Source organism: Reichenbachiella sp., assembly GCF_965233835.1.
In the GTDB taxonomy this organism is placed as follows: Bacteria; Bacteroidota; Bacteroidia; order Cytophagales; family Cyclobacteriaceae; genus Reichenbachiella.
On sequence record NZ_OZ247585.1, the window covers coordinates 3,499,799 to 3,615,141 of the forward strand.

Annotated in this window: 106 protein-coding genes (2 of these 106 running past the window's edge); 48 read left to right on the top strand and 58 right to left on the bottom strand. The window is 40.3% G+C overall.

What is annotated here, in order from left to right; genetic code table 11:
* On the top strand, positions 1–935 hold the 3' end of the coding sequence (locus ACO6S2_RS14835) for a C25 family cysteine peptidase (protein WP_422359339.1). Its footprint begins 4,102 nt before the window's first position; the window shows 935 of its 5,037 coding nt (coding positions 4,103–5,037); the start codon falls outside the window, past its left edge; it ends in the stop codon at positions 933–935.
* Here ACO6S2_RS14835 and ACO6S2_RS14840 read toward each other — a convergent pair whose 3' ends face one another.
* Positions 936–1,820 carry a hypothetical protein gene (locus ACO6S2_RS14840; protein ID WP_422359340.1) on the bottom strand — a complete coding sequence of 295 codons (885 nt, stop codon included), beginning with the start codon at positions 1,818–1,820 and terminating at the stop codon, positions 936–938.
* A gap of 9 nt (positions 1,821–1,829) precedes the next feature.
* A complete protein-coding gene (locus tag ACO6S2_RS14845; protein ID WP_422359341.1) occupies positions 1,830–2,726 on the bottom strand; it encodes a hypothetical protein in 897 nt (298 codons plus the stop codon).
* A gap of 197 nt (positions 2,727–2,923) precedes the next feature.
* On the opposite strand from ACO6S2_RS14845, the gene ACO6S2_RS14850 reads away from it, so the two are divergent.
* Genes ACO6S2_RS14850 through ACO6S2_RS14860 form a run of 3 tightly spaced genes read left to right on the top strand, consistent with a single transcriptional unit; the run spans position 2,924 to position 5,196 of the window.
* Positions 2,924–3,466 (top strand): pyridoxamine 5'-phosphate oxidase family protein, encoded by a 543-nt coding sequence (locus ACO6S2_RS14850; protein ID WP_422359342.1) that lies wholly within the window; start codon positions 2,924–2,926, stop codon positions 3,464–3,466.
* Positions 3,467–4,360 carry a cation diffusion facilitator family transporter gene (locus tag ACO6S2_RS14855; RefSeq protein WP_422359343.1) on the top strand — a complete coding sequence of 298 codons (894 nt, stop codon included), beginning with the start codon at positions 3,467–3,469 and terminating at the stop codon, positions 4,358–4,360.
* Between the two features lie 23 nt (positions 4,361–4,383).
* Positions 4,384–5,196 (top strand): sterol desaturase family protein, encoded by an 813-nt coding sequence (locus tag ACO6S2_RS14860; protein ID WP_422359344.1) that lies wholly within the window; start codon positions 4,384–4,386, stop codon positions 5,194–5,196.
* Here the strand turns inward: ACO6S2_RS14860 and ACO6S2_RS14865 are convergent.
* Positions 5,148–6,146 (bottom strand): acyl-CoA reductase, encoded by a 999-nt coding sequence (locus ACO6S2_RS14865; RefSeq protein WP_422359345.1) that lies wholly within the window; start codon positions 6,144–6,146, stop codon positions 5,148–5,150. The genes ACO6S2_RS14860 and ACO6S2_RS14865 overlap by 49 nt on opposite strands.
* A gap of 106 nt (positions 6,147–6,252) precedes the next feature.
* Here ACO6S2_RS14865 and ACO6S2_RS14870 point away from each other — a divergent pair, with 106 nt between their 5' ends.
* From ACO6S2_RS14870 to ACO6S2_RS14885, 4 genes are all read left to right on the top strand, one after another.
* Positions 6,253–6,600: a 4Fe-4S dicluster domain-containing protein gene (locus ACO6S2_RS14870; protein ID WP_348306928.1), complete on the top strand. Its 348-nt coding sequence runs from the start codon at positions 6,253–6,255 to the stop codon at positions 6,598–6,600.
* A 161-nt stretch (positions 6,601–6,761) separates the two neighbouring features.
* A complete protein-coding gene (locus ACO6S2_RS14875; RefSeq protein WP_422359346.1) occupies positions 6,762–7,799 on the top strand; it encodes an alpha/beta hydrolase in 1,038 nt (345 codons plus the stop codon).
* 42 nt (positions 7,800–7,841) lie between these two features.
* A complete protein-coding gene (locus tag ACO6S2_RS14880) occupies positions 7,842–8,450 on the top strand; it encodes an acyl-CoA thioesterase (RefSeq protein ID WP_422359347.1) in 609 nt (202 codons plus the stop codon).
* A 15-nt stretch (positions 8,451–8,465) separates the two neighbouring features.
* On the top strand, positions 8,466–8,945 hold the full coding sequence (locus tag ACO6S2_RS14885; protein WP_422359348.1) for a hypothetical protein: 480 nt from the start codon (positions 8,466–8,468) through the stop codon (positions 8,943–8,945).
* 5 nt (positions 8,946–8,950) lie between these two features.
* On the opposite strand, the gene purU is transcribed toward ACO6S2_RS14885, so the two are convergent.
* From purU to ACO6S2_RS14905, 4 genes are all read right to left on the bottom strand, one after another.
* Positions 8,951–9,820: a formyltetrahydrofolate deformylase gene (gene purU / locus ACO6S2_RS14890; RefSeq protein WP_422359349.1), complete on the bottom strand. Its 870-nt coding sequence runs from the start codon at positions 9,818–9,820 to the stop codon at positions 8,951–8,953.
* A gap of 106 nt (positions 9,821–9,926) precedes the next feature.
* Positions 9,927–10,163, bottom strand: coding sequence for a hypothetical protein (locus tag ACO6S2_RS14895; protein WP_422359350.1), 237 nt, complete (start codon positions 10,161–10,163; stop codon positions 9,927–9,929).
* Between the two features lie 115 nt (positions 10,164–10,278).
* Positions 10,279–14,706, bottom strand: a complete 4,428-nt coding sequence (locus ACO6S2_RS14900; protein ID WP_422359351.1) for a putative Ig domain-containing protein — start codon at positions 14,704–14,706, stop codon at positions 10,279–10,281.
* Positions 14,707–14,734: 28 nt separating this feature from the next.
* Positions 14,735–15,943: a hypothetical protein gene (locus ACO6S2_RS14905; protein ID WP_422359352.1), complete on the bottom strand. Its 1,209-nt coding sequence runs from the start codon at positions 15,941–15,943 to the stop codon at positions 14,735–14,737.
* A gap of 363 nt (positions 15,944–16,306) precedes the next feature.
* On the opposite strand from ACO6S2_RS14905, the gene ACO6S2_RS14910 reads away from it, so the two are divergent.
* Positions 16,307–18,040 (top strand): hypothetical protein, encoded by a 1,734-nt coding sequence (locus ACO6S2_RS14910; RefSeq protein ID WP_422359353.1) that lies wholly within the window; start codon positions 16,307–16,309, stop codon positions 18,038–18,040.
* A gap of 2 nt (positions 18,041–18,042) precedes the next feature.
* Here the strand turns inward: ACO6S2_RS14910 and ACO6S2_RS14915 are convergent, their stop codons facing one another.
* The 7 genes from ACO6S2_RS14915 to ACO6S2_RS14945 all read right to left on the bottom strand — a co-directional run bounded on the left by ACO6S2_RS14915 (position 18,043) and on the right by ACO6S2_RS14945 (position 25,563).
* Positions 18,043–18,645 (bottom strand): aminotransferase class IV, encoded by a 603-nt coding sequence (locus tag ACO6S2_RS14915; RefSeq protein WP_422359354.1) that lies wholly within the window; start codon positions 18,643–18,645, stop codon positions 18,043–18,045.
* The gene (locus ACO6S2_RS14920; RefSeq protein ID WP_422359355.1) at positions 18,629–19,600 is read right to left on the bottom strand and encodes an aminodeoxychorismate synthase component I; all 972 of its coding nucleotides are present in this window, start codon (positions 19,598–19,600) and stop codon (positions 18,629–18,631) included. Before ACO6S2_RS14920 ends, ACO6S2_RS14915 begins: the two co-directional genes overlap by 17 nt.
* A complete protein-coding gene (locus tag ACO6S2_RS14925; protein WP_422359356.1) occupies positions 19,593–19,907 on the bottom strand; it encodes a DUF6787 family protein in 315 nt (104 codons plus the stop codon). The genes ACO6S2_RS14920 and ACO6S2_RS14925 overlap by 8 nt, the downstream gene beginning before the upstream one ends.
* Positions 19,908–19,910: 3 nt before the next feature.
* A complete protein-coding gene (locus ACO6S2_RS14930) occupies positions 19,911–20,648 on the bottom strand; it encodes an RluA family pseudouridine synthase (RefSeq protein ID WP_422359357.1) in 738 nt (245 codons plus the stop codon).
* The gene (locus tag ACO6S2_RS14935; protein ID WP_422359358.1) at positions 20,648–23,131 is read right to left on the bottom strand and encodes a DUF5686 family protein; all 2,484 of its coding nucleotides are present in this window, start codon (positions 23,129–23,131) and stop codon (positions 20,648–20,650) included. Before ACO6S2_RS14935 ends, ACO6S2_RS14930 begins: the two co-directional genes overlap by 1 nt.
* Before the next feature lie 206 nt (positions 23,132–23,337).
* Positions 23,338–24,921 (bottom strand): peptide chain release factor 3, encoded by a 1,584-nt coding sequence (locus ACO6S2_RS14940; protein WP_422359359.1) that lies wholly within the window; start codon positions 24,919–24,921, stop codon positions 23,338–23,340.
* Positions 24,922–25,056: 135 nt separating this feature from the next.
* A complete protein-coding gene (locus tag ACO6S2_RS14945) occupies positions 25,057–25,563 on the bottom strand; it encodes a hypothetical protein (protein ID WP_422359360.1) in 507 nt (168 codons plus the stop codon).
* Positions 25,564–25,812: 249 nt separating this feature from the next.
* Between ACO6S2_RS14945 and ACO6S2_RS14950 the strand changes: the two genes are divergently transcribed.
* The 6 genes from ACO6S2_RS14950 to ACO6S2_RS14975 all read left to right on the top strand — a co-directional run bounded on the left by ACO6S2_RS14950 (position 25,813) and on the right by ACO6S2_RS14975 (position 32,589).
* Complete coding sequence (locus tag ACO6S2_RS14950; RefSeq protein ID WP_422359361.1) at positions 25,813–26,163, top strand: phage holin family protein; 351 nt, start codon at positions 25,813–25,815, stop codon at positions 26,161–26,163.
* Positions 26,164–26,168: 5 nt separating this feature from the next.
* A complete protein-coding gene (locus tag ACO6S2_RS14955; RefSeq protein WP_422359362.1) occupies positions 26,169–26,381 on the top strand; it encodes a hypothetical protein in 213 nt (70 codons plus the stop codon).
* A gap of 232 nt (positions 26,382–26,613) precedes the next feature.
* Positions 26,614–28,536: a molecular chaperone DnaK gene (gene dnaK / locus ACO6S2_RS14960; RefSeq protein ID WP_422359363.1), complete on the top strand. Its 1,923-nt coding sequence runs from the start codon at positions 26,614–26,616 to the stop codon at positions 28,534–28,536.
* 327 nt (positions 28,537–28,863) lie between these two features.
* Entirely contained in the window at positions 28,864–29,667 is an 804-nt protein-coding gene (locus ACO6S2_RS14965; protein ID WP_422359364.1) for a hypothetical protein, read from the top strand.
* A 249-nt stretch (positions 29,668–29,916) separates the two neighbouring features.
* Positions 29,917–31,554 (top strand): tetratricopeptide repeat protein, encoded by a 1,638-nt coding sequence (locus tag ACO6S2_RS14970; protein WP_422359365.1) that lies wholly within the window; start codon positions 29,917–29,919, stop codon positions 31,552–31,554.
* A 231-nt stretch (positions 31,555–31,785) separates the two neighbouring features.
* Complete coding sequence (locus tag ACO6S2_RS14975) at positions 31,786–32,589, top strand: hypothetical protein (RefSeq protein ID WP_422359366.1); 804 nt, start codon at positions 31,786–31,788, stop codon at positions 32,587–32,589.
* A gap of 67 nt (positions 32,590–32,656) precedes the next feature.
* On the opposite strand, the gene ACO6S2_RS14980 is transcribed toward ACO6S2_RS14975, so the two are convergent.
* From ACO6S2_RS14980 to ACO6S2_RS15000, 5 genes are all read right to left on the bottom strand, one after another.
* Positions 32,657–34,204: an AbgT family transporter gene (locus ACO6S2_RS14980; protein WP_422359367.1), complete on the bottom strand. Its 1,548-nt coding sequence runs from the start codon at positions 34,202–34,204 to the stop codon at positions 32,657–32,659.
* Positions 34,205–34,407: 203 nt separating this feature from the next.
* Entirely contained in the window at positions 34,408–35,022 is a 615-nt protein-coding gene (locus ACO6S2_RS14985; protein WP_422359368.1) for an FKBP-type peptidyl-prolyl cis-trans isomerase, read from the bottom strand.
* A gap of 68 nt (positions 35,023–35,090) precedes the next feature.
* A complete protein-coding gene (locus ACO6S2_RS14990) occupies positions 35,091–35,975 on the bottom strand; it encodes a hypothetical protein (RefSeq protein WP_422359369.1) in 885 nt (294 codons plus the stop codon).
* Entirely contained in the window at positions 35,972–36,781 is an 810-nt protein-coding gene (locus ACO6S2_RS14995) for a hypothetical protein (protein ID WP_422359370.1), read from the bottom strand. Before ACO6S2_RS14995 ends, ACO6S2_RS14990 begins: the two co-directional genes overlap by 4 nt.
* A 220-nt stretch (positions 36,782–37,001) precedes the next feature.
* Positions 37,002–38,537, bottom strand: a complete 1,536-nt coding sequence (locus ACO6S2_RS15000; protein ID WP_422359371.1) for an SDR family NAD(P)-dependent oxidoreductase — start codon at positions 38,535–38,537, stop codon at positions 37,002–37,004.
* Between the two features lie 124 nt (positions 38,538–38,661).
* Between ACO6S2_RS15000 and ACO6S2_RS15005 the strand changes: the two genes are divergently transcribed.
* The 14 genes from ACO6S2_RS15005 (at position 38,662) to ACO6S2_RS15070 (ending at position 48,971) form a co-directional block, all read left to right on the top strand.
* The gene (locus ACO6S2_RS15005) at positions 38,662–39,597 is read left to right on the top strand and encodes an alpha/beta fold hydrolase (protein ID WP_422359372.1); all 936 of its coding nucleotides are present in this window, start codon (positions 38,662–38,664) and stop codon (positions 39,595–39,597) included.
* Positions 39,598–39,639: 42 nt separating this feature from the next.
* Positions 39,640–40,953, top strand: a complete 1,314-nt coding sequence (locus ACO6S2_RS15010) for a DEAD/DEAH box helicase (RefSeq protein WP_422359373.1) — start codon at positions 39,640–39,642, stop codon at positions 40,951–40,953.
* A gap of 41 nt (positions 40,954–40,994) precedes the next feature.
* The gene (locus tag ACO6S2_RS15015; protein WP_422359374.1) at positions 40,995–41,453 is read left to right on the top strand and encodes a DUF4440 domain-containing protein; all 459 of its coding nucleotides are present in this window, start codon (positions 40,995–40,997) and stop codon (positions 41,451–41,453) included.
* Complete coding sequence (locus ACO6S2_RS15020; RefSeq protein WP_422359375.1) at positions 41,446–41,739, top strand: VF530 family DNA-binding protein; 294 nt, start codon at positions 41,446–41,448, stop codon at positions 41,737–41,739. The genes ACO6S2_RS15015 and ACO6S2_RS15020 overlap by 8 nt, the downstream gene beginning before the upstream one ends.
* Entirely contained in the window at positions 41,739–42,323 is a 585-nt protein-coding gene (locus ACO6S2_RS15025; protein ID WP_422359376.1) for a Crp/Fnr family transcriptional regulator, read from the top strand. The genes ACO6S2_RS15020 and ACO6S2_RS15025 overlap by 1 nt, the downstream gene beginning before the upstream one ends.
* 87 nt (positions 42,324–42,410) lie before the next feature.
* Positions 42,411–42,578 carry a hypothetical protein gene (locus tag ACO6S2_RS15030; protein ID WP_422359377.1) on the top strand — a complete coding sequence of 56 codons (168 nt, stop codon included), beginning with the start codon at positions 42,411–42,413 and terminating at the stop codon, positions 42,576–42,578.
* Between the two features lie 6 nt (positions 42,579–42,584).
* Positions 42,585–42,857, top strand: a complete 273-nt coding sequence (locus tag ACO6S2_RS15035; protein ID WP_422359378.1) for a hypothetical protein — start codon at positions 42,585–42,587, stop codon at positions 42,855–42,857.
* A gap of 2 nt (positions 42,858–42,859) precedes the next feature.
* The gene (locus ACO6S2_RS15040; RefSeq protein WP_422359379.1) at positions 42,860–43,267 is read left to right on the top strand and encodes a VOC family protein; all 408 of its coding nucleotides are present in this window, start codon (positions 42,860–42,862) and stop codon (positions 43,265–43,267) included.
* A 19-nt stretch (positions 43,268–43,286) separates the two neighbouring features.
* Positions 43,287–44,255, top strand: a complete 969-nt coding sequence (locus ACO6S2_RS15045) for a zinc-binding alcohol dehydrogenase family protein (protein WP_422359380.1) — start codon at positions 43,287–43,289, stop codon at positions 44,253–44,255.
* Between the two features lie 54 nt (positions 44,256–44,309).
* Positions 44,310–45,020: a metallophosphoesterase family protein gene (locus ACO6S2_RS15050; protein WP_422359381.1), complete on the top strand. Its 711-nt coding sequence runs from the start codon at positions 44,310–44,312 to the stop codon at positions 45,018–45,020.
* A 45-nt stretch (positions 45,021–45,065) separates the two neighbouring features.
* A complete protein-coding gene (locus ACO6S2_RS15055; RefSeq protein ID WP_422359382.1) occupies positions 45,066–45,692 on the top strand; it encodes a LysE family translocator in 627 nt (208 codons plus the stop codon).
* Between the two features lie 149 nt (positions 45,693–45,841).
* Entirely contained in the window at positions 45,842–47,020 is a 1,179-nt protein-coding gene (locus ACO6S2_RS15060) for a metallophosphoesterase (RefSeq protein WP_422359383.1), read from the top strand.
* Positions 47,021–47,154: 134 nt separating this feature from the next.
* Positions 47,155–48,411, top strand: a complete 1,257-nt coding sequence (locus ACO6S2_RS15065) for a DEAD/DEAH box helicase (protein ID WP_422359384.1) — start codon at positions 47,155–47,157, stop codon at positions 48,409–48,411.
* A 17-nt stretch (positions 48,412–48,428) separates the two neighbouring features.
* Positions 48,429–48,971, top strand: coding sequence for a hypothetical protein (locus ACO6S2_RS15070; protein ID WP_422359385.1), 543 nt, complete (start codon positions 48,429–48,431; stop codon positions 48,969–48,971).
* A gap of 202 nt (positions 48,972–49,173) precedes the next feature.
* Here ACO6S2_RS15070 and ACO6S2_RS15075 read toward each other — a convergent pair whose 3' ends face one another.
* Positions 49,174–49,542 carry a hypothetical protein gene (locus ACO6S2_RS15075; protein WP_422359386.1) on the bottom strand — a complete coding sequence of 123 codons (369 nt, stop codon included), beginning with the start codon at positions 49,540–49,542 and terminating at the stop codon, positions 49,174–49,176.
* 103 nt (positions 49,543–49,645) lie between these two features.
* Here ACO6S2_RS15075 and ACO6S2_RS15080 point away from each other — a divergent pair, with 103 nt between their 5' ends.
* Positions 49,646–50,326 carry an RNA polymerase sigma factor gene (locus ACO6S2_RS15080; RefSeq protein WP_422359387.1) on the top strand — a complete coding sequence of 227 codons (681 nt, stop codon included), beginning with the start codon at positions 49,646–49,648 and terminating at the stop codon, positions 50,324–50,326.
* A 40-nt stretch (positions 50,327–50,366) separates the two neighbouring features.
* Here ACO6S2_RS15080 and ACO6S2_RS15085 read toward each other — a convergent pair whose 3' ends face one another.
* Genes ACO6S2_RS15085 through ACO6S2_RS15100 form a run of 4 tightly spaced genes read right to left on the bottom strand, consistent with a single transcriptional unit; the run spans position 50,367 to position 54,340 of the window.
* Entirely contained in the window at positions 50,367–51,428 is a 1,062-nt protein-coding gene (locus ACO6S2_RS15085) for a dipeptidase (protein ID WP_422359388.1), read from the bottom strand.
* A gap of 26 nt (positions 51,429–51,454) precedes the next feature.
* On the bottom strand, positions 51,455–52,555 hold the full coding sequence (locus ACO6S2_RS15090) for a D-TA family PLP-dependent enzyme (protein WP_422359389.1): 1,101 nt from the start codon (positions 52,553–52,555) through the stop codon (positions 51,455–51,457).
* 2 nt (positions 52,556–52,557) lie between these two features.
* Positions 52,558–53,022, bottom strand: coding sequence for a RidA family protein (locus tag ACO6S2_RS15095; protein ID WP_422359390.1), 465 nt, complete (start codon positions 53,020–53,022; stop codon positions 52,558–52,560).
* A 4-nt stretch (positions 53,023–53,026) separates the two neighbouring features.
* Complete coding sequence (locus tag ACO6S2_RS15100; RefSeq protein WP_422359391.1) at positions 53,027–54,340, bottom strand: gluconate:H+ symporter; 1,314 nt, start codon at positions 54,338–54,340, stop codon at positions 53,027–53,029.
* 182 nt (positions 54,341–54,522) lie between these two features.
* Between ACO6S2_RS15100 and ACO6S2_RS15105 the strand changes: the two genes are divergently transcribed.
* Together ACO6S2_RS15105 and ACO6S2_RS15110 are read left to right on the top strand one after the other, a co-directional pair.
* The gene (locus ACO6S2_RS15105; RefSeq protein ID WP_422359392.1) at positions 54,523–55,128 is read left to right on the top strand and encodes a fumarylacetoacetate hydrolase family protein; all 606 of its coding nucleotides are present in this window, start codon (positions 54,523–54,525) and stop codon (positions 55,126–55,128) included.
* Between the two features lie 125 nt (positions 55,129–55,253).
* A complete protein-coding gene (locus ACO6S2_RS15110; protein ID WP_422359393.1) occupies positions 55,254–56,195 on the top strand; it encodes an alkaline phosphatase family protein in 942 nt (313 codons plus the stop codon).
* A gap of 40 nt (positions 56,196–56,235) precedes the next feature.
* Here ACO6S2_RS15110 and ACO6S2_RS15115 read toward each other — a convergent pair whose 3' ends face one another.
* Genes ACO6S2_RS15115 through ACO6S2_RS15125 form a run of 3 tightly spaced genes read right to left on the bottom strand, consistent with a single transcriptional unit; the run spans position 56,236 to position 58,300 of the window.
* Positions 56,236–56,907 carry an SCO family protein gene (locus tag ACO6S2_RS15115; RefSeq protein ID WP_422359394.1) on the bottom strand — a complete coding sequence of 224 codons (672 nt, stop codon included), beginning with the start codon at positions 56,905–56,907 and terminating at the stop codon, positions 56,236–56,238.
* Positions 56,870–57,490, bottom strand: a complete 621-nt coding sequence (locus tag ACO6S2_RS15120) for a toxin-antitoxin system YwqK family antitoxin (protein ID WP_422359395.1) — start codon at positions 57,488–57,490, stop codon at positions 56,870–56,872. The genes ACO6S2_RS15115 and ACO6S2_RS15120 overlap by 38 nt, the downstream gene beginning before the upstream one ends.
* A 21-nt stretch (positions 57,491–57,511) precedes the next feature.
* Positions 57,512–58,300: a YHYH protein gene (locus ACO6S2_RS15125; protein ID WP_422359396.1), complete on the bottom strand. Its 789-nt coding sequence runs from the start codon at positions 58,298–58,300 to the stop codon at positions 57,512–57,514.
* 348 nt (positions 58,301–58,648) lie between these two features.
* On the opposite strand from ACO6S2_RS15125, the gene ACO6S2_RS15130 reads away from it, so the two are divergent.
* Together ACO6S2_RS15130 and hemE are read left to right on the top strand one after the other, a co-directional pair.
* Positions 58,649–60,052: a DUF3500 domain-containing protein gene (locus ACO6S2_RS15130; RefSeq protein WP_422359397.1), complete on the top strand. Its 1,404-nt coding sequence runs from the start codon at positions 58,649–58,651 to the stop codon at positions 60,050–60,052.
* A gap of 263 nt (positions 60,053–60,315) precedes the next feature.
* Positions 60,316–61,347: a uroporphyrinogen decarboxylase gene (gene hemE / locus ACO6S2_RS15135; protein WP_422359398.1), complete on the top strand. Its 1,032-nt coding sequence runs from the start codon at positions 60,316–60,318 to the stop codon at positions 61,345–61,347.
* On the opposite strand, the gene ACO6S2_RS15140 is transcribed toward hemE, so the two are convergent.
* The 4 genes from ACO6S2_RS15140 to ACO6S2_RS15155 all read right to left on the bottom strand — a co-directional run bounded on the left by ACO6S2_RS15140 (position 61,344) and on the right by ACO6S2_RS15155 (position 66,135).
* Entirely contained in the window at positions 61,344–63,761 is a 2,418-nt protein-coding gene (locus ACO6S2_RS15140) for a response regulator (protein ID WP_422359399.1), read from the bottom strand. The two genes, hemE and ACO6S2_RS15140, sit on opposite strands and share 4 nt — an antisense overlap.
* Positions 63,762–63,846: 85 nt before the next feature.
* On the bottom strand, positions 63,847–65,040 hold the full coding sequence (locus tag ACO6S2_RS15145) for a pyridoxal phosphate-dependent aminotransferase (RefSeq protein ID WP_422359400.1): 1,194 nt from the start codon (positions 65,038–65,040) through the stop codon (positions 63,847–63,849).
* 187 nt (positions 65,041–65,227) lie between these two features.
* Positions 65,228–65,845 (bottom strand): recombination mediator RecR, encoded by a 618-nt coding sequence (gene recR, locus ACO6S2_RS15150; protein ID WP_422359401.1) that lies wholly within the window; start codon positions 65,843–65,845, stop codon positions 65,228–65,230.
* A gap of 8 nt (positions 65,846–65,853) precedes the next feature.
* On the bottom strand, positions 65,854–66,135 hold the full coding sequence (locus ACO6S2_RS15155) for an ATP-dependent Clp protease adaptor ClpS (RefSeq protein ID WP_422359402.1): 282 nt from the start codon (positions 66,133–66,135) through the stop codon (positions 65,854–65,856).
* A 149-nt stretch (positions 66,136–66,284) separates the two neighbouring features.
* On the opposite strand from ACO6S2_RS15155, the gene ACO6S2_RS15160 reads away from it, so the two are divergent.
* Together ACO6S2_RS15160 and ACO6S2_RS15165 are read left to right on the top strand one after the other, a co-directional pair.
* Entirely contained in the window at positions 66,285–66,758 is a 474-nt protein-coding gene (locus ACO6S2_RS15160) for a C40 family peptidase (RefSeq protein WP_422359403.1), read from the top strand.
* A gap of 55 nt (positions 66,759–66,813) precedes the next feature.
* The gene (locus ACO6S2_RS15165) at positions 66,814–67,278 is read left to right on the top strand and encodes a DUF4136 domain-containing protein (RefSeq protein ID WP_422359404.1); all 465 of its coding nucleotides are present in this window, start codon (positions 66,814–66,816) and stop codon (positions 67,276–67,278) included.
* A gap of 12 nt (positions 67,279–67,290) precedes the next feature.
* Here the strand turns inward: ACO6S2_RS15165 and miaA are convergent, their stop codons facing one another.
* Positions 67,291–68,202: a tRNA (adenosine(37)-N6)-dimethylallyltransferase MiaA gene (gene miaA, locus ACO6S2_RS15170; RefSeq protein ID WP_422359405.1), complete on the bottom strand. Its 912-nt coding sequence runs from the start codon at positions 68,200–68,202 to the stop codon at positions 67,291–67,293.
* A gap of 319 nt (positions 68,203–68,521) precedes the next feature.
* Between miaA and ACO6S2_RS15175 the strand changes: the two genes are divergently transcribed.
* A complete protein-coding gene (locus ACO6S2_RS15175; RefSeq protein WP_422359406.1) occupies positions 68,522–68,929 on the top strand; it encodes a DUF1987 domain-containing protein in 408 nt (135 codons plus the stop codon).
* A gap of 66 nt (positions 68,930–68,995) precedes the next feature.
* On the opposite strand, the gene ACO6S2_RS15180 is transcribed toward ACO6S2_RS15175, so the two are convergent.
* Entirely contained in the window at positions 68,996–70,318 is a 1,323-nt protein-coding gene (locus ACO6S2_RS15180; protein ID WP_422359407.1) for a dihydrolipoamide acetyltransferase family protein, read from the bottom strand.
* 62 nt (positions 70,319–70,380) lie between these two features.
* The gene (locus tag ACO6S2_RS15185; RefSeq protein WP_422359408.1) at positions 70,381–71,631 is read right to left on the bottom strand and encodes a competence/damage-inducible protein A; all 1,251 of its coding nucleotides are present in this window, start codon (positions 71,629–71,631) and stop codon (positions 70,381–70,383) included.
* 177 nt (positions 71,632–71,808) lie between these two features.
* On the opposite strand from ACO6S2_RS15185, the gene ACO6S2_RS15190 reads away from it, so the two are divergent.
* On the top strand, positions 71,809–72,477 hold the full coding sequence (locus tag ACO6S2_RS15190) for a hypothetical protein (protein ID WP_422359409.1): 669 nt from the start codon (positions 71,809–71,811) through the stop codon (positions 72,475–72,477).
* A gap of 3 nt (positions 72,478–72,480) precedes the next feature.
* Here ACO6S2_RS15190 and ACO6S2_RS15195 read toward each other — a convergent pair whose 3' ends face one another.
* The 3 genes from ACO6S2_RS15195 to rsgA all read right to left on the bottom strand — a co-directional run bounded on the left by ACO6S2_RS15195 (position 72,481) and on the right by rsgA (position 76,137).
* Entirely contained in the window at positions 72,481–74,511 is a 2,031-nt protein-coding gene (locus ACO6S2_RS15195; RefSeq protein WP_422359410.1) for an FAD-dependent oxidoreductase, read from the bottom strand.
* Positions 74,512–74,615: 104 nt separating this feature from the next.
* A complete protein-coding gene (locus tag ACO6S2_RS15200) occupies positions 74,616–75,050 on the bottom strand; it encodes an SRPBCC family protein (protein ID WP_422359411.1) in 435 nt (144 codons plus the stop codon).
* A gap of 19 nt (positions 75,051–75,069) precedes the next feature.
* Positions 75,070–76,137: a ribosome small subunit-dependent GTPase A gene (rsgA, locus tag ACO6S2_RS15205; protein ID WP_422359412.1), complete on the bottom strand. Its 1,068-nt coding sequence runs from the start codon at positions 76,135–76,137 to the stop codon at positions 75,070–75,072.
* A gap of 86 nt (positions 76,138–76,223) precedes the next feature.
* On the opposite strand from rsgA, the gene ACO6S2_RS15210 reads away from it, so the two are divergent.
* Complete coding sequence (locus ACO6S2_RS15210; RefSeq protein WP_422359413.1) at positions 76,224–79,061, top strand: M16 family metallopeptidase; 2,838 nt, start codon at positions 76,224–76,226, stop codon at positions 79,059–79,061.
* A 370-nt stretch (positions 79,062–79,431) separates the two neighbouring features.
* On the opposite strand, the gene ACO6S2_RS15215 is transcribed toward ACO6S2_RS15210, so the two are convergent.
* Positions 79,432–80,430 (bottom strand): hypothetical protein, encoded by a 999-nt coding sequence (locus tag ACO6S2_RS15215; protein ID WP_422359414.1) that lies wholly within the window; start codon positions 80,428–80,430, stop codon positions 79,432–79,434.
* A 255-nt stretch (positions 80,431–80,685) separates the two neighbouring features.
* On the opposite strand from ACO6S2_RS15215, the gene ACO6S2_RS15220 reads away from it, so the two are divergent.
* Positions 80,686–81,552 carry a putative phage abortive infection protein gene (locus ACO6S2_RS15220; protein WP_422359415.1) on the top strand — a complete coding sequence of 289 codons (867 nt, stop codon included), beginning with the start codon at positions 80,686–80,688 and terminating at the stop codon, positions 81,550–81,552.
* Positions 81,553–81,699: 147 nt separating this feature from the next.
* On the opposite strand, the gene ACO6S2_RS15225 is transcribed toward ACO6S2_RS15220, so the two are convergent.
* The 5 genes from ACO6S2_RS15225 to ACO6S2_RS15245 all read right to left on the bottom strand — a co-directional run bounded on the left by ACO6S2_RS15225 (position 81,700) and on the right by ACO6S2_RS15245 (position 89,083).
* Positions 81,700–82,764, bottom strand: coding sequence for a hypothetical protein (locus ACO6S2_RS15225; protein ID WP_422359416.1), 1,065 nt, complete (start codon positions 82,762–82,764; stop codon positions 81,700–81,702).
* Positions 82,765–82,842: 78 nt separating this feature from the next.
* Positions 82,843–85,929 carry a cytochrome c biogenesis protein CcsA gene (ccsA, locus tag ACO6S2_RS15230; protein ID WP_422362450.1) on the bottom strand — a complete coding sequence of 1,029 codons (3,087 nt, stop codon included), beginning with the start codon at positions 85,927–85,929 and terminating at the stop codon, positions 82,843–82,845.
* Positions 85,930–86,000: 71 nt separating this feature from the next.
* Positions 86,001–87,512, bottom strand: a complete 1,512-nt coding sequence (gene nrfA / locus ACO6S2_RS15235) for an ammonia-forming cytochrome c nitrite reductase (protein ID WP_422359417.1) — start codon at positions 87,510–87,512, stop codon at positions 86,001–86,003.
* A gap of 6 nt (positions 87,513–87,518) precedes the next feature.
* Positions 87,519–88,106, bottom strand: a complete 588-nt coding sequence (gene nrfH, locus ACO6S2_RS15240) for a cytochrome c nitrite reductase small subunit (protein ID WP_422359418.1) — start codon at positions 88,104–88,106, stop codon at positions 87,519–87,521.
* A gap of 92 nt (positions 88,107–88,198) precedes the next feature.
* Complete coding sequence (locus ACO6S2_RS15245; protein ID WP_422359419.1) at positions 88,199–89,083, bottom strand: DMT family transporter; 885 nt, start codon at positions 89,081–89,083, stop codon at positions 88,199–88,201.
* Between the two features lie 221 nt (positions 89,084–89,304).
* On the opposite strand from ACO6S2_RS15245, the gene ACO6S2_RS15250 reads away from it, so the two are divergent.
* The 3 genes from ACO6S2_RS15250 to ACO6S2_RS15260 all read left to right on the top strand — a co-directional run bounded on the left by ACO6S2_RS15250 (position 89,305) and on the right by ACO6S2_RS15260 (position 93,665).
* Positions 89,305–90,918: a PAS domain-containing sensor histidine kinase gene (locus ACO6S2_RS15250; protein WP_422359420.1), complete on the top strand. Its 1,614-nt coding sequence runs from the start codon at positions 89,305–89,307 to the stop codon at positions 90,916–90,918.
* Between the two features lie 30 nt (positions 90,919–90,948).
* Positions 90,949–92,322, top strand: coding sequence for a TlpA family protein disulfide reductase (locus tag ACO6S2_RS15255; RefSeq protein ID WP_422359421.1), 1,374 nt, complete (start codon positions 90,949–90,951; stop codon positions 92,320–92,322).
* Positions 92,323–92,534: 212 nt separating this feature from the next.
* Positions 92,535–93,665: a carboxypeptidase-like regulatory domain-containing protein gene (locus ACO6S2_RS15260; RefSeq protein WP_422359422.1), complete on the top strand. Its 1,131-nt coding sequence runs from the start codon at positions 92,535–92,537 to the stop codon at positions 93,663–93,665.
* 77 nt (positions 93,666–93,742) lie between these two features.
* Here the strand turns inward: ACO6S2_RS15260 and dnaN are convergent, their stop codons facing one another.
* From dnaN to ACO6S2_RS15305, 9 genes are all read right to left on the bottom strand, one after another.
* A complete protein-coding gene (gene dnaN, locus ACO6S2_RS15265; RefSeq protein ID WP_420580772.1) occupies positions 93,743–94,870 on the bottom strand; it encodes a DNA polymerase III subunit beta in 1,128 nt (375 codons plus the stop codon).
* A 141-nt stretch (positions 94,871–95,011) separates the two neighbouring features.
* Positions 95,012–97,399, bottom strand: coding sequence for a heavy metal translocating P-type ATPase (locus tag ACO6S2_RS15270; RefSeq protein ID WP_422359423.1), 2,388 nt, complete (start codon positions 97,397–97,399; stop codon positions 95,012–95,014).
* An 83-nt stretch (positions 97,400–97,482) separates the two neighbouring features.
* Entirely contained in the window at positions 97,483–97,983 is a 501-nt protein-coding gene (locus tag ACO6S2_RS15275) for a helix-turn-helix domain-containing protein (RefSeq protein ID WP_422359424.1), read from the bottom strand.
* Between the two features lie 90 nt (positions 97,984–98,073).
* Positions 98,074–99,012 carry a hypothetical protein gene (locus ACO6S2_RS15280; protein ID WP_422359425.1) on the bottom strand — a complete coding sequence of 313 codons (939 nt, stop codon included), beginning with the start codon at positions 99,010–99,012 and terminating at the stop codon, positions 98,074–98,076.
* Between the two features lie 7 nt (positions 99,013–99,019).
* Complete coding sequence (gene gldG, locus ACO6S2_RS15285; RefSeq protein WP_422359426.1) at positions 99,020–100,705, bottom strand: gliding motility-associated ABC transporter substrate-binding protein GldG; 1,686 nt, start codon at positions 100,703–100,705, stop codon at positions 99,020–99,022.
* Positions 100,699–101,427, bottom strand: a complete 729-nt coding sequence (gene gldF, locus ACO6S2_RS15290; protein ID WP_422359427.1) for a gliding motility-associated ABC transporter permease subunit GldF — start codon at positions 101,425–101,427, stop codon at positions 100,699–100,701. The genes gldG and gldF overlap by 7 nt, the downstream gene beginning before the upstream one ends.
* On the bottom strand, positions 101,428–102,345 hold the full coding sequence (gldA, locus tag ACO6S2_RS15295; protein ID WP_422359428.1) for a gliding motility-associated ABC transporter ATP-binding subunit GldA: 918 nt from the start codon (positions 102,343–102,345) through the stop codon (positions 101,428–101,430).
* 24 nt (positions 102,346–102,369) lie between these two features.
* Entirely contained in the window at positions 102,370–103,089 is a 720-nt protein-coding gene (locus ACO6S2_RS15300) for an SDR family oxidoreductase (RefSeq protein WP_422359429.1), read from the bottom strand.
* Positions 103,090–103,095: 6 nt separating this feature from the next.
* Positions 103,096–103,920 (bottom strand): purine-nucleoside phosphorylase, encoded by an 825-nt coding sequence (locus ACO6S2_RS15305; protein ID WP_422359430.1) that lies wholly within the window; start codon positions 103,918–103,920, stop codon positions 103,096–103,098.
* 237 nt (positions 103,921–104,157) lie between these two features.
* Between ACO6S2_RS15305 and ACO6S2_RS15310 the strand changes: the two genes are divergently transcribed.
* From ACO6S2_RS15310 to ACO6S2_RS15320, 3 genes are read left to right on the top strand one after another with little or no spacing between them, the layout of a single operon-like run.
* Complete coding sequence (locus ACO6S2_RS15310; protein ID WP_422359431.1) at positions 104,158–104,523, top strand: STAS/SEC14 domain-containing protein; 366 nt, start codon at positions 104,158–104,160, stop codon at positions 104,521–104,523.
* A 10-nt stretch (positions 104,524–104,533) separates the two neighbouring features.
* Positions 104,534–105,562: an SUMF1/EgtB/PvdO family nonheme iron enzyme gene (locus tag ACO6S2_RS15315; RefSeq protein WP_422359432.1), complete on the top strand. Its 1,029-nt coding sequence runs from the start codon at positions 104,534–104,536 to the stop codon at positions 105,560–105,562.
* Positions 105,563–105,578: 16 nt separating this feature from the next.
* Positions 105,579–106,574, top strand: a complete 996-nt coding sequence (locus ACO6S2_RS15320) for an SUMF1/EgtB/PvdO family nonheme iron enzyme (protein ID WP_422359433.1) — start codon at positions 105,579–105,581, stop codon at positions 106,572–106,574.
* An 18-nt stretch (positions 106,575–106,592) separates the two neighbouring features.
* Here the strand turns inward: ACO6S2_RS15320 and ACO6S2_RS15325 are convergent, their stop codons facing one another.
* The 5 genes from ACO6S2_RS15325 to ACO6S2_RS15345 all read right to left on the bottom strand — a co-directional run bounded on the left by ACO6S2_RS15325 (position 106,593) and on the right by ACO6S2_RS15345 (position 111,866).
* Positions 106,593–108,257, bottom strand: a complete 1,665-nt coding sequence (locus ACO6S2_RS15325; protein WP_422359434.1) for a sodium:solute symporter family protein — start codon at positions 108,255–108,257, stop codon at positions 106,593–106,595.
* 53 nt (positions 108,258–108,310) lie between these two features.
* Positions 108,311–108,565, bottom strand: a complete 255-nt coding sequence (locus tag ACO6S2_RS15330; protein WP_422359435.1) for a DUF4212 domain-containing protein — start codon at positions 108,563–108,565, stop codon at positions 108,311–108,313.
* A gap of 118 nt (positions 108,566–108,683) precedes the next feature.
* Entirely contained in the window at positions 108,684–109,955 is a 1,272-nt protein-coding gene (locus tag ACO6S2_RS15335; RefSeq protein ID WP_422359436.1) for an LVIVD repeat-containing protein, read from the bottom strand.
* Positions 109,956–109,966: 11 nt separating this feature from the next.
* Complete coding sequence (locus tag ACO6S2_RS15340; protein ID WP_422359437.1) at positions 109,967–111,331, bottom strand: outer membrane beta-barrel protein; 1,365 nt, start codon at positions 111,329–111,331, stop codon at positions 109,967–109,969.
* Positions 111,318–111,866, bottom strand: coding sequence for an RNA polymerase sigma factor (locus ACO6S2_RS15345; protein ID WP_422359438.1), 549 nt, complete (start codon positions 111,864–111,866; stop codon positions 111,318–111,320). The genes ACO6S2_RS15340 and ACO6S2_RS15345 overlap by 14 nt, the downstream gene beginning before the upstream one ends.
* Positions 111,867–111,994: 128 nt before the next feature.
* Here ACO6S2_RS15345 and ACO6S2_RS15350 point away from each other — a divergent pair, with 128 nt between their 5' ends.
* Positions 111,995–113,263: a type IX secretion system plug protein domain-containing protein gene (locus tag ACO6S2_RS15350; protein ID WP_422359439.1), complete on the top strand. Its 1,269-nt coding sequence runs from the start codon at positions 111,995–111,997 to the stop codon at positions 113,261–113,263.
* Here the strand turns inward: ACO6S2_RS15350 and ACO6S2_RS15355 are convergent.
* Positions 113,243–114,085 carry a sterol desaturase family protein gene (locus tag ACO6S2_RS15355; RefSeq protein ID WP_422359440.1) on the bottom strand — a complete coding sequence of 281 codons (843 nt, stop codon included), beginning with the start codon at positions 114,083–114,085 and terminating at the stop codon, positions 113,243–113,245. The genes ACO6S2_RS15350 and ACO6S2_RS15355 overlap by 21 nt on opposite strands.
* Positions 114,086–114,224: 139 nt before the next feature.
* Between ACO6S2_RS15355 and ACO6S2_RS15360 the strand changes: the two genes are divergently transcribed.
* On the top strand, positions 114,225–115,343 hold the 5' portion of the coding sequence (locus ACO6S2_RS15360; RefSeq protein WP_422359441.1) for an acetolactate synthase large subunit. 525 nt of this gene lie beyond the right edge of the window; 1,119 of the gene's 1,644 nt are visible here — the first part of the coding sequence; the start codon lies at positions 114,225–114,227; the stop codon falls past the right edge of the window.

Here is a 115,343-nt window from a genome sequence, read left to right on the forward strand (position 1 = left end):
AACTCTTAAATGTTAGTAGTAGCATTTCACATTCCGATTCTCTTAATCTTTCTCCTTTAAGTGCGGGTGATTCTGCCCAGTTTGATTTTGATTTTGCAACGATGGGTAATCTGGGACTCAATGATTTGATTTTAAACACTAATCGAAACTATCCAAACGAAGTGTATTCATTCAATAATTCAGCCCGTTTTTCAAACTACCTCATGATCGATCCTGATGAGACCAATCCTTTGGTTGATGTATCCTTTGATGGCATACAAATCATGGATGGTGATATCGTATCTCCTACTCCTTCTATAGAAATACATCTGAATGACGAAAATTCATACCTATTGAAAGAAGACACAACAGGTATTAACATCTACCTGAAAAGGCCTTGCGAAACATGTGACTTCGAACGTATCGCTTTCAGCAGCGCAACAATGGCCTGGTCTCCTGCTACTCCTGAAGAAGACTTTAAAAGTACATTCACTCCCGAACGGCTGGATGATGGTATCTACGGTCTACGAGTTTTAGCCAATGACGCTTCTGGCAATCCTTCTGGTTTGAAACCTTATGAAATCAACTTTGAAGTAATAAATGCCTCAACCATTACCAATTTCTATCCCTACCCTAATCCATTCTCTTCTAGTACACGATTTGTATTCACTCTTACAGGCTCAGAGTTTCCAGAAGACATTAAGATTCAAATTCTTACTATTTCTGGAAGAGTTGTTAAAGAAATTTTCATGGATGAGTTAGGCCCTATCAACATTGGAAATAACAAAACCGAATATGCCTGGGATGGTCATGACAACTATGGTGATCAGCTGGCCAATGGGGTATACTTGTATAGAGTTCTAATAAAAAATCCTGGAGAGAACTTCAAACATAGAGAAACTTCAGCAGATCGTGGATTTAAAAATGGGTTTGGCAAAATGTACCTGTTGCGATAATCAGTGTAAGATCATATTGATCTTTTGTACTACCTCGTCTAAATCTCGAGCGTTTCTTTTAATATTCTTAATTTGATTCTTACTCGCACCTTCCACATCTTCCTGATTCAGAATTTCCAACAAACTCAGAATATTTGACAATGGTCTTCTAACTACATGCGCATTGTCGTACGCATAGGCTTCCAATTCCTTATTCCGATTTTCTAACTCTAAGGTGCGTTCATGAACCAACTCCTCCAAGTTATTCTGAATATCCCTGATTTGCTCTTGCTGATTGCTCAGTAGCTGATTTTTTATTTGCAACTCAGTATTTAACTTATCCAAGTTTTGGTTTTGTGCTTCTATATCCTCTCGTTCTTGATCAAATCTTACTTTAATGAAAACGACAACAGCTGCTACAATTGCCGAGTTGAACAGGTAGTTGAAAGAAAGTGGGTTGATTAAGTTTTCCGTTGAATTGATGCTAAGCAGTACTTGAGGTTCCGCATCCAAAGTCAGAATAATGTTGACCAAACTCAGCGACACAATCATAAACAGTCGAGCTTTTCCATTCAATACCCCCAGAAAAATTACACATATTGAAAAGTAGATATAGGTTGCAGATCCTTCTACTCCTCCTAAATATTTCCAATACAAAACAAACATGGGCAGCCAGGTCAAGCAGTACCAGTTGGTCATTTGAATAGGGTTCGCTACTTTCGACAGTGCTACCCAAGTGATTAGTGCAATCACGCAAGAAATAGTATCCAACGTTGTGATAGTCTGATCAGCATCAAACCATAAATCTTTGACCACGCCCAAAAACCAAAATACAACAGAGCCTATTAAAACTATTTTAAATAGTTTTAATTCGTTGTATTCGATATCTGAGCTAACTGGAATCAAACGCTTTTCTTAGTTTTTCGGATTATAATAATTGCCATTTTTCAATTTGCTAGTGACAGATCTAATGGCGGATTGCAAATGATCAGCAGACTCCATAAGTAAAGTACCCATAGGGGTTTGCTTTGTTCCTTTATCTAATTTATCAATTGAACTAACAGTTGATTCCAAATAAGGCCCAATTTCAAACAGCGTAACAGACAGGTATTTTTCAATGGATTCACGCTGTCCAATCAGCTTTTCACTGCGCTGCTGGATATTTTCTTCCAACCAACTATTTGATTTTTGCAACATGGCTTTTTGCTCCTCCAGTTGCACATTTTGGTTTTCCAATACCTTAATTTTTGACTCTAAGCTCTTTTGATTTCTCCTTAGGTCCTTTCGTTTATTATCAAACTGTGACTTGTGGTATAACAAGGCGACTGTGACCACCACTGTGACCCATAGATAATGATAAACATTCATATCACCAGGGTTCAATTGTGGCATCAAATCAATATGAAAAATAGCAACATATAACAGAGCAACCTCAAGTAGGACACAGCTTACCACAAAAAACACGAGCCACCTTCCATTATTAATCAAGGCAATCAGTATCATCCCTCCGATGAAGTAATATTCACCCATTCCTCTGATTCCATTGAGCAATATCCAATTGGCACACAAGAAGCCCACCATCAAGAAAGAAAAGGGAACTGCTATGTATTCAAAGCGAATTCTGAAGCGTAGAAAAATAAGTGGCAGCAAGAAGATTGCACAAAGCGAACAATCAACGATAAAATCCAAATTGACAACCTCTAGTGGGAGGTCTCTATAGATAGCAACCACCATTCGCATGACGCCAGCTATACAACCCACTGTCAATATATCAGATTCGAATTGTCTATTTTGGTGCTTGTAGAAATGCATTTCGCCTGGGTCAGTTACTCTAAAATAACTGTTTTGATATATGATTGAGGCAATTATGAATAGATTTCGACGAAAACATGAAGGCATTTCATCTAATTCTTCCACCTCACTTTCAAGTAAGTGCTAATTTTCCAGTCTAAATTAAAACATCCCATCAGCGGTTAATTCGTTCTATAAGAAATTAAATATCACACTTTATGTCAAAGCTCATTACATCGATCGATGAAAAAACACGAAAATTCATAGAAGCACAACAAATGTTTTTTGTGGCCACAGCAGCCACAAGCGGCAAAATCAATCTATCTCCCAAGGGAACGGATTCTTTCAGAATTATCAACCCCACGCGAGTAGCCTGGCTTAACCTCACTGGCAGTGGAAACGAAACAGCTGCTCACATCCTGGAAACCAACAGGATGACCATTATGATGTGCGCTTTTGATGGCAAACCAAATATCATGAGAATCTACGGATCAGCAAAAGCGATCTATGAGCAGGATGAAGAATGGGCTACCTATGGACCACTTTTTAAGAAGAATACTGGAGCCAGACAAATTTTCGTGGTTGACGTGGAATACGTCCAACACTCCTGCGGAATGGCTGTGCCACTATATGATTTTGTAGAACACCGAGATTTGTTGGATATTTATCATGACAAAAAAGGCAGAGAAAAAGTAAAAGAATACTGGCAAGAGAAAAACATGACTTCCCTCGACGGTCTGCCTACTGGACAAAAAGTATAAATGGCTCATCACCATCACGGACATGATCATCACCATCATGATGTAGACAACATCAAGACAGCATTCTTCCTTAACCTTGGATTTACTGTCATTGAAATAGTCGGCGGCCTGTATGTCAACAGTGTGGCTATCATTTCTGATGCTATTCATGATTTAGGTGATAGTTTGAGTTTAGGTATATCGTGGTACTTTCAGAAAATTTCTCACAAAGGCAGGACCCACACTTTTTCGTACGGGTACAAGCGATTTTCAGTACTCAGTGCCATTCTGAATTCAGTGGTGCTTTTGGTTGGTTCTATTTTTATCTTGATGGAAACCATACCTCGTCTAATCCAACCAGAACAACCAGACGCGAAGGGTATGATTGTTTTGGCTATACTAGGAGTCATAGTAAATGGAGCTGCCGTACTCAAAACTAGAAAAGGAAAAACAGCGAACGAAAGAGTAGTTTCTCTCCACTTACTAGAAGATGTATTGGGCTGGGTGGCAGTGCTTGTTGGAAGTATTGTCATGAACTTCTTCGACCTACCAATTCTTGACCCTATTCTTTCTCTTATGATAGCAAGCTATATTTTATTTAATGTTTTCCGCAACTTAAAAAACAGTCTTAAAATCATTTTACAGAGTATCCCTCCAGATGTAAATACCTCAGAGTTAGAGAATCAACTTCGAGAAATCCAACATGTGAGTAAAGTCCATGATATGCACACCTGGACTATGGACGGTGAATATCACATTATGACCGTTCATTTGGTTCTTGATGATGATGTTGATTTGGATACTGGAGCAAGGATTAAATCAAAAGCCAGAGCCATACTAAAAGCTGGAGAAATCGATCATGTGACCATTGAATTAGAGTCTCCCAATGAGCATTGCGATCTGGAAGAGTGCTAGTTTTTGATTAAATTCAAATCTCTATGGATTTTGAATTAGTAATCAATATTTGGAAACGAATCATAGTAGTGGATTTTCTACGCTACTTCATATTTGCCTCAGGCAGTTACTTACTGATTTGGGTAATCTTGAAGAAACCGTTGGAACACCTCATCATTCAAAAAAAGTTACCTAGCTTAAAAAGAAAACTCTCTGAGTTTTCCTATTCAATGTCCACAGTTTTAGTTTTCTCAATGATTGGCACTTCCATACACTATGCTAAGACACATGGAGGTACTCAGATATATCAAGATATTGGTGAATTTGGGTGGCCGTGGGTATTTATCAGCCTTGCTATCATGATTCTATTCCATGATTGTTACTTCTATTGGACACACAAATGGATGCATCATAAAAGTGTTTTCAAATATGTACATAAAGTCCACCATCAATCTACCAATCCATCCCCTTGGGCAGCCTATGCTTTTCACCCTTTAGAAGCAGTGGTCCAAGCAGCTGTATTCCCTATATTGATTTTTTCAATACCGCTACACTCTATTGCGATATTTTCCTTTCTCATTTACATGATCACTCGAAATGTCATGGGACATTTGGGCTTTGAGCTATTCCCAAAAAACTTTGTAAATAGCAAATGGCTTAACTGGCACACAACTACGACGCATCACGACATGCATCACAAACATTTCAATGCCAATTACGGACTATACTTTAGCTGGTGGGATCGCTGGATGGGTACTGAACACAAAGCTTACCAAGAGACCTATAATGAGGTGAAATCTAGGAAAATTCAAGATAATTCAGTCAAAAAAGCCATGGTATCCACGCCATCAGCATAGTCGGAAACGGCTGGTTTTTGCGCTTGTCCAAATGGAATATAGCTCACTCCTACTACGCACTGAATTTTATCATCATGTTCGCTTAAAAGAGATTCCAATTCTTTTTCGTCCGTATATTCCTGATAATATAAAACGGATATTGGCGACACCATTTCATCGCTTTCTCGAACCAATAAGAACTCGGTATCTAGGAATGGTTCTCGATTTACCAAGTAGATAGACTTATTGTAATCGTAATTATTTCGATACTTGTGATGACGTATGATTGGCTCAAAAGACTTCAGATTGTCTAACAATGGTTTAAAATCGTATCCTTTTGGAACAAAGGCTTTGGATACATTTCGACAGCCCAAACCATAATACTGAAAAATATCTCTTCCCAAATTTTCAAAGTCCTCAACCGTCTCCTGCCCTGTCAATACAGCCACTGAGGTTCGGTTTTTTCGAATCACATTGGGTTTGTTTTTGAAATAGTATTCAAAATATCGGGCAGAATTATCACTTCCTGTAGCAATGAAGGCGTCTGCTTCATTCAATCTTTCTACAAAAGTCACTTGAGGCTCAAATTCAGGTTGAATTTTAAAAAGTTCATTCAGAACAAACTTCAGCAGCACCCCATCCTTTGAACTCACCTTGATCAACAAATGATGCCCGGAGAGCAGCACACACATCACGTCATGAAATCCCACCAACGGAATGTTTCCTGCTGCAATTACACCAATTTTCTTTGGTTCAATCGAATTGAGATCATAGACTGATAGCCACTGCTCGATTTCTGATTGATTCAAGAACAAACCAATTCCTCCTATAGCAAGCTTGATATTGTCCTCTACGAACCAAGCATTTTCGTTCAAAGCACCCAGACACAGCTCATTTAGCTCATCTTTAGAAAGATTTTTCAAACGATTTCCAAGGCTTTCAAAGGATTTTATTCTGTCAATCAACAACATAAATCAAATAAATCAGTATAGTTAAACTAACCTGCCAAACATTTTGGCGCGTAAAATTAATCAGTATTTTTGCACACTTATTTTAAGTATCAATAAATAAACGGAAATGGCAATAATTATTACCGACGAATGCATCAACTGCGGAGCTTGTGAGCCAGAATGCCCAAATACTGCGATCTACGAAGGTGGTATCGAGTGGGACTGGGCTGGTGGTACTAGCTTGACCGAAGTTGAACTGGAAGACGGTACTCAGGTGGATGCCAATGCACCACAAGAGCCCGTTGATGAGGATTTGTATTACATTGTTCCTGGAAAATGTACTGAGTGTAACGGCTTCCATGAAGAACCACAGTGTGCAGCTGTTTGTCCGGTGGATTGTTGTGTGGATGATCCAGATTACGTAGAAACAGAAGACGAGCTTTTGGCTAAAAAAGCTTGGTTGCACAACGAGTAAAAGACAATATACCCAAAGCCTGTCTTTGGCAACAATGATATAGATACCATCCCGAAATTCGGGATGGTTTTTTTATGTCCAACTTTTCCAAAATCAGATCTTTAAAAAAGCTTTTAAGCTAGCTTATTGTCTAATTCATGTTTCTGACCGACCTTTCTAATATGAAGAAGCGATACAAGATCATCATTGCATTTATATTATTGGTATTCTTAGCTTATTGGCAAGGACCACGACCTATCTTCGAACGAGTGTCTGATGAGATACCAACCTTATCGATCTCCATTGATCAGATAGACAGCACCATTGCTGCTTTTGAAAGTCAATTTCCAAACATCAAACCAGAAAACGAGTCTCGTATCGTATGGGCTGATTCAGTAAGAAAAACCCCATACGCCATGGTTTACCTGCACGGGTTTTCAGCAGGAGTCATGGAATCAAACCCTGTACATCAAACACTCGCAAAGAAATACGGTTGCAACTTGTATCTTGCTCGATTGTCACATCATGGTCTCAGTGGTGACGACGCCTTTGAAGGTCTGACTCCGGCTGCACTCATGAATTCTGCAGCAGAGGCTATTGCCATTGGTCAAATTATTGGAGAAAAGGTCATTTTAGTATCCTGTTCTACCGGCGGTACACTTTCCATTTTTTTGACTGCCCATAACCCTCAGGCTATCGCAGCACAAATTCTTTATTCCCCTAATACAGCCATTGATGACCCCACCGCTATACTCTTAAACAAACCTTGGGGTAGAGAACTGACCCGTGCGGTAATCGGTGATTATAAAGTCGGTGACTCTACTAAAGTGGGTACGCCCATCGAACGCTATTGGACCCTCACCTATCGCTCTGAGGCACTGATCGCTCTACAAGAATTACTAGACCAAACTATGCAGGACGAGGTCTTTGAAAAAATAGTATCACCATATTTCATAGGTTACTACTACAAAAGCGACGAGGAATCCGATCATGTCATTTCAGTACCTGGTATTTTGGATTTTGACAGCAAAACAAATACTCCTGATGAACTCAAACGAGTGATCGCCTTTCCAAATGTCGATAATCATGTAATGGCTTCTGACCTGCAATCGAACGATATCAATAGTGTAATCGAAGAAACCAGTCTTTTTATAGAGGAAGTATTGAATATCAAACCGGTTCAATATGATACTCTTAATTTGCCCAAGGAGAATTTATAAATCTTCTAATTCTAAATCACTCCGTCGGAAAACCGCCTAATTATGGCTAATTTGGCCCTTTCTAATCCAAAACCAGAACACATGCATAAGGCTGAAGCGAAATCTGTTAGCTATTCTAAAACAACAATAACTGAATTAATGATCCCCTCCTACGCCAATTTTGGTGGCAAGATTCACGGGGGTATTTTGCTTTCTTTGATTGATAAAGTGGCCTACGCCTGTGCCAGCAAACATGCAGCGAATTACTGCGTAACTGTGTCGGTCGATAACGTGGATTTCTTAGAGCCCGTAGAGGTTGGTGATTTGGTTCACCTTAAAGCTTCTGTGGTTTACGTGGGTAACTCATCTCTTGTAGTGGGCATCAACGTGATTGCCGAAAATGTAAAAGAAGGCACCCTCAAAAAAACCAACAATTCATACGTAACTATGGTGGCCAAAGGCGAAAATGATAAACCTACTCAGGTTCCTGAATTGATTCTGGAATCACAAGAAGAAGTGCGACTGTTTCTGGAAGCAATAAAACGAAAGGAGCTGAAAAAAGACTATCGTCAGAAAGTAAAAGAAGTGACCAATATGCTCGCTGACAATACACCAAAGGATCTGCTCGAAGGAGAACGATGTGAGTTGAATTTGAAGAAGTTTAGTTTATAGATTCAAATTTTGAAAATGAAGCGACTAACCCTTTTTATTCTCGTTTTCTCCTTTTTGGAGTCAAAAGCACAAGAGAAATTCACCTTGGACAACTACGACAGTTATTTTATGTTGTCGAATTATGAAACTACATCAAACAAAGTAGCTTTTACTATTGAAGAGAGTTGTGCAATTTTTATTAATCCGACAAGCAACCAAATATTGATGCTCAAAAAAGAATATGGTGAAAGTGATTTTTATACGATTGCTGATGATACGAATTGGTATAATTACAAAGCATCTGAAAAGCTTGAAAAACTCAATATAAAAATATTAAACCTTGAGTCTGGCATACTCAAATTTGCTGGCCAGTCTGAAACTTGGACACTTGATTTATCGCAACCTGGAGCTCCAGAATGGAATTTTCTCCTATTTAATATAAAAAAGGCACCTTTGATAAGCTCAACCGTCGATGTCACAGATTCAGAATTAAAAAAATACTTTGATATTGATTAACGTAGTTAATCCTCCGTCTCCGGAAATACGATCGTTCGATTACCTGTTACGATGATTCTATGATCCAGGTGGTACTTGACTGCTTTACTTAGCACCTTTCTTTCAATATCTGAACCAATTTGCGCCAAGCTGGCCGGTGTGCTGGCATGTGAGACACGCTCCACGTCTTGCTCTATGATTGGCCCTTCGTCCAGATCGTCGGTGGCATAGTGCGCCGTAGCGCCAATCATCTTCACTCCTCTTTCGTATGCTCTTCGGTATGGATTAGCCCCCTGAAAGGCTGGCAAGAAAGCATGATGAATATTGATGATCTTTTCTTGGTAGTGATTGATGAATTCTGAAGAAAGAATACGCATAAATCTGGCCATGACAATCAAGTCTATTTGATGCTCAGCCATCAACTTCAATATGACGTCCTGCTGGCCGGCCCAGTTCTCGCCACTGATAGGTAAAAAATGAAACGGGATATTAAACTGATCGGCTACATACTTGATGGATTCATGATTGGATATGATCAAAGGTATATGGCAATGCAGTTTGCCTTCACCGTGCTTTTCCAAAATATCAAACAAACAATGTGTTGTTTTTGAAGCCAACAAAGCCACATTTTCTTTGTCTTCTGTGAAGTGCACCCTCCAATTCAAAGACAAGGTCTCAGCCACTTTAGCAAACCTTGTTTTGAGCTCTTCTCTACTATAACTTAAATCTGATGCATCAAGGCTCACACGCATAAAATACGCTTCCTGAATATTGTCGGTAAACTGCTGACAACTCAGGATATTGAATCCTTCTTCGAAGAAAAAAGTGGTGACTTTGGAAATGATCCCCTTGCTGTCGTGGCATTGGATCAGAAACGTGATTTTGTGATCGGACATAGTTTCCCTGAATTTCTAAGTGGGAATGTTGTCGAGTCAAAGATAATAACATTCAAGAGACAAGAATCAAGAAGCAAGAGACAAGTCAATGGCTCCGCTGATATCGCTATACTGCCACTTCAGCTCGCTGAGGACGCAGTGCATCTCTCACGGTAATCATATCCTTCTCTTCTACTACCATATAAGCGATGGAATGCATCTCAGAAAAGTCCTCTGTACCCACATCCTGAGTTTCAATATTTTCTCTTTCGGCAAATTCTTTCAAATGAATGGCATGATGTTCAGCAGTGCCTTTAGCATGTTGGCCGTGCATGTCCCAGATGAGTTTGATTTGTCTGTCCATAGACTGCAAAGATTGGTAAAAAAACGGTGTGTCAGATACTAAAAGTAAAAGAGTTATACGTTTCCGTATAACTCTTTAGTCCTTACTATGATAAGTAATTGTTCTGAACAACAATCTATTGGAGTATGACCTTTTTTATTATGTTGTTGTGTTCAGTTTTTAAGTTTATAAAATAAATGCTTGGATTCAATTCTTCTAAATCTATTGCTAAATGAAAGGTTTGATCGTTTTTAAAGACCTCCTTATGCTTCATTAATCTACCAGAAATATTGACTACTTCCACCTCTAGAGCTCCTCTATACTCATTTTCTATCTCGATATGGATCACGCTTGTTGCTGGATTTGGATAGATTACATAAGCTGGCTCCAATTCATTTAAATTTAAAATTTCATCATCTGGAAGACCATCAGAATCATTGACCACCACAGCAAATTTTTCACTATCCTCCAATTCGCCATCGCTCACAGTAATGGTAACTGAATACTCTCCATCCTGCTCTTCTGTAGGCGTCCAGCTGAATAGACCTGTGGAAGCATCTATAGCCATACCCAAATTCTCAGAATCTTTATCCAATGAATATGTCAAAGATTCATCAGAATGATCTGAATCACTGGCAGTGGCTATAAATGTCAGTTCTGCTAATTCATCCGTTGTTTGATCACCTATATCAGACAAGACAGGCGCAGCATTAATTTCCGCTACAGAAATGTTTAAGGTTTCACTTGCAGTTTCTTGTCCGTCCGACACTGATATTGTCACACTATGCTCACCATCTTGCGATTCATCCGGCGTCCATTCAAAGACTCCCGATGAGGCACCTAATGTCATCCCATTGGCTATTGAAGTTTCATCCAGCGTAAATGTTAATGTTTGATTGGTATTATCAGGATCGCTGGCTTCAACAGTAAAAGTGAGGTGATCTTGCTCATCCGTTTTTTGATCTCCCACTTCGTTTAACTCTGGAGCTGCATTTACTTCATTCACCACAATAGTGATTCGCTCACGATCATCTCTTCCTTCATCATCCGCCACCAATACGATCACCTCATGAGTGCCATCGTGGCTTTCTGTAGGCGTCCAACTAAATGCTCCAGAGACTTCATCTATGGTCATCCCACTAGCGATGGAAGTCGCATCCAAAGCATAACTTATCGTCTGAGTCTCATCTATTTCATCTTCATTTCTAAGTACAGCGTTGAAGCTCAACTCATTCAGCTCATCCACTGTGCGAGCTCCAAGATACTTCAAGTATGGGGTACTCAAGGTATCTGGTTCGATGCCGCTATTCTGAGCTGTACAATAGTTATACATCACTTCTTTGAAATTAGTTTGCACATTGGAAATCGTATATGAATTCCCAAAATCTGCATGATCCCCAAAGTCATATGCGGAGAACTCCGCCGTATTGTTACTCAGTGTTTTATTTTGAGAGGCTAATGTGCAGCTGGACAGTCCGCTTTGCAACTCCTGATAGACAAAACTAGTTGTACCATCAAAATACTGACTGGCATTGGCCATGACTCGTTGGTTGTTTCTGCCTTTCAAACTAGTGAGCGTCAAAGACCAGACATCATAAGAGATCAAGATCCATTCGGATAATTTCATCTCCAAATCAGTTCCATCCGCTGCATTATCAAAGTTGGCCTTTAGCATTTCTTGATCCAGCAAATGTGTGATATCCATTTCTGCTGGCAATGACCCATAAGGGCCATCCGTTCCATCAAATAATGTAGTATATCCCTTGCTCACCAAATTTTTGGTGAGGGGACCACCATCTGAAGTTTCTACATTAATTGAAACCTTGATCACATCTACCTCTTTCCCACTTATTTTATCATTGACTGCAAAGTAGGGTTTTTCTTTTATCTTAAGGTAAGCGCTAAAAGTATCACCACTCCGCGAAACTGCCACAGCAAATTCAGGCTTATTGAGCATAGTAAACTTCCCCATCGGATTGTTATACAATGGAGCTGCTCCTCTGGAGCCATCAAGGTGCCACTCTGCACCCTGATCAGAATTGAGCCCGCCAGGAGTAGCCATAAATTCTTTGGTCAATTCGACTTTGGTGGTCATTTCACCAGTCAACGCTAACTCGCCAAAAACAATATTCGGGCGAGGTTCAGGCACCGGAATATTAATCGACTGATCGTCTTCTTTCACCTTATCCTTGATATTATCATAGTGCAGTTTTTTGGCATAGGCCAACTTCCTTGAGGGCAATTCGCTATCATCGTTCAAATTATTAATACCATCCACAATATTAAAAATCCCACTTGCTAAGCCAGTAATTCCTCCTATAGCAGGACCCCATGGAGATGGGTCCAATCCTTTATGGATACGACGGGCTTTCCCAAGACCTCCAAACCCGCCAAGAACCGATGTAACACCCCCAATAACCTGATCTTGAGCCGCTGCGGCTCTCTCATCTTCATCTTGATCTGCTTGTAGCGCCTGTGCCTCCCATAGCATTTTGGCTTCTTGTTTTTTCCATTCGGGTATGTCACTTCCTACTAGCGTAGCCTCCAAGCTTGTTTCAAATTCTTGAAGACCAAAATTCTTCATTTGATTCATCGAGATGTCTCCAAGGGTTTTAGAAGCTGCTCCAAAAGGGACGTCCATCACGCCCAATAGATAATTATCCTGATTATTAATCCAATCATCGTAGGTTTCAGAACCTGCTGGAATTGTTCCGCCTTGAGATCGTCCCATCAAGGACATCGTACCATGAGATATTTTATGAATATCGATAATGATACTTGTTTCGAAAAAACTCACACAAGGGTCAAACTCCATCACAAAGTCATAAAAGTACCACTGACGGCCGTCAGAGGCTTTGAGTTTTGTTGTTTTGGAATAATCCCCATACACCACCTCGTCCAAGGTTTTGTATTGCTGCAAGCTGCCCCATAGCAATGGCTGATAATCTGTGCTGCCTGGCCCCGGAGGATCTGCAGTAGGACTTTTTCCGCGTACGCCAAGACTCACCTGTAGCTGATTAGATTCTCCGCTATTATTGGCAAATACAAATACCCGCATGGTCGAATTGATTCGGTCGTACATGATCACGTGTGGATACTCTGGCGCTGGATTGAGTTGGGCACCATTGGCGTAGTATCCCAAATTGGATTTCAATAATTCCCAGCCTTCCAATGGAGAAAAATCTTCACCTCCTAAATAATCACCATTGTCACTATCATATTTGGCGCTTATACTTGAAAGCTCTGCAGAAGAATTGTCGTAGTATGGGCTAAATACAGCCTCTCCTTCGTCTGGTCCCCCATTATATCTAATCCACCATTTAGAATCTTGCCAGTCGAAAGTATTGATCAATTCTTCTCCCTTGTTGTATGGCAAATACGGATTGGTTGATACCAAATTATTTCCGGGAACGGTACCCAAATCACTGGCAGAATTTATGAGTCCATTTTTCATTGTATAAGCCAAATTCACATCTCCCTGATCCAGTCCTGCTAAAATCCGCGTACGTTGGGAAACAGACTGATTTAAGTAATGCTCGGCTGGAACCGTAGTGGTTAAGACCACCGTTTTATCCCCTTGGGTAGCTGAAAACAGATTTTGATTGGCAAAGCCAAAATAAATAGGTTCTTCACGATCAAAGTCAGTAAAAACTTCCTGTTTGACTATTTCTGTAGTAGAAGGCAATGCTTTATTTCCACCAAATTGGTACAAATAAATTCCACCCTCATCGAATCGAATACCAATTTCCGGTTTCGCATATTGATAGACATCAGGCGTATAGTAATGATTGAGATAATTCATAAATCCGACAGTACCATTGGCCTCCTCTCCTATGGTCAATTCAAAATCATTGGCTCCAAAACCGGCTACATAAAACTGTGACGACACGAAGTTCAAAGTTTCTTCATTGCCCGAAACTGATAGATAAGTTGTATTTTCGGATTGATCTACTTGACCAGAAACGACCGAGAGGTTCGTGCTTTCAAATGGAAAACCAACGTAGGTGTGATTGGTAAAAGATGCACGATGGACCACAATCCTATGAGAACCCTCGAACGATAATCCATAACACTCACAGTCTGCTATTCCAGCATAATCACTAATTGATTCTGTAACAATCGAGCCGATCGCTTCTGGCGACGAATCATCAAGTGGCAGCGTTCGCAAGGGGCCAGCAGGATCCATTCTGAGCATGAGTTCACTGGACTCTGTATCAAAGTCAGAAGTAAGCATGGCACTCCCATCATTTGCTAAAGTTACAATTGAACTGCTGGTAGATGCGCTATGTAGTTGAAAAGTCTTGGTGTCCTGATGCTCTATGATCCAAAAATAGAAGTGCGTATCGCTTGCGTCCAAAGGAGCGACAGCCAACTCACCTCCCGGCATCTCTTTGATATAATCTCCGGTATCATCTAGCTCAAGCATATATAATCCTTTGATTTGCTGACCTGCTGACAGATCATCAAAAGAGACTGTGCTAAAATCTTGTGCGGCTACTTCCGGTCTTGCTAATACGCATAATAGAGCCAGTATAAGTACACTTATTCTATAAATAAATTTCATCGTAGTGAATGTTTTGAGGTACTACTAATTATTTATTCAATTGAGCCTTGAGCGCTTCGTTTTCCTGCTGGAGCAGATCCAGTTTCTTATTCATTTCGATCAGGTGCAGGTAGATGGTTTCTATGTTTTCTACTGATTTGATGACTACATCTGCCACGTCCAGACCATTGGCTACCACTTCAGCTTCGGCCGGCATATTGGGAAGGTGTTTATTAGCTTGGATGTATTGATCCAGATTGTTGAGCGATAGTTTTTTATAGCTGTTGCTAAACACATAATCAGGAAAGCTAGCCGTAGAGGTTACAAAAGAAGTAGCCTTCACTGTTCCGTCTACTTCTAGTTTTTGAGTTGGTGCTGCTACGCCAATACCCACATTGCCATCGGTGTGGATACGCAAGGTTTCTTCTTCGACATTGTTGTAAAACACGATTTCATCATCTCCTGTTACGTCTATGTCAGGCTTAAAAGTTAAAGATCCGTGTGACATGATATCCCCGTTGTCAATTCGAAAATTTCCAACGAGATGCAGTTTTTCTGAAGGTGTCCACGTGCCGATACCAAAATTTCCTCCTTCACCTCCTCCAACAGCAGAAACATCATACGTTGAATTTCTCTGCAAGTAGAGTGGGCTGGCTGTCGCATCGATTTCATTCCCATCCAATAGCATTTCAGATCCACCATTTGTGATTGTCAATGCGGCAGTAGAGCCATCATTTTCACCACCATCTATATGTAGTTGACTATTTGGAGAACTTGTACCCATACCTATAAGACCAGCTGCGTTGATATACATATTAGTACCAGAGGTAGGTGAGCCTTCAAAGCTCAGGTCATTCGTGCCTCGTAGAACGTTTAGGTTGGTGATGTCTCCGTCCTCTACCATGGAGAAACTGGATATTGTACCTTGAATATCCAAATCCCCTATCAAAAGCATACTTCCATCAACCCTAAAACCTTTTCTCACCCGCGCGTCTTCAGTAAATTCTGCGTAGACGCTAGACCTAAATTCGTCTTTCCAGAGATGAAGTCTAGTTGTACTATTAACCACGAATCCTAAGCCATATGTAGTTGCACTACTTTGGTTGAGATTGTAGATATACTCACCAGTGGCAGTAGTTGTACTTTGAGTATCGAAATAATGTCTTTCACCATAAAGGTGCTGACCATAGGATGATCCAGTAAATAGGATAATGAGAATAATAGATAAGCTTAAAATTTTTGTAACAGGAGAATTCATAATGGTTTGCTTTGGTTTAAAATTTAGATGAACAATACTACCATGGGGCACAAACATTATCTAGAATATGAACCAGACAAAAAACCAGACAACCTTGCTATTTATGCCCTCTGCGTCAATTTGAAGCATAATTAGCATTCAGTATTTACTACATTCTATGATTGGCATTAGAATAATTGCATTTACTAAATTATCCTTGAGCAAGCCTACGAGTACGAGGTATTAACTTTCCAACTGGTCTATTACTTTGACCCAAGGGTCGGGTAATAAAATCCAATGGGCTATCGTCCTGCGATTAAAAAATAATTTAGGGGACTCATATTTAGGGATCTAATTCTTATTTTAGCCATTGTCATTCACTTTATGAAATCATATTTAGCCAACCAACTTATCCTCCTCTGCGCAGTCATTTTCTCTGGCTTCAGCTTTTCTAATACTACTCAAATCGATAGTTTGAAAGAGCTACTTAATGACAAAGAAACAGCCGACCCTGCCACCTTATTCGCGCTATCTCAAGCGTATGCTTCGATCGACGTAGACTCTGCTTTATACTTTGTAGATCAATTAGAAGAATGGTCCACCAAGGCTAATGAAAATTATTGGCTCGCACGAGCCAATACGCAAAAAGCAGCACTCCATAGTAAGAAAAACATTTACGATTCAGCTGAACATTATGCAAAACTTGCGATCGCCGATTTTAATGAAATGGATAGTGCAACAGCCACCTTGCGGCCTTTGCTCATATTAGGAAATGTATACATCGATTTAGGTGCACAAGAGAAAGCATTAGGTGAATTTCTGAAAGGGTTAAAGATTTCAGAAGAACATGGTGACAAAGTTGAAGAAGCCACCTTTTTGAATGCCATTGGCAATTCGTACAGAAAGTACAAAGACAGTAAGTCGGCCATCGAATATTTAGAAAGAGCCCTTGAGCTGAGCAAAAGTATTAAAGGCGAAAACTCATTGCCTAAACGGATATTTCCCAATTTGGCACTGGCCTATGACCTGGCCGATCAAAAAGAAAAATCGATTGATTTATTAAAAAGTGTTTTGAGTGATTTTGAATTAAGCACTTACGATTCTTCTAAGATCTATACCAATATCGCCAGGTCCTACATTCGAATGCATTTGTATGATTCGGCCTTAAAATTTCTCGACTTAGGCATACCCTTGCGCAAAAGAATAGGTAGCCCTAACCACAACGCCTATGCCTATAAAGAATATGCAACACTTTATGCTGAAACTAATCAATTCGACAAATCAATAACATATGGTGAGCTAGTACGAGAAATCGGAGAAGAGTTAGAAAATTCAGGTCACTTAGAAGATGCTTATCGCAATTTAAGAGAAGCCTATTATGGTGCCGAAGACTATAAGAAAAGTACGGAGTATGGAAAGAAGTACACGTCAGTATTTTGGAAAAGATATAATAGCGAAAAACGAAGGATCATAACCGAAATGGATACCAAGTACCAAACCGTTCAAAAACAAAATGAAATTGTGAAGTTAGAAGCACAAAAAGCAATTGATGAAAAAACGAAGACTCAATTGGCAGGTATTATTGTTTTGATCGTGGTGATCGCCCTATTCATTTCATTACAACTCAAAAACTCAATAGAAAAACAAAAAACTGCTAAAAAAATGGCAGAGACTCAGCTATCCCTGAATAAGAAAGAACTTGAGGTTAAGGAGCAGCAACTGTCACATTTTGTTCAGGTCATTCAGGAAAAAAACCACATAGTTGAGCAACTAGAAAATCAAATTACGCTAAGTGCTGCCTGCGAAAATGAAAAGTTGGCCACCATTGACAAACTCACAAAAACCATCATCTTAACCGAAGATGATTGGCAGGAATTCAAAGCTATTTTTGAAAATGTCTATGATAATTTTTTCACCAAAGTGAAAAGCTTACAACCCAGTATAACCAGTAGCGAAATGCGTCTAACTGCGTTGATGAAACTCAATTTGTCTACCAAAGAAATTTCTAATCTACTCGGTATATCACCAGACAGTGTAACTAAGACGAAGTATAGAGTAAAGAAAAAATTAGAGCTCGAAGACAGTAAAGAACTAGAAGAATTCGTGAAAACGATATAGTGTTACTTGCTTGACGAACGAATGCTGGGAATTGGGATTTCTATCTGTCCTAAGTCAAGCATTGCATTAATCAAACAGCATTTTTCAAAACTTGCTAAGTCCTGAATGCTTATCTGCCTCACCTGCAATTGTCTCTGATCAATCAAACTCTGACGCCTGACTCCCTCTAATAATGGCTGATCAGACGTCCACCACTCTTCTCCATCATAAAAGGCCAAATTGGCAAAATGGCTATCAGTGATGCAGCCATTTTTCACAATAATAATATCATCCGCTTCTTTGCGCTGAGCAAACAACTCATCTAAACCAGAGCGGTTTGTATATTTAAACTTGTAGTCAATATCTCCACCTTCTACCAGTTGCAATGAGCCGACCTTTGGTTTTTGATAAGGTTTAAAAGTGCAATCAAAATTTTCCTTATCATATACCACGCGGCATTTGTATGTTCCCTTTCTTGGAATATTACGGATGATTTTTGACAATTTCATTGGACGGGCCAGAAGGCCGTAATTGGTGAAAAACGCACGGTTCACTCGAGCCTGATGCAATTCAAGCAACTGCAACTCCCCGTCTATACAACAAATACTTTCAATGAACTGGGACATACACCTTATCAATCATTTCTTGGTATTCGGCTTGCGCTTCACTGAGGAAGTGAATACCTCCACCACTTTTATAAATTAATTGCTCTCCTTGTTTTTCAATGTATCTAATCATCACCCCACTATCAAAATTCTGACCATCGAAATAACCAACAACTCCGGTATAATACCCTCTATCATACCCTTCCACTTCTTCTATAATATCCAAGGTCTTAGCTTTCGGTGCCCCGCATATGGAACCCGCTGGTAATAGGGAGTAGATAATATCTCCCAAATTTTTCAAATAATCCTTTCTCAGCTCTCCGGTAATTTTAGAACTCACCTGTAACAAGTGTTTCTCACTTGTTTTGATCTCGTCAAGATATCTAAAATCCTCCACCTCCACTTTCTCGGCATACTGGCTCATATCATTTCTGATTAGATCCACAATAGTAGCGTGTTCAGCCATTTCTTTATCGCTTGCTAAGATAGTTTTAGCTGCGTTTGGTAAATCCGCATCTATTGTTCCCTTCATGGGGAAAGATGATATTTTATGGTTGGAGATTTTAATGAAAATTTCAGGAGAAAAAACAACAAACTGGTCTTCAAACCAAAGCTTGTACTTAGCCTTGCTTCCATAAAATATATCTTTTAGACTGGCTGAAGAAAATATAGGTGTGGGCTGGGTTAGGTTTAGTAGGTAAGTATTCCCTTTAGCTATCTCTCTATGAACCTGATTGTATTTATACTGGAAATCAGCAAAAGAAATGGGTGAGCTTTTGAGCTTGATAGCAGTTCCATTTTCATGCCGTAAATCAAAATTCCCAACTCCATTTATATCGAATAAAACCTTATCTGGATCTATTTGATCAACTGGCAGCACATGGTTTTTTTCACACTTAAAATCAGCAATCAGCAAAAAAGGAGTACCCGAAGCGGCTAAAGAATTGATTTGCTGAATGGCTGCTGTTTTATTCACCTTTAAGTTTGTGCTTTTGGCGGGTCATCCTGTACCACATCCTTTTTTCAAAGCCCCAAAAGAAAGCAAATTGTCCGAAAACAAAGCCAAAGATCAGAAGGATTATGTTGTAAATCGGCAGGATAAAAATGTAATAGAGCACCGTGTACAATGTTTGATACTCCTCACTTCCACCTATCCAGTCTACTATGGGAGATTTAAGAAACATGACTGTAAACCCTGTACAGGCAAATACAATGAGTACAATTACCACCTGAGTGATACTGTTTAGTTTCCATCGGTTTTTTAAAGACTGCAAAAACCCCATGAATCAGTACAGCTTATCCATAAACTTGTTCTTCTTAGCCAACTCCGCACTTGACTTGTCCAGCACTAAAAATTGCTCCCAAAAATCATTCACAGGCACACCAGCAATTACCTTAACTGGTTCTTTTTTTACTGGGTGAATAAAGTCTAACGAGCGCGCGTGAAGATTGATGCTTGCATCTGGGTTAGCCTTAGGAAAGCCATACTTCAAATCACCTCGAATAGGGCAACCCATGGAAGCCAACTGCACTCTAATTTGATGAGGACGACCCGTAACTGGCCTTACTTCCAATAAAAAGTGATCGTTCAATTTTCCAAGCACTTTATAACTCAATTCAGCTCGTTGTGCTCCGTCTGTTGGTTTGTCATAAGCCGTTGTCTTATTTATTTTTTCATCCTTTTTGAGGTAATGAACCAGCTTATCTTCTTTTTTCGGTGGTCTACTCTTCACCACAGCCCAATACGTTTTGTTGATCTTACGGTCTTTGAAGAGCTTGTTCATGCGCTCCAGGGCTTTGGACGTACGTGCAAAAACAACCGCACCACTCACCGGACGATCCAATCTATGGACGGTACCAAGAAACACATCTCCGGGCTTATTATACTTCGTTTTGATGTAATCCTTGCAGTAATCCAGCAGCGGTTTATCTTTTGTTTTATCACCTTGAACAAGGATACCTGAAGCTTTATCCACGATGAGTAGGTGATTGTCTTCGTAGATTGCAATAAATGGTTTCCCCATTACAAATTGATTTTCATATTCAACTTAAAAAATAAATTATCCCGAGTGGATTCATGTGCATAGGCGCCATGTCTATACACGGCATCAAATCCCCAGCCCATATACCCCACATCTACAAAGTTAATCCTAATCAGCTTCTTAATTCCAATCCCGGATTCGAAGTATCCATCTTCCATGGTTTTAAAATTCAAATCCGCTCCTTGGTGCCTTTCAGGGTGAGACAATTGGCCATAGCCCGCATTATGATAAATAATAAACTCTGGCTTCATTATTCTATTGGCAATTAGGAAGTTGCCAAAGTTGTGATTGAAAAAAACCGCCACTTGTTTGTCGGACAAGAATTCGTAAATATCCATGGTCTGGAAATATTCTGGTACACTTAACTTGGAGGTAGAGTTACCCAACCCGGTAATCATATGACCATAAGGCACATCTCCATAGACATAGGCTGCACGAACAAGCACATTCGATTTCCCCAAGACATACTTCTTTCTATATTCCAAACTGGCATCAAAACGATCGTAATCGAAATCGCCACCTAACCAACCAGAGTTCGCATGACTGTATTTGAAGTTGATCACTGGGAAGTCATAATCAAAAAGAACCTTCTTCCCATACAAATCCAGGTATTGCTCATTTCTCACATAGCGAAAAGCAAGTGATACCTGATTGATATCAAAAAAATTGGAAGAATAATCCATATTGTCATACGTATAATCGTAAGTGGACTGCTGCATGGATTTTGAAATCGTAGTTTGAGCATATAAGAAGGGCGCTATCCTTCTATTCAAACTTACTTTGTAGGTCTCTTGCCTATCAAATAAATTTCCCTGAAACGAACGAATCAGGTCATCGATACTTGATATTTTTCCTTCGAAGAATCGCTGTGTACCTACTTCTCTCAGATCCTTTTGGTAGGTAAATAGCACATAGGTATCAGTTCTACGGTCAAAAATGTATTTCAAGTTGGTCCCATATTTCCACTCTTCATCCCCAAAACCATAGCCTCCATAACCCCCTAGTACTAATTTCTCGGAGAAGTTGTTATTAGTTTCCAATCCCATGCCCAGTCGAAATTTCTCATAAGAGTTAATTCCAAAGAAATCATCCACTCGAACGTCTACCTTTCCCATGTTCAACCTTAAGGTCAACAACGACTCTGCTACACCCTCCACGACACGCAAGTTCTTATACAAAGAGTCAGCGGCTATATAGGTATTCAATTCCATTGAATCTAGGGGAACCGCTCTATTTGCATCTAGGATTTGTTTTTGCTCTTTTGGATTTACTCTATTGAGTGTTATACCAATATCACTGAAGTCCTTTTGCGTAAAATCGGTATTGAGATTGACATCAGACAGATATCTCCTGTTTTCCAAAATAAGGTTTCTTCCATAGAATTTGAGTTCCTTGAAGATGATGTCAGTATTCAATTGCACGGGAAACCAGTTACCCGAGATCTTGTCATATCTCTGCTGTATACTTACATCTATCTTTGAATTCTTTACATGCGATTTGGCCGTAACATTGGTAAGGGCATAGTCATTAGCATGAACCCACAATAATCCTTCAAGTCCATCGAATTTCTTCCCTTTTTTAGGTGTATAGCTCACTACAAAAACGGTGTCCGTTTGATAGAAGGTAGTGTCCTCTATATAAAATTCATATTGAGATAATCCTGACGGATTGATAGGATTGATATAGTCTTTATCGAATATATCCAGAATGTCCGCGTAAAATCCAAATGGTTGATACAACCCACTAAAGGCCGCAAAAAGCCCTCCCCTCAATCCCGAAATCTGGGTAGCTAGAATCGTTTCATTTTTTAGTCCTGGCTCGATAAACTTAGTCTCAGAATAAGACTCTGCAACATACAAATGGCGTGTATTATAAGAACTGTCTATCTTAAAGAATTTAGTATCAGCTTTCTTTGCGCTACTTGTATCTTGTTCTTCTTTTAGGCTTTCAGCCTTGATCAACCTTGATAATGAATCTGCCGTCTCTTCGTCCGCATCCAGATGATAAACATCTTTGGTGTACGACTTATAACTATACTGATCAAACTTTGCCGGATCGTGCTCCTTTCGGTTGTCAATCACCTTTTTCATCAAGATATTGGCGGGGTTCTCTCCTGCTTCAAAAACCAACTCCTCCAATTCAGTAACCTCTTTATCCATATAAATCACTGGAGTATTCCTGATTTGTGCCACAGTAAGTTCCTTTCTAATAAATCCTACATGTTGGAAAGTAATATTTCCTTCGTAGCCGGCGGGCACTGCCAAACTAAACCTACCATCAATATCAGATATAGTACCTGTACTGGTACCACTAATGGCCACTGTCACAAAAGTTAAGGCTTCTTCATCCTCCGATGAATAAATACGCCCAGTTATACCTTGAGCAAAAGAGCTTGTGCACGCTATCAAAAACAGCAATAGCGCTGCAGAAAATAAGAATAAGTTTTTGGTAAAATTGGTGTTCATGAAAAGTGGCAAAGTTTGACAGACATTGATTTAAATTTTGAATTCATGAAAGAGACCATAAAGCCCAATTATTCACGTACATCAAAGACAATCAAATCTCCAAAACGTAACTATTATAAAATCTTATAACCTTAACTCTGCTGCTAAATAAAAGATACACATTATAGCATTAAATGTGTATTTAAATCTTAGTGATGTGAAATTACCTAAAACTCACTAGTAAAATGAAATTCTATTTCTGGAAAATTATCTTGAACCATTTGCAACCAGGCCTTGGATTCTGCCATGAACACTAACTTTCCATCCTTATCTTTCGCTATATGTCGATATTTAGAATCTATAAATTCATCCAGCTTCTTTTTGTCTTCACTACTGAACCAACAAGCCTTAAACAGATTCATTGGCATGAACTTACAGGTTGCGCCATATTCATGTAACAATCTATGCTGGATCACTTCAAACTGAAGCGCACCCACGGTACCCACTACTTTTCTGGCTCCCATTTCATAGGTAAATAGCTGTGCTACCCCCTCATCCATCAACTGAGTCAATCCTTTCTCCAACTGCTTAGTTTTCATAGCATCCATATTGACCACCTCACGGAAAATTTCTGGTGAGAAACTAGGTATTCCTTTATACATACCCTTTTCACCTTCACTCAGCGTGTCACCGATCTTAAGATTACCCGTATCATATAGTCCTACAATGTCTCCTGGGTAAGCCTCATCTATCACTTCTTTACTCTGCGCCATAAAAGCCGTGGCATTAGAGTATCTGAATTTCTTATCTAGCCTGGTATGAAAGTAATTACTCCCTCTTTTGAACTCACCTGCACATACCCTTACGAATGCAATTCTGTTTCTATGCTTTGGATCCATGTTGGCATGAATCTTAAATACAAACCCAGAAAACTTAGACTCCTCTGGCATGATTTGTCTTTCTTCCGTAAATCTAGGTGCCGGACCAGGTGCAATATCAATAAAGCAATCCAACAATTCCTGAACTCCGAAGTTATTCACAGCACTACCAAAAAATACCGGCGCCACTTCCCCACTCCTATAGGTTTCAATATCGAATTCAGGATAACCTCCATCTACCAATTCCACGTCTTCACGAAGAGTCTCCGCATAGTTTTCACCAATCAATTCATCGAGCTGAGGATCATTAATATCCTCAATACTAATGTCATTTTCTTTATCAAGCTTCTGCTTACTTGCTATAAAAAGCTTTAATTTCTTCTCATACAAGCTATAGACACCCTTGAAAGTTTTACCCATACTTATCGGCCAACTCAAAGGACGTACTTTAATATTGAGCTTGCCTTCAATTTCATCCAACAGGTCGTATGGGTCTTGTCCCTCACGATCAAGCTTGTTAATAAATACCATCACCGGAGTATTTCTCATCCGACAAACCTCCATCAGTTTCTCCGTCTGGATCTCAACACCTTTTACACAGTCTACCACGAGAACTACGCTATCCACAGCCGTCAGCGTTCGATAAGTATCTTCTGCAAAGTCTTGGTGACCTGGTGTATCTAATAGGTTTATTCTTCGATTCTTATAATCGAATCCCATAACCGAAGTAGCTACGGAGATACCTCTCTGCTTCTCTATTTCCATGAAATCCGAAGTAGCATGACGATCAATTTTGTTCGACTTCACCGCACCAGCCGTCTTGATCGCCCCACCAAAAAGCAGCAACTTTTCGGTCAATGTCGTCTTACCCGCATCCGGGTGACTAATGATACCAAAGGTTTTTCTTTTTTCTATTTCTTCTGTCAGACTCATGGAATAGTGAATAATTTAAAAATGAATAGTGAGTAATGAATTGAGTGACTCAAATCATTACTCATTTCGGGGCGCAAAGATAGAATTTCATTAGGCATAACAAAAAAATGAAATCCAATTACATCACCCGTTTACTTAAACAGTCCCTAATAGGGCAATGAAATACAGAACAAAAAAGACCATCATCGACCAAAACAAAACTTGCGCAAAAATCCCGAACCCCTTCCCCTTCCATTTTTCAGGCTCTTTTTTTATTTTCTTCACACTTATCAACCCCATAATGCCTCCACCAAGAATAGCCAGAATAGCCAGAAGTCCGCCTGCTCCAGCATAGAAAGCCGCTATTAGCCCAAGAGCTCCAACTATACCTAACCCAAATGCAGTAAGCCCAAGTGGATCTGTTTTTCTATTAGATGAATGGGTAGCTACATCCGTTGTTTTTAATCGATTAAATTTTCGTTTCAATGGGATTTTATAACCTTCCTTGCTTTTAACCTTCTTTTTTATAGGAAGCGTTATTGTTCTTATATCAGAATTCTCGAAACTAATTGCAACTTTTTCTTCGCCAGCAATTGAAAAGGAACTTTGGTTTGCTGATGCCAAATACTCCGGTGGAGCCTTTTGGTTCACCTCTGACTTCACAAACTCGGAGTTTTTATTGCTAGCGAAATGTCTTCCATATTTCTTAGAAACACATCCATTAACAATGTTAAATACAAGTAAAAAGGTTATAAATCTGTGTAAGATAATTATGTTGACTCTAGTTTAAGAAACGGAATTATTTGTCGTTCCTCAATATTACTCAACAATTTAAAAGCTAGTAGACACATTCATGTGAAATGATCAAAAACTTTGAGTAAATTCAAATTAATCAAACACGAAACAACTAAAATGAACACAATAATTAGACTCATATTATCAGCCATCGCGGTACTTATTTGTTCCTATATACTCCCGGGTGCCCATGTAAGTGGATTTTTGACGGCACTAGTGGTTGCAGGTGTCTTGGCAATTGTAAATATATTGCTCAAGCCTATTCTTGTTTTACTTACCATCCCCATCACAATCGTTACTTTAGGTTTATTTCTATTAGTTATCAATACTTTGATGATCATGTTAGTGAGTGGACTTGTTCCTGGTTTTGATGTCGACGGATTCTGGTGGGCATTTGCTTTCAGTCTTGCACTATCATTAGTCAACTCTGTTTTTGAAAGCATGCAAGACAACAAATCCAATAATTAAATCACATGAGTAAGCAAATCAAATCTGGAATTATATATCTTTTACTTGGCGCATTCTTTATTTATTGGGCGGAGTCCCACTCACCAAAGAAAATCGGCCAAGCCATCGGCAATGCCCTCAGTGGCTCATACACAATGGATGAAACTTCTTATTACATCTGCTTTGGTGTTGGCGTGCTGATCGGTATCATGGGTATCTTGAAGATAATTAGAAAATAGCCCACTACAACTTTTCCAAAGTTTGAAACTTTGGAAAAGTTAATCCCCTCTTGAACTTCTGGCAGATCAGTCTCTCAAACCACTCCAATTCGTCAGTCGTAATTCCCAATTCTAAAATCATTTCTGCCAATCTGTCACCACGTCAGCAGTAAAACTGCTTTGGCATAGCAGTTGATGATAGGCTTGGCAGATTAGTAAAAGATTTTAAAAAGATATAATTAACAAATAGATCATGGGAAAAATAATCGGAATCGATTTAGGTACTACCAACTCTTGTGTGGCTGTGATGGAGGGCAACGAGCCAGTCGTTATCCCAAATAGCGAAGGACATAGAACTACTCCTTCTATCGTAGCATTCTTGGACGGTGGTAAAGGAGAAAGAAAAGTTGGTGATCCTGCAAAAAGACAGGCGATTACCAACCCACAAAATACTATTAGCTCTGTGAAACGTTTCATGGGTAAGAAATTTGCAGAAGTTTCTGACGAAATGAAGAGTGTTTCTTATGCTGTAGAAAGCGGAAACAACGACGTAGTAAGAGTAAAAATCGGTGACAGAAATTACACACCTCAAGAATTGTCTGCAGTGATCCTTCAGAAAATGAAGTCGACTGCTGAAGACTACTTGGGTACTGAAGTCAAAGAAGCTGTAATTACTGTACCAGCTTACTTCAACGACGCAGAAAGACAAGCTACTAAAGAAGCTGGTGCGATCGCTGGATTAGAAGTAAAAAGAATCATCAACGAGCCTACTGCTGCGGCATTGGCTTATGGATTGGATAAGAAAAACGCAGATATGAAAATCGCTGTGTATGACCTTGGTGGTGGTACATTCGATATTTCTATCTTGGAATTAGGTGACGGCGTATTCGAAGTAAAGTCTACTAATGGTGATGTACACCTGGGTGGAGATGACTTTGATACAGTAATCATCAACTGGTTGGCTGAGGAGTTTAAAAGCGACGAAGGCATCGACCTAAGAAAAGACCCAATGGCACTTCAGAGGTTGAAGGAAGCTGCTGAGAAAGCAAAAATCGAATTGTCTAGTTCTACTAGCACGGAGATCAACTTGCCATACATCATGCCGGTAGACGGTGTGCCAAAGCACTTGGTAAGAAGCTTGTCTAGATCTAAGTTCGAGCAACTAGCTGACGATTTGGTAAAAAGATCAATGAAGCCAGTAGAGCAAGCTTTGAAAGATTCAGGTCTTTCAAAGTCTGAGATCGACGAGGTTATCTTGGTAGGTGGATCTACTCGTATTCCAATCATTCAGGAAGAAGTTGAAAAATTCTTTGGTAAGAAGCCTTCTAAAGGAGTAAACCCTGATGAGGTAGTAGCTGTAGGTGCTGCAATCCAAGGCGGAGTATTGACTGGTGAAGTGAAGGATGTATTACTTCTAGACGTGACTCCTCTATCTCTCGGTATCGAGACGATGGGTGGTGTGATGACGAAGCTGATCGAAGCTAACACAACGATCCCTACGAAGAAGTCTGAGACTTTCTCTACAGCCGCTGACAACCAGCCATCTGTGGAAATCCACGTGGTACAAGGTGAGCGACCAATGGCGAAGGACAACAGAAGCTTGGGTAGATTCCACTTGGACGGTATTCCACCGGCACCAAGAGGCATCCCTCAGATCGAAGTGACTTTCGACATCGATGCTAATGGTATCATGCATGTAACGTCTAAGGACAAAGGCACAAACAAAGAACAAAGTATCAGAATCGAGGCTTCATCTGGATTGTCAGAAGAAGAAATCGAGAAAATGAGACAAGAGGCTGAAGCCAATGCTGAGTCTGACAAAGCAGAAAAAGAGAAGATAGAAAAGCTAAACGGAGCGGATTCTATGATCTTCCAAACTGAAAAGCAATTGAGCGAATTTGGTGATAAATTGTCTGATGACAACAAAACCAAAATCAATGCTGGTCTGGAGAAGCTGAAAGAAGCGCACAAGTCTGGTGACTTAGCTGCTATCGACGCTGCAATGGAAGAAATGAACGCTGCATGGCAAGGTGCTTCTCAAGAGATGTACCAAGCTACTCAAGGTGCTGAAGGCGGCGCTCCTGGCGCTGACGCTGGACAAGCCGGACCAGAAGCTGGTGCTGCTGACTCAGACGTGTCTGATGTAGAGTTCGAAGAAGTAGATGAGAAGAAATAATTTTCGACTTCCAGTGGAAGTCAAAAATTATTGATGTGGAATACTCCACACTAGCACGGTGCTAGTTTTTAAATAGATATACAAAGCCTTTCTGGGAAACCAGGAAGGCTTTTTGTTAGTACAACCTTCTCAATTCCTTTTGAGAATTTAAGAGTATAATAATTCAAAAAAGGAGTGGAGCTCAACACTCCATTTAGCTCACTCTATTTAAGTTAATCAGAACAAGCTTATAAATTTGCACATATGATACAAAGAGGAAAATAACAAAACCATTCTTTGAAAATAAACGTATCTAGCATCTAATATCACTGACCACCTTACCTACCTATGCGAAAAACCGGACTAATTCTATCCTCGTTAATTTTTCTTTTTTTATTCTCCAAATGTGACTCTTCTAAAGATGAAAAATCAATAGAATACCCAGAGAGTATTGGAATTCTGGATCAATCAGAATTAGATGAGTTTGCTATTAACCAATATGAAATTATTAATGGAGATCTTGTTTTAAATGGCGTAAAAGACATCTCAGCGCTCTACACATTAAGAGAAATTAGAGGTAATGTCTTTATAGGCTGGACTTCATTATCATCCCTTGAAGGATTACACAATCTACGTGAAATCGGGGGTGATTTAAATATCTCTTGGAACGATGACTTGGAAGATCTCTCGGCTTTTTCCAATCTTGATTCGTTGCATGAAGAACTAACCATCAGAGGACAACCAAAGTTAATAAACCTTGAAGGATTCCAAAATGTAACCTATATAGGAAATCGCGTTAAAATAGCTCAAAATGGTTTGAAAAATTTATCAGGCTTTGAGTCCGTCAAACAAATCAATGGCAGCATTGAAATTTCACACAACTTAAACACCAAAGAAATCTCTGCTTTTGAAAACTTAGAATCCATCAGATATTCCTTGCAAATTGAATGGAATGATGAACTAGAAACGATTTCAGGGTTTAGTAATCTGAAAAGTATAGAATATGGGAGTTTTATGGTTTCGTCCAACAAAAACCTCACAAATTTATGTGGTTTCCAACAACTAGACCATATTCTAATTAAACCTTTTATCAGTAACAATTCCTACAACCCAACCATAGAAGAAATCAGAGAGGGATATTGTGCGAAATAGACGAAAGCTGGCAAGTTTGCAACCCAATGGCGTGCATTTGTAATACGTGACTCCCACTAGGATACCCCATCATTCCCTGATGACCTTGAGGCACGAAAAAGCATTCGGGCAATCCCCTTCTGGCAGAAGAAAAAAACTACTATACTTCCTCCCTCGCTGACAGATCACCCGAACATACCCTGTGATGACAATAAAATTTCATAGCTCCTTTTTTATCTGTAAATTCCATGAACTTAGATCCACTCAATTATGAACCAACTACTCAAACTCTGTTGCCTTTCTTTCATACTATGGGCATGCAACTCAAAATCACCTAATCAAACCAATACCACCCTCGGAGAACTCCAGCATGGATTTCCCATTTCAGAAAAGGCCCAGGCAGACTTTGACCAAGGCCTGCTCCTACTTCATAGCTTTGAATATGACGATGCAAGAAAGTCATTCTCAAAGGCTATCGAAGCCGACTCAAATGAAGTTATGGCATACTGGGGAAAAGCCATGACACATTACAAAGCGCTCTGGGGACTTCAAAATGTAGAATCTGGAAGAGAAATTTTAAATCAAGTGGGTTCAACCAAAGAAGAAAGAATAGCCAAAGCTGACAAAGGTATAGAGAGAGACTTTTGGGAAGGGTTAGAATTATTGTTTGGCGAGGGCGAACTCAAAGAACGCAATCAAGCCTTTGCAGATCACTTATCAGACCTCCATCGGGAAAACCCCAAGCATCAAGAAATAGCAGCTTTTTACGCACTATCTCTTTTGTGGTCTTCTCCCAAAGATGGCTCTCAAGATCATAGTATCAATGCAGCAGCGGTTGCGCAAAGTATCTTAACAGAAAACCCCAACCACCCCGGGGCTTTGCACTACACCATTCATGCTTTTGACAGCCCCAATCTAGCCATACAAGGTATTGAGGCGGCTAACAAATATGCAAGCACCGCGCCTGATGCAGTGCATGCATTACATATGCCATCACACATTTATCTCAATCGTGGCATGTGGAATGAAGTAGCCTCCTCCAATGAAAATTCTTACGGTGCCAGTGTGCGCAAAATGGAAAGACTTGGTTTGGGAGATGCAGCTAGAGGATTTCACAGTTACCAATGGTTGCACTATGCCTACTTGCAGCAAGGAAGATTTGACAAAGCCACTCAGCTCATGAAAGACATGCTCTCCTTTACAAGAAACGCTCAAACATCTTCAGCAAGAGCTTATCTCATAAACATGCAAAATTTTCAGGTGACTGAGTCAGGATCATGGGATTTAAAAGAAGCTCCTTTGGTTGTTGATGTGGAAGACCTGAGTATCGCTACAAACGCACAACATCATTTCTTTGTCAGTCTAATGGCTACTAAAGAAGGAGGTTACGAAACAATTAAAACCCACATAGAGTTATTAGAAGACAAAATAGCCAAAGCGGAGTTGTTAGTCACTACGGATGGAATTTCTATGTGTAGTGCAGGATATACGCGCTATGCCCCAAACAAAAGAACGATCATTCAAGCAGAAGTTATGCTCAATCAAATGATGGCCATGTCAGCTATTCTTAAAGGAGACCCATCTGCTACAGAAAACCACCTCAAAAAAGCTGTTGCTCTCGAAAGTGAATTGCCATTACCCCAAGGCCCGCCAGACATTCCGCTTCCATCGTATGAACAATACGCTTATTGGCTGATTGATCAAGCAAGATATGAAGAAGCCTTAGTGCTATTTGATCAGGGACTGGAAAGAACACCACTTAGAGCCAAAGCTCTACAGGGTAAAAAAATAGCTTACCAAGCTTTGAATCAAGCTGACAAAGCAAATGAAATGCAGTCTTTGCTTGATGTATTTTGGCAAAAAGAATTGATTGCAAGTAACTTTTTGCCGCATATAAAATCGCTGTAATCAACAACAGCCCCAACGGTCAGATTCCGCAGCTGGGTGCCATTAGTCAATCTGGAGATGAAGGAGGAGAATTCATCTTTTTAAAGAGCAAAAAAATGAGATAGTTAAAATACTTCAAGGTATCAGCTACTACCTTTCAGCTACATAAATAGTCTAGTGGGCGAATAACGAGATCTTTATGCCTTGCTAAACGTAATTCAAAACTGATGTCACCAACAATATGACCGACCTATGCGAAAAATCGAGTTAAATGTATTCTTGTTAATTTTCCTTTTTTCATTAACCACCTGCAACTCAACCGAAGATGATCAGCCAATAGAATACCCGGAGAGTATTGGAATTCTAGATCAATCAGAATTAGATGAATTTGCCATTAATCAATATGAAATCATTAATGGAGATCTCTTGCTCAATGGCATATCAGATATTTCAGCGCTTCATACATTAAGAGAAGTTAGAGGTAATGTTTTTATTGGATGGACTTCATTATCATCCCTGGAAGGACTTCATAATCTGCATAAAATTGGTGGCAATTTGAATATTTCCTGGAATGATTACTTGGAAGACCTTTCGGCTTTTTCCAATATTGATTCTTTGCATGAAGATCTAATCATTATGGGACAACCAAGGTTAATGAGCCTGGAAGGCTTCAATAATGTAACCTACATAAGAAATCGATTAGAAATGACCTGGAATGGCTTTGAGAACTTATCAGGATTTGATTCCATTAAGCGGATTGATGGCAGCATTGAAATTTCGCTCAACTTGAATGCAAAAGAAATCTCTGCCTTTGAGAACTTAGAATCCATCAGAAATTCATTGCAGATTGAATGGAATGACCAATTAGAAACGATTTCCGGGTTTAGTAATCTAAAAAGAATTGAATATGGCAGTTTCGTGGTTTCGTACAACAAAAACCTAACGAACTTATGTGGTTTTCAGCAGCTAGATTATATTCCTATTACTCCATTTATCGATAACAACCGATACAACCCAACCATTGAAGATATTAGAGACGGAAACTGTGTCCAATAGAACCAAAATATCAAAAAAGGCCTAGAAAAATTCTAAGCCATTTTTGATTCCAGTTAGTATAAATCAATCACCCACCATATACATAACTCGCTTGAAGCCCTAGCGGAATGCCTAATACCCAGAACGTAACCAAGAAGATTGTCCAGAGGATCAATAACGCTATGGAGTAAGGAACCATCACCGAAACCAAAGTCCCAATCCCAGTGCCCTTCACGTACTTCTGGCAGAATACCACTACCAGTGGGAAATAAGGCATAAGTGGAGTGATAATATTGGTAGACGAATCCCCTACCCTGTAAGCGGCCTGCGTCAACTCAGGAGAATATCCCAACTGCATGAGCATGGGCACAAATATTGGTGCCAACATCGCCCATTTGGCCGAAGCCGAACCAACAAACAAGTTGACAAATGCTGCTAGAATGATGATCCCTGCAATGGTCACTCCACCAGACAGGTTCAATCCCTTTAAGAAATTAGCACCCTTGATAGCTAATAAAGCTCCCAAATTAGAAGTGCCAAATGCGTAGATAAATAGCGAACAGAAAAACGCCATTACCACATAATACGCCATGCCGCGCATAGATTCGGACATAACATCTATGATGTCTTTACTAGACTTAAACTTTCCTGCCACTACACCATGAATGACACCAGGTAATAGGAAAAACAAAAAGATCAATGGTACTATAGATTGCATCACAGGTGCGCTAAACGAAGTCAACGATCCATTGGCATCTCGGAATGGAGAACTCTCTGGTAAAAGTGATAATACAAATAAAACGAACAAGCCTAAGGTAACTAAACTAGCAGTCCAAAATGCCTTTTTTTCTTGCCCTGTAAATTCTCCCATGTCTGGCGCCTGCTCCACTTCCCCATCCACAGCATTATTTTTATTCAATCGTGGTTCTACTATTTTGTCTGTAATGTACCAACCTATCAAGGTCACTAGTATACTGGAAGCAGCGGTAAAATAGTAATTGGCCAGTGGATTGACCTGGGCAGACTGATCGATGATCTGAGCTGCCGGTTGGGTAAAGCCCTGCAAGAGGGGATCGATCGCTGAGGGCAACGGATTGGCACTAAAACCACCAGACACACCAGCAAAAGCCGCTGCTATTCCGGCCAACGGATGTCTACCAGCTGCATAAAAAATAATGCCCCCTAATGGAATAACAAGTACATATCCTGCATCAATAGCAGAGTGCGAAACTATGCCTACAAAGATCACCATTGGAGTGAGTAGAAAACCAGGAGTCTTCTTCAGCATCATCTTGATGGCTGTATGAATATAACCTGAGCCGTCTGCTACGCCCACTCCGAGCATCGCCACCAGTACTACCCCCAAAGGAGCAAAACTGGTAAAGATACCTACCATTTTAGACAGAAAGGTGGTCAATGCCGTACCAGTCAACAGGTTTTGAATTCTGATTGGCATTCCGTCTCGCGGATTAATTTCGGTAAATTCTATCGAAGCCATCAGGGCTGACAGAACCCAGACGATAAATATGGAGATAAGAAACAGAATCGCCGGATCTGGCAGTTTGTTGCCAATGCGTTCTACGTGGCCGAGCAATCTGTAGATTAAGCCATTTTCATTTTCAGAAGAAGATGTCATTTTAAATTGGTTTTGTTTAATAGTTCTGGTTGGTTCGATTAAGCATTTCAAACCCGTTTACCTAATGATAAATCATCCCAAATTAATTCAATTCTATCAATTATCATAAACCATGAGAAATAGAACATAAATCAATCCCCATTAAACAAAAAGGTCTTGCTTTTAGGAGCAAGACCTCAATATTTTCACGAATCGATTAGGTATTAACCCTGCACTTCGATTAACTCGATATCAAAAATCAAAGCCGCAAATGGAGGAATATCAGCACCAGCACCTCTATCTCCATAAGCCAGATTGAATGGAATATACAGCTTCCACTTGTCACCAGGCACCATCAATTGAAGTGCTTCAGTCCATCCGGCAATTACACCATTCACTGGAAATGTAGCTGGCTGACCTCTCTGCACAGAACTATCAAACACTTTTCCATCAATCAAAGTACCTGTGTAGTGTGTGGTTACCTGACTAGAAGCAGTTGGTTTCGTTCCAGAAACATCTCCAGATTCGATGACTTCGTACTGCAATCCACTTGGTAAAACAGTCACTCCTTCTTTAGCTGCATTTTCTTTTAAGAAAGCCTCACCTTTTTCTTTGGCATCACCATGAGCAGCCGCTTTGATTTCACCGATCTTCTTTTGAATTACGGTATTAATTTCTTCTACGGTCAATTCGCTATGTCCAGCAAATGAATCTCCCAATCCGCTCATGAAAGCGTCGATTTCGAAGATCTCGTTGAAGCCTTCGTTGGTGAAATTTGTACCCACACTTTGTCCTAGTCCGTAACTGAATTTTTGTTCTTCAGTGTTTAATTCTGTCATTGTAAAGTCTTTTATTAAGGGCGCAAAGGTAGGCTTTCACAACGGCAATACAAATCTTAAAAAAATTCCTATTTCAGTAAATTATTGACTTGATAAACCAATTGATCAAGATCCATTGCCTTTTGATTTAGTCGTTCGACTGCCTTTTTAGCTTTCTTGTCCTTTTGCTCCCTTTGAATCAAATTCGCAATAGCTAGAATATTGCACAATGCACCTCTTAGGATATGAGCATTATCATAGGCATATTGGGATAATTGCTCGTTTTTCTCTTCCAGCTGCAACGTTCTATCGTAAACCAATTGCTCCAAATTCTTTTTGAGACTTTCTGTTTTTTCCTTTTTTACCAATAGTTCTTTTTTCTTGGCAACCAGTTCGGCCGTCAGTTTGATTAGAGTTTGATTTGACTGCTCATTATTTTCTCGTTCTTTATCAAAGTTGGATTTAAGGAAGTAAAGGGAAATAATTATCATGGCTAAGCTGATCAAGTATTGAGTAGCTAATACATAATGAAGATTATCATTTATTAAAACCTGACCATTCATTCCGGTAGGGATAAAACTAGTGAGCATCAAGCAGGTAATACATAAGGCAACAGTATAGTAATATCCATATGGTTTCGGCAGAACAATCAAAAACACAATGACCAAAACGAAGAAGACGTAAGCCGGCGCAGAATGAATCCCACTGGCTCCTATCCAGTACATGATGTAAGCGATAGTCCAACAAGATGCATTAAGAAGAACAATGAACTCATATCTGTTAGGATTTTTCCACAGCGCCATCGAAACAATCGAAATGATAAAAAGAGCAGAAGACAAGCAAACATGAAACGCGCCTGGAAATTCAATAATTGAGACCATCAACTGGAAAAAGGTAGCCAAAGCCGCCACATACAAGCATATCCTTAAGAAGGTATACTTAAAGCCTAATTCCAATTCTTCTCCTGTCCTCATTTTTGAGACCATTTAGAATACGACATCTTCACAGAGACAAAAGCCTCTTTCAATTTTTCACCAGATCGTTGAAGCCAATCGGCGTATACCAACTCCTTTTCTTGGCTTTCCATGTATTTGATTTCCTGTAGAAGCTCTTCAACTGTAGGAGCTATTTGGTTAGAGTTTACATCCAGAAATGAGGAAATTTGTTCATTGGATACTGTTAGCCTTTCTTTCCTTTCTATAACAAGTTGTTCGAGATGCTCATTGGTTTGTTCCTGTTCTTGTTGCTGTAGTTCCAATGCTTCATTTTCAGCCGCAAGTTCTTCGATCTTAGCAGATATCAGTTGGGTCTTTTTGAGTGCTGAGGCTCGATCTGTGTGATATTGTCTCACCCAATAAATCATAAAAATTGTGAAAAGAACAACTACAAACTGATACTTGTATATATCAAAAACTGGTCGCCTTTCTATCACCTTTAATAACTCAGCGTTCCCTAGCCATAATATGACCAGCATAGCAATAAAGGCGTACGAGAACAATAACACTACTTTCAACTCCTTTCTTCTGTTAAATGCAGTTACTGCCGAAAGAAATGCCACCAAATTAATATCTGAAGTACTGACTAGTCCATCTCTAGAAATCCAATAATATCCAAAAATCAAAAGCAGCATTCCACTAAATACCACATTGACCTTGAATGATTGAAACCCTGAAAGGGTGATAATTAAAACCAATAAGCTAATTATTGAGATAAGTATGTTGGCAAATACATAATCAGGCGGGAGGCCACTCGTAACATACCGAACTAGTGGATCCATCATCCTGAGCAGGACAAACAAACAAGATACGCAAAGCATTCTAGACTCGAATGACAAAGATTTCAACATGAACAAGTCTTTATTTATTACATTCTAATATAATAAATAGGTAGGGTACTTTGGTCAAAAAAATTAGTGCGTTACCTAGAAGACTCTAAAACTCCTGTTTCAATTTACTCCCATTGGGGTCATGGAAGAAACTCAGCAGTGACTAAAAATACAGCTACCAATCAATCGGAAAATAATCCTTCAAAAACTTGCCACACCAGTGCTCCCCTCGGTTAATTCCATCGAACACTGGGTCCATCACACGAGCCGCACCATCCACAATATCCAATGGTGGTTGAAAGTCATGTTTCTCTTCTTTGAATTTAGAAAGCTGTACAGGGTCTTCGTCCGTCACCCATCCTGTATCTACCGCATTCATATAGATGCCATGTTTGGCCAATTCGCCTGCCGAGGTATGAGTCAACATATTCAAGGCAGCCTTGGCCATGTTGGTATGTGGGTGACGAGGTTCTTTTTTGAATCTATAGAATTTACCTTCCATCGCCGTCACATTCACGATGTGCTTCTTGCCTGTATTTTCCCGTTTCATCATGGAAGACAAACGATTGCAAAGCACGAATGGCGCAATGGAATTCACCAATTGAACTTCAAGTAACTCAGGTGTAGGTACCTCTCCTAGTTTCAGTCTCCAGGAGTTAGTGGTTCTGAGATCAACCTGTTGCAAATCCACGTCTAGTTTCCCTTCCGGGAATACTTCCTCGTTTTGCAACGCGCCGTCGTAACTGTAAGGTATCTGTGACAATTGTGCAGAGGCACGCAGTCCAAGTCCTGGTGCTTTTTCATTCCAGGAAACTGCCAATGAAGAAGTATCCTTACCTGAAGGGCTTACAACCCCAATTCGATTCAAGCAGTTATGATGACTAGTCAGCAATTGCCGAACATCTGGCGAATGATCCTCGAATGGTAACTGCTCCTTGTCCATCATATGAGAATAGAACCCCGGTGGACGCCGCACCGTCTGAGCAGCATTATTGATCAAAATATCGAGTCTATCATACGTCTGTTCTATATAAGTACAAAACAGCTCTACACTCGGCGTATGACGCAAATCCAATCCATGGATATGCAATCTGTCACTCCATTTGTAATAGTCCTTTTCTTTGGCAAAACGAATAGCCGAATCTGCAGGGAAACGAGTGGTGGCGATCACTGTAGCCCCCGCCCTCAACATCATCAGCGTGACATGATAGCCGATCTTTAAACGTGAACCCGTCATTAGGGCTACTTGTCCTGTGAGATCAGCGGTTTGAAATCTCTTAGCATAATTCAAATCCCCGCATGTCTCGCACATCGTATCGTAGAATGGGTGGAGCTTCGTATATTCCACCTTACACACATAGCAGTTGCGTGGTGAGTTCAGCTCTTTGCCTTCCATGTCTAACTTGGCGGCTGGCAGTAGGATTTGATCTGGCGCTTCGAATACTTTAGCCGTTCGAGCTGAACGAATGCCGGTGGCTTCTCTGGCCTCTCGATCCTGCTTTCGAACAACGGCCTTTTCTTTGTTCTTGAGATCTTTTCTTCGCTTACGCAATTCCGTCCGATCAGGACGAGATACCTCACCTGCCGCTTTCATCAGTGCCACACGCTGTTCCTCTGACAGGTCCACCAATGGTTGACTATCCTCCACCAAACCCTGAAGGGTTTTTAAACAAGCCTCCAGGTCTTCTTTGCTTATATTTTTCTTCTCCATTGCCATTCGAGGCGCAAAGATATTGAAAGCATCACCCTTAATGAATAGAATTAATAATAATCAATTCATTAAGGGTGGAAGGCTACTCTCTTGACGTAATAATAGAATTCCTAAACTTCTTAAAATGAAAACTCTTCTTAAACTTACACTGGCTTTTATTCTCACCTCATTGATCATCATTACCGTGCTTTTTGGGTATGCAGATTTGGATCTTGATCTACTCAAAGAAAAATATGCTCAACCACCTTCTGCATTTATCCCAATCATGGATATGGAGGTGCATTTCAGAGATGAGGGCAATCCCCAAGACTCCTTACCTATTGTGCTTATCCATGGAACTGGTGCTAGCTTACATACTTTCGATGCATGGGTAGAAGGCTTGAAAAATGAACGAAGAATCATTAGAATGGACTTACCAGGCTTTGGGCTTACAGGCCCGTTTCCAGATCGAGATTATACTATGATTCACTATGTGAAATTCATTGAAGCGTTTTTAACCCAATTAAATATTGACTCCTGCGTTTTGGGGGGCAATTCACTAGGTGGACAAATTGCATGGAATTACACAGTTGAAAATTCCAAAACAGTAAAAAAACTGATTCTCATTGATGCCGCAGGTTACCCTTTAGAATCAGAGAAAGTTCCGGTAGCATTTGCGATAGCGAAGATGCCAGTTTTGAATAAGATATTGACTTTCATCACCCCTAAATTCATGGCCAAATCCAGTGTAGAAAGTGTTTATGCTGACAAATCCAAAGTCACTGAAGAATTGGTAGCCAGATATTTTGAACTCACTTTGCGGGAAGGAAATAGACAAGGTCTGGTGGACCGCATGACCACAGATATAAAAGGAAATCAAATAGAATTGATCAAGACAATCGAACAACCTACACTGATTCTCTGGGGAGCGGACGATCTGCTCGCCACAACCAAAAGTGCCTATAGATTTCAGACTGATTTGTCCAATGACACCTTGGTGATCATGCCCAATGTCGGGCACGTACCTATGGAAGAGAGCCCAATAGAGAGTTTGGCCATAGTCAAGGCATTTATAAAATAAAGGTCGGGCTATTCCACAAAGGAATTAAGATACCTTTGTGGCATGTCAGGAAAAACAAAAGACCAAGCCGCCATTTTGCAGAAGCTGGGCATCAGCCAACTCAACCCCATGCAAGAGGCTACACAAAATGCCATTGCGGAAAATGATGAGGTAGTTTTGCTTTCCCCTACAGGCACGGGCAAAACATTAGCCTTTCTGCTTCCTTTGATCAAAACACTAGACGCCGGCCTAGAGCAAGTACAACTATTGATTTTGGTGCCTTCACGAGAATTGGCCATTCAAATCGAGCAAGTAATCAGGGAAATGGGTAGCGGCTTCAAAGCCAATGCCGTGTATGGTGGGCGGTCTGGTTCGAAAGACAGAATCGACTTGAAACATGCTCCAGCCATACTTGTGGGTACACCCGGCAGAGTGGCGGATCATTTCCGACGAGAGACAATTAACACAGACTACATCGAGACGCTGGTCCTAGATGAGTTCGACAAATCATTGGAAGTCGGTTTCGAATCGGAGATGCTGGAGATCATTGATAAACTCCGATCTGTGAGAAAGAAAGTACTGACCTCGGCCACACAAAAGGTGGATATTCCAGACTTGGTTGGGCTAAAAAACCCAGAGCAATTAGATTTTTTGGATGCTACTTCCAACAGGCTATCTCTTCAATTGGTTACTGCTTCAAACGACGACAAATTGAGTACGCTGGTTCAATTACTAAACCACATTCAAACCGGCAACGGCATTATTTTCTGCAATTTCAAGGATACCATTCAAGAAGTGAGTGATTATTTATGGAATCAAAATATAGATCATGCATGTTTTTATGGAGGACTGGAGCAGCAAGACCGTGAGCGAGCTTTGATCAAGTTCAGAAATGGCACGAGTCGATTGCTTCTAGCGACGGACTTAGCTGCCCGAGGCATAGATGTACCTGCGTTGGATTTTATCATCCATTTCCAACTACCCCCCAAACAAGAAGAGTTTACTCACCGAAATGGGCGAACTGCCAGAATGCAGCAAGACGGCACCGCTTATTTGCTCAAAGTAAAAAATGAAAGAGCTCCTGACTATATACGCGACGTAAATGAAGAAACACTAAACCAATCTGCACAATTCAAAAACAGTGAAGTAACTACCCTTTTTATATCTGGTGGACGCAAGGACAAAATTTCTAAGGGTGATATCGCGGGCCTATTTATGAAACAAGGGAATTTGACTAAAGAAGAACTAGGCATGATTGAATTGAAACAAGATTGTGCGTTCGTTGCTGTTCCTTCTTCAAAATCAAAACAACTCATCAACCAACTCAATAATAGCCGATTGAAAAAGAAGAAGGTCAGAATCAGTCAATTGAACTGATGACGAATCTCATATATTTGCTCAAAGCAAAATCCAATCCTATGAAACAACTACTAATCATTATCTTACTTGCGATTCCTTTTCTTACTAAAGCTCAAACTCAACCGAGCAAAGAGGAAGAGACCGCGGTTCAGCAATTGGTTATTGATACCTTCCAAAGCCTGCTATCTGATTATGATTCCACCAAAATGGATACCTATTTGACACCTGACTTTATTCTGCTAGAGCATGGCGAGGTGTGGAACAATGACACCATTCAATACTACATTACTAAAGCGTTGCAAAACTCAGACAGGGCTACCCGAACCAATCGTTTTGAATTTATTAAAATGGAAAAATCCGGAGATATGATATGGGCTGGCTACAAGAATTGGGCGGTATGGACGAAGGATCATGAAATAGTGCATAAGATGCACTGGCTCGAAAGTGTAGTGGCCGTAAAAGTAGGTGAAATATGGAAACTCAAAATGATGCACTCCACGAGAATAGAAAATGAGTGATCACGAACAAATAAACAATCCGCTCCACGGCGTCAAATTGGCTGACATCTTGGACTACCTCGTCGAAAATGTCGGCTGGGAATATTTGGGTGAAGAAGTTAACATCCGTTGCTTCACTTATGACCCTTCGGTCAAATCCAGCTTGAAGTTTTTGCGTAAAACTCCTTGGGCTCGAGAAAAAGTGGAACGGTTCTACCTACATGTTTTAAAACGAGGGTATTCTCGAAGAGTGAAACCTAAACGAGAACCCGGAAAACCAAGATACTACAAGAAGAAATCTGACTGATGCCTCTTCAAACACTTATTGATCATCTTAATAATTATCTACTGCTCAGTCAGGAAGAAATAGATGCGTTGCATCAAAAAACGACTGTGAGAAAAGTAAAAAGAAGGCAATTCGTACTTTCAGCTGGAGAAATATGCAAGTCCTATTTTTTTGTAGTGGAAGGTTGTTTCAAAATGTACAAAGTAGATGAAGCCGCCAAAGAACATAATTTACTATTCGCTATAGAAAACGAATGGATCACTGATATTGGCAGTTTGCACAATGATCGGCCAAGCGAATTGTATATTGAGGCCATAGAACCTTCCACTATCATCCAACTCAATAAATCAGAGCTGATCTATTTCTATGAAAATCACTTGAAGTTCAACAGAACCTTCAGGGTCATTGTAGAAAATCAATATATCGAACTTCAACAACGCTTATTGCAAACGATCAGTACAACGGCTGAAGAACGATATCTTAATTTCATGTCAGATCACCCACACCTGATCAATCGTCTACCCAGTGCCCAAATCGCCTCTTACTTAGGAATCACCCCGGAATTTCTGAGCCGAATTCGAAGTCAGCTGACAAAGAATTCTTAAACTACATCAAGCTTATTTCTTAAAGTAGAGCAAGGGTTAATTCCGTAATCCCCTCTCACCTTTGCTTCATTCTAAAACACAAATACAATGAAACAAATCATGATTTTAGCTATAGCACTTTTATCCACGATCGGCTGCAGTCAATCGAAAGAAAAAATCACAAAAGAAGCGGTTAAAAAAACACTGTTCAACTACAGAGATGCACTAAATGAATCTAGTTCTGAAAAGGTTTTGTTGCTCTATACCGAAAACTGAGTATTTATGCCTTCAGGTGCGTCTACTTCCATCGGACAAGAACAGGTAAAAACGGCCTATGACTTTGTATTCAGTCAAATCCAGCTTAACATTGAATTCTTCATCGAAGAAATCGAAATCATTGGTAACTACGCCTTTGCTCGAACTACTTCTAAAGGCACAACATTGATTCATACAACAGGTAATACTGTCCCGGAAGAAAACAGAGAATTGTTCGTATTGAAGCAAGAGAACGATAGTTGGAAAATTGATTCTTACATATTCAACAAAATGAAGTAATTATGAAACCTAGAATCAGTATGGTGGCACTGGGTGTCAAAGATTTAGATCAGTCAATAAAATTTTATCGTGATGGACTTCAACTACCCATGATGGATTCACCTCCAGAAGTTGCTTTTTTCAACTTAAACGGAACGTGGCTTGGACTATCCAAGCGTGAGGATATGGCTAAAGACGCAGGTGTAAATGCTGAAGGCAATGGATACAGTGGATTCAACCTGGCTCACAATGTGTCATCCCAAAAAGAAGTCTTGGATGTTTTAGATCAGGCTATCAAAGCCGGAGCCATATTGGTTAAAAAACCGCAAAAGGCAGATTGGGGTGGTTTTCATGGATACTTCAAAGACCTTGACGGACATCTATGGGAAATAGCCCACAACCCATTTGTATGGTTTGGTCCTAAAGATTAGTTAATACCAAAGAAAACAAATGAAAGCTGCAGTTACTACACAGGCGGGTGAACCGTCAGTCATACAAATACAAGAAGTACCCCAACCTGAAGTCAAATCAGGTTGGGTACTCATACAAGTCAAAGCCTTTGGGCTGAACCGATCGGAGATGTTCACCCGCCAAGGCGAATCTCCAGGCGTGACGTTTCCTAGGATTCAAGGGATCGAATGCGTAGGCGTGGTAGAAAATGATCCTTCTGGCACCTATGCATCCGGACAGCAAGTGGCCGCTATCATGGGTGGAATGGGGAGATTTTTTGATGGGGGCTATGCCGAATATGCGCTAGTATCTCTGGAAATTATCTTTCCATTCAAAAGCCAGTTGCCATGGAGTACGCTGGGTGCCATACCTGAAATGTTTCAGACCGTATCCGGTTCCTTGAACCAAGCGTTAGAATTACAGCAAGGTGAAACCTTGCTAATACGCGGCGGCACCTCCTCTATCGGGATGCTAGCTTGTCAGTTAGCCAAAAGCCTTGGAGCCATTGTAGTCTCTACCACTCGAAATCCTGACAAAACCCAAACTTTACTTGACAATGGAGCCGATCATGTTTTAATCGATGTCGGCGAACTGAAAGAAGATTTACGTCAACTCTATCCAGAAGGAGTCAGCAAAGTATTAGAGTTGATTGGCATCAAAACACTTAAAGACTCTTTGAAGTGTATTGGTTATAAAGGTATGGTTTGTATGACGGGCATTTTAGGCGGGGCCTGGACCTTGGATAACTTTACGCCTATGGGTGATATTCCTTCTTTGGGTCGATTGACCGTCTATATGGGTGAGTCAAAAAATCTATCTAAAGAGTTGCTTCAGGAATTTATCAACGAAGTAGAAAAAGGGAATATCCACCTCAACATCGATACAGTTTTCACCCTGGATCAAGTGGCCGAAGCTCATCAGTACATGGAGGACAACAAGGCGAAAGGTAAATTGGTGGTGGAGATTTAAACCAAATTTCAAACATCTCGTAGATCATGTTTTAATAACTAGTTCAAACTTACGATGAAAATAGCCTTAGTAACCGACCTACATGCCGAAGAAAGTTGGGTCTCTGACGAAGGTGTCTCTTCCTGGGAAAATTGGAAGGTCATTCTCAACGACATTCTATCCAAAGACATTAACCAAATGATATTCCTTGGCGACATCGGTGCCCCATCGGCGCATCAACAGTTCCTTGATTCTCTGAACCAAAGCGGTTTGGATTACAAGGTCATTTTGGGCAATCACGAAAACTTTGATGAAGTAATTAAAACCAAGAGACCAGCCGCTATAGCTGAACGAAAGGAATGGTATTGGAGTGAGGAAAACAATGGATTCAAATCCATTTATCTAGATACCTCTACCGATGCCATCAGCCGTACTCAGCTCGATTGGCTGGAAGCCGAACTACAAACTGATCAAACTACGCTGCTTTTTGTTCATCACCCCATTCTCCTAACCAACACTACTCCTCATCTAGAGTTTCCTCTTAAAGGTGATGAGCAAGTACTCGATTTGCTTCAATCTCGTTCTCAGCCTATACACATCTTCTGCGGGCATTTGCATCTGGATGATCATCAAACTACTGGACATATCCAACAGACTATAACACCGTCCGCCAGCATCCAGATCAAACGGCACTCAGAAAAGGCTGAGGTAGAAAACATAGGGTTTGCTTATCGGGTTTTAGAATTTAAGGAAAACCAAATAACCTCAGAAGTCGTTTGGCTCTAGGGCTTACAATTGTAGGCTCCAATTATTAACCTAAACTCATTCCAAATGTCATTTGAAACTTGGCTAGCCTTTACCATTACTTCCGCAGTTCTTATTAGTATTCCTGGCCCCAACAATCTAATGGTGATGGCCTACGGTCTGCGCCATGGCACCAAACATTCTTTATTTACAGTATTCGGAGTAGTCCCCGGTGCCGTGGTCGGAATGGTTCTTTCTTTTATTGGGCTTGGCGGTCTTCTAGCTGCCTCGTCTTTTTTGTTCAATCTCACCAAATGGATTGGAGCAGCTTATCTGGTTTATCTAGGTATAATGCTTTGGAGAAACTCTCCAAACCCATCTGAAGTTAAAATTGAAGGCAACAAAGTGAGTAAAACAAAAATTCTGATTCAGTCCTTCACCGTATCACTGCTCAACCCCAAGGGCATTATTTTCTACATGGCTTTCATGCCACAGTTCATCTCACCAAACAAACCCGTTATTCCTCAAATGCTTATTCTAGGAGGCACATTTGCGTTACTGGTATTGCCTATAAATTCTGCGTATGCCCTGTTAGCCGGAAAACTCCGGACCACCATACAAAACAGCAAAATCATTCAAATCATGAACCGCACAGGTGGTGTGCTACTTATTTTGGCTGGAATTGCCACGGCATCTTTAAAAAGGAATAGCTAGTTCCTTGAAAAATTGTAATACCCTTTTGAGTTTTAATCTCTTTTGTTAACGGCAATAATAAAAGGTCGGATAAAACACCTTAAAATAAAACTGATATCAAATTCAAAATCATGCGTACAGAAATGCATGGTTAGTTCCAATCAACATTCATGAAAAAAAGAATAGTTAGATACTTAAAACATATATTATACACCGGACTCATAGGAATATCGATATTCATATTCTTAGGGTTTTTATCAGGCAAGTCGATAAAACATAGTAGAAATAATTTAGCCGATGTATGGAACAATGAAGGACCCTATGTTTTCTTTAAAAATGACAGCATTTTAAATGTTAATTACATAAAAGGTAACCAAGAGATCGGGTTTGAAACAAGAGAAATGGAATTCGATACAAATTCCAAAGACCTATTAACATGCCATTACCCGCTAGATTCAACAAGTTTTAGCTTCAGGCTAAATCTTGACTTTGAGGCACCTGAATCTATTTATTCCGATTCTCAAAAAATTCTTGCTATCTCCGACATTGAAAGTAACTACAAGACCTTTCGTGATTTTCTGATCGAAAGCAGTGTCATAGACGAAAATTTGAATTGGACTTTTGGAAAAAACCATTTAGTTCTACTAGGCGACTTTATAGACCGCAGTTACTTCTCCACTCAAGTTTTATGGTTCATTTATAAACTAGAACAAGATGCAAAATCGAAAGGAGGAAATGTTCATTTCATTTTAGGGAATCACGAAATCATGAACATGCAAGGAGATCATAGATTCGCCAAGCTAAAATACAATCATATTGCTTCCATTTTAGGCAGAAAACAGTTTGAATTTTATGGCAAAGATTCTTTTATAGGTCGCTGGTTAGAAAGCAAAAACACGATGGAACTCATTAATGGAAATCTGTTTGTTCATGCGGGTATTAGCCCACAGTTAGGAGAAATAAAAAGAAGTATTGAAGAAATGAACCAGCTTATTAGAGATAACTATCATACATCATACTACCCTAAACTCAACAGAGACATAACTGAAGACATATTGACCTCTTCTAAGACAGCACCATATTGGTACAGAGGATATTTTTACGCTGAGTTATCACTTGAAGAAGTTGAACACGGCTTGAATAAATTCAATGCTGAGACAGTTGTTGTTGGGCATACCATTCAGTCTCAGGTGAACCTGAAGTATAATGGTAGAGTAATAGGGATTGATGTTAAACATCCAGCAGATTATTACGAATACTTTCCTAAGCTCAAATCAGAAGGGCTTTTAATTGAAAACGGAAAATACTACCGAGTTTTAGCAAATGGCAAAACAATAAAACTAAAATGAGACTAAGACTGAGCCAATGGTAATTTGGTAGATAAAAATCAATTCACAAATTCCTGACTGTTTGGGATTTCTTATACCTACCTTTGCGTCATAGAGAAATGCCAAAAGTGCATTTCAGCACTTTACAGCAAATAATGAAATTCGAAGAATTGCCACTCATAGCACCTATTTTAAAGGCGCTCAAAGATAAAAATTACACTGAACCTACTGCCATCCAAGAAAAAGCCATTCCCTTGGTTTTGGATCGAAATGATGTCTTGGGTTCTGCACAAACAGGAACAGGAAAGACCGCCGCTTTTGCCATCCCCATCATCCAGCGCATCCATGAAATAGAAGGAGGAAAAGGAGGTAAACCACAACTGCTTTCGCTGATCGTGACGCCAACTCGTGAGTTGGCTATCCAGATCGAAGACAATATTCGACTCTATAGCAAATACACCAATCTAAAACATGCAGTGATTTTCGGTGGTGTAAAACAAGGTCAGCAAGTGGATCAACTAAAGCGTGGAGTTCATCTATTGGTCGCTACTCCAGGTAGGTTGCTGGACTTGATTAGTCAAGGCTTTATCTCATTAGATCAAATCAAAATTTTTGTATTGGACGAAGCGGATCGCATGCTCGATATGGGATTTGTGAATGATGTTAAGAAACTTCTTACCTACTTACCTAAGAAAAGACAATCGCTCTTCTTTTCAGCTACTATGCCGAAGAGCATCTTGAAGTTGGCCAATGAAATCCTAACCAATCCTGAAAAAATAGAAGTCAACCCAGTATCCTCCACGGCAGAGACTATCCAGCAGTTTGTGTTTTACACCAACAGGACAGACAAGAAAAAACTGCTGCTTCACATTTTGACAGACCCTAAAATAGATCAGGTATTGGTCTTTAGCCGAACCAAGCACGGTGCCGACCGAATAGCTCGTGATCTTCATAAGAAGAAAATTAAAGCAGCAGCTATCCATGGAGACAAGGCTCAAAATCAACGACAAAGAGCACTCAAAGATTTCAAGGCAGGAAAAATCAGAGTACTAGTGGCAACAGACATCGCTGCCCGAGGTATCGACATAGATAAACTTAAGTATGTGATCAACTATGATGTGCCTGAAGAAGCTGAAACTTATGTACATAGAATCGGAAGGTCTGGAAGAGCTGGTGAAGCAGGCAATGCCATTTCACTTTGTGAGCCAGAAGAAAACGTACGTATCAAGGCTATTGAAAAATTGACCAAAACTACACTACAGGTCATCAAAAACAACCCATTCCCTCAAACTGAAAAGCCAATGACAGAGGCCGAAAAGAAAGAGTGGAACAAAGAGAAACAGCGTCGCAAGCAGGAGTTTTTTGCCAATCGGAATAAGAAGAAAGCAAATGGTGGAGGAAGAAGGAGATAATCAATAATTTTACATACTTGTGGGTAGAATACTATACTCATGAAAAAATTGTTTATCAGGCTTCAACAGATCAATTGACTGAATCACCTTATTGGATTCATCATCGTGTTTCTTGGGATCACTATCGCCTTTTACTTCAATCAACAGGCGGAAGACAAAAAGCAAAACTGATAGAAATCACATATTTGGAAATGATCCAGAAGCATCTGACCCGTGATACCCTGGAGTTGTCGGCCATGATCAAATATCTAATTAGTGTCCCAGAAACCATCGAAAGTGCAGCCACATTTATGACAAGACTGAAGCCGTCAAATACTGATTCCATTGCAAGTCTGGTGCATGACCTATCCAAAGGGCTCAATTATCATCCAGACATTAGAACCTATCGACTGTTGATAGAAAATGGTGATATCTTAAATCCATTGCGACGAGAAATCGCCACTTACGATGCCTATTTCAACACCATAGATATGCGGTACGAAGAGATCAACGATTTTAAAAAAGAACACATATATGCTTACCTGAGCAAGCACTACAATCTCTCCACAAAAAAGTACTAAATCCAAAGACATTCTTTACTGATGAGTTGCAAAATCTTCTTCATGAGCTACTTTCTCAGGAAAAACAACTCATCAAGGCTTATAAAAAAGTCGAACGAAAATGCATAAGCCTATCAATCCTTGTTGTTGAAGAATTGGATAAATAAGAAAAAATCATCACGCAAAATTTTCTATTTGCGCGATGATCTTTTCCGCACTACGATTAGGCGTTATCTTCTGAAAGCATGATTAGTGAAAATGCACCCACAGCCATCACCAAATCACGAACAGCGATATCTATGAAATTGCCGCTGAACAGGAGTGTGAGCGATATGGCAACCAGCCAGGACATCACTAGGGTCGCCCCAACCTTTGGCCGCACCAATACTAGAACACCCGCTGCAACTTCAATGAGACCCACTAGCATCATGAACGTGGCGGCTTCCATAGGAAGCATTCTAGCCACCCCAGGTGCCAAATATTGACCCCAATCGGTAATTAAGTTGAGGAACTTGTCTAACCCAGCTACGATAGGTACAATCCCGAATGTATATCGCAATGCTGTTTTTACTAATTGAACATTTGAATTCATAATTTTTACTTTTGTTTGGGCTTTAGATTGAGTGTCTAACAAAAGGTTACAAGAAGTTGTAACTTTTTGGAGCAAGCTTGATCTAACCCTAAAAACAATGCCCATGGGACTACATAAAATTCAAGATTTTAACCATCACCTGATCAACGAAAGCCATATCATCAGGCGTATTCTTGCTGGTGAAAAAGAGTTGTATGAAATACTATTGAGGCGAAATAATCAAAAGCTTTATCGTGTGATTAGGAGCTATATTAATGATCATGCGGAGATCGAAGATGTGATGCAAAACACCTACCTGAAAGCTTATGACAAGCTAGATCAGTTTAAGCAGACAGCCACCTACTCCACTTGGCTGATCAGAATCGGAATCAATGAAGCACTTGCTCGACTCAAGGAAAAAAGCAAGTTCAATCGCTTACATTCAGCATCTACTCTGGTTGATGATCATACTATTTTAGAAATGCCAGACACGAATCAATTGAACCCAGAAAAGAAAATCATGCATCAGGAAGCCAAACAACTTCTTGAAGCCACTATTGACTCACTCGAGACTACCTACCGCACCATCTATGTACTAAAGGAAGTGGAAGAAATATCAATTAAAGAGATTGCCGAAATCTTGAACATTTCCATTTCAAATGCTAAAGTAAGAATACATCGGGCCAAACAAATGATAAAGGAAAAGCTTTATGAACAGGCGATTGATAAGAATATTTTTGAATTCGGCTTCAGTCGCTGCGACCGGGTTAGCGATCAGGTTATGAGTGTTATATCTTTAACTTGATCAGATAAATCTGGCAAGAAGTACGAAATCAACCGTTCAATTACCAATTGATTTTTAGAAAATTTAAGAAATTCTTACTCATGATGTTTTCAATATCAGAAGCAGCGTAGCCTTTTTCCTGTAATAAACCCGGCACTTTTTGCAAATCTGCAATGGTATCCAAATCACTCGGGCATTGCTCGGTACCGAACGCGCCATCCAGATCGGTACCTATACCTACATGGTCGGCATTGCCAGCGAGCTGACAGATGTGATCTATGTTGTCTATCATCTGCTGGAGGGTTACACCCATACTTTGAGGAGTAGATTCACCCCGCACCCAATTGGGTACCATCATCCACGCATCCAATGCAATACCTATCACCGCCTTGCGATCAACCAACTCCAGAATCTGTTCGTCGGCATACTGACGGTTATGATCTACGAATTTTCGACAGTTGTTGTGGCTAGCCCATACGGGTCCATCATACACTTTCATGGTCTCCCAAAAGCTCTGATCACACAAGTGAGTGGCATCGAGTATCAAATTCAACTCTTCGATCTTTTTTAAAAGTGCTTTACCTTTTTGGCCTATACCTCCAACCGAGTCTGTACCATGGGCATAAGTGCCTGGTCCGTAATGCGCAGGGCCTATCGCTCTCAATCCCTGCTCATAGGATCGCTCCAAATGATCAATAGTTACGATTGAATCCGCTCCTTCCAAACTCAAAATATACCCGATCGGTGAGCTCGTGGTAGGATCGTTCCAATCTCTCACATGGTCTTCAAGTTGCTTCTTGTTGGTAATTTGCAGCATTTCGCCTGCTTCCTCCATCGCTTTATACCAGGCCAACTGTCCTTGCGTCTGTGCCCAGGCCTGCTCAGGCGAATGCCAGCCAGGAAGTGTACTGGATTTTTTTACATACCGTGCAATTTGGGTGGCCACGCATAGTCCAACATTTCCTTTTCTTAGCGCATCAAAAGATACCGTCCCTCTGCCTCGATCTGGTTTATCAGTCATCCCTTCTTCACTCGCTCGGATTTCTTCTACTGTCCACCGCAGATCGCGATTCCACTCTAGAGCATTCATCGAAAGATCTAAATGTGCATCAAATATGAACATGATTGTATTTTTTGTTTTTGATAAAATTAATGTGATCGAGTAGCCACTGGCCATGAACCAACGTATTCATTCCCTTTTACCTTCAGCAGTTGATCGTATCGAACGACTGTCGGACAAATATGAATCGGCAATGCGTAGAAGAGGTCGCCGATTTGATGACCATGACGATCATTAGTTCGGACGACCATGTGCTCTTCGTTGTGACCCATGACTTCAAAATCGTGACCTCCAAGAAACTTTACTCTGGGTAATTCCATTTCGCTAGCCACGGCTTTATAACCAAGATCCAGACAGATCAAATTTGGAGTAGGTAGGCTAACAATTCGTGTCGCTAAAACTGCCGCGTTTTCAAAAGGCAGATCTGGGAAGTGCTCGCCATAGCCTGCATCCCAGAGCAGTGGCGTACCAGGACTCAGTTCTACATTTTTTCTTTTTTTATGCAAAGCGAAAGTAGGCGTTCCGCCGGCTATCACTTTTGGTAACATCATTCCGTATTTTGCTATTTCTTGTCTTAGACTTTCAACAGGTTCAAAATCCTCTTCGCAGGCATTCGTTCTCATTACCAAATCCTCATCATGGATATGTCCATCGTATACATGGAGGCCTTGGATACTAAGCCGAGGTTCATCAACCATACTTTGAAACAATGGCAACGCTTCGCTAGGAACAACTCCAGTTCTGTTCATTCCATTGTTGATATCCAGCCAAACCGATGCATTCACTCCCTCCTCTTCTGCCATTGCAGCAATATCAGCTACGGATTTTTGATTATCCACCAAAGTAGAAAAGTTGCTAGCTGGGTATTTTTTCATCAGGTCAAAAAACCGTAGGATGTTAGGACCAACGGGTTGCATAGCAAGCAGCACATCTTTAGCACCTGACTTGGCTAGCAGTTCTGCTTCCGGTATGGTGGCACATTTGAACTTGGTGATGCCTCGTTCCAACTGGAGTTTAATGATGTCTGCTGATTTGTGCGTTTTGATATGTGGCCGCAGCTTTTCAACACCATCAGCCAATTCAATCATGAGCTGAATGTTTCGCATGATCCGATCTGGATATACGAGCAAAGCAGGCGTACTCCTCAGTCCTTCCTTATTACTTACTTCAAACCAGTTGATTTCAGTCATTATTAATGCAATTCAAACATGGCTTCAATTTCTACAGGGATCCCATCAGGCAGCATCATACCTACAGCACTTCTCACTCCGATGCCATGTTCGCGGCCCCATACATCAGCTAATAGTTCGCTGAATCCATTGATGACATACGGTTGTTTGATGAAATCGGGGGTGCAATTGACCATCCCGAGCACCTTGACGACCCTCTTAATTTTGTCTAATGAACCAAAATGTGTCTGAATAGTCGACAGCATAGTCAAACCCGTTTGTCGCGCTGCTAATTTCCCAAACTCCATATCTACATTATCTCCCACACGACCTTGCATGAGGGTTCCGTCCATCTGCATAGGTGCCTGACCAGATACATATAGAAAATTATCTACGACCAATACAGGGCGGTACACCCCTGCTGGTGCTGGTGCAGGGGGAAATTCTAACCCTAATTCTTTTGCTTTTTCTGAAGGTGAGATATCCATATTTTTAAATTAACAAGTCTAAAATTAAAACGCCAATGAGGCCAATGATGCCAACACTGGTTTCCATAATTGTCCAGGTGGACAAGGTTTCTTTTACCGAAAGGTTGAAATATTCTTTGAACATCCAGAAGCCACCGTCATTGACATGAGAAAGCATGAGACTGCCAGAGCCTACCGCAATCACCATCAGTTCTGGGCTTACTCCAGAATCAGCTATCAAGGGTAGCACAATTCCAGCGGCCGTTAGTCCGGCCACCGTGGCAGACCCCACACAAACTCTAATCACAGTGGCAATCAACCAAGCCAGCAACAAAGGAGAAAACGATGAGCCTTTGAGCAAATCACCTATGTACTGACTGACACCGCTATCGGTTAGGATCTGCTTAAATGCCCCAGCACCTGCAATGATGAGTAGTACCATGGTAATGCCGGAAATTGCACTTGCTAAGGCATCCATGATCGTTTTCATTTTTCTGCCTCTGGACAGACCCAAAGTATAGATAGCTACCAATACTGAAATCAGCATGGCTATCATTGGATGCCCAATGAAATCAACAATGGTTTTAGTTTGGCCTTCACTTAAGAACTGACTGATCCCAGTGGATAACCCAATCAATATGACAGGTAATAATGCCGTACAGACACTGATCGCCATCCCTGGCATTTCTTCGTCTTTCAAAATCACGGGATTATAAAATTCCTTCATGGGTGAGCCTTGAATTTTCTTGATCGATCGGGCAAAAAGTGGTCCGGCTATAATGATAGCAGGTATAGCTATAATGATCCCATACCATAAGGTCTTGCCTATATCAGCATCAAACATGACCGCAATAGCCGTAGGTGCAGGATGCGGAGGTAGAAATCCGTGCGTTACAGACAATGACGTCAACATGGGTAATCCCACATAAATCAAAGGTAATCCGGTAGAAGCAGCTACTGTAAATACCAATGGAATCAATATCACAAAACCGACAGAGTAAAACATCGGAATACCGACAATAAAGCCAGCCAAGACCACCGCCCATTGGATATATTTGATGCCAAACTTAGCTACCAAAGCGGAAGTGATTCTCTGGGCAGCTCCACTATCAGCGACCAGTTTGCCCAACATGGCACCAAGCCCTAAGATGACCACCAAAAATCCCAAGGTGTTGCCAATGCCAGCCTGAATAGATTGGGCTACAGCAGTCAGCTCCATACCTTGTGTGATTCCTACAAACAAACAGGTGATGATAAAAGAAAGGAAGGCATTGAGCTTGAATAGGGCAATGAGTACAAAAAGGATCACAATCCCGACAACAACAATCAATAATGGCATGGTGAAATTTTAGTTTCTAAGAGAAAGTAAGACCAATAGAAGTCAACCATAAAAAAAAATATACGGATGGTTGTGTTTTGAAGCTCAATGGAGTGTTATTACCATTAATTTTTGCTCCGTGCTCGATAACGTTTACTCCTTTATAGATTATTTTTGTTTTGAAAAATTCAAATTTACAGATCATGACCATTATTGGAATAGGAAAAAACTACGTAAACACGCCAGAAGAAATGCCATCGCCCAAGTGGGCACCTATCATATTCACCAAGCCCGAAACTACACTATTAAAAAACAACGCTCCCTTTGAGATGCCCGCTGTATCCAATGAAGTGGCCTACGAAGTAGAATTGGCCTATCGTATCTCCAAGACCGGAAAGAACATCAATGAAGCAGATGTCATGGACTATGTAGATGCTGTGGCCGTTTGCATCGATTTTACTGCCAAAGATGTATTAAAGAAAAGCAGAGAAAACAAAGGGCCTTGGGCGCTAGCTAAAGGATTTGATGGGGCCACTCCTATTTCCGAATTTGTTTCAATTGATCAATTTGAAGGCGACATCAATTTCGCTTTAAATCTTAACGGAGAACGCGTACAAACAGGAAATTCTTCGTTGATGGTTTACAACCTGCCTCAAATCGTCTCATATGTTTCTCAGTTTATGACCTTGAATCCAGGTGACATCATTCTTTCGGGCACACCAGCATATGGCGTAGGATTAGTGAAGGCAGGAGATAAGCTTTTAGCTACGCTTGAAGGAAAGAATGTATTGGATTTTGAGGTGAAATAAAATACGCTGTAATACCACAAGCATATTACTAGATATGCGTCAAGGTACACTTAAGTTCTAACACCAATGATCAGATATGGTCTGAGGCAAATTTCCTGTATCTTTAGTTAGGACATTTCGGTCAAATGATGTTTAGAATCATCTCCACACTTACCATCTTGTTTATACTGCTAACTTCTTGCGAAACTGAAGAAAGCAGAGGCATCTTGACTGAGCACGTTTTTATTGTGGTAGTAGATGGCGCCAGATTCTCAGAATCATGGGGTGACCCCGAAAAAAAACTCATACCAAATCAATATAATTATTTCTCATCCAATGGAATAACTTATAATTCATTTTTCAACTTTGGCCCCACCTACACAAATGCGGGGCATACAGCACTAGTCACAGGCAACTATCAGGAAATAGCCAATAATGGTAGTGAGCTCCCAAAAAACCCATCAATATTTCAATATTGGCTCAACCAAACCAATAACTCAAATCAATCCGCTTGGGTAATTGCGAGTAAAGACAAGTTAGAAATTCTGAACAACTGTAAAGATAGTACTTGGAACAATCAATCACTGGCCTCTACCAATTGCGGTGTGAACGGGCTGGGCACTGGGTATAGACACGATACCATCACCTATCAAAACAGTATCAAGATACTAGAGAAGCATTACCCATCACTTGTGTTAATCAACTTCAGAGAGCCAGACTATTCTGGCCATAAAAATGATTGGGATGGTTATCTCAACGGCCTATTATTAACGGATGAATTAATCGGTGACCTCCTTGACTTTATAGACAATGACCCTGTCTATGCAGGTACAACTACCATTTTTATCACCAATGATCACGGTAGACACTTGGATCATATAAAAAATGGATTTGTCTCCCATGGAGATAATTGTGATGGCTGTAGACACATCATGTTACTTGCCTCAGGCCCAGATTTCAGAAAGGGTATTGAAGTAGAAACAGTTAGAGGCATGACCGACATTACAGCCACAGTTGCCTACTTAATGCAACTAGACATGCCAACTGGGACGGGGCAAGTCATGAATGAACTCTTTAGGCCACGTTGAACCATCATTTGGCGCTTATTTGATAGCACTCAGTTGAGTATTACAACAAAGCCTTGGCATCCGCTATTAATTGCTGAATGGCGGTTTTGTTTAGTCCATTATAGATACCTCTGATTCTACGTTCTTGATCAATCAAGAGAAAATTCTCAGTATGGATAAAGTCCTCCGGGGCTTTTTGCAGGCCCAAGTTCTCTTCAATGAAATATTGATTTCTACCTAAATCATAAATCATATCTCTATCACCCGTGAGCAACTGCCATTTACCATTTTCTATACCCTTGAGATGAGCATATTCCTTTAGAACAGACACACTATCGTAGTCCGGAGTAACAGAATGGGAAAAAATCTGAACATCATCTTCTGACTTAAATGCCTCTTGTACAATCAACATGTTATTAGTCATCTTGGGGCAGATACCAGGACATACGGTAAAGAAAAAATCAACTACCGTGATTTTATCATTCAACCGTCTCTCTGTAATTTGTTCTCCATCCTGATTGAATAGTGAGAACGCTGGGATGTGATGAAACTCGTCAGTAATATCTACTGGATCAATCCATTTTGGTGTAAAAGTAGCCTCATCGTAAAAAGGCAAATGAGCCACTCTGCTCGTCCTTTCCTTGACTTTTGTTGAGCAACCAACAACAACCACAGCCAGCAAAAGGCCAGCGAAATTAATCTTTATAAACCACCTGCTGATCATCCAGTTCATAACACAAATTCGATCTTTTAAGTCCAAATACTCGGCCATTCTTGGCTTCGTAATTCGCATAGAGTACTCCATTCTTTCTAAAGGCTTGTTGAAGTCCATTCTCCTTACCTTCGTTCATATGCATGAGTTTGTGCAACTCCCCTGTCACAAACCATTTCTTTTGTCCTCCATGGAGTTTACCATTCTTATAGTTAAGTAAAGCCCTCAATTGATAGCCATTTGTTAAAGACCACCTTTTTACCTCTCCATGTAGTTTGTTGTTCTCATAGTGCTCTTCAAATTTCAACTGTCCATTTGAAAAATAGACGGTCAACAATCCCTCTTTTTTGCCTTGATATAGACCAAATACTCGCTTAAGTGTTCCGTTTGAAAAAAACTCCTTCACAACCCCAGACACCAAAGAGGAATCCGATTTGAATTGCCAAAGGCTTGTTTTTCGATCGAAAAACAAATCCGAGATATCATATTCAATAGTTGGTTTTGCCACATGCTCATCCACTTTAGACATCGCGATTTCAGCAGATTGTCGTTCCTGACATGCAACGAGAAAGAAAAGAGCTATAAATAAGAATCTCTGATACACCTGTGACAATTTTAATAGTTTTTACATGATGCTGTTAGGTGTACCCTGAAGATCAACACCAAATAGCAAATAATAAGTATTCAAATAAATTTCGTTCACGATGTGGTAGTGATAAAACTCTTCATCGCTATGTTGAGTGGTAGAATAATGCCCATTGGATGCATCACCATCCGTAGGATAATCCCCTGTTGACTCACACTTTCTTCCATAAATTAAGAAGCCGTCCGACATGATGCCTAGAAGTTTATTATCGTCGATTGTCAATGGGGAAGTTTCTCCTTCATCACGCGCTTCGATATGATAATGATATTCTTGAGGACCAGAATGACCCCCAGCCCAATCGAAACCTGAAGCTGTTCCTTCAGTTACATCTGTCGGCCCTTCTGATTGATTATAAATAGGTACGCCCGTTACAGCAATTCCAATCGCTCCCAAGCCGGTTTCGCTAGTAGTGGTAGCCACTTCTGGATTAGTAGAAACTGTGAGAGTATAACTTCCTTCTGTAATATAACCAGGAGAAATACTCTCCTCTTGAGCCACGATCGGATCAATATACAAATCATCATTGGCTTGCCAATAAGGGGAAGTGTGATTCGGTAGTGTATTCGTTACAATAGTAATTTCACCATCACTGAAAGACACTGTTACAGCATCTGTGTTAAATTCATCAAAGGCAGAAGTAGGTGTGGCTACTACCGTTCCTGAAGTACCTCCATCGTCATTGTTCGCATCAGTTGTCTCATCCTCCTCAGAACAAGCGTACATACAAGACATACCAAGCAGGGCAAATAGAATTATTGGTTTTTTCATTGTGTTCATAAATTAGTTTTCATCTAATCCTAAAACGAGGACTTAACGAAGAACCCTACTAGATTTTGATTAGATCCATTATCATATAAAACTAAATTCTGTGCATTAAGCCCTTCATTCGAATCCATAAAACTGTCTCTATATTATCAAATTCAAAGATTTTATTATCTTGTATGCATAACTAAATCTAACTCAAACGCCATGCCTTGATCATAGGTGCAGATGTTGCTAATCAATTGCATACATAGTATGACATTTCATACTGCGGTGTACATTGGTCACATATTACCACTGATTACAAACCAAGTTCTATGACTCGATAAGGAGGCGTTTTCATTCTCATATTCAATGAATATCATATCACGATACTTTTCTTTCTTACTCTTGAGCTTTACTTTATTTGCATGTAGCCATGATGAATCAAGCCAAGAACAAAAGGCTGCAGCTGCAGCAGCCAAAAAATTATATGCTGATGAAGTGGCTGAAGCAGCCAATCAACTAATAGATATTATCCCTCCTGATCAACGTAGGTCCCTTGTTTATCCATTTGATAGCGACAGTCGAGTCTATGGCAAGGACACTACTCAAACACCTTCATTCTGTGCCGTTCTTGCTTGGTGCCTACCAGGCTGGGGATTACAGCAAAGTGACATGAATCATGATCAATTAGTAGCCATGCACAAATTGTTTAATTTGGCGTTATCCTCAGGCGGTTATCAAACGTTGCTTGCGGTCCTCAATCGCCAAAGGATCATTGGAGAAATGGAAGAAAAAGGAGATACTCAGTTTCTCAAAGACGTACTACACAAGCACCCTCATGCACATGAACACTCCGTTTTCGACTTCGACCACTCGCACATACCTGACAGTTCGTTTTATCCTGCAGTTGCTGGTGGGTATGCAAATGGTGAAGTAAAATGGGTATGGGACAGCGTACCTGGACTTGCCAAACGGCGAGAGCAATTCGATGAATATACCCTAGCTATATTTGGCACACCTGGCCGTAACACGGAATGGGGATTCCGATTTGAAGGTCATCACATCACATTCAATATGACCTTCATTACAGATCAAAAAACTGGTGAAGTAGACATTCACACCACGCCGTTGTTTTTTGGTGCTTTCCCTATGATAATCCCTGAATCACCTGAAGCATCCAAAATTTCACAAGAATGGGGCTGGGAAGAAGGTCAGATCATGATGTACAGTGTCGCTCACCATTTACGAAAATTTTGGATAAACTTACCCGAAGCAACACGATCTCGTGCGTTTATCGATTCGAGTTATTTCACTCAATCCCCTCCTATAATCTTGGACACACCGATGCCCTTTATGATCGGCTCACTAGACCCTAGGGTTGACAGCCTTAAAATTGACAAATACCCTCATTTGAAGGTTAGCCCAAGTGAATTGAGTTCTGAAGCCAAGTGGCACCTTAAGCAAGCTTACCAGTTTTATGTTAACGCCATGAATTCTAATCTAAGCCCTGATTACATAGAAAGAATTGATGAAGCGCTCGATGCTAGAGAACAACTCACTTTGAGCTGGGCTGGACAATCCCTTCAACAAGAGGGCTCACACCATTACAGTTATCTACTAGTTGACAACCTCCTATTAGAATTCATGCAGAGCAATCAATTTAGCATTCAACACGACCCATCAGTTACTGGCAACCATGTTCATAGTATGCTGCGCGACCTAAAATTCGATTGGTTGGATCCTATGAGTCTGCACCTAAGGCGCAGTCATTAAGACCTTCGCGGGTTCTTCCATAACAGAGATCGACATTTGGATCGACTCCAGACATCTTTATAACACCTTATCGAAGAGGTTGAAATACTGACAAAAAGGAAAATGGCATAAACTCGGAAACACCAACTTGATACATTGGTCAAAACCGAATGGAAGAATTTCTTACCTAAATGTAAACGTACAATTCTCTGTAAATTCTACCTCCCGCTCGGTTCATTTCTCCTATCCCCTATTATCTTTGCGGCCAGAGAAAATAAAACCCCATGATATTACAAAACGACCTTATACTACGAGCAGCAAGAGGAGAAGAAACAGAGCGGGTACCAGTTTGGCTGATGCGCCAGGCGGGCCGAATTCTTCCCGAATACCGTAAGGTTCGTGAAAGTGTTAGTGGATTTATCGAATTGGCGACTACGCCAGAATTGGCGGCAGAAGTTACCATCCAGCCGGTAGATCTTCTTGGTGTAGATGCTGCTATTATTTTCTCCGATATTCTGGTGATCCCAGAAGCTATGGGACTACCCTATCAAATGATCGAAAAGAAGGGGCCATGGTTTGAAAAAACGGTTCAATCAGAAGCCGATCTCAAAAAAATCAGAATCGCAGAACCTGAAGCTGACTTAGATTATGTAGCTGAAGCGATCAAAATCACTAAAAGGGAATTGAATGGTCGAGTACCATTGATTGGGTTTGCCGGAGCTCCCTGGACCATCTTCTCTTATATGGTTGAAGGATCTGGAAGTAAGACATTTTCCAAAGCCAAGAAGATGCTCTACACAGAACCAGAACTCTCTAATAAGCTGTTGGACATGATCACTGAAAGCACTATCAAGTACTTGCAAATGCAAATCAAGTGTGGAGCAGATTTGGTACAGATTTTTGATTCTTGGGCAGGTATTCTATCTCCTGCACAATACCAAGAGTTTGGATTGAAGTACATTTCCAAAATCTGTGATGCCATAGACATGGTACCTGTTACAGTATTCGCCAAGGGGGCCTACTTCGCCCGCAAACAAATGGGTCAACTCAACTGCGAGACCATTGGACTGGACTGGAACATGGCTGTAGCCCCTACCAGAAGGTTGATTGGCTCAGACAAGACACTTCAAGGAAATTTAGATCCTTGTGTGCTTTACAGTACTGATAAAGAAATTGAATTACAGACCATAGAGATGCTTGAATCTTTTGGTGGCCATAGACACATCGCCAATTTAGGACATGGTGTTTATCCTGATATTGATCCTGAAAAGGTGAAGGTATTTATTGAAACGGTAAAGAATTGGAAGCCCAATTAATTTGCTTCCTTCTCTTCAGACTCTTTTCTTTCAATATGGAGTTTGATCTTGTTAAATAGATCATCCGGATCGAAAGGCTTGGTAATAAAATCATTCATCCCGGACTTGAACACCCTATCTCCTACGTCCAGCATCACTGATGCGGTCAAGGCAAGGATCGGCACGGTGTAACCACGCTTTCTTAGTTCCTCAGAAGCGGTATAGCCATCCATTTCAGGCATTTGAAGATCCATAAGGACCAAATCATATGATTCTATGGCTGTCTTTTCTAAAGCCTCCCGACCATTTTCAGCCACATCTACCTTGATATCCCATCGCGATAGAAATTTCTTCGCCACCATTACATTTACTGGATTATCCTCCACAAGCAGGATATTCTTTCCTTCCAGTTGATTATGCACTTCTGAAATCTTCTCTGTCACTTTTTCTTGATTGTCGCTGATTGCAAATGTTTGGGTAAAATAGAATCTAGAGCCCTGCCCCTCTACACTAAACACGTTGATTTTTGTGTTTTGCATATCCAGAATTCGTTTGGTGATAGACAATCCCAAACCAGTCCCTCCGTACTCACGAGTAGTAGAAGTAGATGCCTGAGAGAAACTATCAAAAATCGTTTTAACCTTATCTTTAGGAATTCCAATTCCTGAATCCTCCACAGAAAATTTGATCGACACTCTATCTTTAGTAAGCATAATAATAGTCATACTGAGTGTAACCCCTCCTTCGTCGGTAAACTTGACTGCGTTACTGACTAGGTTAGTCAAAATCTGGCTCAAACGTAACCCATCACAAACAATATAATTCGGGATCTCATCATCATGAAGAAAATTCAGGTAGATGTCTTTTTCCTTGGCTCTATTATCAAACCCTTTCGTGATATTTCTGGCCATTTCAACCACATTTACATCGACTTCCTCAAATTCAATTTTACCTGCATCCAGCTTACTGTAATCCAGCACATCATTAATCAACACATGCAAATGCTCTGCCGAAAACTTTAATGTTTTAAGGTCATCCTCATGCTGCTTTTTAGGTTTATCGCCAATCAAATAATTTGTTAAACCAATGACCGCATTTAGCGGCGTCCTGATTTCATGAGAAATCATAGACAAAAAGTCGGACTGTGAACGAGCAGCAGACTCAGCTTTCTCCTTGGCTATTTCTATTTTCCTGTTGTATCTATAAAAGAGAATGATCGATTGGAAAAAGAAAAACTGCTGATACCCTACAAAGTAGAAAAGCATAGAGTTCTTCATAAACCCAAAGTGCTCCAATATGACAGCTCCCATCACTAGAAACAGCAAAAATGAACTAATCAATGACATCAAAGATCCCTCTCTCTTATTGACAACAGCCAAGACATAGGTATACATCATATAGGCAAAACCTATTAATATCATGACTGAATAAGGGCCTACCAGTTTGGTGAAAAACTTGACTGGTGCAAAAAGTGCTATCAAGACGAACGTCCCACTAATTATAGTGACAAACAACAAGAATAATCTCGAGGTCTCTCTCTTATACAAGTAGTAAGAATAGAATGAGAAAAATAGCCCCGCCATAAACATGGTGATGTATTCAGCCTTAAGCGTAAGCAACCAGGGTAACTCTGGGTACAACGAATGAAGCGTATAGCTCCCAGAACCTATCGATCGATAACTGTAAAATAGACAGAAAAGTGAAAAATATAAGATTTGCTTTTCATGTCTACCAAACCAAAACAAGACCATAAAAAACAGTCCAATGAAAAACAAACTAGAGGACATGATGAGATCGAAAGCCTTCTGACGCCCTTCTATTGTTTGCATCTTAACCTTCTCACCTAACTTAATATCATAGAAACTTCCTCCGCGAGAATGCTTGTAGTTAGATATCTGCAATACAATTTCGAGGGTATCGGATTTAACCTTAAACTCTCTGGTCATATACTGCCAATGAGGTTTGGAAGTCACCTCATGCATACCTACCTGACCATTGGATCCTAGATACTCTCCATTCAAAAAGAGTAAGTAAGAAGAATAAACATGAGGAATGGTTATGGCAAGTTCTGGTGTCACAGAGTTTACTATGACCTGCAAGCGTTGTGTAGCAAATCCTACTGGATTAATCGTATCCTGTTCGATGATGTCACCTTCCCATAACTTAGGAAATTCCCGATAAGTGTCTGGGAGTTCCAGATAATCGAAGTCAGCTGGATATAGGATTCTTTCCCAGTAAAATTCCCATTCTCCTGCCAATGAAATGGGTTCATTTTTTTGAAATTCCCATTCCCTAAGATCAAGAATTCCTTGTTTTGCTCTGGGCAAATCCTGGGCATTGGAGCCCAAAAAACAGAGCAGCAGCAGGCCAAGTGTTAGATACTTTAAGTGGCTTGGCGTATTTAACAGAGATGTAAAATTCCCGACTGAATTCATCAAGGGATAAAGCTAAGTAAATCAGTGGAAATATGAGAAAGAAAAGAAGGATTGCTCAGATGAACAATCCTTCTTGAATTGTTTTTTAGCTCAATTTCGCTAGAGTTTCTTTCACTCTTTTAAGTGCTTCTTTGAGGTTTTCCTCTGAGGCAGCATACGATAGTCTGATGCAATCAGGATCACCAAAAGCCTCCCCTGTCACCAGAGACACATGAGCATTTTCCAATAGATACAGACAAAGGTCGCTTGCGTTGTTGATAGTCATGGATCCATCAGATTTTCCAAAATAACTACTCACGTCTGGAAAGAAATAGAAAGCACCTTGAGGCATATTCGTTTTCACACCAGGAATGTCATTCAATAAACCGTACACCAACTCCCTTCTTTTTCCGTATTGTTCGGTCATAGCTTTTGTTGGACCTAAGTCGGAAGTTAAAGCTGTAACTGTAGCTCGCTGTGCAATACTACAGTTAGCCGAGGTCACCTGACCCTGAATCTTAGCACAAGCCTTTGCAATCCAGGTAGGAGCACCAATATAACCAACTCTCCAGCCAGTCATAGCAAAACCTTTAGCCATTCCATTAATAGTTACAGTTTTATCCTGCATGCCTGGCAAAGCACCAATACTTGCATGGGCACCTGAGAAATTGATATGTTCATAAATCTCATCAGATATTACAATCACATCTGTGTCCCTAAGCACATCAGCAATAGCACTCAACTCTTCTTTTGTAAATACCGATCCAGTTGGGTTACATGGTGAAGAGAATATGATTGCCTTAGTTTTATCAGTCAAGGCTGCATTCACTTGTTCAGCAGTAGCTTTAAAATCATTTTCAATCCCACCCTTTACTAATACCGGGGTACCTTCAGCCAATTCGATTGCAGCTGTGTAACTCACCCAATAAGGAGAAAGTACAATCACCTCATCTCCTGGATTCACCAAGGCCATCATAACATTGACGATTGACTGTTTGGCTCCGTTGGATACGACAATTTGGTCTGGGGTATAGTTCAGTCCGTTTTCGTTCTTGAATTTTTCCGCAATGGCCTTTCTCAAATCAGCGTAGCCATTAACTGGTGGGTAAGCAAAGTATTTTTCAGAATCAATGGCCTCTTTGGCGCCTTCCTGAATGTGCTTAGGTGTTTTAAAATCTGGTTCTCCCAAACTCAAACTAATCACATCTATTCCATTTTCTTTGAATTCTCTAGCTTTGGCAGCCATCGCCAGCGTGGCAGACTCTGCCATGTTTTTGATTCTATCCGATAAGTGTTCCATTGAATGATTTTCTTGAAATTATATGCGCAAAAGTAGATAAGCTCGATACCAATCTCATAGCATTCATCTTAAAAATTTTAACAGGTACGTTAAAATATGTTCAAAAATCTACTGATATACTGAATTCAAATCTAATGATCTGCTCAATATGCTATAATATTCGAAATACAGCAAACAAGAATTTGTGTCAGCTTTCGCCTGAAGAGTAATTGGTCCGAGTGACTATACTTCTACCTAGGGTCACCTCATCTGCATACTCGAGCTCACCTCCTATCGGAATACCTCGAGCTATAGTAGTAATCTTCACTCCGGTTTCTTCCAATTTTCTGGAAAGGTAAAAACAAGTTGTGTCTCCTTCCATAGTAGCGCTGAGCGCTAATATCACCTCTTTCACTTCACCTTCCGACGACCTGATTCTTTCAACCAAAGAGTCAATATGAAGATCTTCAGGACCAATTCCTTCAATTGGTGAAATCACACCACCCAAAACATGAAACATGCCTTGATACTGACCGGTACTACGAATAGCCAACAAGTCAGGAGTATCTACTACTACACAAATGACAGATAAGTCTCGATTAATGGTTCTACAAGTACAATCTGTAGTATGTGATATTACATGGCAGGTACCACAATATTTAGTCTCTTTTCTTAATCTGACCAGCGAGGCCGCCAGTCCTTCGGTAGTGGCTTCATTTTCTTTGAGTAGGTGCAATGCCAACCTAAGTGCCGTTTTTTTACCAATACCCGGTAATTTGGAAATTTCCTTTACCGCCTCCTCAATCAATTCGCTTGGAAACTCCATTCAGTTGTTTAGTTAATCACTGCATTTATACCAGCATCCAATATTCCCTCTTTCATGGGCTTCAACTTTTCATAGGTACCCTTCTTTACTTGGCACTTGCCATTGAAATGAATAATATAGGTACACTGTTCGGCCTGAACTCGCTCGTGTTTACATACCCTGATCAAAGTATTGATCACATGATCGAAGGAATTCACATCATCATTGAAGACTACAAGCGTACGCCCTTCGTCTTCCTGCTCTTCTACTAATACATCTACTAGCTCTTCTTCCTCAAGTTGCCAAGACATCGTATTCACTTTTGCTGATTTACAATAATAACTTTCATCAAAATTTCAACAAAGATAATTATTGTAAAATTCCCGAATAAGAATAGTCGTTAAAAACACTACTTGATAAATTTGGCATCATTACTGTTCGACAGTTCAAAATTTTCAATATGAATAGAATAGGATTTTTAATTCTTGCTTTAGCGATACTCGTCACAGCACCCACAATAGCCCAAAAAAAGAAAATAAAAAGGGCTCAAGCCATCCAAAAAGTGGTAGACGCTGCATATACCTACACCGGCACGCCTTACAAATATGGCGGCACTTCAAAAACCGGCATCGATTGCTCTGCCCTTATGCAAAACTCCTACGCTCAGGCAGGATACAGCATACCAAGAACTGCAAAGGCTCAGTCCAAATATGGAAAAAAGGTAGGTTGGACTGGGATACGTCAAGGAGACATTGTATTCTTTAAATTCAAGTCTAAAAGAGAGAAATGGTATCATAGTGGCATGGTCACCTCAGTAACTCCCGATGGTACTTACTTCATTCACGCCTCCTCCTCTCGCGGCGTTGTAATTTCAGATCTTAATGCTGACTACTACAAGAAGAATATAAAAGCCATTCGAAGGGTAATAAAATAAGTCTGGAGGTTATGGTCTACAGTTGTTATCTTGTTATTTCCTAAACATTGTTGACATGTACAAAAAAGTTACTTTTCTCATTCTTTTCACCACCTTTATTTGCTCGGCTCAGGCGCAGTTGGCTTTTAGACATCATTACTATCAAACCGACGTTTCACAATACAAAACTTATCGCTTGGCTGCTTTTACCATAAACAAAAAAGAAGCTGATCCAGGTGCTAGCACTCAAGTATCTGCCGTACAATCTAAACTGCATGAAGCCTTATCAAAAAATGGGTTCGAACAAGCTGAATCTCCTGACTTGCTAATTTTTTTAAAGCTGAAGGTAGATACCCTTGGTGCTCAACTTCCGCAGCAGGAAAGAAAAGAGCTCATTACCAATTTCACCATAGATATTCGTCAAAACCCGAAATACGACAAGGTGTTTATGGGAACGGTAAATGGCCTAATTGTAACTAACGAGAAAAGTGAAAATAGACTGAAAAAGATTTACAAAAAATTCTTCAAGGACTTCAAATAAGGATGGAAAATCTTATGTTAACCTAGATTCAATTACATTAATCATACCATCTAACTGATCCGGCTCGAACCAGCAAACATCTAAATCCTTTTTAAACCAAGTCATTTGTCGTTTAGCATACCTTCGAGAGTTCCTTTTGAGTAATCTGATAGCCTCTTGCTTATCATATTTTCCATCGATAAAATCGAAGATCTCCTTATACCCTACGGTTTGTAGTGCATTATTTTCTCGAAATGGGTACAAACCTTTAGCCTCTTCAAACAACCCCTGTTCGATCATCAAATCCATTCTCTTATCGATTCGCTGATAGAGTTTTTCGCGATCAACATCTAATCCAATTTTCAAAATATTGAATGAATGTTCCTTTCTTTTTCCACCCTGTCGAAAGTGTGAATATGGCAAATCTGTTGAACGACAAACCTCTAACCCCCTGACCACTCTTTGTGGGTTCTTTTTGTCGACCTGCTCATAATACACTGGATCAACTTCTTTCAGCTCTTTCAACAATTCATCTAAACCTACCTCCTTCAATTCTTGATTTAACTTTTCTCTCAGCAACGGGTCAGTTTCTGGCATTTCATCTAGTCCATCACAAAAGGCTCGCACATACAACCCTGAACCTCCTACCATGAACTGCACATCATTTCGAACAAATAAATCTCTAAGTAGAATTTCTGCATCTGAAGCAAAAGCACCGGCATCATAGTCTTCTTTGATGGTGTGTGAGTCTACCATGTGGTGGGTAACCGCTGCTCGTTCTGATGCACTGGGTTTAGCTGTACCTATTTCCATTTCTTCATAAAACTGTCTGGAATCACAAGATATAATCTCTCCACCGAAATGTTTTGCTAATTCTATTGTCACTGCAGTCTTTCCAACTGCTGTAGGTCCTACCACCACCACCAAAAGCTTATTATGACTCATACTTCAAAGATAAACCAAGCTCCAAATGGAAAAATGAAAAGTCCATTTATTATCTCAAGCTTGAAATACATAAGAAAGTCATTAAACATTTTGATGATTATATTCATATTCTAACTCTAAAGGAATATATTAGCCGGAAGGTAAAAGGTACGCCTTGTACAAAAAAAGCAAAAACTGTCCAGCAGACGGAGAAAAATTTGTACTATGCGAAAAGGTTGAAACACTGGCGATACGATCAGTCTCCTTTTCTATACCCAAACCTCAAAAGATAATAAGCAACTTAATCGAAACTTTTCGGCATTGACCAGCTAAGCCGATTGTGAGAAAAGAAGATGGAGGATTTATGGAAAAATTGATTGTTAGGCCCACAAGAATTACCCCCCTAATATATTTTGACCCCAATCGCGGGTTACTTGAATTGAGAGGAAAATCCAGTCCTGAAAATTCAATTCAGTTTTACAGCAATCTTATCAAGGACTTGGAAGAATTTGGGCGAAATGGAAAACAGAATCTAATTGCCAATTTCAAATTTGAATATTTCAATACTAGTTCTTCTAAATGTTTGTTTGACATATTTAGAAAACTAAATATTGTAAAAGAAAATGGCTTTGATTTGTCGATCAACTGGTATTACGAAGAAGATGATGAAGACATGTTAGAAGCAGGCGAAGACTATGCTGATCTTCTGGGCATAGAATTCAACTATGTGGAAACGCAATTCGATTGATCAAAATCATATCGAACGATATCAAAAAAGGGCAATCAAATGATTGCCCTTTTTTGTAGTTAAATTTTATATCGCCCGTTCAGGATCGAACTTTTCTAGATAATCAGCCACACGACGAACAAACATTCCTCCCAAAGCTCCATCGACCACTCTGTGGTCATAAGAGTGAGACAAGAACATTTTGTGTCTGATACCGATCAAATCTCCCTCTGGGGTTTCAATCACACTCGGCTTCTTCACGATAGCTCCCAACGCCAAAATACCCACTTGCGGCTGCATAATAATAGGTGTTCCCATCACATTTCCGAAAGATCCTACGTTAGAAACCGTATAAGTGCCTCCACTTAGATCATCCGGAGTCAACTTATTATCTCTACCTCTACGGGCCAGATCATTCACTTTTAGTGCAATACCCTTCAAGCTTAATTGATCTGCATTCTTGATTACTGGAACAATCAAGTTTCCTGTTGGAAGCGCAACTGCCATCCCTACATTGATTGACCCTTTTTTAATGATTTTGTTTCCATCCACCTGAACATTGATCATAGGATAATCTCTAATCGCATTGACAACTGCTTCGATGAATATAGGAGTAAAAGTTAATGCTTGACCTTCTCTTTCCATGAAAGCTTTTTTATGCTTTCCTCTCCATTTCACAACTGTTGTAACATCAGCCTCAACGAACGATGTAACATGAGGAGAAGTCTGCTTGGAAGCCACCATTCGTTCGGCAATCATCTTCCGCATCCTGTCCATCTCAATAATTTCATCTTCTCCTGAAAATGAAACTGCTACTGGCTGAGAGGCCGGTTTAGATGGCGCAGCACCATTCGAAGCCGCTGGAGTTGCTACAGGTGCAGGTGCTCCATTAGATTTTCTTGTTTTGACGAAAGCCAGTATATCTTTCTTGGTCACTCTCCCTTCTTTGCCGGTACCAGGCAAGGCCTCCAATTCCGCCATTGGAATACCTTCTTCTCTAGCGATATTCAATACTAGTGGAGAGTAGAACCTTCCAGATGTTGGTTTTTCTAAGACTGGTGCTGAAGTGGGCGCACTTGCAGAATGAGCTTCTACTGCCTCTGCAACTAAAGCCTCAGCTTTCTCCACTACTTCTGCCTCAGGCTTTACTGGAGCGGGAACATCTGCACCGTCAGTGGAAATCACAGCGATAGGCTTACCCACCTCTACTACATCGCCTTCGTTGGCTAAAATTTCTTTCAATACACCTGCATGAGTAGAAGGTACTTCGGTATCCACTTTATCAGTAGCTACTTCCAAAACAGACTCATCTTGCTCGATCGTATCTCCCACTTTTTTAAGCCATGAAAGGATGGTTCCTTCCATGATACTTTCGCCCATCTTGGGCATTACCATTTCTACTAAGGCCATAATGTTTTATTACAGTTTTCGGGTCTAATTAGCCGCTAAGTTACTTGATTTAAAGCTAAAAATCACTGTTTATCAAGGGTTTGACGTAGAAAATTGAGTGCATGAATCGCTGTGTATTCTATATTGAGAATCCGGGTTCCGGGTAACTGAATTTTTCGTGTTACTACATTTTTTCCAAAGGATATTGCCATCCAAACAGTACCCACAGGTTTTTCTTCTGTGCCTCCATCCGGTCCTGCAATGCCCGTGGTGGAAATTCCTATGTCCGTTTTGAACTTTTTCCTCACCCCAACAGCCATTTCAGTAGCCGTTTCTTCGCTCACTGCACCATACGCATCTAGGGTTTTATGACTTACTTCTAGGGCACCTTTTTTAATGTCATTATGGTAGGAAACCACAGATCCCCAATAGTATTCTGAGCTCCCTGGGACCGATGTCAATCGATGCGCTAAAAAGCCCCCTGTACAACTTTCAGCAGTCGCTATTTTCAGCTCCCGAATCTTCAGCATTTCACCCACCGCATCTTCAATCTGAATATCGCCAAAGCCATACACATAGGGTTTGATCACAGGCAATACAGACTCAATTTGCTGATCCATTTCAGTTTCCAGAATTTCACGATCAATTCCTACCCCAGTCAATCTCAGGCGTACTTGACTTTTTCCAGGAAGGTAAGCCAAAGCAAGATGTTCCGGTAAACTATCTTCCCAATCGCTAATCTCCTCTGCTAGCCATGACTCCCCTATGCCTATGGTTTTAATGACTTTATGAACTATCACTGGGAGGGTGAAGTGCTTCTTAAGTTTAGGTAAAATGGTTTTAGACATCATGGCCTCCATTTCGAATGGTACTCCAGGCATCGACACCACTACTTTTTTATCTTTTTCGAACCACATCCCTGGGGCAGTTCCTCTTTCGTTCTTTATTTTTTTACAACCTTCTGGCAAAAAGGCTTGTTGTCTGTTGATTTCTGTAACCTCTTTCCCAAACCGGCTGAAAATATCTTCAACATCTTCGAGCGCACTTGCATTAAGCTCCAACTCTGCATCAAAATATTCTGCCAAAGTTTTCTTAGTAATATCATCTTTAGTTGGCCCCAGACCACCAGTAATCAAAACAATATCGGACCTTTTTAATGATTCATCCAACGCATCTAGAATCTCTTGTTTCTTATCTCCAATGGATATTTTGCGTCTTACTTTAATTCCAATATCATCTAATTCACGACTAATCCACTTGGTATTAGTATCCAGTATTTGACCGTACAAAATCTCATCACCAATGGTAAGTACTTCAGCAAAAATCTCTCTCATATTACTATGTCACTTTAGTTGCCCGAAGTTATACGTAATCGTGCTAAAAGGTTAATCTTTTTTCACCAAAACATTTTCACCATATATGCCAGTATACTGACCGCATAATGACATTTTCACCAATTAGTCATTGGGAATGGAAGGCTTTGACTAATATTGTGACTTATTTGAAAAACAATGATGAATTCTACCAAGCAAATCTTGATCAGCCTATTGGCACTTACGTTGGCTTTCCACTCAAGTTGGGCACACAACCCAACACTTGAAGTAGTAAAAAGGGAACCCCAAACCGATGTAAAAATCAATAAGCTTTTGGTCATTGTATTGCTTAGAACCAAAGACAATAGAGTAACCCTTGAAGATGAGCTTGGATACGATTTAGGTGATTACGGCATTTCGACAAAAAGTAGTCATAATACGAGATTAGTAAGTTCAGAACGTCTAACAAAGAAGGAAGTGCTCGCCGTATGTGAAAAACATGGTGCGGATGGAGTACTTGTGGTTCGATTGGTAGATCTAGAAGAGGAGAATAGCTATTCTTATAATCAGCGCTCCCAATATACCGGTGCAGGATTCACCTCAGCCAACAGTAGTGGCGTAGTGATCGCCGGAGGTCAAAGTTACTCTTGGGGTGACTATGCCTATGGTAACTACTTCGACGCTGTATCTTCTAGCAGAATTGAAATCCAGTCAGACATTTACCACATAAGTAGCGACAAACAATTGATGACTGATGACATTGTTATGAGAATTGATCCTCGCGAAGTTGAAAAGAGCATTGAAAAATTTGCCAAAAAACTAAGTAAGAAAGTTTCTAAGCAAAAGTACATTGTAAAGGAAAAGTAGGAGTTACAGCTTAGCTGCTAACCTACTTGACTGATCAATAGCTCGTTTAGCATCTAGCTCCGCAGCCACATCAGCACCGCCAATTTTGGCAACATTTATTCCTTCATTTTCTAATTCGGAAACCAACGAATTTTCTGGTAATTGGCCTGCACATAAGATGACATGATCTACAGGCAACACCTGCTGTTCTTTTCCCTTGATCGTGATATGCAATCCCTCGTCATCGATTTTGTTATAAGTAACATGAGTGATCATTTTCACTTGCTTATGCTTCAGTGTAGTTCTATGAATCCATCCGGTGGTCTTACCTAACCTAGCTCCCATTTTACTTTCCGATCGTTGCAGCATGGTGATTTCTCTTTTGGCTTTTGGCATTTCTGGCTCCACCAAACCTCCTCTCTGCTCATTTTTGATATCCACCCCCCACTCATGCATAAAGTCTTCAATATTCAAACTTGGACTCTCACCTTCCTGACTCAAATATTCCGCTACATCAAAACCTATACCCCCGGCACCAATGATCGCAACCTTATCACCTACCTGTTTTTCATGTTTTAATACATCAATATAAGAAAGGACTTTAGGATGATCCTGCCCATCTATACCTGGGTTTCTTGGATTCACTCCAGTGGCTACAATCACCTGATCATATCCTTCGGCAGCTAATTGTTTGGCGTCTACTTTTGTATTCAACTGGAGATTTACGCCAGTCAATTGAATTCGTTTATTGAAGTATCTTAAAGTTTCATAGAACTCCTCCTTGCCGGGAATTTTCTTAGCCATATTGAATTGCCCACCTATTTCGCTGGAAGCTTCATAAAGGGTCACTTCATGGCCACGTTCTGCGGCAATAGTTGAGTAGGCCAATCCAGCAGGACCAGCACCCACAACAGCCACTTTCTTTTTAGCTAATGCTGGCAAATAATTCAGCTCGGTTTCTTTGCAAGCTCTAGGATTTACAAGACATGTAGATAGTTGATTTTTAAATACATGATCTAAGCAAGCCTGATTGCAGCCAATGCAAGTATTGATCTCATCTTCTCGGCCCTGCTCTGATTTAACAATCAAATCAGCGTCAGCCAAAAAAGGGCGCGCCATCGACACCATATCCGCATCGCCGTTAGCTAGAATTTTTTCGGCCACATCTGGTTTATTAATTCTATTCGTGGTAATCAAGGGTATATCGACCTCCCCCTTCATTTTCTTAGTCACCCAGGTAAACGCACCTCTTGGCACCATAGTAGCAATCGTAGGGATTCTAGCCTCATGCCAACCTATACCAGTATTGATAATGGTGGCTCCTGCCTTTTCAATTTCTTTCGCTAATTGCACCACTTCTGACCATTCACTCCCCTGTGGGATTAAGTCTAGCATGGATAAGCGGTAGATAATAATAAAATCTTCCCCTACTGCCTGACGCACAGCCTTCACTATTTCAATCGGAAATCGCATTCTATTTTCATAACTCCCTCCCCATTGATCATTCCTCTTGTTCGTATGTTGCGCGATGAATTGATTGATCAAATAACCTTCGGAACCCATTACTTCCACTCCATCATAGCCAGCTTCTTTGGCCAATGAAGCACATCTAGCAAAGTCGCTTATAGTATTTCGTATACCTCTTTCGGATAGCGCAAACGGCTTGAATGGAGTAATTGGAGATTTGATAGCAGAAGGTGCTACATTCAAGGGATGATACCCATATCGACCGGCATGCAAGATTTGCATACAAATCTTTCCATCATATTCATGTACTCTTTCTGTGACAACCCTGTGTTTTTTGGCATGAATGGTCTTAGTCATTCGTGCAGAAAAAGGAGCTACCCAACCTTGTCGGTTAGGGGATACGCCACCAGTCACAATCAGCCCAACTCCCCCTTTTGCTCTTTCACCAAAATAAGTGGCCATACGTTCGTAGCCATTTTTAGTCTCCTCCAATCCTGTGTGCATGGATCCCATCAGAGATCTATTTTTCAATGTGGTAAATCCTAAGTCTAACGGTGCAAAAAGATGTGGATACTTGTCGTGAGCCATGATCTGTCAATTGGGTTAAATGCCTAACCTTAATTTTAATGGATTAAGTTGACTTGAGGAAAGAAATACACTAATTTATTATGCATGCATAATAAATTAGTGTATTAAGATTCCATATAAGTTTTGAAGGCATTCAACAGCTCAGGCCATGCCTGCTTTACTGCCTCATAATACCAATCCCAATCCTCTCCTATGCCATAGCCATCCTGACAGAGGTAAAGTTCACTTCCGCTTTCAATTGATGTTGCACGTACTGTCAAACTCATCGGACCTAATGGTGGCTTTTCTGGATTGAGGTAAACAAAGTTTTCTATCCTCAATTCCTTCAATGAATCATAAGAAGCTATTTGTCCTGTTGAAACATAGCCAATTCCATTGGCTGAAACTTGCCAAACTAATGTATAAACTCCACCCTCCTTTGGCTCAATCAAAGCTTGTTCTACTTGCCACCATTCCCTCAGCCGATCTGCATCTACAAAAGCATTGATAATCTTTTCGGGTCTGGCATTTATTCTTAGGGTTACTTCTACTTTCCTCATGGCTTGGTAAATAATCTTCCTAGTACTTATTCTGCTTGCGAGCCTTCTTCACTTGCTTCATCATTTTACCAAAGCCTTTATCCTTCCTTTTCTTGTCCTCCGCACTGGTTTCAAAATACATCCTTTCTTTGTACATCTTGAGATAGTTATCATAAGAATCCTGATCTAATTCGCCATCCTCTAGGGCCTTCAGAATCGCGCACCCTTCCTCATGCAAATGGGTACAATCGTTGTACTTACAATCTTTTGACAACTCTTGAATTTCATCAAATGTCATCTCCAACCCTCCAGATGAATCAGCAATACCTACTTCTCGCATGCCTGGGTTATCAATCAATATACCGCCGTTTTCAAGCACCACCAACTCCCGATGAGTAGTAACATGCTTTCCACGATCAATACTTTCACTAATCTCCCCAGTCTGCATCTGCTCTTGTCCGGAAAGGTGATTGAGCAAAGTAGATTTGCCCACTCCCGAGGACCCCAGCAGACAATAAGTTTTTCCTTTCTGTATTAACTCAACGATTTTCTGATAACCAGCCGCTATTTGACTACTCACCGGAATAATCTCCACTCCTTTCAAGCGACTTTCAATATCGGCCAACATTGGCTGCAGTTCTTTTTCATTAAGTAAATCGACTTTACTCAAAACCACAACAGGTTCGATATCCGCTGCATGGCAAATAGTTAAATACCTTTCCAGGCGATTGATATTAAAATCACGATTGACAGCTTGCACAATGAGTCCAACATCAATATTGGCAGCAATGATCTGTTTCTCACTTTTCTTGCCGACAGCCTGTCTTGCCAGCAAAGAATGCCTTGGATAGACACCATGAATCAAGGCTTTGTCTTCGTCATATGGAGACAGGGCCACCCAATCTCCTACCGCAGGAAAGTCTTCTCTGCTTTCAGCAGTAAACCTCAGATTACCTAATAGCTCTGCGTCAAACAATCCTTTATCTGAGATTACAGCATACCGCTCACGATGCTCGGAAACTACACGGCCTATTTCAAAAGTGTCTAACCCTTGTTCAATTCCGAACCCTCTCATCTCTTCCGTAAAACCTAACTCTCTTATATCCATTCCTATAACTATTTCACCATCCTAATAATAAGTCCAACACTATCGAAAATTAGAAGTAATTTTCTTATTCCAAACTCAAAAAAGTCATGCTACAAAACATAACGGCCTTCGCCTTATTCCTACTCCTAATTTCTTGTAAACCAGAAGTAAACGAAACAAATCCTCCACTAGACGTAAATTATGAAAAATTTGTGCTAGACAATGGATTGAATGTCATATTTCACATTGATAAATCTGATCCTGTTGTCGCCGTGTCGCTAACAGCCCATGTAGGGTCTGCAAGAGAAAAAACCGGTAGAACAGGATTCGCACATCTATTCGAACATTTACTTTTTCTGGAATCTGAAAATCTTGGCAAAGGTGGTCTGGATCAGATGAGCGCCAGAATTGGTGGTTCTGGAGCCAACGGCAGCACCAATCGCGATCGTACTAACTATTATCAAACTGTTCCGAAAAACGCATTGGAAAAAATGATATGGGCAGAAGCTGACAAACTAGGTTGGTTTATCAATACAGTCACCGAACCTGTATTGGCTAAAGAAAAACAAGTGGTGAAAAATGAAAAACGTCAGCGCGTGGACAACCAGCCTTATGGTCATACCTATTATGTAGCCAATAAAAACTTGTACACTGAAGATCATCCATACAACTGGCAAGTAATCGGTTCTCTGGAAGATCTACAGAATGCCACACTAGAGGATGTCAAGGAATTTTACGCCAAGTGGTATACGCCTAACAATGTAACCCTTGTAATAGCCGGAGACTTTGATACTGCACAAGCTAAGAATTGGGTGAAAAAGTACTTTAATGAAATCCCATCCGGCGATCCTGTATCACCTATCAAACCCAAACCAGCACAACTAGACAATACCATCAGAGTTTATCATGAAGACAATTTTGCCAACCTTCCAGAGCTTACGCTCATTTGGCCGGGAGTTGAAATCTATCATTCTGATAGTTATGCGCTAGAGGTATTATGTGATTATTTATCTCAAGGTAAAGGTGCTCCTTTGTACCAGGTGCTCGTGGAGGAGAAAAACTTAACTTCTAATACGGCTATGTATTCCTATGGTGCTGAGATTGCTGGTGAAGTATACCTCAACGTAACAGGATTTGATCAAGTAGATCTCGATGATGTACTTGATGCAATCAACGAAGGCTTTGAAAAATTTGAAAAAGAGGGCATTTCAGATGAAGACCTTACGAGGATTAAAGCTCAGCAAGAAGCTGATTTTTATAAAAGCATTTCCAGTGTGGTAGCTAAGAGCTTTTATCTTGCTCAGTATAACATCTTTGCTGATGACCCCGGATTTATAACTAAAGACTTGGAACAAACCTTACAAGTGAATAAAACAGATGTAAGAAGAGTTTATGAAAAGTACATCAAAAACAAACCGTTCGTAGCCACCAGTTTTGTACCTAGAGGACAATTGAGTCTGGCTTTAGAAAACTCCAAACAAGCCCAAGTGGTAGAAGAAACTATTACCCAAGGTTCGGAAGAGACGTTTGATTCTTCCCTCGAGGCAACTTATGAAAAGACTCCCTCTACCTTTGACAGAACTAAGGAGCCTCCATATGCAGAGGACCCTAGAATAACTCCTCCCAAAGTTTGGAAAGCAATACTGACCAATGGACTAAAACTATTTGGCATTGAAAACAACGAAGTGCCGGTAGTAGATTTCAACCTCGTAATTAAAGGAGGGCAAATGCTAGAAACTCCTCAAAATTTAGGAGCAGCCAATTTGGTAGCCGGATTACTTACTAAAGGCACAGCCAACAAAACCCCACAAGAACTAGAGCAACAAATAGAACTGCTAGGTGCGACCTTGAACATTTCTGCTCAAAAGGAAAGTATCCGAATCTCAGGTTCTGCGTTGGCCAAGAATTTCGAACAAACTTTAGCTCTGGTAGAAGAAATATTGGTATCCCCACGATGGGATGAAAAAGAGCTAGGACTGTATAAGCAAGAAGTGATTAGCTGGATTCAACAAGACGCCGCTTCACCTGGCCAAATAGCTGACAACCAATTTGACTCTTTGTTTTATGGACAAGGGCATATTCTGTCAAATAACCTTTTCGGTACTGCTGCATCCATTGAAAATATGCGCATGGATCAACTTAAGGCATATTACCAACTGCTGTCACCATCAAACGCGGTCATGCATATAGTAGGCGATGTAAGCGAATCCTCCGCTCAAGAAGCCTTACAATCACTAGCCGAAAAATGGCCAGCCCAAACGGTAGCTATTCCAGCATTGCCTGCCTTAAATATTCCTGATCAAAGTACGGTATTCTTTTATGATGTTCCGGATGCCAAGCAATCCCACCTGAGACTTGGTTACCCATCGTTATCTTCTTTAGACAAAGATTATTTTCCAGCTCAGGTAATGAATTACCTATTGGGGGCCTCTGGTTTTGCCTCAAGGTTGACACAAGAATTAAGAGAAGCAAAAGGATATACTTACCATGCTGATTCAGAATTTCAAGGAGGGTTAGACAAAGGGCCTTTTCTTATTTACTGCAGCGTCCGAAGTAATGTAACTCTTGAGTCTTTGGAAGTAGTCAAACAAATTTTAGAGACCTATGGTGAGTCATTCTTGAATGAAGACTTAGCAACAACCAAAAGTTCTATGGTGAAGGGAAATGCCAGAGCCTTTGAAACTGCCAGAGCAAAACTCAGAATGCTCGAAAATATAAGTACCTATGACTGGCCTAGCGACTACGTGCTTCAGCAGCGAAAAGTGGTAGAAAACATGACTCTTGAGGAAATCAAATCCTTAGCCAACGATTATCTTAAATCAGATCAAATGATTTGGTTGGTGGTAGGTGATGCCAAAACACAACTGGATCGATTGAATGAATTAGGCTTTGGAACCCCAGTTCTGCTGAATAATGATCGTGAATTGCTAGTCACTAATAAATAACTGCCTTAGAATGCTTTATATCCCATATGTGCAAAACCTGTGCATATCGCGTGGGAAAGTTGAGGATAAGAGATAGCCCAATTTATTGTACAAAGATGTTTTAGTTTCTACCTTAGAATTACCAAATAAGGGAAAAAAGTCAGTCGAAAGACAATCTCGAAGAAGGGAAGATTTAAGGAGATACGTCAAATTAAATCGAATTTCAGAGAGGTATTAAGCGGACAGGTTGACCTTGGTTGATCTGCAACATTAAATGGCTTTGGACAGTAGTTTGGCAGTGTAGTTGGGCTTCGGCTTAGGTACATTGAAGAGGGTGCGGAAGTCTTCGTGATTTCAGCACCCTTTTTGGTTTTATATTGGTGCTTTCAATCTACTGCTGTGTTCTTTTCCACTCTTTCAAAAAATCCCTGGTTGCATTTGACAAAGTAGATTTGCGATTCATATATGGAGCCAGATACTTTTCCAACAACGGAAAATATTCTTCATACACTCCTCTTTCCATGTATGTTTCGGGGTAATCTATATCTTGCTTTTTAAGCAAGTCTTTTGTGATCTGGCCAGTAAAATAAAATAAGTACACGTGCTCTAGACTTCTTGGGCTTCTCAAATTTTCCGCTTCTACCAAGTCTTTGATCGTTCCGGCAACAAAGAATGAGTTTCCAAGGATAAGACCATGAGCAGATTCATGATAGAGTAATTCAAGCCAATTACCTTTTATGTCGTTCTCTCCTACTACATTCATTACCACATGGGTCGGAAATATTGTAGTGTACGGACGAGTATCAAACCTTCTGGTTGTAGTCTTTGCAAAATAGCTAAGATCCACTCTCACTTGTGGAGGGTCAAACTGCCAAAAGTGACGTGTCAACTTGGTGATTCGATCTACAAATTCATTTTCTGTTTTTCGAATCAAATCAATATTCTCTGAAAATGTTTTTAAGACTTCTTTGCGCTGGTTGGGCCAAAAATATCTCTGGTAGTATGAATCAAACCCTATCAATACATCCATATGTGTCGCAAACTTCTTGGGTATACGGTCCAGGCTTGTGTTGGGGTTTGTAATCCATTGTTTGAAATCAGACATGTATTCATTGTACCTCAGATCCTTTCCTACTAGTTCCTTTCTATAGTAATCTATGGCACCATCTACTTTAGTCTGATCAGATAGAGGGAACTCATAATTCACAATGGAACTATCTGCCTTAATATTCAAAAAAGCCTCTGTCCATAGAAAATGGTGCATATTGAGCCAATAGTTGATATGAAAGCTGTAATAGTTGGTGGTATCTATCCGGTCAGATTTGGATTGCCCCCAAAGGTTGGTGGAAACAATAATTAGACTTACACAAATCAGTAATAATTTCTTCATGATCAAAGGGACTAGACCTGACTATTTGGATCTAGTCTATAGAATCAATCCCATAGCCAGTGATAGTAATCTAGTGAAATATAGCCATACTCGCAATGAGATTTCGTTCATATCTCTCGCTTATTCGATGTAAACTAATTAAAGTCCAGCTTAATAAATATTCCAATCAAATCCGCTGGCTATGCAGACACTAATCCTTGCACATAATTAAAAGTAATCTAGTACTTTAGCAGACAAGCCAAATGCTGTATAATCATGACATCTAAGCGAACCAAACTACGTGAATATTTTGTAAAATTTCTAGGCTTCTCCACCTTGCTGTCTGTCCTGCTTGGGTTCGTTGTTGCCTATGTTGTGTTTGTAAAACTCAATGTACTCAGCAGTGATATGCTTTCAAATTTGGAATCGCTCAGTAAGATGGGAGAATTCTTCGGCGGCATCGTAGGACCCATTTGGGCACTGGCGGGCGTCATACTTTTCTACCTGGCACTGATCTACCAGCGTAAAGAGCTAGAACTCCAACGTGAGGAGCTTTTTGAAACCAGAAAGATCATGGACAGTCAGTCCAGAACTATAGAAATTCAACAATTTGAAAACACCTTCTTTCAACTGCTAGAATTCCACCTTTCGGCTTCTTCTCGAATAGAGTCTCAAGAAACGGGCAATGGCTTTGACGTCATGTACAAGGCATTTACCAAAGCAGTAAATGACACCAAGAAAAGACGAAAGAAAGATGGCAGCTCTGAAATTTTGGATGAAGAAGCTTTCGAAACGTGCTTCAGACAGGTGTACGACAGTTATAGAAATACCATCTCGCACTATATGGAAAGCTACAAATCACTGATCTATTTAGTGGCTGAGAAAAGTAAAGACCCTAACTTCTACATCAACATCATCAAGCCACATCTGACCGAACAGGAAGTGCTTCTCCAGTTCTACTACCTCATCACTTACAACAAGGATGAAAAGTTTAAGGAGATCGTGGAGAACTACGGACTATTCGAGCGACTCAACTTCCGATCCGTACAGGCCATTGACCGCTTGCATCTAGATGAATTGAAGAAGTCGGCCTATCAGCCTACTAAGTTGGCGGCTACTGAAAAGAAGGATAGTGAGGACTAAAGATCATTTACAATTGTCTTTATGAACTATCTCCAACAAACTTCCGAAGTCAACTTAACGGTAGCGGCTTGTTGGTAACAAGACCAACAAGGGCAGCAACTGAAGAACTCAAATGCATATGGAGTATGAGCGTTTGTTATGATCTTTTCATTCGTTTTTCAAGGCGGAAACCTCTTTTTGAAGCTTTTCGATCTTCATGTTGGCGGACTTTAGTTCCTTGTTCTGCTCGATTAGGTAAAGAGTTAACTCCTCAATCTTTTGAAGAAATTTGGCATTCATCTCTCCGAGCTTGATGCCATTCTCGGTTACTTCAACTTCACTTGGGATTTCGGGAAGGTGCTTATTCTTAGTTATGAATTTTTCTGTTTCTTCTAAGCTTCTGAGGTCATAATGCTCTTCAAAAACATAATCAGGCCATTCACTTGTTGACTCTACCTTTACTTCTTTTGCCCCGATTGTCCCATTAACGGCTAGCTGGTAGCCAAAAGTATCCGTGGTCCCAAGTCCTAATTCCCCATTTTTAGACAATATCATTTTAACATCCTCTGTTCCTGAGCCCCTCATCGTTGAAAAAAGCAGACTCTCATTGAATTCACCAGATCCCGCACGATTTATTCTCCAATAATAGGTGCCAATTCCACCTGTTGTTATACCAGAACCAGATGTTGCTAAGGTTCCTTTAGTGTGAACATTACCATTGACTGTAAGTTGATATCCTGAGGTGAGGCTTGTTGTTCCAATTCCTAATTCCCCATTTTTAGACAGTATCATTTTGGTATCTTCTGTTCCAGTTCTCTTAGTAGAAAAAAGTAAACTTTCATTGAATTCACCTGATCCTGCTCGATTTATTCTCCAATAATAGGTGCCAATTCCGCCTGTTGTTATACCAGAACCAGATGTTGCTAAGGTGCCTTTAGTATGAACATTACCATTGACTGTAAGTTGATATCCTGAAGTGAGACTTGTTGTTCCAATTCCTAATTCCCCATTTTTAGACAGTATCATTTTGGTATCTTCTGTTCCAGTTCTCTTAGTAGAAAAAAGTAAACTTTCATTGAATTCACCTGATCCTGCTCGATTTATTCTCCAATAATAGGTGTCTGTTCCTCCTGTTGTTATACCTGAACCACTAAATTGATTACAATCACATACTTGTGAAAAAGTTTCAAAACTAAAAACTAACAGAATGGTTAAAGTATTTATTGATTTCATAATTTGCAATCATTAATTGAAGATGTCGATCATAACATTTATGTAAGTATAACTAATTACACTTATTTACATTATATACTATCCTTTCTGATACCTCCTCCTAGCAAAATACGCCCATAGACAAATCCCTAGTATAATGGCTACGGTGTAGTAGACAAAAGTAGGGATCGGTAGTGGATCACCTTTGGCATAAGAGTGTAAGCCTGACAGATAGTAATTCACGCCGAAAGACGTCATAATGATCGAGAAGAAAGCAATGACACTTGCCGTATTGAATACATAGGTATCATTCAATTTCGGAATCAGACGTAAGTGAAGCACCGTTGCATACACAATCACAGAAATCAGCGCCCAGGTCTCTTTCGGATCCCAGCCCCAGTATCGGCCCCAGGATTCATTAGCCCAAACACCACCCAAGAAGGTACCAATAGCCAATAAGAACAAGCCAATAGTCATAGACATCTCATTGATGTAAGTCATCTCCTTGATGCTGATATCAATTTTGATATTTTTCTTTTTGTCTATGATCATAAAAATCAAAGTCATCAGACCTAGCAGCGCGGACAATCCCAGTGGCGCATAGCTACTTACAATGATAGCTACATGGATTTTGAGCCAGTAAGACTTCAATACCGGTACTAGATTTGTAATCTCAGGGTTCAACCAATCTAGAAAGGCCACAAACAACAGTGTACCCGAAAACAACGCCCCCAAAGGCACCACAAAATTCGATTTCTTGTAGAATATAAAAGCAAAGAAAAGCAAGCCCCACCCTACTAATATGATCATTTCGTAGCCATTACTCCAGGGTGCGTGACCTGAAGCATACCAGCGTAAGCCAAGGTTAAAAGTCAGGGCCAGAAATTGTACAAACACCAGACCAGTCAGCACGCTGCTTGCAATGTTGACACCTTTAGATTCTGATTTGAATATTTTAAGAATAGCTACAGCAAGCAATGCAATTCCTGACAACCACAAGTAACCAAACAAATGATTGAACAGCTTTAATTTATTGTATAGCAACTCGGCTTTGATGATGCTCTCTTCGGGCATCACATCAGCTCCCTTGATGTCTTGGTATTTTTTGATGTACCCCAACACTTCATCCGCTTTGGACCAGTCCTTTTCGCGAACCGACTCCATAATACTCTGATAGTACATCGGTAAGATTCGTCTTACGAAAGTCGAATCTTCGCCAGAGAAGGTTTGCCCTTCAAAGTTGCTTGTGTACCAGGTATTAGCCGGATCTCCTTCCTTGGGGAATAGCTTGAGGTAATTACCTGTCAAACCTTGAAAATAGACATTAAACCTTTCGTCTACTTTGATCAGCTCTTTGTCAAAAGCATTCTGTACGGCCGGCTTTTTACGACTAGCCACGTCTACCATATCTGTCAACAGATAGTTGCCTTCTTTGTCCAAAAAGTCGATAAACGAGTAGTACTTGTCGTCACGCTCCCCAATCACTTCTCTAATTTCTTTACCCCCATCAGTATCCACTTTGATGATTGGCACTTGCTGCCAAACCAATGGATTGACGTGCATCATTAAGAATACCTGATTGCTATTGAGTTTGGATGTGTAGTCCCCATCACTCACTGTGAATGTAGACTTCCCGTGCACCTTTCTCAAAAACTCAGATCCCAACGTATTGATTGGTTTGATCCGACCATCCATATCCTGCACCATCAGCTCTCCATACTTTTCTGCATGGTCCTTGTTGGCTTCATTGGTCAAGAGAGATTGGGCATAGTTGAATTTGCTATGGCCTTCCTGTGCGGAAGCACCATATCCTAGTACAGCCAACAAAACTGTTGCTATGGCTTTTTTGGTTTTCAAGGCATTGAGTTTCTTATTGATAGTCTGAAAACGAGAATACTTCCCAAACAATGTCAGTAACATGCCTAATGTCATAAGTGTGTAGCCCAGGTAAGTAATCATTGTTCCCCAATAATCTTGATTGACCGACAGGACGGTTCCCAGAGCATCCGTATCATACGATGCCTGAAAAAAGCGATAGCCTTTATGATCCAATACATTGTTCATGTAAATGCGATAAGGAAAAGATGAGTCTTCATCGATCACGGTCACCTCGCTGGCAAAGGAAGATGGACTGGTCGAACCTGGATATCTGTCCAGTTGAAAATCTCTCAGTTCGATAGAGAATGGGATTTCTATGGGCTTAGGGCCATAGCTAATGTCCACGTGATAATCCCCTACTTCTAAATGTTGTTTCTCACTAAAATTGCCATCAAAGGAACTCAATAGAATTTCTTGAGATCGGTCTTCTGATTTGATTTTTACAAAAAGTAAATCATCAAGCATCTTGCCTTTCTCCTGATCTTTGGCTGGTAAGTAGACGATAGAGCTATTTTCATACACCTCAGGAATCACGAATTGAGTATTCTCTCCTCTGTACAATGCTCTTGTTTGTAATGGCATCAAAGAATCGGCTGGCAAAGTACCCGCACTTTGTGTAGCCATGACCATAAAGTTCATTTCGAAAGGCGACTGAATATATAACTCCTCTCCTTTACTGAAAATATTGATGGCACCATCTACAGGACGATCAAAAGTAACCGGGTAGTTATTGATCAGCAAGGCACCGCCAGAAGCCAAAAAGAGATTTTCTCTACCTTCTCCAGAAGTGGTCACCAGTTTCAATACCGTTGAACCATTCTCAGACTCCACTACCTGCTGTTCTGCCTGAGGCACAAAAGCTTTAGGTTCAATTTCGATTTCGTCAGCTTCACCCATATTCACTACCAAATCCGGCTGTTTGAAAACTGACAAGTTCAATTTCTTTTCAAACTTTTCTACCTCATCACCTTTCTTGGTTTCAATCATCAAATACCGATCTTGAGAAACGATCTTGTTGGAAGAATCTCCTTCGCGGATATGCATCAAGCCTTCAAAACTGGCATATCTAGTAATAAATGCACCAATCAAGATCACGATAAATGCGACGTGAAAAGTGAAGATGGCTAACTTCTCTTTGCGATACAGTTTGTACCGCCATATATTCCCTAAAAAGTTAACGGCTAACAACACCATGATGGCCTCAAACCACCAGGCTTTGTAGATGATGGACAAAACGGCTTGTGTGCCGAAGTCATTCTCTAAGAAAGTGGCATATGCCATTGTAAAAGCATAAGCAACAAGTAGCACTGTTGTCAATTTGTTTGAAAACAGTGGTTTCAAAAATTTCAATACCATTATATCAGATTCCTCTCCTCAACTCAATCGTTTAATGAAACTGTCTCGACTCCTATTTTGTCTTCTCGCTGCTTGGCTTCTTCGAGCCATTGAGGAATGATGGTTTCTTTGAAATTTTCTTTCTCTTTCTCCAACGCTTCCATATCCAACCCTATGTACTCCTGTGCTTTCGCTTTAGTAGAAATGTCAGGCATATCTACTACTTCATTGTAGTCCATAGAAGAGAGCAGTCGAGCCAACTTCAATCGCCCATTTTGAGCGATATGTATAGCGGAAGCCACGATACGACTTACCTCTACCGGGGCATGAAATGACCCACCGTGAGAAGCAACTGCGTAATCCCAACGCCACTGTGCATGCCGAATATCCATCAGGATATCCTCCATATTTTCTTGCGTAGCGCCAAGCTCCCAAGCCTTGCCAGCTTCTACGTGCAAAAGTACTAACTGTTGCTCTAGCACCTCTACATTGAATTTTATTTTTTTCTGTCTTTCATACACATCGCCAATCAAATCAGACTTATCTTGTCTGTGGCACACCTGACAAGAATTGGTGACATTGTCTAATGGAGACCTAATGTGGTGATCGGTGAACTTTTGACCACCTTCCGTTTTATAAGGCATGTGACAGTCGGCACAAGACACTCCTCTCTTAGCATGCACCCCAGTTTTGTACAACTCATAACCTGGATGTTGTGCCTTCAACATAGGAGCCTTACTGATGGAGTGCGTCCAATCCGAAAAATCCATATCATCATAATACTGTTCCGCATCCTCAACACTCAATCCGTTCTTCCAAGGAAAAACTAAATAGGGTATTCCTTCCTTGTCAGGAATTTTCTTATTGAAGTAATACTCAACATGGCACTGAGCACATACCAAAGATCTCATTTCCTGGTGCGTGGCCTTATTAATATCTTTACCTTGTACTTCAAAGGCTTCAACTAAGGCCGGACGAGTAATCCTCAAACTCATGGTTTTTGGATTGTGACAATCCGCACAACCAATGGCATTGTTCACTTCAGCTCCTTTGTCATACCATTTGCCTTTGTAGAATTCATCAATTCCCATTTCATTCATCAATCTTGGGATATCAGGGCTTTTACATGTCCAGCAAGTAGCAGGCATTGGCCCGGTGCCAGGTTCGGTAGGCCCACCAGTTCGAAGGGTATTTTGAATATCCTCTACCGCGTAATAATGTCCACGTGGCCCGTTGTAGTCTTTAGAAAATCCATACCCCGCCCAAAGCACAACTAAATTAGGATCTTTTTCGAGCATATCAGTCATGTTGTTTCCATTCTGATAACTGGCAAACGAAGTATCTGCCGTTTGCAGGAAAGATTGATACTGACGAGGAAAATTTTCTCCCCAGACGGCATTGCGAGGTTCGTTATCCCCAATAATCACTTGTGGAGCATAGGCAAATTTCGATTCTGCCTTTCTGTTCATGATGCTGTTGGCCAACATACTTAATAAGAAAGCAACTACAGCTGTAGCGACAAACAATAACCAGAGACGTTTTTTTGGTTTAGACATATTCGATTACTTTTTCAGTTGATCTTTGATCCAAGATGGTATAAATTCTTTTTGTTGCTGCTTGATCGACAGGGGTTCTATATTCAACTCTACAGCAGATAAACTTTTCACTCGCCCATGCGGTGTATCACGATGGCATTCCCAACATTTTCTCCCAAATCGACTTTCTTCATGGCTTGCCACCCAATCGCTCATTTTGGCATCCGTCACCTGACCTGCATGACAACGAATACAGTTATTTTGAACTACCTGTTCACTTGGTTCTCTCATAGTTATCGCCTGAGGCTCGGCACGGAGTGTATACACTGATGCATGATACAGGCCATCTTTTGCTTTGAAATAATACTTATTAAAAACATTATCATGGGGTACATGACAATCATTGCAGGTAGCTACATTGCGGTGTGCGCTGTGATTCCAGGTTACATATTCTGTAGTCATTACATGACAGTTGATACAGGTCGCCGGATCGTCAGATAAATACGAAACTGCCTTAGATAAGTGAAGTACATAAAATCCCAGACCGACAATCATTCCAACTAAAACCGTTACAGGTAATAGCCATTCGTCTGGAGGCAATAGTTTACGGAGCATTTAGACTTTATGGTATTTACTAATACCTAAATATACACCCAATTGGCAAAAAGCATCAAACTGAAATTATGACAAATATCATGTTTGTGATATTAGTCTTTTTTTGTAACAAAGAACACCCCAACCAGCACCAATACCGTTCCAACCCATTGTGCCCAGTGCATGGTTTCTCCAAGAAAGTAACTTGCCAATAAAATAGTAGAGATTGGACCAAAACTTGCCACAACAGCAAAACTCGGTGCTCCAATCATCTTGATAGAATAAGAAACCAAATAGGATGGAATAACAGTAGATAGCACTGCCATAGCAAAACCTAATCCATATACCTCCATACCATAGTTCATTAAGTTGAAATCACCTACTAAACTATAATGAACAAGAACGCAGATGCAAGAAACAATCATAGCATAAGAGGTAAAAACTGTTGCTCCAACTTTTGGGATTAACCATCCGCTTCCTGCTATATAAGAGGCATAGGTGATTGCACTTAGAAAAATTAGTCCAGCTCCGACAAACAGCCCTTCTCCCTCTAGTGAGAACTCAAGTGAAAAGGCCAATACCACTCCGACATAAGTGAGGCCAATGGCAAGTACTTGACTCCCTGTAATTAGTTTCTTGAAAAATATTCTTGATATGAATAACACGATAGTCGGGTAGACAAATAAGATAATCCGCTCCAAACTCGCCTTGATATACTGCAAACCTAAAAAATCAAAAAGACTCGCCAGATAATACCCAACAACACCCAGTCCAATGATCCATAAATAGACCTTAGGCTTCATAACCTCTGGATCTTTAGGTCGTTTGACAAAGGCAATTACTAAGTATAGTGGTAACGCAAACAGCATGCGCAAAAGCAGCAGAGACACCGCATCAACATCATACTGGTAAGCCAACTTTACCATTACTGCTTTTGCGGAAAAAAGCACCACACCTAACAAGGCTAAGATGACTCCAATAATTCTTGATTTGCTCATTTCTATTAGGTTAGTTATGCATCTGCGAATCTATCATTTTTACACCTTTTCAATAGGTTTAAAGAATTTAAAAAATATAATACTTTTTTATGACTGACAATCAGATAGTTACAGTAAAATTATTCAAGCTTAGTTTAAAGTTTTTTTTGAATTCTTGGCTGGTATATTCTTTTACTATAGATTAGGCTTGAGAAAGAAAGGTTAGATTAAATAAATGCGAAATGTACATCCACCTGTACCAGTTTCGCAGAGTAGCATTTATGGAAATACAGAGTACTGTGAGTGCTCTGCTCGGTATGTTGATACTAGGGAGCGGAGTATACTCAATTTATCAAGGCACGTGGAGCCGACGATTCAAGCAGCGCATACCACCTAACAAGAAATTACTTCAGGAAAACAAAAACCTGAAGTTCATGCTTAGGCAAGCACAGCAAGAAGTTAAGATCGGCAGTTGGGAATGGAATACCCGAACCAATGAAGTTTATTGGTCAGATGAGATGTATACGATTTTCGACATTCCTAAAGATCAGGGACCTAACATCGATCATCTTCGGAAACAAATTTTCGAAGAGGACAGATCGATGTTCGACCAATCGATGAGAGATCATTTGAATGGTCGAGTTTCAAGAAGAATGGAATACCGCATTCGCACCCAATCTGGAGACATCAAATACATAGCAGCTACTGGCAGAGCCATTTTTGACAAAGACAAAAAACCTAATAGTCTCTTTGGTACAGCTCAGGATATCACTACCCAAAAAGAAATTTCAAAGTCACTTTTTCAGGAAAAGAAAAAGTACCATCTACTAGCCGATAGCCTACCGGTAGCCATATTTAGATCTAACGTGAAAGGAGAACTTCTTTTTGTTAATCAAGCCATGGTCGATATGTTCGGTTTCGAATCTGAAGAAGAGCTTCTCCAACAAAATTGTTTTGCGCTTTATGCCAATCCTGTGGATCGGGAGGAGCTATTGGATGAGCTAAATGAAAGCGGAAAACTTACCGATTACCAAATGACCTTCCAGCGCAATGATGGCACAACCTTTATCGGAGAACAAAACTCTTTAATTGAAGGCAACGAACTTCACGGTATTGTACAAGATATTACTGATAGAGTAGAAAGTGAAAAAGAAAAATCAAACCTGATTGAGACACTCAAAGGGCAAAATAAAGACCTTGAAGAATTTGCTTTCATTATCTCTCACAACTTGAGAAGCCCATTGTCTAATATGATGGGGCTTACTAAGATCTTTGATAAGTCTTCGGTTACTTCTGATAATCTGGAAATTCTTAACCTCATAGAACAAAGCACAGTTAATTTGGATCAGATCATTAAAGATTTGAATCAGACTTTAACAGTCAGAGAAGGACAGAAAAAACTCCGTAAAGTCATAGACCTCTACCCTATGGCACACGACATTTTAGTAAGCTTCCGAGGGGTAATAGAGGACAACGACGTCCAAATAGAATTTGATATCGCACCGGACGCCCAACTGAAGTCTGTCCATGATTTCATCAAAAACATACTATCCTATCTTGTTGACAATGCGATCAAATTCAGAAGGTCAGGGGTACAACCGAAGGTTAAAATAAGTTTTGAAGAAAACCACAACAGTTATATCCTATCTGTTTGTGACAATGGCATAGGCATTGATCTTGAAGCTGACGAAAATAGGTTATTCCTAATCTATGAGAAACTAGATGGAAATATGGAAGGTAGAGGTTTAGGCTTATATTTAGTTAAGAATCACGTCAATGCACTTAACGGCAAAATTGAAGTAGAAAGCACTCCCAACCAAGGCTCTAAGTTTATCGTTGAGCTTCCCAAAGAATAACTATATTACGATATAACAACAAAACTGATCATGGTCAAACTCAATAAACTCAACTCACTTTACCTATTTGTTCTAACTCTTTTCTCAGTGGCCTGTCAGCCAGCTGAAAAAATTGATTATGTGTTATTCTCAGGTAGTATATCCAATACAGATGGCTCTTACGTAACTGTAAAAAGTGACAACTACTCCTATGATATTGACTTGAATGAAGAGGGTACCTTTTCGGACACCTTAAAACTAGACCGCGGCTTTTATCTTTTCTATTCAGGAAGAGAAAGGACCAACATCTTCCTGGATAGAGGATTTGTTATAAATCTCTCGATTGATCAACCGATGTTTGATGAAACATTAACTTTCAGTGGAGAAGGAAAGGGAACCAATATTAATAATTATCTAGCGAACAAAGCTAGACTTGACGAAGAGATAACCGTAGATTTTCAAACGCTCTTTTCAAAAGAAGAATCTGATTTCGTCTCCGCGGTTCAAGGTTGGAATTCTAAAATGAATGAGCTACTCTCTTCTTCTGAAATTAAGGATCAGAATTTCATTGAACTGGAAAAAAGAAACCTAGCCTATGAATACCAGACTCAATTCATCAACTATGAGTACTATCACCAATTCGCTACCAAAAACTTCGACTTCAAGGTGGCTTCGGGTTTCAATCAACATTTAACCGAAATTGATGTAAACAACGAAAACGATTTCAATAGTTTAAGAAACTATAAAAATTTACTACAAAGCCATTTTGGCACAATGATTAGACGAGGCCAAATTGATGAAGCTTTTGCAGCCATAAAAAACATTAACTCTTCTACAATCAAACAGGGACTACTTCCAAGTTTTGTCTACGATGTGGAAGCGGGCAACGAAGATGCGGAAGCAATATACAACGGCATTGTTTCCATTAGTACTGATAGCGCTACCGTGGCGAAGCTCACCGATAAGATAGAAAAAATAAGAAAGCTTGATGTGGGTATGCCCTCTCCTTCCTTTGCTTATCAGAGCATTGATGGAGAAACCGTTAGCCTACAAGATCTAAGCGGAAAATATTTGTATGTTGATGTATGGGCTACCTGGTGCGGCCCTTGTCTCCGAGAAATTCCAGCTTTGAAACAATTGGAAAATGACTACCACAACCAACCCATTGAATTTGTAAGTATTTCTATAGACGTGGAGAAAGACTTTGAAAAATGGCAATCTATGGTGGCAGACAAAGAACTCAAAGGAGTCCAGTTGTTTGCAGACAGTGATTGGCAGTCTGAATTCGTGAAAGCCTATGCCATCGATGGAATTCCAAGATTTATCATTATTGATCCACAGGGCAATATAGTGGATCCAAACGCTCCTAGACCGTCAGACCCACAGACACGAACAATCTTTGATAATCTTGCGGTAAAATCCTAGATTTTTCACAATTTGATGATTTTATGGAATTATAGCAATATTCTATAAATACAATTTCGACGAATAGTAGTCTAACGTACGACCAATAAATACTATAAATAGTATTATTTTAACTAAATTAGCTACTCCATTCACCAGCTATCGGATTGGTATTATTCTAATAATCAGCTACGAGAGAATATAAATTATTAGACACTAAGAATACTACAACCATGAAGCGATTGGTTCTAATATCCGTATTGCTACTGATAGCAATTGGATCTCAAGCCAACCCTCCTAACCTAGAAGAAGGAACTTCCTTGAAAGTTTCCGGCAAAGTCATTGATCAGTCAACCAATGAACCACTGGCTTTTGCAAACATCATTTATAATCATACAGGTACAACAACTAATCTTCAGGGAGAATTTGTATTCCAAATCAATTATCATCGAACGGAAAACATGCTCTTTATTAAATTTATAGGCTATGAAACAGCAGCTATCCCGCTTGGCATAGACAATACTAATTTGTCAGTTACGCTTACTCCTAAAGCCGAAATGCTCGAAGAGGTGGTGGTAGTAACAGCAGATCAGGTACTGAAGGATGTCAACAACTACCACCAGATCAACTACGAATATTCTGATCAATTGCTTTCCTCCTATTATAAGGAAACACTTAGCACCAGTAAAGATTGCATCTATTTGGCTGAAGGTATATTTGATATCTATTACCCTACCATTTATAGCAAAGAAAAGCCAACGATACATGCACGAAAAACAAGAAAGAAAACATTCGCTTTACTAGACACCCTCGAAATGCCTCTGATTAATGGTCATGCTACAGACATGATCGACGGAATCACAAGAAGAACAGATAGCTTTATTAAAAAAGAAAAACTGGATCATTACACTTTCACTAAAAAAGGGCTTACGTGGTACGATGGTAGAGAGGTATTTCAAATCAATTTTGAACCAAAAACTAAAAAAGCTGACTGTAGAGGGATTATCTATATCGACTCTGAATCAAAGGCGGTCATTCGTACGGAATATCAACCCATTTTAGAAGGTCAAAATTTTTGGAAAAAAGTAAAATGGACCGAGGAGTATAAAGAAGTGAATAACAGCTGGTACATTCACAGGGTATCTTACCTCGGAGAATGGGATCAGCATGGTGAGGCTGTAACCTTTGAGGCGTTGTTAGTCGTTACAGATTTTGAAACCATTGCTACCAAACCAGAACTAACGGAAGCCTTGACGAAAAACGACATCTTCTTTCACCAAGCTTCGTCATTCTCAGAAAATTTCTGGGAAGACTTCAATTACATCAAACTCAATGAAAAAGAGAAATTAGCATTGGGCAATTAACTTGCCTTATTTTCGGATTATAAAAAAAGTCCCGATTTTCATCGGGACTTTTTAATTTTTTATTAGTCTGAAAGCTTCTACGCCGAGTAATTACTAAGCATTACAGGCATCACTAGCATCAATAAATCTTCGTTATCATCCTTATCTACAGGGAACAACAATCCAGCTTTGTTAGGCTCTGAGAACTTCATAGAGACTTGAGTAGACTCGATGTTCGCCAGCATTTCAATTAAGAACTTACCATTGAATCCGATTTCGATATCCGCTCCATTATGATCGCAAGACAATCTTTCGTTCGCCTCGTTAGAGAAATCCAGATCCTCAGAAGAGATCACCAATTCGCTACCAGTAATTTTCAATCTCACCTGGTGAGTTGTCTTGTTCGCATAAATAGCAATACGCTTCAATGATCCTAATAACTCAGTTCTGTCAATAATCATTTCATTGTCATTGTTGGCAGGAATTACATTTTCGTAATCAGGGAAACGCTCATCGATCAAGCGGCAAACCATGTGAATGCCGTCAAACTTGAAGAAGGCATTGGCTACGTTGTATTGTACGTTTACGTTGGTGTTGCTACTAGGCAGAGTTGACTTTAACAAAGTCAATGCTTTTCTAGGAATGATCATGCTTGCTCCATTATCCGCAGCAATATCCACTCTTCTGTATCTAATCAAACGGTGTCCGTCAGTAGCAACGAAAGTAGTATTCGTATCAGACAAGTTCAAATACACACCAGTCATAGCTGGCCTTAACTCATCGCTACTGGTTGCCAGAATAGTGTTATTAATAGCATTACCCAAAACATCCGAAGAGATGTTTACATCATTTCCATCAGAAACGTTCGGTACTTTTGGAAAGTCAGTGGCATTCTCACCGGCCAACTTGTATCGACCGTTGTCAGAATTGATTTCAATGCTATAAGTTTCTTCGTCGATGCTGAAAGTCACAGGCTGCTCAGGCAGATTTCTTAGCGTCTCCAATAATATTTTAGAAGGAACAGCAATGCTCCCATTTTCCTTAGCCTCAACTTCCAATTCAGTGATCATAGAAGTTTGTAAGTCAGATGCGGTTATGGTCAGTTTACCATCATTGATTTCAAACAGGAAGTTTTCCAAAATTGGAACTACAGGATTAGTAGTGATAACACCATTGATGGCGGATAACTGTTTGAGTAGGTAAGAGGAAGAAACTATAAATTTCATTCGCTAGTCTATATTTAAAGTTTGTAGATTCAGAAAATTGAATGAGGCAAAGCCACCCCAAGTTTGAGCCAAAGTTAATGATAAAATGCTAATAAAAAACTACAGGCTTTTCTTAGCAATTCGAGTGCTCAAAATTTCATTTCAGCCAACTTTCAAAGCCTTCAATCGAAGAGCGTTTGTAATGACAGAAACGGAACTAAAACTCATGGCTAGCGCAGCAATCATGGGAGATAATAGCAAACCAAAAAATGGATATAATACACCCGCTGCTAAGGGCACACCAAGGCCATTATAGCCCAAGGCAAAAAACAGATTTTGCCTGATATTGCGCATTACAGATTCGCTCAGAGCTCTGGCTTTTACAATTCCATGTAAATCTCCTTTCACCAACGTAATTGCTGCACTTTCAATAGCCACATCAGTACCTGTACCCATAGCTATGCCTACATCAGCCTTAGCCAACGCAGGAGCATCATTGATTCCATCTCCTGCCATGGCTACCACACTACCCTCCTTTTGGAGCGCCGACACGCGCTTCATCTTATCCTCAGGCAAGCATCCAGCAACTACCTCATCCAAAGTCAATTCATCCGCCACAGCCTTAGCCGTCAAAACATTATCACCTGTCATCATAATGACATCTATCCCTTTATCCTTTAAATCCTGAATAGCCTCTTTACTGGTCTCTTTTATCTGATCAGCAATCACAATTACGCCTGCTACATGATTCTTATAAGACACATATGAAACCGTCTTTCCTAGTTCTTGATGCTTGGTTGCCGTATAGCTAACCTCTTGACTGAGATCCACCTGATAATCAGCCATAAGTTTGTCATTTCCTACCAACACTTCCGCTCCCTGTACAATGGCCTTCACCCCTTTACCTGTAATAGATTCAAATTCATCAACCTGTTGCACCTCAATACTTTTATCCTTGGCATATCGTACGATGGCTTCTGCCAGAGGATGTTCGCTTTGTTGATTGACTGAAGCCAATACACCTATCAATTTCTCTCTGTCAAACTCAAACACGAATAACTCCTCCATGGAAGGTTTGCCTTCTGTAACGGTTCCAGTCTTATCAATGATTAGGGTATCTACCTGATTCATTTTCTCCAGAGAAGCGGCTTCTTTGATCAGCACGCCCAGCTCGGCACCTTTCCCCACGCCAACCATCACAGACATTGGTGTAGCCAGCCCCAAAGCACATGGACAAGCTATGATCAATACGGCGATGGCATTTACCAAAGCATAGACCATGGATGGCTCGGGCCCAAAAATCAACCACGCGATGAAGGTAACTACAGAAACTCCCACCACTGCCGGAACAAAATAACTTGATATTTTGTCCGCCAGCTTTTGAATCGGAGCTCGACTTCTGCTCGCTTGTTTCACCATGTCTATGATTTGGGCCAGTAGCGTATCTGTTCCCACTTTTCTGGCTTCCATCAAAAATGACTGTTTGCCATTAATTGTACCTGCACTCACCTGATCATCGATCCTTTTTTGCACTGAGACAGACTCGCCTGTAATCATAGATTCATCAATCACACTCTCTCCTTCTGTAATCTCGCCATCCACCGGTATTTTATCTCCCGGTTTTACGCGAAGTATATCTCCTACTTTGATATGGTCAATAGAAATTTCAACTTCCTCACCATTTTCAACTCTGATTGCTTTATTGGGAGCCAACTCCAGTAATTGTTTGACTGCACTGTTTGTTTTTTTATGCGCACGAGCTTCCAATAATTGCCCCAGAAGCACAAGGGTTAATATAACTGTGGCAGATTCGAAATACATATGAACACTGCCCGACGCTGTACGAAACTCAATTGGAAATACTTGTGGAAATAGCAATCCAAAGAAGCTAAACAACCAAGCCACTCCTGCTCCTATGCCTATCAGGGTAAACATGTTATACCTACTCGAAACAATGGAGACATAGGCTCGCTGAAAGAACATCCAGGTAGCATAAAAAACCACTGGAATAGACAGCAGCATTTGCACCCAGTTCCAATACTTCACAGACATCCATTCGAACAAAGAATTGTTCGGTAGCATTTCTGACATAGCAATAGCAAAGATGGGAATGGTAAATGCAGTAGCTACTTTAAACTTTTTCAAGAGATTCTGATAAGATTGATCTTCTTCTGATTCGCCATCATTATCCTTTGAAACCTCCGGAACCAAATCCATTCCACAGACTGGACAGTCTCCAGGCTTGGGATAAGTCTTATCTCCTTCGCAGTGCATAGGGCAGTAATACACACTGCTTTTGCCGATAGCCGGCATAGGCGCCAATTTCTTCTCCTCCATCCTGTGATCTTCAGGATATATATCATACTGAGAATCAGCCAAGGTCTCCTGCAACAACGAAAGTGGCACATGTTCAGACATTTCCAATTCTACTAGACCTTCTTTAAGCCTGACCTCGGCTTTTTCTATCTGGGGAATTTTAGATAAAGAATCTTCTACATGGGTTTTGCACCCATTACAAGACATGCCGGTAACCTGATATGTATGTTTCATGATCTAACTTAAATATAAGAAATACAAAGGTCGATCAATCAGTGCTGGTGTTTATTACAGAATATCTAATAAGTGTTATATAATTATGAAAGGCTATCTAAAGACTTCCTCTGATTCAACTGACGAGATTGTTTGAAGACAGTTGGAGTCATTCCTGTCACTTTTTTGAATTGAGCGGAAAGGTGCGCTACACTACTATATCCCAACTTGAAGGCGATTTCTTTGGTTGAAAGCTGGTCATACATCAAAAGCTCTTTGACCTTTTCTATCTTCTGCTTGATGATGTATTGCTCAAGCGTGATACCTGTTACAGAAGAAAATAGTGTGCTTAAATAGTGATAATCGTGGTTCAATTGCTCAGCTAAAAAATCGGACCATTTGACATTCAGGTTAAAATGATCTTGGTGATGAATATTATCAATCACAATAGCCTTAATGTTCTCCAACAATTTCGATTTTTCATCACCTATGCGTTCAAATCCATTTTGGTCTAAGAGCAGGTCTAGTTCAACCTGTTGTTTCTTAGATAGTCCCTCCGAAAGGGTAACACCCCCCAAATAGACCACATCAGGCTCTACCTTCATTTGTTCAAAAATCTGCTGCACCGCTGAAATGCAGCGCGGGCAAACCATGTTTTTGATATTGATTGAAATGCTCACGGCTAGCTCAAACAGTTACTCCTTTTGAAATTGATTGGATTGAACCAACAGTCGCTGCATACGCCCTTCGTCCACCACCATCATTTCTTTGGCCTGGTTAGTTAGTAGATAGAATCTCTCGCCATCAATTTTAGGGTAAACCTTCAACTCACGATTATTTTCCTGATTGATATCCTTCAAAGTAATTTGTGCTATTGGGTTCACACCCATCAAACTATCATACCTTGGAAACGCACCTGCACTGAGGTAGTCATTCAATTGAAAAAACTCCAACGGCTGTAGATAATTGATCAAAGCAGCCGTATCCAAAGCTTGAATTCCATTCACAGCTAAAAACTGATTTTCAAAATAAATATTCAAATCTTTCAACTCTGGTGATGAATAGTCAATTGTCAATTCCTGAATAGTTCGCCAACTCGAAGCAAACAATACACGGTCTCTCCACTGATTGAGTGAAAGTTCGAATATGCCAGACAGGTAACTTTTGTAACCTGGAATGGCTACCGTATATATATTTGATAAATCTTCATTTCCAAAATAAGCGGTTGTTTTGGCTGCATTCCCTCCTGCGTAAAATCTCCTTTCCTCACCTGTAGAAAGTAGAACGGCAACAAGCTTACCTTTTTCTTCTAACTCATCTTTGATCGACGCAAAATTCGACTTACTCACCGGCCTCTGAGTTTGAACGGCATTGAGGATACGTTGAGACAGGTAGATGAGCTGAGGATCTGCTTTGTATTCATCATTGATTCGCCAATCTTTAGCCTTACGTTGGATCGAAATTTCATGACTATCTGATTGTATCACAATACCAGTCATCGACGTGGTATCTGCAACTGCGAAAAGGCTTTTGTCAATCGACACCGCGCGATCCTTCTTTCCAGCCCACATGAGCAGCAAGGAGATTACCAACAACCCTACAAAAACAAAACTAAGTTTCTTGATTTTTGTCATTTCCTAATCACTTAAAGCTGGCGTATTTTTTCTTTCTCCAATAGGCTCTGAGCGCACCATATATAATCAACAAAACTATGGGAAGCACCAAATTGATCAACTGCCATTTCAACTTCTCATTAGCCACCTTTACTTTGTCCAGCGGACGAATGGCAAACGACTTATTCTTAGATACTATCAGGCCCTGATCATTGAGCATATAATCTACTGCGTTCATTACGAATTCTTTGTTGGCAAACTTCATTTGGCTATAAGGGCTTAACCCCAACTCCATCGGCGTTCCATCTTTCAGACTAAACTCATTTCTAATCATATCTCCATCAGAACAAATCAAAATGGATGTTTCCTCTCCAGATTCTTTGAACCCACTTGTATTTATTTCTTTCGGTAAAATTCTATTTCTATAAATAGAGGTGAACTTTCCTTTGAGTAAATAGGCTACATTTTTAGACCCGTGATTGAACCGTTCTGGGTCAAGATTTTTTCGAAGCTCATTGAATGCCACCTTGACTGGTGCCTGATTGACCATGGAATACTGCGAAGTTTTCAGTAGAGGAATTTTCTCGATTCCGTCGGCCTTTACCGAATCAATTGTAGAAACGAATTTCATAGACACGGCATCCAAGTTTTTCACTATCGGGTGATTGCCAAAATTGTTGACCATTGGAAAGAATGGCCAAGGCAACATCCGGATTTGAGCCTGGTCGCCCATATTGCCCGCCACAATCGGATACTCTCCACAAATGATATCCTGCACGTAATCTCTATTGATCCGAGCGCCATACTTAAAGAACATATCGTCTAGTCCAGTTTCATAAGGAAAGGCAAATGTGCCTTCTCCACTGGCACTATCCATATTTACGCGAAGCGCATCAACAAAAAATAGCGTCTTCCCACCTTTCATAATGTATTGGTCGATTTGATACTTTTCTGCTGAAGAAAATGCTGTAGTTGGCTTGGGAAAAATCAGTGCGTCGTATCGACCCAAATCTTTATCTCCAGTACTCATATCTACATTAAAAACATCGTACTTTTCTAGCAGCGCATTGGTCAATCCCGCCAAATTCAAACTGTCTGGCTCGCCATGTCCTTGGATCAAGGCTACAGTTTTTTTCCTATCGTTAGCCAATATTCGAATGGCATTCGCCAATTCATATTCCAGCCCTTCAATAGACTGATTCAATCTTTCCTCGGCTGTAGCAGACTGACTGCCTTTCAATAGCGTCACTGGCACCTCCTGACCATAATAGCTCACAATCGCCCCAGGGAAAATCAGTTTCTCCGTTTTGTTTCCGTCACGTTTGTAGGACAAGTTGGTGGGTTGCAAACCGCGCTCAATCAAAGAACGAAAATATTCATTGCGTGCCTTTTCGTTGAGTGCCGATGATGGATCTATAAAATCCACTTTCACTAAACCATCAGCGTAATAGTCGAATTGACTTAAAGTTTCTTCTATCGCCTTGCGTAATCTTTTGAATCCGGCAGGCATTTCACCTTCGAGAAACACCTCCACATAAACCACGTCCTGAAGATCATCCAACAAGGCTCGCGTAGCAGGAGTTACAGAATACCTTTTTTCCTCAGTAAGATCCAACCGAGCAGGAAACAAACCAGTCAGTTGATTCAAAATCACAATGAGCAGGATACCAATGCCCAATCTCAATAAACTCTCCATTCGCTTATGATTTACCATTTTTTAGCGTCCAGTTTGAGTTGAGTAAAAAATACCATCAATGCAATCACACTTATAAAATAAATTATATCGGCGATGTCAATCAGCCCTCGGCTCAACGATTCATAATGAAACACAAGACTTAACTCTTGTAACCAAAGTGACACATCACCCCATACATCAATAGTTGCCAATGATGAGAGGCCAGAATAAAGCACGAAACATAAAAAGACAGATAATACGAAGGCCACAACTTGATTGTCTGTAAGCGCAGAGGAGAATATCCCAATGGCCACAAATACACCTCCCAACAAAATGAGTCCTATATATGAACCCACCGTGCCTGATATGTCCAAATTCCCAACAGGGTTGCCCAAGGCATATACTGAGTAGAAATAAATCAGTGTCGGTAATACCGAAAGCACCACCAATGAAAATCCAGCAAGGTATTTCCCTAAAATAATTTGCAGGGTAGTTAATGGTTTGGTCATGAGCAGTTCTTCAGTGCCTGTTCGTTTTTCTTCAGAGAAAAACCGCATGGTAATCGCTGGTATTAAGAACATAAACACATAGGGCCCCAGATTGAACAAAGTACTCATGTCGGCATAGCCATATTCCAAAATACTACTTTCCGGGAACACCCACATCAGTAAACCTATGGATGTCAGAAATACGCCAATCACGATATACGCAATCAGGCTATTCAAAAAACTATTAATTTCTTTTACAAATACCGCCAGCATCTATTTCTCTTTTGTCAGTAAATGGAAAATTTCATCGAAAGAGCTTTCCTCTTCTTGTAGCCCAACGAGTGGCAAGTTTTTCTCACCAGCCAATCTAAAGACTGCGCTTCTAGCCTCTTCGCTGTTGGTTACTTGCAATTGATAGATACCCTCTCTCAGAGTTTTAACCCCCTTGATTTCTTCAATAGACTCCAATAAAACCGTATCTACCTCTGATTTGAATTCCACGCGTAGTGTGGCCTCATTAGTCAATCCTTTAGAGAACTCTTCAATAGGTTTGTCTGCTACCAATTGGCCTTTATTGATTACCACTACTCTATCGCAAAGAGCTTCTACCTCTTGCATGATGTGCGAGGAAAAAACAACTGTTTTGTTTTTGCTCACTTCTTTGATCAACTTCCTAATCTCCAGGATTTGATTGGGATCAAGTCCTGTAGTAGGTTCATCTAAAATCAATACTTCGGGGTCATGTAATAGCGCTTGCGCCAACCCTACTCTTTGACGATAACCTTTAGACAGTTGACCTATTTTTTTGTTTTGTTCGAGCGTCAATCCACACATTTCCACAACTCGCTTCACTGCCGATTTAATCTCGCCAGCTTTCATCTTATTCACTTTTGCAGAAAAGGCTAAAAACTCATGAATGTACATATCCAAATACAAAGGATTATGTTCAGGCAAATAGCCCGTAATTTGTTTAGCACCTAAAGGATTAGTACTCACGTCAATCCCCCCTACCAAGACTTTACCATCTGTAGCACCGATGTAACCAGTTGCAATTTTCATGGTGGTGGACTTACCCGCTCCATTTGGCCCTAGAAAACCCAAGATTTCTCCCTTTCGAGCTTCAAAAGAAATCCCGTCCACAGCTTTCTGCTCGCCGTATCTTTTTGTAAGATTTTGTACTTCTATCGACAAAGGAAATGCAGTTTTGAATTCAATTTATTTTGTTGGTTTTGGGCGTAAAGGTCTTACTTCAAAATCAACCGGCAAATAGTTAGGATGTGTTTCTAAACAATGAACCACACTACTCGCAACATCTTGAGGTCTCATCATGTTTTCGTTGGCCTCTACGGCATCAATATCATCGAAGAAATTGGTATTGACACTGCCTGGATAGATACAGGTCACTTTTATTCCAAAGTCTCTCAATTCCATAAACATGGAATGAGAAATACCAGTAACCGCATGCTTAGTTCCAGCATACCCTACCATGCCTTTTACCGGATTTTTTCCAGCTATCGATCCGATATTAATAATGTGTCCTCGATCCAGTTCTTTCATTTTGGGAATGACTGCATTCGAAACAAAGTAAATCCCATGCACATTGACATCAAACATTTGTTTCCATTGCTCGAAAGGCATTTCGTCCATATTTCCATAATGACCAATTCCTGCATTATTTACTAAAATATCAACTTCTTCCCCCAGCATTTCAGCCGTCTGATTATAGGCGTGAGCAACACTTTCAGGATCGCTTACATCAACAGAAATAAACAAATAGTTCGGATCTGTAATATCATTATCTGTGCGACTCCATCCTGCCACTTTCACACCTTTGCTCAAAAGCAATTTTACTATCTCCAGTCCGATACCTTTACTAGCACCAGTCACAATGGCCACTCTACCTTCCAAACTCAAATTGTTATGTATAACTTTCAATTTCTTCTATATTTTGTCCTCGGCAATTACCTTCTCTATCAACTTAGTCAAATGCGGTTCTGCCTTCATTGCCGCCGCAATTACCTCTTCTACGGATATTTTTTGAATATGGCCAGGATAACATAAATCTGTCAGTACCGAAACGGCAAAAACAGGAATGTCCATTTGTCTAGCCACTATATTCTCAGGAACCGTAGACATACCCACAGCATCTGCTCCTATCACTCGTAACATGTGATACTCAGCCTTGGTTTCCAAATTTGGGCCATTCACTCCCACATAAACGCCCTGATGCAAATTAATATTTTCCCTCTCACCAATTCTCATCGCTGTATCAATCATATGCTGATCGTAAGGTTCGCTCATATCAGGAAACCGAACCCCAAGTTCATCCAAATTTTTACCGGTCAGTGGATTTTCTGTTTGCAAATTAATATGGTCATTGATGATCATCAAATCACTTTTTTGATAATCGGGATTCAAAGCCCCTGAAGCATTGGAAATTACAAGTTTTTTAATGCCCAACAATTTCATTACTCGCACAGGGAAGGTTACCTCTTTCATTGAGTAACCTTCATAATAATGGAACCTTCCCTTCATTACTACCACGTGTTTATCACCTAGTAGGCCAAAAATCAATTTACCAGAATGAGACTCGACGGTAGACACAGGAAAATTAGGAATATCCTCATAGTTAATTTCCGTTTGTACCTTCACGTCATTGACCAATGCCCCTAATCCGGTGCCCAAAATGATTCCGTAATCCGGTTTGAAGTCAGTACAATTCTGAATAAAAGCTGTTGCTTCCTTTATTTGATCAAGATAATCCATGCCTACATTTCTAAACAACCGCTAAGATAGTGTGGGTCGTTGAAAAAATGACTGAAAAATACAGATACTCCAAAGTCGATGCGAATGGACTATCCGAACAATACTTATTACGATCCTAAGAAATTCATTTCACCTCAAAGGATTACTTAATTGGTTCGTCGAATAGGTCCACTTTTTTTGATTGAATTTTAAATTAATTCATGTATTTTTAAACGCAGCAATCATCAAAATTTACTTATGATTAATCTGAGTCTAAACAAAGATCAGGGCTATGTAATTGTTTCTGTTACAGGTCCCATCTCGGTTTTTGATATGGAAAATCTAACCGAAGAAGTAGATCAATACATTGAAGAATTTGGAAAGCTATCCGGTTTAATAATTAAAGCCAATAAGTTTCCAGGCTGGAACAATTTAGATAGTTTTTTTCACCATTTGAAATTCATTAAAGATCATCACAAGGTCATCAGCAAAGTAGGTTTTATGACAGAGGACAATCTAATTTCTTCCTTTCCAGGATTGGCTAATCATTTTGTTGAAGCAGAACTAAAGCGCTTTGATTTTGGGCACATGGATGAGGCCGTTGAATGGATTTGCAGTAATTAAATACTTAATATTGAAATCGATAAATTACCAATTTGTTCTAATTACAATAGGACTTTTTCTTTTTGCGGAATTCGGATATACTCAAGCAAAGAAGCACCCAACAGCTAATTCCCCTGGTCCCGTTTCCTCGATTACGGATAGAGAAGTCTATACATACAATAGAGTTTATGAAATAGATCATTTGTTTTTAGATGAAGCCGATGAGTACTCGGAACAATCGATTTTTTACAATGGATATTACGATCCTTGGAAGGCAAAAGAAAACAAGAGCAATATTCTCTACTATCAGGACTATATCGTTCCACCTCACACCATACCGCTGTTTAAAAAAACTTATATCGATGCTACCGAAGTCGCCAACATTCACTATCAGGAATTCCTCCACTTTGTAGAGCGAGATTCAGGTCAGGCCATTCACGACACTTATTTACCAGTATTGGATGACAAATACATGAATGACTACTATAACAATCCTGAATTTTATTTTTTTCCAGTAGTTGGTATTGACCCCCTGAGCGCACAAACTTTTTGTGACTGGCGTGCTCAGAATCTTAACGAAGGCCTACAAATTTTTCTAGAACAAGAAAGCAAATACAAAAGGTACAAATACGTAGGACGGTTGCCCTCAGAGCATGAATGGAAACGAGCAGCTGGTCATAGTTCCAAAGAAATAGAAGATCGAACTTACGAGATCAATAAAAAAGCCATAGAGTTTCTTAAAAATGATGTGGTAGCCAAAGGGTTTGCAAAGGACGAAATCCTGGAATCACCTACGGTTTATGGATATAATGTCAATTTAGATCATGGAACTGAATTTGCACTAACTAAGGAAATTCCATTCTACATTTACGGATTTGAACCTAGGGTGACAGGTGCTTACAACCTGTTCGGTAATGTTAAAGAAATTGTCCGCGAAGGTTATGCGATTGGTGGTAGTTATAAAACTGGTGATTCACATGCTGAGTTATTCGAGCACGCTAAGGAATTCGACTACCAAACCGATATAGGATTCAGATGTATTACCAAGATTGTTCGTTGACCAACAGATAACACCTATGAAAAAAATACTACTTCTTCTACTCGCTCCTGTAATATCCATGGCACAGGATCTTCATCCTGTAAGTTTCTCCCCCGGCTGCTGTAGTGAACGTACCGGAATTCCAATTTATAACTACAAACCGGACAATTCAGGAGAATCCATGGAGATATTTGCAGCTAACAAATACTCGGAAAAGTCTATTTTTTATAATGGAAAATATGACCCATGGAAAGATTCTGAGTACAAAAACACTGAACTCTACAACCAGCGTTTCATTGTTCCTCCTGGTACGCTACCTATTGCCAAAGGGAAATTTCTTGACCAAACTGAAGTGGCCAATATTCATTTTGAAGAATTTCTATTTTTCATGGTCAAGGATTCAGGTAAATATAAAGACAGAGCCTATATTCCAAAACAGGAAAATAAGTACGTACTTAATTACTACAAAAATTCAGAGTTCTATTTTTATCCTGTTCTGGCCGTATCGCACGAAACAGCTGAAACTTATTGCAAGTGGCGGGCAGACCAATTAAACGTTGGACTTAAAGAGATGCTGGTCGACGAACCAAGAAAATATAAATTTAGTGGTAGACTGCCTACAAGAGAGGAATGGCTAAAAGCGGCAGGCTCACACATAGATGAAATCAGAATAGCGCCTCATGAGGTTACTAAAAAAGGAAGCCAGTTTCTTGAAGAAGATATCCTAAGCAAGAGATTTGCTACCGAATCTATGCTCTTAAAGGCTTCCTTCATAAGCTATAATGTTAATCTAAAATATGAAAACGGTGGAATTCCTATTGAAATCCCACAGTACATATACAGTTTTGAACCGAACAAAAGAGGCTTCTACAATTTGTATGGTAATGTAAAGGAATTGGTAGCTGAAGGATATGCCATTGGCGGCAGTTACCTCACTCCAAATACCGAAGAAGCACTTTTCGAAGAAGATTACACGCAGTCCTACAAAACAGATGTTGGGTTCAGGTGTTTAGTAGAAGTGAGAAGGAGATAAAACAAACCAAATTTTACACTAGTTAGGGTATCTAATATTCTCTACCATATCTTGAACCTCGACAGGTGGCGCAGCAGATAGATGAGAAATAACACCCGAAACTAGGAAATTTAAAACCATACCCAAAGTACCGATTCCCTCCGGCGAAATACCAAACCACCAGTTGTCAGGAGTATTAAGCTCTGGACTAATGAACTTGAAAAAGACAATATAGGACACTGTAAAAAGCATCCCGACTACCATACCAGCCACAGCCCCTTCCCGATTGATTCGTTTGCTAAAAATACCCATGATAATGGCAGGAAAGAAAGAAGAGGCCGCTAAGCCAAAGGCAAAGGCCACGACCTGCGCTACAAACCCTGGAGGATAGATACCGAATATCCCCGCTACGACTACGGCCACCGCAGCAGCAGCTCTAGCTACAATCAGCTCTCCTTTGTCAGATATTTTTGGGTTAATTTGTTTCTTCACCAGATCATGGGCTATAGAGGTCGAAATAACCAAAAGCAATCCTGCAGCTGTAGAAAGTGCCGCAGCCAGTCCACCTGCGGCTACCAAAGCAATGACCCAATCAGGTAAATTGGCAATTTCGGGATTAGCCAATACCATAATGTCCCTATCGATTGTTAATTCATTTCTTTCTACATCTCCTACATATTGCACAACACCATCTTGATTTTTGTCTTCAAACTTGATCAAGCCTGTTTCTTCCCACTTACCAAACCATTCGGGAAGTGATTTATACTCTTGGTTGCTGACGGTGTTAATCAGATTAGTTCGAGCAAATGCTGCAATAGCTGGCGCGCTAGTGTATAGAATAGCAATTAGCAAGAGGGCATATCCCCCTGAGACTCGAGCATCACGAACTTTAGGCACTGTAAAAAATCTGACAATCACATGGGGCAATCCTGCCGTACCTACCATGAGAGCAGCAGTAATAAAGAACATGTCAATAGTACTTTTTTCACCTACTGTATAGGCGGTAAACCCCAGCTCTTCGTGCAGACCATCCAATTTATCTAATAAATAAGTGCCATCACTAAGCGTGCTCCCAAACCCAAATTGTGGTATGGCATGTCCGGTCATCATGATAGATATGAATATGGCAGGCACCATAAAGGCAAAGATCAAGACACAGAATTGGGCTACTTGTGTATAGGTAATCCCTTTCATTCCGCCCAAAACAGCATAAAAGAACACGATCACCATTCCTATGATCACACCTGTGGTTACATCGACTTCCAAGAATCTTGAAAACACCACTCCCACACCACGCATCTGGCCCGCCACATAGGTAAAAGACACAAAAATCGCACAGAAAACAGCCACAGATCTTGCCGTCTGAGAATAGTATCTGTCCCCTACGAAATCAGGCACAGTGAACTTTCCGAATTTTCTGAGATAAGGAGCTAATAACAGGGCCAACAAAACATATCCACCCGTCCAACCTAGTAAGTATACCGCACCATCATACCCCATAAAAGAGATTAACCCAGCCATTGAGATAAAAGAGGCCGCCGACATCCAATCTGCTGCTGTAGCCATTCCATTGGCCAACGGAGATACGTCACCGCCTGCCACATAAAAGTCTTTGGTAGAACCTGCTCTTGACCAAATAGCTATACCGATATATAAGATAAAGGTGAGACCGACGATAAGGTAAGTCCAAAGTTGTACATTCATAAGAAGCAGTATTGAGTTTTTCGAATTTAGATTGTCTATACCAATTGGCTTGGCTACTCGTCCACACCGTGAGCCTTGTCTAATTTATTCATGAGGTAGACATAAACAAATATGATTACGATGAAGGCATAAATCGCTCCCTGCTGAGCAAACCAAAATCCAAGTTTGAATCCTCCAATTCGTATTTGATTCAATTGATCCACGAAAAGGATACCGCATCCATACGAGACCAAAAACCAAATACTCAGAAGTACGGCCAAGTACTTCAGGTTTTTGTTCCAATAATTTTTATGATTTTGATCGATCATGTGATAGAGGTTTAACTTCCAATTAAACAAATAAATGTGAATTACTAAAATTCATTAGCTGTTCAACCAAAAAAGGCCGACCAATGGCCAGCCTCTACTAATCAAATAAACCGAATCATTAAAAACTTATCGTACTGAGATAATCAAATTGATTGCTGCAATTGAAGGTGTATTGATGCAATCCATCATTGCCTATCATAAACAAAACATCTTCCAGTGGAATAACGTCCAACGCATGAACTTCTTGATGATGAGCAATTAGATTGTCTCCAATCTTATATGGGTCGGAGGCATTAAAAACCTTGAGGCCATAATCTCCTTCAGCAATAAAAAGACAGTTTCCCTTGATCCCTAACCCATGAGGATTATCCATATCATGGGTAATTACCAATTTTGGATGGTTAACATTAGAGATATCTATGACATCCAGTTGGTTGGTGAAAGTTTCACACGCTGTACCAGAACGAAGCGTCACATAAGCCAGATCATTTTGAACCACCACAGGATCGCAAGTATTGATATGTTCATAGGTAGAAATATAGGACGGCTCAGCCGGGTTTGAGTTATCATATATATGCATGCCGGATCTGGCACCAAAGAATAACTTATCCTCATAAGGAAAAATGGTTTCTATCCCCCACCCCAACTCTACACTTTTCCCCTCAATTGGGCTATCCGTAGTGGTAATATCAAAGAGTTTGAGTCTATACTCATTGACGGTATACAGATAATTATCAGCTATGGTAAATCTTGCTAGTGATCCTCCAATACCGGCTCCACTACTACTGGCCAAGTTCGATTCTGCGGAGGCAAAAACCATGTCATCAGTATAATACATCCAATCATTCTGTCCGCAATCGACCTCTACTTCTTCCTGAACTTCGGCATAGGAAATAAGCATACCTGCATCTTCCGTATAGTAATAGTAAGCATCGAAAACATTCTCGATTCTATTCACTTCGACAATATTAGCCTTGTTACTAATATCTAGCACCACTAAATCAGTGTAGTTATCAGCATACAAAAAATCACCTTTAGCGGCCAGATCCTTGTTGCCAGGGAGTACAACAAAGCCCACTTCCCTTGGATTTGACCTATCTCTATTGTCAATGACATGAATACCTTTATCTATTTCGTTGATAAAAATGTATTCATCTTTATAATAAATCTTACCCGGGTTTTGTATCTGCTGGGGAGCTTCAAATTCTGCATCTTTGACCACCTCTGATTTCGCCGCAAATACGGGTTCGTAATAGGTAATCATTTCAGTATCGCAAGCAGTATCCTCACAACTACCCAAAATCGAAAGCATAAGTAAATACAAAATTCCTGAGGCAATTAGCTTGCTAATGGCCTTCAGACTTTTCGTTGGTATGTGGTTTGTTTTCATGATTGATCGGTTTAGAAATTGTACCTGAAGCCCACAGTCACTCCTACATTTCTGGGTTTGGCATTGTCAGAATGATTGGAACTTGTGAAATTGGTCAGTGCTTGGTTATAGTTTGGTTCCAACAAAAATTGATAGTGCTGTTTAAACACATAACCAAACTCCACACTGGTCAAAAAATTGAAATAGATGCTGTTATAACTCTCAGAGGTGCTAAAATCATTACTAAGTGTCTGTGACTCACCACTAGACACCAGTTCTGAATCAATAAGGAAATTGCTTGACAAACCTGTATTGACCGTAATATTGAATTTCTTATCCAACAGTATATAGCCAGCTTTGAGGGGCACAGTAAGGTATTGGTATTCATTAGCCAACTGAACCTCCTGACCAGCATACCTCAGATTCCCTTCAGACAACGCAGCCTCAAGGTTAACATCATCAGTTTCCTCGGTTAAGGCATAGTTATTATCGTTCGCATCAGCTACGACTTGACTTGTAGCAGACCCCGTGTTAAAAGCGCTATAATGTAGTCCGCTACTTAGCACGAATCGCTTGTTCAGTCTTTTCCCTAGGTTCAACCCACCGGCTACAGATTGCCCTGAAGTATAACTTGCGCTATTTCGCTGTGGAGTTTGACTGACTAGCGCATCAGCAACAAAACTTTCCTGGTTGGCAAATACAAGATCATCTTGCGAGCTACCAAAACCCGGATCAAATGCGCCTCGGGAAAAGCTTGCACCAGCCCAAAGAGGGCCTGAGAAATCATCATCAGGTATCACTTCCCATGTACGGGCAACCCCATAAAGTTTATCCGTTTTCCAAGGGACAAGAATTGAAGCTAAAGAGGTTGATTTAGGGGTTGGTGCAATCCATTCTTCACTTAGCCCTGCTCGCTGCGTAATAGTCTTTTGTTCTAACTCGTTTATACTCTGATAGCTGGAATTGTTAGCAACAGTTTTTATATCGGGATTCATAGGAACTTCACCAGTTTTTGATGACCCAAGACTTTCATTTTTGCTTACTTCACTAAGCGTTTCAGACTTTGTTTCTTCATCGTCTTCGGCTATTGCTACCGGCAAAGAGGTCCTGGAATCATCAGAATTCTCACCATTGTTAGACCCAGAGCTACTTTGCACCATTTCATTATTGAAAGCACCAGCACCTTGATACCAATGCACTGCTCCTCCTATCGTGAAAAGAAACAAGCAAGCAGCAGCGATCCATTTATAAAAATCTGCCTCCTTTTTGTATCCAGCAGCTTGTTCATTAGCTAACTGACCATCGATGGCCACCCAAACTTGCTCCGGCGGTGAAACCTCAGCCTCGTCTAAGGCTTGGCTCCACTGCTCTTCAAATGTCCAATTAGCCCTTCCCATAACTCTTCTTATTTTCTTTCATTTTTTCTCTGAGCAAATACTTAGCTCTGGAATATTGAGACTTGGACGTCCCAACTGAAATTTCCAACATCTCAGCAATCTCATGGTGTTTGTATCCCTCAATAGCATACAAGTTGAATATGATTTGGCTGCTGCCTGGTAATGATTTTACCATAGCCAATAATTCATGCATGGTATAATCCGAAACGTCGCGCTCCTGCCCTTGCAATTCTTTCAAGTCATCCACATCCACCATTGGGTATAGGTACAACTTACTCCGCTGCGAATTCAAGGCAGTGTTAATGACGATGCGTTTGATCCAATAAACTAGCGGGGCATCGCCCTTATATTTTTTTATTTGTTTGAAAACCTTGATAAACGATTCCTGCAACACATCTTCAGCCTGCTGTTGGGCTTTTGTATATCTAAGACAAATGGCAAACATTCGAGACGAGTACAACTGATAAAGCTGTTCTTGAGATCTCCTATCTCCTTTTATACAGTCTTTAATGAGTTTTTTTTCGTCTATATCCATTCTCGCTGGAACGATTATTGGTTTTGGTTGATGATAGGACACCCTTGCTTAAAAAAGGGTTGGAATAAAATTTATTTTTATTCAAAATATTCCAACGTACTTTCGTTCATATCTTTCAAATCTGATTTATGAAGTTTATTCCTCAAGTTATTGCCCTCTGCCTTTTACTAGCAAAAATTAGCCCGAACTGCTTCGCGCAACAAAAGGAAATACTTTATGAAAACAAAAGCTATGAACCTTTTGTAGGCACAGTGCAACTTTACCCTGTAACTCAGAATCCTGATCAGGAAATGGCAGCTCCCATAGTACCGCGCGGTCTGGTTGAATCTCTCTTGCTTCAGTTTGATCTTTTACTTGAAGAATACATAGACGTACAAGCCAAAATCGTTCATTGCAATGCCGACTGGACCAAGTCTATGTTGAACGACATTGAGTTTTTGTATGATTACAACAATTTTGATTTGAGAGATTTTGAATACTCTTTCAATGCCAATACACTTTATGTCAACTATTGGTTTAATATTCCGAGAGTAAAAACTACTGGCAACTATGTCGTTCAGGTCTATCAAAATGGAGATGAAAATGATGTACTTTTCACAAGAAGATTTATCGTCTTTGATAACAAGGTCAACATTCAACCTAATACTAGAATCTCTACTGGAGTTATGGAGCGAGACTTCAATCAGCAAATAGATTTTGACATTATCCATAGTCGCATTAAGGTGACAAACCCTCGAACTGAGTTCAAAATTGTTATCAGACAGAATCAGAGATGGGACAATGTGCTAACAGGCCTTCAACCTACAGCCATCAGAAGAGACAAATCCCTTTTGGAATACAGACACTTCAACATGGAAAACAACTTCAAAGGCGGCAACGAGTTTAGACACGCTGATTTGAGGAGTTATAGTTTCAGAGGAGCCTACGTCGCGCAGGTCAATCCAAATGCAAACCCAAGAGAAGCTACGGTCAACCCCGGAAAGAGTAGAAAGCATGAAGCTTATTCCTTGTTGCGAGATAGAAATGGAGGGTTTGTGATCGCTACAACCGAAACCATGGGAGAATATTTGGCTTGCGATTATATACTCACCAAGTTTCAAATTAAGTCCGCCAAACTATCGTATCCTGTATATGTACTTGGCGCATTCAATGACTACAGAAAGAACAAAAAAAGCCTATTAAAGTACGATGAAGTGAGTCAAGCGTATGTAGGCGAGGTTTTACTCAAACAAGGAATCTACGACTACCTATACTGGGTAGACGGCCCTGACCCATACCTCTTTGAAGGCTCGTTTTATCAAACGGAAAACAACTACGATATTATCGTCTACCACAAATCATTTAGTGATTTAACCGACAAGGTAGTTGGCTACTACTCATTCCGAACCAAATTTTGATTCTGGAGGAACTCGGTATTTCTGAAAAGGGATAGCAAGTAAATTACTCAGTTTTGCATTTTCCTCTGGCTTCATGTGTGTATCAATACCAAACTTAACCTCCTCCATATTATCCACATACTGGAAAGTGCCAAAAAGCCTGTCCCATATGGAAAATATATTCCCGTAATTCGTATCTGTCCAAGGCTGAGTATGATGATGATGCACCTTATGCATGTTTGGGGTAACTAGCAGATAGGAAAATGCCTTATCAAACTTTCCAAATAGCGAACTATTGGCATGTGTCAGATGAGCAAAAAGAACTGATAGACTTTGGTAAAGCATAATGATACCCATAGGTGCACCTATAAGAATGACTGCCAGAATGGTGAAAAAAATGCGAAACACCGTTTCTCCCGGGTGATGTCTAAGCCCTGAAGTAACATCTACGGTAGTATCAGTATGGTGAACCAAATGAAACTTCCACATCCATTTTACTTTGTGCTCCACAAAATGAATAAAATAAGCTCCAATCATATCCAGCAACAGCACGCCTAACACCACCTGCAACCAAAACGGCATATCTATCAAATACAATAACCCAAACTCATTTTGTGCTACGGTGTCGGAAGCTAACAAAAGCAAACCCGCCATTCCAAATCCTATGAGCATTGTGGTCGCTGTGAAAAACAAGTTTATACCAGCATGTTTAATCTTACTATACTGAAATCGAAACAAAGGAATAATCCCTTCCAAAATCCAAAAGAATACCAAACCACCAATAAGAATAGTAGCCCGAAACCACAACGGCACCTCCGTAAAAAAATCAATCAACTCTTCCATTTTGCATCATTATTTCCACCTTAAGGTAAGTAAAAATACCGATCATTGACCCCATAGCAGCACAAAATCATGTAGACGTTTGGCACGTCCACGCTAAAGCCGTAAATTCAAAGTAGATCAAGCCAAAACTTAAAATGACATGACCAAAGCTTCTGATTTATTTGTTCAAGCACTGGAAAACGAAGGAGTCGAATACATCTTCGGTATTCCTGGAGAAGAAAACCTGGACCTGCTCAACTCATTGAAAGACTCCAACATTCGACTGATACTGACCCGACATGAACAAGGTGCCGGTTTTATGGCAGCTACCTATGGGCGCCTAACAGGAAAACCAGGGGTTTGTCTATCCACGTTAGGCCCTGGCGCCACTAACTTAGTGACTCCTGCCGCCTATGCCCAACTCGGTGCTATGCCTATGCTGATGATTACAGGTCAGAAGCCTATAAAAAAGAGTAAACAAGGCCGGTTTCAAATTCTTGATGTAGTGGACATGATGCGTCCAATCACCAAGTATACGAAACAGGTAGTAAGCGCCAATAACATTCCTTCAATCATACGAGAAGCCTTTCGTTTAGCATCTGAAGAGCGTCCTGGAGCCTCACATATAGAGTTGCCTGAAGATGTAGCAGCAGAATCAGGCGATGAACCACTATTCGATGTCCCAGCAGTGCGAAGACCAGCTCCAGACCCAAAAGCCATCAAAGAAGCCATTGACATGATCGAGGCTTCAAAAATGCCACTCATACTTATTGGCGCTGGAGCCAATAGAAAAAGAACAGGAAATGCGCTACTTAAACTGATCGAAAAAACTGGCATATATTTCTTCGATACTCAAATGGGAAAGGGAGTGGTTGACAATCGGCACGATCAGCATATTGGCACTGCTGCACTTTCATCCAATGACTATCTACATTATGCTATTGATAAGGCAGATTTAATTATCAATGTAGGTCACGACGTCATCGAGAAGCCTCCATTTTTCATGGAGCATGGAGGAAAGAAAGTGATTCACATCAATTTCTTCTCTGCCGAAGTAGATCAGGTCTACTTTCCTGATTTGGACGTCTTGGGAGACATTGCTGCCTCTGTTTGGGAAATCATGGAAGGCATCACCAAGCAGAAGCACTGGGATTTTAGTTTTTTCAAAAAAGTCGATGAAGAGGTAGAATCACACATATCAAAATATTTTCAGGACGACAGATATCCGATGTTACCTCAGCGCATCGTCAATGAAATAAGAAAGCTTATGCCACCAGAT

Bases quoted from the DNA above. Each gene is read 5' to 3' on its own strand.
- ACO6S2_RS14985 (WP_422359368.1), bottom strand. From the start codon at position 35,022: ATGACAGAATTAAACACTGAAGAACAAAAATTCAGTTACGGACTAGGA.
- ACO6S2_RS14930 (WP_422359357.1), bottom strand. From the start codon at position 20,648: ATGGGGAAACCATTTATTGCAATCTACGAAGACAATCACCTACTCATC.
- ACO6S2_RS15000 (WP_422359371.1), bottom strand. From the start codon at position 38,537: ATGGAGAAGAAAAATATAAGCAAAGAAGACCTGGAGGCTTGTTTAAAA.
- ACO6S2_RS15080 (WP_422359387.1), top strand. From the start codon at position 49,646: ATGGGACTACATAAAATTCAAGATTTTAACCATCACCTGATCAACGAA.
- ACO6S2_RS15115 (WP_422359394.1), bottom strand. From the start codon at position 56,907: ATGAACTGGATGATCAGCAGGTGGTTTATAAAGATTAATTTCGCTGGC.
- ACO6S2_RS14940 (WP_422359359.1), bottom strand. From the start codon at position 24,921: ATGAGTCTGACAGAAGAAATAGAAAAAAGAAAAACCTTTGGTATCATT.
- ACO6S2_RS15305 (WP_422359430.1), bottom strand. From the start codon at position 103,920: ATGGATTATCTTGATCAAATAAAGGAAGCAACAGCTTTTATTCAGAAT.
- ACO6S2_RS15245 (WP_422359419.1), bottom strand. From the start codon at position 89,083: ATGAGCAAATCAAGAATTATTGGAGTCATCTTAGCCTTGTTAGGTGTG.
- ACO6S2_RS15095 (WP_422359390.1), bottom strand. From the start codon at position 53,022: ATGGATATCTCACCTTCAGAAAAAGCAAAAGAATTAGGGTTAGAATTT.
- ACO6S2_RS15065 (WP_422359384.1), top strand. From the start codon at position 47,155: ATGAAATTCGAAGAATTGCCACTCATAGCACCTATTTTAAAGGCGCTC.
- ACO6S2_RS15340 (WP_422359437.1), bottom strand. From the start codon at position 111,331: ATGGGAAGGGCTAATTGGACATTTGAAGAGCAGTGGAGCCAAGCCTTA.
- ACO6S2_RS15125 (WP_422359396.1), bottom strand. From the start codon at position 58,300: ATGAAAAAACCAATAATTCTATTTGCCCTGCTTGGTATGTCTTGTATG.
- recR (WP_422359401.1), bottom strand. From the start codon at position 65,845: ATGGAGTTTCCAAGCGAATTGATTGAGGAGGCGGTAAAGGAAATTTCC.
- ACO6S2_RS15010 (WP_422359373.1), top strand. From the start codon at position 39,640: ATGTCAGGAAAAACAAAAGACCAAGCCGCCATTTTGCAGAAGCTGGGC.
- ACO6S2_RS15130 (WP_422359397.1), top strand. From the start codon at position 58,649: ATGAATATCATATCACGATACTTTTCTTTCTTACTCTTGAGCTTTACT.
- ACO6S2_RS15020 (WP_422359375.1), top strand. From the start codon at position 41,446: ATGAGTGATCACGAACAAATAAACAATCCGCTCCACGGCGTCAAATTG.
- ACO6S2_RS15310 (WP_422359431.1), top strand. From the start codon at position 104,158: ATGATTAATCTGAGTCTAAACAAAGATCAGGGCTATGTAATTGTTTCT.
- ACO6S2_RS14950 (WP_422359361.1), top strand. From the start codon at position 25,813: ATGAACACAATAATTAGACTCATATTATCAGCCATCGCGGTACTTATT.
- nrfA (WP_422359417.1), bottom strand. From the start codon at position 87,512: ATGTCTAAACCAAAAAAACGTCTCTGGTTATTGTTTGTCGCTACAGCT.
- ACO6S2_RS14965 (WP_422359364.1), top strand. From the start codon at position 28,864: ATGCGAAAAACCGGACTAATTCTATCCTCGTTAATTTTTCTTTTTTTA.
- ACO6S2_RS15025 (WP_422359376.1), top strand. From the start codon at position 41,739: ATGCCTCTTCAAACACTTATTGATCATCTTAATAATTATCTACTGCTC.
- ACO6S2_RS15040 (WP_422359379.1), top strand. From the start codon at position 42,860: ATGAAACCTAGAATCAGTATGGTGGCACTGGGTGTCAAAGATTTAGAT.
- ACO6S2_RS15030 (WP_422359377.1), top strand. From the start codon at position 42,411: ATGAAACAAATCATGATTTTAGCTATAGCACTTTTATCCACGATCGGC.
- ACO6S2_RS14975 (WP_422359366.1), top strand. From the start codon at position 31,786: ATGCGAAAAATCGAGTTAAATGTATTCTTGTTAATTTTCCTTTTTTCA.
- ACO6S2_RS15330 (WP_422359435.1), bottom strand. From the start codon at position 108,565: ATGATCGATCAAAATCATAAAAATTATTGGAACAAAAACCTGAAGTAC.
- ACO6S2_RS14955 (WP_422359362.1), top strand. From the start codon at position 26,169: ATGAGTAAGCAAATCAAATCTGGAATTATATATCTTTTACTTGGCGCA.
- ACO6S2_RS14970 (WP_422359365.1), top strand. From the start codon at position 29,917: ATGAACCAACTACTCAAACTCTGTTGCCTTTCTTTCATACTATGGGCA.
- ACO6S2_RS14895 (WP_422359350.1), bottom strand. From the start codon at position 10,163: ATGGACAGACAAATCAAACTCATCTGGGACATGCACGGCCAACATGCT.
- ACO6S2_RS14850 (WP_422359342.1), top strand. From the start codon at position 2,924: ATGTCAAAGCTCATTACATCGATCGATGAAAAAACACGAAAATTCATA.
- ACO6S2_RS15225 (WP_422359416.1), bottom strand. From the start codon at position 82,764: ATGAAATCAATAAATACTTTAACCATTCTGTTAGTTTTTAGTTTTGAA.
- ACO6S2_RS14915 (WP_422359354.1), bottom strand. From the start codon at position 18,645: ATGTCCCAGTTCATTGAAAGTATTTGTTGTATAGACGGGGAGTTGCAG.
- ACO6S2_RS15085 (WP_422359388.1), bottom strand. From the start codon at position 51,428: ATGTTCATATTTGATGCACATTTAGATCTTTCGATGAATGCTCTAGAG.
- ACO6S2_RS15050 (WP_422359381.1), top strand. From the start codon at position 44,310: ATGAAAATAGCCTTAGTAACCGACCTACATGCCGAAGAAAGTTGGGTC.
- dnaK (WP_422359363.1), top strand. From the start codon at position 26,614: ATGGGAAAAATAATCGGAATCGATTTAGGTACTACCAACTCTTGTGTG.
- ACO6S2_RS15055 (WP_422359382.1), top strand. From the start codon at position 45,066: ATGTCATTTGAAACTTGGCTAGCCTTTACCATTACTTCCGCAGTTCTT.
- purU (WP_422359349.1), bottom strand. From the start codon at position 9,820: ATGTCCGATCACAAAATCACGTTTCTGATCCAATGCCACGACAGCAAG.
- ACO6S2_RS14900 (WP_422359351.1), bottom strand. From the start codon at position 14,706: ATGAAATTTATTTATAGAATAAGTGTACTTATACTGGCTCTATTATGC.
- ACO6S2_RS15325 (WP_422359434.1), bottom strand. From the start codon at position 108,257: ATGAATGTACAACTTTGGACTTACCTTATCGTCGGTCTCACCTTTATC.
- ACO6S2_RS15270 (WP_422359423.1), bottom strand. From the start codon at position 97,399: ATGAAACATACATATCAGGTTACCGGCATGTCTTGTAATGGGTGCAAA.
- ACO6S2_RS15105 (WP_422359392.1), top strand. From the start codon at position 54,523: ATGACCATTATTGGAATAGGAAAAAACTACGTAAACACGCCAGAAGAA.
- ACO6S2_RS15280 (WP_422359425.1), bottom strand. From the start codon at position 99,012: ATGACAAAAATCAAGAAACTTAGTTTTGTTTTTGTAGGGTTGTTGGTA.
- ACO6S2_RS15275 (WP_422359424.1), bottom strand. From the start codon at position 97,983: ATGAAGGTAGAGCCTGATGTGGTCTATTTGGGGGGTGTTACCCTTTCG.
- ACO6S2_RS15255 (WP_422359421.1), top strand. From the start codon at position 90,949: ATGGTCAAACTCAATAAACTCAACTCACTTTACCTATTTGTTCTAACT.
- ACO6S2_RS15320 (WP_422359433.1), top strand. From the start codon at position 105,579: ATGAAAAAAATACTACTTCTTCTACTCGCTCCTGTAATATCCATGGCA.
- ACO6S2_RS14860 (WP_422359344.1), top strand. From the start codon at position 4,384: ATGGATTTTGAATTAGTAATCAATATTTGGAAACGAATCATAGTAGTG.
- ACO6S2_RS15090 (WP_422359389.1), bottom strand. From the start codon at position 52,555: ATGACTGAAATCAACTGGTTTGAAGTAAGTAATAAGGAAGGACTGAGG.
- miaA (WP_422359405.1), bottom strand. From the start codon at position 68,202: ATGAGTCATAATAAGCTTTTGGTGGTGGTGGTAGGACCTACAGCAGTT.
- ACO6S2_RS14855 (WP_422359343.1), top strand. From the start codon at position 3,467: ATGGCTCATCACCATCACGGACATGATCATCACCATCATGATGTAGAC.
- gldG (WP_422359426.1), bottom strand. From the start codon at position 100,705: ATGGTAAATCATAAGCGAATGGAGAGTTTATTGAGATTGGGCATTGGT.
- ACO6S2_RS14880 (WP_422359347.1), top strand. From the start codon at position 7,842: ATGGCTAATTTGGCCCTTTCTAATCCAAAACCAGAACACATGCATAAG.
- ACO6S2_RS15345 (WP_422359438.1), bottom strand. From the start codon at position 111,866: ATGGATATAGACGAAAAAAAACTCATTAAAGACTGTATAAAAGGAGAT.
- ACO6S2_RS15250 (WP_422359420.1), top strand. From the start codon at position 89,305: ATGTACATCCACCTGTACCAGTTTCGCAGAGTAGCATTTATGGAAATA.
- ACO6S2_RS15335 (WP_422359436.1), bottom strand. From the start codon at position 109,955: ATGAAAACAAACCACATACCAACGAAAAGTCTGAAGGCCATTAGCAAG.
- ACO6S2_RS15355 (WP_422359440.1), bottom strand. From the start codon at position 114,085: ATGGAAGAGTTGATTGATTTTTTTACGGAGGTGCCGTTGTGGTTTCGG.
- ACO6S2_RS15190 (WP_422359409.1), top strand. From the start codon at position 71,809: ATGATGAATTCTACCAAGCAAATCTTGATCAGCCTATTGGCACTTACG.
- ACO6S2_RS14935 (WP_422359358.1), bottom strand. From the start codon at position 23,131: ATGAACACCAATTTTACCAAAAACTTATTCTTATTTTCTGCAGCGCTA.
- ACO6S2_RS15060 (WP_422359383.1), top strand. From the start codon at position 45,842: ATGAAAAAAAGAATAGTTAGATACTTAAAACATATATTATACACCGGA.
- ACO6S2_RS14910 (WP_422359353.1), top strand. From the start codon at position 16,307: ATGAAATCATATTTAGCCAACCAACTTATCCTCCTCTGCGCAGTCATT.
- ACO6S2_RS15350 (WP_422359439.1), top strand. From the start codon at position 111,995: ATGAAGTTTATTCCTCAAGTTATTGCCCTCTGCCTTTTACTAGCAAAA.
- ACO6S2_RS14905 (WP_422359352.1), bottom strand. From the start codon at position 15,943: ATGAATTCTCCTGTTACAAAAATTTTAAGCTTATCTATTATTCTCATT.
- ACO6S2_RS14995 (WP_422359370.1), bottom strand. From the start codon at position 36,781: ATGATGGATCCACTAGTTCGGTATGTTACGAGTGGCCTCCCGCCTGAT.
- hemE (WP_422359398.1), top strand. From the start codon at position 60,316: ATGATATTACAAAACGACCTTATACTACGAGCAGCAAGAGGAGAAGAA.
- ACO6S2_RS14990 (WP_422359369.1), bottom strand. From the start codon at position 35,975: ATGAGGACAGGAGAAGAATTGGAATTAGGCTTTAAGTATACCTTCTTA.
- ACO6S2_RS14885 (WP_422359348.1), top strand. From the start codon at position 8,466: ATGAAGCGACTAACCCTTTTTATTCTCGTTTTCTCCTTTTTGGAGTCA.
- ACO6S2_RS15220 (WP_422359415.1), top strand. From the start codon at position 80,686: ATGACATCTAAGCGAACCAAACTACGTGAATATTTTGTAAAATTTCTA.
- ACO6S2_RS15045 (WP_422359380.1), top strand. From the start codon at position 43,287: ATGAAAGCTGCAGTTACTACACAGGCGGGTGAACCGTCAGTCATACAA.
- ACO6S2_RS15165 (WP_422359404.1), top strand. From the start codon at position 66,814: ATGTACAAAAAAGTTACTTTTCTCATTCTTTTCACCACCTTTATTTGC.
- ACO6S2_RS15200 (WP_422359411.1), bottom strand. From the start codon at position 75,050: ATGAGGAAAGTAGAAGTAACCCTAAGAATAAATGCCAGACCCGAAAAG.
- ACO6S2_RS15035 (WP_422359378.1), top strand. From the start codon at position 42,585: ATGCCTTCAGGTGCGTCTACTTCCATCGGACAAGAACAGGTAAAAACG.
- ACO6S2_RS14845 (WP_422359341.1), bottom strand. From the start codon at position 2,726: ATGCATTTCTACAAGCACCAAAATAGACAATTCGAATCTGATATATTG.
- nrfH (WP_422359418.1), bottom strand. From the start codon at position 88,106: ATGCTCCGTAAACTATTGCCTCCAGACGAATGGCTATTACCTGTAACG.
- ACO6S2_RS14870 (WP_348306928.1), top strand. From the start codon at position 6,253: ATGGCAATAATTATTACCGACGAATGCATCAACTGCGGAGCTTGTGAG.
- rsgA (WP_422359412.1), bottom strand. From the start codon at position 76,137: ATGGATATAAGAGAGTTAGGTTTTACGGAAGAGATGAGAGGGTTCGGA.
- ACO6S2_RS15110 (WP_422359393.1), top strand. From the start codon at position 55,254: ATGATGTTTAGAATCATCTCCACACTTACCATCTTGTTTATACTGCTA.
- ACO6S2_RS14925 (WP_422359356.1), bottom strand. From the start codon at position 19,907: ATGGGGTTTTTGCAGTCTTTAAAAAACCGATGGAAACTAAACAGTATC.
- ACO6S2_RS15185 (WP_422359408.1), bottom strand. From the start codon at position 71,631: ATGAGAGAGATTTTTGCTGAAGTACTTACCATTGGTGATGAGATTTTG.
- ACO6S2_RS15075 (WP_422359386.1), bottom strand. From the start codon at position 49,542: ATGAATTCAAATGTTCAATTAGTAAAAACAGCATTGCGATATACATTC.
- ACO6S2_RS15015 (WP_422359374.1), top strand. From the start codon at position 40,995: ATGAAACAACTACTAATCATTATCTTACTTGCGATTCCTTTTCTTACT.
- ACO6S2_RS15145 (WP_422359400.1), bottom strand. From the start codon at position 65,040: ATGGAACACTTATCGGATAGAATCAAAAACATGGCAGAGTCTGCCACG.
- ACO6S2_RS15210 (WP_422359413.1), top strand. From the start codon at position 76,224: ATGCTACAAAACATAACGGCCTTCGCCTTATTCCTACTCCTAATTTCT.
- ACO6S2_RS15180 (WP_422359407.1), bottom strand. From the start codon at position 70,318: ATGGCCTTAGTAGAAATGGTAATGCCCAAGATGGGCGAAAGTATCATG.
- ACO6S2_RS15215 (WP_422359414.1), bottom strand. From the start codon at position 80,430: ATGAAGAAATTATTACTGATTTGTGTAAGTCTAATTATTGTTTCCACC.
- ACO6S2_RS14875 (WP_422359346.1), top strand. From the start codon at position 6,762: ATGAAGAAGCGATACAAGATCATCATTGCATTTATATTATTGGTATTC.
- ACO6S2_RS15100 (WP_422359391.1), bottom strand. From the start codon at position 54,340: ATGCCATTATTGATTGTTGTTGTCGGGATTGTGATCCTTTTTGTACTC.
- ACO6S2_RS15260 (WP_422359422.1), top strand. From the start codon at position 92,535: ATGAAGCGATTGGTTCTAATATCCGTATTGCTACTGATAGCAATTGGA.
- ACO6S2_RS15005 (WP_422359372.1), top strand. From the start codon at position 38,662: ATGAAAACTCTTCTTAAACTTACACTGGCTTTTATTCTCACCTCATTG.
- ACO6S2_RS15195 (WP_422359410.1), bottom strand. From the start codon at position 74,511: ATGGCTCACGACAAGTATCCACATCTTTTTGCACCGTTAGACTTAGGA.
- ACO6S2_RS14865 (WP_422359345.1), bottom strand. From the start codon at position 6,146: ATGTTGTTGATTGACAGAATAAAATCCTTTGAAAGCCTTGGAAATCGT.
- ACO6S2_RS15155 (WP_422359402.1), bottom strand. From the start codon at position 66,135: ATGTCTTGGCAACTTGAGGAAGAAGAGCTAGTAGATGTATTAGTAGAA.
- dnaN (WP_420580772.1), bottom strand. From the start codon at position 94,870: ATGAAATTTATAGTTTCTTCCTCTTACCTACTCAAACAGTTATCCGCC.
- ACO6S2_RS15160 (WP_422359403.1), top strand. From the start codon at position 66,285: ATGAATAGAATAGGATTTTTAATTCTTGCTTTAGCGATACTCGTCACA.
- ACO6S2_RS14980 (WP_422359367.1), bottom strand. From the start codon at position 34,204: ATGACATCTTCTTCTGAAAATGAAAATGGCTTAATCTACAGATTGCTC.
- ACO6S2_RS15140 (WP_422359399.1), bottom strand. From the start codon at position 63,761: ATGAATTCAGTCGGGAATTTTACATCTCTGTTAAATACGCCAAGCCAC.
- gldF (WP_422359427.1), bottom strand. From the start codon at position 101,427: ATGCTGGCGGTATTTGTAAAAGAAATTAATAGTTTTTTGAATAGCCTG.